This is a genomic window from Micromonospora taraxaci, assembly GCF_007830095.1.
Taxonomy (GTDB): domain Bacteria; phylum Actinomycetota; class Actinomycetes; order Mycobacteriales; family Micromonosporaceae; genus Micromonospora; species Micromonospora taraxaci.
In genome coordinates this window covers 6050724-6164891 of record NZ_VIWZ01000001.1, presented here as the reverse complement: position 1 = coordinate 6164891, position 114168 = coordinate 6050724, and the positions used below count along the sequence as shown (strand labels likewise).

Annotated in this window: 106 protein-coding genes and 3 tRNA genes (2 of these 109 running past the window's edge); 68 read left to right on the top strand and 41 right to left on the bottom strand. The window is 71.8% G+C overall.

From position 1 onward, the window contains the following. Nucleotides 1-874 carry the 5' end (the start) of a SpoIIE family protein phosphatase gene (locus FHU34_RS27875; protein WP_145785161.1) on the bottom strand. Its footprint begins 944 nt before the window's first position, so the window shows 874 of its 1818 coding nt (coding positions 1-874); its start codon is at nucleotides 872-874; its stop codon lies beyond the left edge, outside the window. A gap of 185 nt (nucleotides 875-1059) precedes the next feature. Between FHU34_RS27875 and FHU34_RS27870 the strand changes: the two genes are divergently transcribed. Continuing rightward, the gene (locus tag FHU34_RS27870; protein WP_145785160.1) at nucleotides 1060-1986 is read left to right on the top strand and encodes a 2-hydroxyacid dehydrogenase; all 927 of its coding nucleotides are present in this window, start codon (nucleotides 1060-1062) and stop codon (nucleotides 1984-1986) included. Here the strand turns inward: FHU34_RS27870 and FHU34_RS27865 are convergent. Then, complete coding sequence (locus FHU34_RS27865) at nucleotides 1980-2372, bottom strand: PH domain-containing protein (protein WP_145785159.1); 393 nt, start codon at nucleotides 2370-2372, stop codon at nucleotides 1980-1982. The two genes, FHU34_RS27870 and FHU34_RS27865, sit on opposite strands and share 7 nt — an antisense overlap. A gap of 218 nt (nucleotides 2373-2590) precedes the next feature. On the opposite strand from FHU34_RS27865, the gene FHU34_RS27860 reads away from it, so the two are divergent. Next, nucleotides 2591-4951, top strand: a complete 2361-nt coding sequence (locus FHU34_RS27860; RefSeq protein ID WP_244311861.1) for a GGDEF domain-containing phosphodiesterase — start codon at nucleotides 2591-2593, stop codon at nucleotides 4949-4951. 6 nt (nucleotides 4952-4957) lie between these two features. Here FHU34_RS27860 and FHU34_RS27855 read toward each other — a convergent pair whose 3' ends face one another. Further along, complete coding sequence (locus tag FHU34_RS27855; RefSeq protein ID WP_145785157.1) at nucleotides 4958-5977, bottom strand: LacI family DNA-binding transcriptional regulator; 1020 nt, start codon at nucleotides 5975-5977, stop codon at nucleotides 4958-4960. A gap of 111 nt (nucleotides 5978-6088) precedes the next feature. Here FHU34_RS27855 and FHU34_RS27850 point away from each other — a divergent pair, with 111 nt between their 5' ends. Further along, nucleotides 6089-8533 carry a glycoside hydrolase family 2 protein gene (locus FHU34_RS27850; RefSeq protein ID WP_145785156.1) on the top strand — a complete coding sequence of 815 codons (2445 nt, stop codon included), beginning with the start codon at nucleotides 6089-6091 and terminating at the stop codon, nucleotides 8531-8533. Between the two features lie 530 nt (nucleotides 8534-9063). Here the strand turns inward: FHU34_RS27850 and FHU34_RS27845 are convergent. Genes FHU34_RS27845 through FHU34_RS27820 form a run of 6 tightly spaced genes read right to left on the bottom strand, consistent with a single transcriptional unit; the run spans nucleotide 9064 to nucleotide 14105 of the window. After that, nucleotides 9064-9807: a copper homeostasis protein CutC gene (locus tag FHU34_RS27845; RefSeq protein ID WP_145785155.1), complete on the bottom strand. Its 744-nt coding sequence runs from the start codon at nucleotides 9805-9807 to the stop codon at nucleotides 9064-9066. After that, complete coding sequence (locus FHU34_RS27840; protein WP_145785154.1) at nucleotides 9804-10865, bottom strand: asparaginase; 1062 nt, start codon at nucleotides 10863-10865, stop codon at nucleotides 9804-9806. The genes FHU34_RS27845 and FHU34_RS27840 overlap by 4 nt, the downstream gene beginning before the upstream one ends. Continuing rightward, on the bottom strand, nucleotides 10862-11731 hold the full coding sequence (locus tag FHU34_RS27835; protein WP_145785153.1) for an amino acid ABC transporter permease: 870 nt from the start codon (nucleotides 11729-11731) through the stop codon (nucleotides 10862-10864). Before FHU34_RS27835 ends, FHU34_RS27840 begins: the two co-directional genes overlap by 4 nt. Then, nucleotides 11728-12372: an amino acid ABC transporter permease gene (locus tag FHU34_RS27830; protein WP_088991128.1), complete on the bottom strand. Its 645-nt coding sequence runs from the start codon at nucleotides 12370-12372 to the stop codon at nucleotides 11728-11730. The genes FHU34_RS27835 and FHU34_RS27830 overlap by 4 nt, the downstream gene beginning before the upstream one ends. A 16-nt stretch (nucleotides 12373-12388) precedes the next feature. Continuing rightward, nucleotides 12389-13357 carry a glutamate ABC transporter substrate-binding protein gene (locus FHU34_RS27825; protein WP_208745089.1) on the bottom strand — a complete coding sequence of 323 codons (969 nt, stop codon included), beginning with the start codon at nucleotides 13355-13357 and terminating at the stop codon, nucleotides 12389-12391. A gap of 19 nt (nucleotides 13358-13376) precedes the next feature. Beyond that, nucleotides 13377-14105 carry an amino acid ABC transporter ATP-binding protein gene (locus FHU34_RS27820; RefSeq protein ID WP_145785835.1) on the bottom strand — a complete coding sequence of 243 codons (729 nt, stop codon included), beginning with the start codon at nucleotides 14103-14105 and terminating at the stop codon, nucleotides 13377-13379. 163 nt (nucleotides 14106-14268) lie between these two features. Here FHU34_RS27820 and FHU34_RS34095 point away from each other — a divergent pair, with 163 nt between their 5' ends. Further along, nucleotides 14269-15480: an ROK family transcriptional regulator gene (locus FHU34_RS34095; protein ID WP_208745088.1), complete on the top strand. Its 1212-nt coding sequence runs from the start codon at nucleotides 14269-14271 to the stop codon at nucleotides 15478-15480. Between the two features lie 188 nt (nucleotides 15481-15668). On the opposite strand, the gene FHU34_RS27810 is transcribed toward FHU34_RS34095, so the two are convergent. Further along, complete coding sequence (locus tag FHU34_RS27810; protein ID WP_244311860.1) at nucleotides 15669-16511, bottom strand: SCO4651 family lipoprotein; 843 nt, start codon at nucleotides 16509-16511, stop codon at nucleotides 15669-15671. Between the two features lie 142 nt (nucleotides 16512-16653). Next, nucleotides 16654-18501, bottom strand: coding sequence for a dihydroxy-acid dehydratase (gene ilvD, locus FHU34_RS27805; RefSeq protein WP_145785152.1), 1848 nt, complete (start codon nucleotides 18499-18501; stop codon nucleotides 16654-16656). A 129-nt stretch (nucleotides 18502-18630) separates the two neighbouring features. Between ilvD and FHU34_RS27800 the strand changes: the two genes are divergently transcribed. The 5 genes from FHU34_RS27800 to serA all read left to right on the top strand — a co-directional run bounded on the left by FHU34_RS27800 (nucleotide 18631) and on the right by serA (nucleotide 26732). Beyond that, on the top strand, nucleotides 18631-20985 hold the full coding sequence (locus FHU34_RS27800) for a putative bifunctional diguanylate cyclase/phosphodiesterase (protein WP_425280589.1): 2355 nt from the start codon (nucleotides 18631-18633) through the stop codon (nucleotides 20983-20985). A 187-nt stretch (nucleotides 20986-21172) separates the two neighbouring features. Further along, entirely contained in the window at nucleotides 21173-23056 is a 1884-nt protein-coding gene (locus FHU34_RS27795) for an acetolactate synthase large subunit (RefSeq protein WP_145785150.1), read from the top strand. Nucleotide 23057: 1 nt separating this feature from the next. Then, a complete protein-coding gene (gene ilvN / locus FHU34_RS27790) occupies nucleotides 23058-23573 on the top strand; it encodes an acetolactate synthase small subunit (RefSeq protein ID WP_088991111.1) in 516 nt (171 codons plus the stop codon). A gap of 90 nt (nucleotides 23574-23663) precedes the next feature. Then, nucleotides 23664-24677, top strand: coding sequence for a ketol-acid reductoisomerase (gene ilvC / locus FHU34_RS27785; RefSeq protein ID WP_088991110.1), 1014 nt, complete (start codon nucleotides 23664-23666; stop codon nucleotides 24675-24677). 456 nt (nucleotides 24678-25133) lie between these two features. Further along, nucleotides 25134-26732, top strand: a complete 1599-nt coding sequence (gene serA, locus FHU34_RS27780) for a phosphoglycerate dehydrogenase (protein ID WP_145785149.1) — start codon at nucleotides 25134-25136, stop codon at nucleotides 26730-26732. A 74-nt stretch (nucleotides 26733-26806) separates the two neighbouring features. On the opposite strand, the gene FHU34_RS27775 is transcribed toward serA, so the two are convergent. Together FHU34_RS27775 and FHU34_RS27770 are read right to left on the bottom strand one after the other, a co-directional pair. After that, nucleotides 26807-27163: a hypothetical protein gene (locus tag FHU34_RS27775; RefSeq protein WP_088991107.1), complete on the bottom strand. Its 357-nt coding sequence runs from the start codon at nucleotides 27161-27163 to the stop codon at nucleotides 26807-26809. A gap of 456 nt (nucleotides 27164-27619) precedes the next feature. Then, nucleotides 27620-28462: an FAD:protein FMN transferase gene (locus tag FHU34_RS27770; protein ID WP_145785148.1), complete on the bottom strand. Its 843-nt coding sequence runs from the start codon at nucleotides 28460-28462 to the stop codon at nucleotides 27620-27622. A gap of 230 nt (nucleotides 28463-28692) precedes the next feature. Between FHU34_RS27770 and FHU34_RS27765 the strand changes: the two genes are divergently transcribed. Together FHU34_RS27765 and FHU34_RS27760 are read left to right on the top strand one after the other, a co-directional pair. Next, entirely contained in the window at nucleotides 28693-29724 is a 1032-nt protein-coding gene (locus tag FHU34_RS27765; protein ID WP_145785147.1) for a 3-isopropylmalate dehydrogenase, read from the top strand. Between the two features lie 141 nt (nucleotides 29725-29865). Then, on the top strand, nucleotides 29866-30963 hold the full coding sequence (locus FHU34_RS27760) for a branched-chain amino acid aminotransferase (RefSeq protein WP_145785146.1): 1098 nt from the start codon (nucleotides 29866-29868) through the stop codon (nucleotides 30961-30963). Nucleotides 30964-31014: 51 nt separating this feature from the next. Here FHU34_RS27760 and FHU34_RS27755 read toward each other — a convergent pair whose 3' ends face one another. From FHU34_RS27755 to FHU34_RS33140, 4 genes are all read right to left on the bottom strand, one after another. Further along, complete coding sequence (locus tag FHU34_RS27755; protein WP_244311859.1) at nucleotides 31015-31761, bottom strand: tyrosine-protein phosphatase; 747 nt, start codon at nucleotides 31759-31761, stop codon at nucleotides 31015-31017. A gap of 55 nt (nucleotides 31762-31816) precedes the next feature. Beyond that, nucleotides 31817-32275: a PRC-barrel domain containing protein gene (locus FHU34_RS27750; protein ID WP_145785144.1), complete on the bottom strand. Its 459-nt coding sequence runs from the start codon at nucleotides 32273-32275 to the stop codon at nucleotides 31817-31819. A gap of 107 nt (nucleotides 32276-32382) precedes the next feature. Continuing rightward, nucleotides 32383-32934, bottom strand: a complete 552-nt coding sequence (gene ahpD, locus FHU34_RS27745; RefSeq protein WP_145785143.1) for an alkylhydroperoxidase, AhpD family — start codon at nucleotides 32932-32934, stop codon at nucleotides 32383-32385. A gap of 2 nt (nucleotides 32935-32936) precedes the next feature. Then, nucleotides 32937-33113: a hypothetical protein gene (locus FHU34_RS33140; protein WP_167524914.1), complete on the bottom strand. Its 177-nt coding sequence runs from the start codon at nucleotides 33111-33113 to the stop codon at nucleotides 32937-32939. A 313-nt stretch (nucleotides 33114-33426) separates the two neighbouring features. Between FHU34_RS33140 and cimA the strand changes: the two genes are divergently transcribed. Next, nucleotides 33427-35010, top strand: a complete 1584-nt coding sequence (gene cimA / locus FHU34_RS27740; protein WP_145785142.1) for a citramalate synthase — start codon at nucleotides 33427-33429, stop codon at nucleotides 35008-35010. 118 nt (nucleotides 35011-35128) lie between these two features. Here cimA and FHU34_RS27735 read toward each other — a convergent pair whose 3' ends face one another. Further along, a complete protein-coding gene (locus tag FHU34_RS27735) occupies nucleotides 35129-36103 on the bottom strand; it encodes an endonuclease/exonuclease/phosphatase family protein (RefSeq protein ID WP_244312016.1) in 975 nt (324 codons plus the stop codon). A 364-nt stretch (nucleotides 36104-36467) separates the two neighbouring features. Here FHU34_RS27735 and FHU34_RS27730 point away from each other — a divergent pair, with 364 nt between their 5' ends. The 7 genes from FHU34_RS27730 (at nucleotide 36468) to arfB (ending at nucleotide 42169) form a co-directional block, all read left to right on the top strand. Then, nucleotides 36468-36977 (top strand): hypothetical protein, encoded by a 510-nt coding sequence (locus tag FHU34_RS27730; RefSeq protein WP_145785140.1) that lies wholly within the window; start codon nucleotides 36468-36470, stop codon nucleotides 36975-36977. A gap of 309 nt (nucleotides 36978-37286) precedes the next feature. Further along, nucleotides 37287-38336, top strand: a complete 1050-nt coding sequence (locus FHU34_RS27725; protein WP_145785139.1) for an AAA family ATPase — start codon at nucleotides 37287-37289, stop codon at nucleotides 38334-38336. Next, nucleotides 38333-39346: a DUF58 domain-containing protein gene (locus tag FHU34_RS27720; RefSeq protein WP_145785138.1), complete on the top strand. Its 1014-nt coding sequence runs from the start codon at nucleotides 38333-38335 to the stop codon at nucleotides 39344-39346. Before FHU34_RS27725 ends, FHU34_RS27720 begins: the two co-directional genes overlap by 4 nt. Beyond that, nucleotides 39343-40302 carry a VWA domain-containing protein gene (locus tag FHU34_RS27715; protein WP_145785137.1) on the top strand — a complete coding sequence of 320 codons (960 nt, stop codon included), beginning with the start codon at nucleotides 39343-39345 and terminating at the stop codon, nucleotides 40300-40302. Before FHU34_RS27720 ends, FHU34_RS27715 begins: the two co-directional genes overlap by 4 nt. Nucleotides 40303-40338: 36 nt before the next feature. Further along, complete coding sequence (locus FHU34_RS27710) at nucleotides 40339-41223, top strand: S1C family serine protease (RefSeq protein WP_145785136.1); 885 nt, start codon at nucleotides 40339-40341, stop codon at nucleotides 41221-41223. 87 nt (nucleotides 41224-41310) lie between these two features. Then, nucleotides 41311-41607: a hypothetical protein gene (locus FHU34_RS27705; protein WP_145785135.1), complete on the top strand. Its 297-nt coding sequence runs from the start codon at nucleotides 41311-41313 to the stop codon at nucleotides 41605-41607. 136 nt (nucleotides 41608-41743) lie between these two features. After that, nucleotides 41744-42169, top strand: coding sequence for an alternative ribosome rescue aminoacyl-tRNA hydrolase ArfB (gene arfB / locus FHU34_RS27700; RefSeq protein WP_145785134.1), 426 nt, complete (start codon nucleotides 41744-41746; stop codon nucleotides 42167-42169). Here the strand turns inward: arfB and FHU34_RS27695 are convergent. Next, entirely contained in the window at nucleotides 42166-43068 is a 903-nt protein-coding gene (locus tag FHU34_RS27695; protein ID WP_145785133.1) for a 3-methyladenine DNA glycosylase, read from the bottom strand. The two genes, arfB and FHU34_RS27695, sit on opposite strands and share 4 nt — an antisense overlap. 35 nt (nucleotides 43069-43103) lie before the next feature. After that, nucleotides 43104-44591, bottom strand: a complete 1488-nt coding sequence (locus FHU34_RS27690) for a hypothetical protein (RefSeq protein WP_145785132.1) — start codon at nucleotides 44589-44591, stop codon at nucleotides 43104-43106. A 174-nt stretch (nucleotides 44592-44765) separates the two neighbouring features. Between FHU34_RS27690 and FHU34_RS27685 the strand changes: the two genes are divergently transcribed. The 4 genes from FHU34_RS27685 to FHU34_RS27670 all read left to right on the top strand — a co-directional run bounded on the left by FHU34_RS27685 (nucleotide 44766) and on the right by FHU34_RS27670 (nucleotide 46183). After that, entirely contained in the window at nucleotides 44766-45569 is an 804-nt protein-coding gene (locus FHU34_RS27685; protein WP_145785131.1) for a fumarylacetoacetate hydrolase family protein, read from the top strand. A 108-nt stretch (nucleotides 45570-45677) separates the two neighbouring features. Further along, nucleotides 45678-45749, top strand: a tRNA-Gln gene (locus tag FHU34_RS27680). Between the two features lie 135 nt (nucleotides 45750-45884). Next, nucleotides 45885-45957, top strand: a tRNA-Glu gene (locus tag FHU34_RS27675). Nucleotides 45958-46110: 153 nt separating this feature from the next. After that, a tRNA-Glu gene (locus FHU34_RS27670) sits at nucleotides 46111-46183 on the top strand. Between the two features lie 271 nt (nucleotides 46184-46454). Here the strand turns inward: FHU34_RS27670 and FHU34_RS27665 are convergent. Next, complete coding sequence (locus FHU34_RS27665) at nucleotides 46455-47141, bottom strand: IclR family transcriptional regulator (RefSeq protein ID WP_007456408.1); 687 nt, start codon at nucleotides 47139-47141, stop codon at nucleotides 46455-46457. 49 nt (nucleotides 47142-47190) lie between these two features. Here FHU34_RS27665 and leuC point away from each other — a divergent pair, with 49 nt between their 5' ends. From leuC to FHU34_RS27645, 4 genes are all read left to right on the top strand, one after another. Continuing rightward, nucleotides 47191-48636 carry a 3-isopropylmalate dehydratase large subunit gene (gene leuC / locus FHU34_RS27660; RefSeq protein WP_145785130.1) on the top strand — a complete coding sequence of 482 codons (1446 nt, stop codon included), beginning with the start codon at nucleotides 47191-47193 and terminating at the stop codon, nucleotides 48634-48636. 14 nt (nucleotides 48637-48650) lie between these two features. After that, nucleotides 48651-49238, top strand: a complete 588-nt coding sequence (leuD, locus tag FHU34_RS27655) for a 3-isopropylmalate dehydratase small subunit (protein ID WP_145785129.1) — start codon at nucleotides 48651-48653, stop codon at nucleotides 49236-49238. A 172-nt stretch (nucleotides 49239-49410) separates the two neighbouring features. Continuing rightward, entirely contained in the window at nucleotides 49411-50094 is a 684-nt protein-coding gene (locus tag FHU34_RS27650; protein ID WP_208745087.1) for an HU family DNA-binding protein, read from the top strand. A 139-nt stretch (nucleotides 50095-50233) separates the two neighbouring features. Beyond that, nucleotides 50234-52168 (top strand): endonuclease/exonuclease/phosphatase family protein, encoded by a 1935-nt coding sequence (locus FHU34_RS27645; protein WP_145785127.1) that lies wholly within the window; start codon nucleotides 50234-50236, stop codon nucleotides 52166-52168. A gap of 6 nt (nucleotides 52169-52174) precedes the next feature. On the opposite strand, the gene FHU34_RS27640 is transcribed toward FHU34_RS27645, so the two are convergent. The 5 genes from FHU34_RS27640 to cofC are packed head-to-tail and all read right to left on the bottom strand — an operon-like array spanning nucleotide 52175 to nucleotide 57881. Beyond that, nucleotides 52175-53053, bottom strand: a complete 879-nt coding sequence (locus FHU34_RS27640) for an NUDIX hydrolase (protein ID WP_145785126.1) — start codon at nucleotides 53051-53053, stop codon at nucleotides 52175-52177. Further along, nucleotides 53041-54561 carry a CYTH and CHAD domain-containing protein gene (locus tag FHU34_RS27635; RefSeq protein ID WP_145785125.1) on the bottom strand — a complete coding sequence of 507 codons (1521 nt, stop codon included), beginning with the start codon at nucleotides 54559-54561 and terminating at the stop codon, nucleotides 53041-53043. Before FHU34_RS27635 ends, FHU34_RS27640 begins: the two co-directional genes overlap by 13 nt. A gap of 24 nt (nucleotides 54562-54585) precedes the next feature. Next, nucleotides 54586-56943 (bottom strand): RNA degradosome polyphosphate kinase, encoded by a 2358-nt coding sequence (locus FHU34_RS27630; protein WP_145785124.1) that lies wholly within the window; start codon nucleotides 56941-56943, stop codon nucleotides 54586-54588. 54 nt (nucleotides 56944-56997) lie between these two features. Beyond that, on the bottom strand, nucleotides 56998-57195 hold the full coding sequence (locus FHU34_RS27625; protein WP_145785123.1) for a cold-shock protein: 198 nt from the start codon (nucleotides 57193-57195) through the stop codon (nucleotides 56998-57000). A gap of 38 nt (nucleotides 57196-57233) precedes the next feature. Then, complete coding sequence (gene cofC, locus FHU34_RS27620; protein WP_145785122.1) at nucleotides 57234-57881, bottom strand: 2-phospho-L-lactate guanylyltransferase; 648 nt, start codon at nucleotides 57879-57881, stop codon at nucleotides 57234-57236. 128 nt (nucleotides 57882-58009) lie between these two features. On the opposite strand from cofC, the gene FHU34_RS27615 reads away from it, so the two are divergent. The 5 genes from FHU34_RS27615 to FHU34_RS27595 all read left to right on the top strand — a co-directional run bounded on the left by FHU34_RS27615 (nucleotide 58010) and on the right by FHU34_RS27595 (nucleotide 62975). Beyond that, nucleotides 58010-58747, top strand: coding sequence for a lysophospholipid acyltransferase family protein (locus FHU34_RS27615; RefSeq protein ID WP_145785121.1), 738 nt, complete (start codon nucleotides 58010-58012; stop codon nucleotides 58745-58747). 55 nt (nucleotides 58748-58802) lie between these two features. After that, a complete protein-coding gene (locus FHU34_RS27610) occupies nucleotides 58803-59810 on the top strand; it encodes an NAD(P)H-dependent glycerol-3-phosphate dehydrogenase (RefSeq protein WP_145785120.1) in 1008 nt (335 codons plus the stop codon). Nucleotides 59811-59817: 7 nt separating this feature from the next. Next, nucleotides 59818-60936: a cystathionine gamma-lyase gene (locus FHU34_RS27605; protein ID WP_145785119.1), complete on the top strand. Its 1119-nt coding sequence runs from the start codon at nucleotides 59818-59820 to the stop codon at nucleotides 60934-60936. An 8-nt stretch (nucleotides 60937-60944) separates the two neighbouring features. Beyond that, nucleotides 60945-61733 carry a putative protein N(5)-glutamine methyltransferase gene (locus FHU34_RS27600; RefSeq protein WP_145785118.1) on the top strand — a complete coding sequence of 263 codons (789 nt, stop codon included), beginning with the start codon at nucleotides 60945-60947 and terminating at the stop codon, nucleotides 61731-61733. A gap of 192 nt (nucleotides 61734-61925) precedes the next feature. Further along, entirely contained in the window at nucleotides 61926-62975 is a 1050-nt protein-coding gene (locus FHU34_RS27595) for an ROK family protein (RefSeq protein WP_145785117.1), read from the top strand. A 178-nt stretch (nucleotides 62976-63153) separates the two neighbouring features. On the opposite strand, the gene FHU34_RS27590 is transcribed toward FHU34_RS27595, so the two are convergent. Further along, nucleotides 63154-63354, bottom strand: coding sequence for a DUF397 domain-containing protein (locus FHU34_RS27590; RefSeq protein WP_145785116.1), 201 nt, complete (start codon nucleotides 63352-63354; stop codon nucleotides 63154-63156). Nucleotides 63355-63359: 5 nt separating this feature from the next. Then, entirely contained in the window at nucleotides 63360-64205 is an 846-nt protein-coding gene (locus FHU34_RS27585) for a helix-turn-helix domain-containing protein (RefSeq protein WP_145785115.1), read from the bottom strand. A 281-nt stretch (nucleotides 64206-64486) separates the two neighbouring features. Here FHU34_RS27585 and FHU34_RS27580 point away from each other — a divergent pair, with 281 nt between their 5' ends. Together FHU34_RS27580 and FHU34_RS27575 are read left to right on the top strand one after the other, a co-directional pair. Continuing rightward, the gene (locus FHU34_RS27580) at nucleotides 64487-64705 is read left to right on the top strand and encodes a hypothetical protein (protein ID WP_145785114.1); all 219 of its coding nucleotides are present in this window, start codon (nucleotides 64487-64489) and stop codon (nucleotides 64703-64705) included. A gap of 195 nt (nucleotides 64706-64900) precedes the next feature. Beyond that, nucleotides 64901-66001: a D-alanine--D-alanine ligase family protein gene (locus FHU34_RS27575; protein ID WP_145785113.1), complete on the top strand. Its 1101-nt coding sequence runs from the start codon at nucleotides 64901-64903 to the stop codon at nucleotides 65999-66001. A gap of 50 nt (nucleotides 66002-66051) precedes the next feature. On the opposite strand, the gene FHU34_RS27570 is transcribed toward FHU34_RS27575, so the two are convergent. Both FHU34_RS27570 and FHU34_RS27565 read right to left on the bottom strand, forming a co-directional pair. After that, nucleotides 66052-66735 carry a DUF3515 family protein gene (locus tag FHU34_RS27570; protein WP_145785112.1) on the bottom strand — a complete coding sequence of 228 codons (684 nt, stop codon included), beginning with the start codon at nucleotides 66733-66735 and terminating at the stop codon, nucleotides 66052-66054. Between the two features lie 9 nt (nucleotides 66736-66744). Continuing rightward, nucleotides 66745-66978, bottom strand: a complete 234-nt coding sequence (locus FHU34_RS27565) for an Lrp/AsnC ligand binding domain-containing protein (protein ID WP_030487446.1) — start codon at nucleotides 66976-66978, stop codon at nucleotides 66745-66747. A 153-nt stretch (nucleotides 66979-67131) separates the two neighbouring features. On the opposite strand from FHU34_RS27565, the gene FHU34_RS27560 reads away from it, so the two are divergent. After that, nucleotides 67132-68064: a thiamine-phosphate kinase gene (locus FHU34_RS27560; protein ID WP_145785832.1), complete on the top strand. Its 933-nt coding sequence runs from the start codon at nucleotides 67132-67134 to the stop codon at nucleotides 68062-68064. Between the two features lie 30 nt (nucleotides 68065-68094). Then, nucleotides 68095-68556 (top strand): GNAT family N-acetyltransferase, encoded by a 462-nt coding sequence (locus FHU34_RS27555; protein ID WP_145785111.1) that lies wholly within the window; start codon nucleotides 68095-68097, stop codon nucleotides 68554-68556. A gap of 102 nt (nucleotides 68557-68658) precedes the next feature. On the opposite strand, the gene rpmB is transcribed toward FHU34_RS27555, so the two are convergent. After that, the gene (gene rpmB / locus FHU34_RS27550; protein ID WP_011905179.1) at nucleotides 68659-68850 is read right to left on the bottom strand and encodes a 50S ribosomal protein L28; all 192 of its coding nucleotides are present in this window, start codon (nucleotides 68848-68850) and stop codon (nucleotides 68659-68661) included. Between the two features lie 287 nt (nucleotides 68851-69137). Between rpmB and FHU34_RS27545 the strand changes: the two genes are divergently transcribed. Both FHU34_RS27545 and recG read left to right on the top strand, forming a co-directional pair. After that, nucleotides 69138-70751, top strand: a complete 1614-nt coding sequence (locus tag FHU34_RS27545) for a DAK2 domain-containing protein (RefSeq protein ID WP_145785110.1) — start codon at nucleotides 69138-69140, stop codon at nucleotides 70749-70751. After that, nucleotides 70748-72946 carry an ATP-dependent DNA helicase RecG gene (gene recG, locus FHU34_RS27540; RefSeq protein ID WP_145785109.1) on the top strand — a complete coding sequence of 733 codons (2199 nt, stop codon included), beginning with the start codon at nucleotides 70748-70750 and terminating at the stop codon, nucleotides 72944-72946. Before FHU34_RS27545 ends, recG begins: the two co-directional genes overlap by 4 nt. A gap of 196 nt (nucleotides 72947-73142) precedes the next feature. On the opposite strand, the gene FHU34_RS27535 is transcribed toward recG, so the two are convergent. Beyond that, nucleotides 73143-74651: a cell wall anchor protein gene (locus FHU34_RS27535; RefSeq protein WP_145785108.1), complete on the bottom strand. Its 1509-nt coding sequence runs from the start codon at nucleotides 74649-74651 to the stop codon at nucleotides 73143-73145. Nucleotides 74652-74956: 305 nt separating this feature from the next. Here FHU34_RS27535 and rsmD point away from each other — a divergent pair, with 305 nt between their 5' ends. From rsmD to FHU34_RS27490, 9 genes are all read left to right on the top strand, one after another. Beyond that, nucleotides 74957-75520 (top strand): 16S rRNA (guanine(966)-N(2))-methyltransferase RsmD, encoded by a 564-nt coding sequence (gene rsmD, locus FHU34_RS27530; protein WP_145785107.1) that lies wholly within the window; start codon nucleotides 74957-74959, stop codon nucleotides 75518-75520. After that, nucleotides 75517-75999: a pantetheine-phosphate adenylyltransferase gene (gene coaD / locus FHU34_RS27525; protein ID WP_088991071.1), complete on the top strand. Its 483-nt coding sequence runs from the start codon at nucleotides 75517-75519 to the stop codon at nucleotides 75997-75999. Before rsmD ends, coaD begins: the two co-directional genes overlap by 4 nt. A 227-nt stretch (nucleotides 76000-76226) precedes the next feature. Beyond that, entirely contained in the window at nucleotides 76227-76724 is a 498-nt protein-coding gene (locus FHU34_RS27520; protein ID WP_088991070.1) for an SPFH domain-containing protein, read from the top strand. A 111-nt stretch (nucleotides 76725-76835) separates the two neighbouring features. Continuing rightward, a complete protein-coding gene (locus FHU34_RS27515) occupies nucleotides 76836-77399 on the top strand; it encodes a YceD family protein (protein ID WP_088991069.1) in 564 nt (187 codons plus the stop codon). 5 nt (nucleotides 77400-77404) lie between these two features. After that, complete coding sequence (gene rpmF / locus FHU34_RS27510) at nucleotides 77405-77578, top strand: 50S ribosomal protein L32 (RefSeq protein WP_030335284.1); 174 nt, start codon at nucleotides 77405-77407, stop codon at nucleotides 77576-77578. Nucleotides 77579-77686: 108 nt separating this feature from the next. Beyond that, nucleotides 77687-78673, top strand: a complete 987-nt coding sequence (locus FHU34_RS27505) for a phosphate acyltransferase PlsX (protein WP_145785106.1) — start codon at nucleotides 77687-77689, stop codon at nucleotides 78671-78673. Next, nucleotides 78670-79584 (top strand): ribonuclease III, encoded by a 915-nt coding sequence (gene rnc / locus FHU34_RS27500; protein WP_244311857.1) that lies wholly within the window; start codon nucleotides 78670-78672, stop codon nucleotides 79582-79584. Before FHU34_RS27505 ends, rnc begins: the two co-directional genes overlap by 4 nt. Beyond that, entirely contained in the window at nucleotides 79577-80434 is an 858-nt protein-coding gene (gene mutM, locus FHU34_RS27495; protein WP_145785105.1) for a bifunctional DNA-formamidopyrimidine glycosylase/DNA-(apurinic or apyrimidinic site) lyase, read from the top strand. The genes rnc and mutM overlap by 8 nt, the downstream gene beginning before the upstream one ends. Nucleotides 80435-80656: 222 nt before the next feature. Next, nucleotides 80657-82876 carry an MMPL family transporter gene (locus FHU34_RS27490; protein ID WP_145785104.1) on the top strand — a complete coding sequence of 740 codons (2220 nt, stop codon included), beginning with the start codon at nucleotides 80657-80659 and terminating at the stop codon, nucleotides 82874-82876. A 56-nt stretch (nucleotides 82877-82932) separates the two neighbouring features. Here FHU34_RS27490 and FHU34_RS27485 read toward each other — a convergent pair whose 3' ends face one another. Continuing rightward, nucleotides 82933-83775, bottom strand: a complete 843-nt coding sequence (locus FHU34_RS27485; RefSeq protein ID WP_145785103.1) for an endo alpha-1,4 polygalactosaminidase — start codon at nucleotides 83773-83775, stop codon at nucleotides 82933-82935. 116 nt (nucleotides 83776-83891) lie between these two features. Next, nucleotides 83892-85025: a CAP domain-containing protein gene (locus FHU34_RS27480; protein ID WP_145785102.1), complete on the bottom strand. Its 1134-nt coding sequence runs from the start codon at nucleotides 85023-85025 to the stop codon at nucleotides 83892-83894. 372 nt (nucleotides 85026-85397) lie between these two features. On the opposite strand from FHU34_RS27480, the gene FHU34_RS27475 reads away from it, so the two are divergent. The 3 genes from FHU34_RS27475 (at nucleotide 85398) to FHU34_RS27465 (ending at nucleotide 90178) form a co-directional block, all read left to right on the top strand. Next, a complete protein-coding gene (locus FHU34_RS27475; RefSeq protein ID WP_007456482.1) occupies nucleotides 85398-85592 on the top strand; it encodes a hypothetical protein in 195 nt (64 codons plus the stop codon). A gap of 351 nt (nucleotides 85593-85943) precedes the next feature. Continuing rightward, a complete protein-coding gene (gene smc, locus FHU34_RS27470; RefSeq protein ID WP_145785101.1) occupies nucleotides 85944-89558 on the top strand; it encodes a chromosome segregation protein SMC in 3615 nt (1204 codons plus the stop codon). Then, complete coding sequence (locus FHU34_RS27465; RefSeq protein ID WP_145785100.1) at nucleotides 89558-90178, top strand: HAD-IA family hydrolase; 621 nt, start codon at nucleotides 89558-89560, stop codon at nucleotides 90176-90178. Before smc ends, FHU34_RS27465 begins: the two co-directional genes overlap by 1 nt. A gap of 7 nt (nucleotides 90179-90185) precedes the next feature. On the opposite strand, the gene FHU34_RS27460 is transcribed toward FHU34_RS27465, so the two are convergent. The 5 genes from FHU34_RS27460 to FHU34_RS27440 form a co-directional block, all read right to left on the bottom strand. Then, nucleotides 90186-90707: a DinB family protein gene (locus FHU34_RS27460; protein WP_145785099.1), complete on the bottom strand. Its 522-nt coding sequence runs from the start codon at nucleotides 90705-90707 to the stop codon at nucleotides 90186-90188. Between the two features lie 43 nt (nucleotides 90708-90750). Next, on the bottom strand, nucleotides 90751-91245 hold the full coding sequence (locus FHU34_RS27455; protein WP_244311856.1) for a universal stress protein: 495 nt from the start codon (nucleotides 91243-91245) through the stop codon (nucleotides 90751-90753). A 9-nt stretch (nucleotides 91246-91254) separates the two neighbouring features. Then, nucleotides 91255-92874, bottom strand: coding sequence for an MDR family MFS transporter (locus tag FHU34_RS27450; RefSeq protein WP_145785098.1), 1620 nt, complete (start codon nucleotides 92872-92874; stop codon nucleotides 91255-91257). 145 nt (nucleotides 92875-93019) lie between these two features. Then, on the bottom strand, nucleotides 93020-93460 hold the full coding sequence (locus FHU34_RS27445; RefSeq protein ID WP_231924400.1) for a MarR family winged helix-turn-helix transcriptional regulator: 441 nt from the start codon (nucleotides 93458-93460) through the stop codon (nucleotides 93020-93022). A gap of 10 nt (nucleotides 93461-93470) precedes the next feature. Further along, nucleotides 93471-95198, bottom strand: coding sequence for an alkaline phosphatase D family protein (locus FHU34_RS27440; protein WP_145785097.1), 1728 nt, complete (start codon nucleotides 95196-95198; stop codon nucleotides 93471-93473). Nucleotides 95199-95413: 215 nt separating this feature from the next. Between FHU34_RS27440 and ftsY the strand changes: the two genes are divergently transcribed. The 10 genes from ftsY (at nucleotide 95414) to FHU34_RS27390 (ending at nucleotide 107271) form a co-directional block, all read left to right on the top strand. After that, on the top strand, nucleotides 95414-96595 hold the full coding sequence (gene ftsY, locus FHU34_RS27435) for a signal recognition particle-docking protein FtsY (RefSeq protein ID WP_145785096.1): 1182 nt from the start codon (nucleotides 95414-95416) through the stop codon (nucleotides 96593-96595). A gap of 6 nt (nucleotides 96596-96601) precedes the next feature. Further along, a complete protein-coding gene (locus FHU34_RS27430; protein WP_208745086.1) occupies nucleotides 96602-97465 on the top strand; it encodes a phosphotransferase in 864 nt (287 codons plus the stop codon). Nucleotides 97466-97741: 276 nt separating this feature from the next. Then, on the top strand, nucleotides 97742-99154 hold the full coding sequence (locus tag FHU34_RS27425; protein WP_145785094.1) for an ammonium transporter: 1413 nt from the start codon (nucleotides 97742-97744) through the stop codon (nucleotides 99152-99154). 25 nt (nucleotides 99155-99179) lie between these two features. Then, nucleotides 99180-99518, top strand: a complete 339-nt coding sequence (locus tag FHU34_RS27420) for a P-II family nitrogen regulator (RefSeq protein WP_172862163.1) — start codon at nucleotides 99180-99182, stop codon at nucleotides 99516-99518. Nucleotides 99519-99525: 7 nt separating this feature from the next. Beyond that, complete coding sequence (locus tag FHU34_RS27415) at nucleotides 99526-101856, top strand: [protein-PII] uridylyltransferase (protein ID WP_145785093.1); 2331 nt, start codon at nucleotides 99526-99528, stop codon at nucleotides 101854-101856. 205 nt (nucleotides 101857-102061) lie between these two features. Further along, on the top strand, nucleotides 102062-103204 hold the full coding sequence (locus tag FHU34_RS27410) for a sensor histidine kinase (RefSeq protein WP_244311855.1): 1143 nt from the start codon (nucleotides 102062-102064) through the stop codon (nucleotides 103202-103204). After that, on the top strand, nucleotides 103201-103857 hold the full coding sequence (locus FHU34_RS27405; protein WP_145785091.1) for a response regulator transcription factor: 657 nt from the start codon (nucleotides 103201-103203) through the stop codon (nucleotides 103855-103857). The genes FHU34_RS27410 and FHU34_RS27405 overlap by 4 nt, the downstream gene beginning before the upstream one ends. Nucleotides 103858-103967: 110 nt before the next feature. After that, a complete protein-coding gene (ffh, locus tag FHU34_RS27400) occupies nucleotides 103968-105527 on the top strand; it encodes a signal recognition particle protein (protein ID WP_145785090.1) in 1560 nt (519 codons plus the stop codon). A 67-nt stretch (nucleotides 105528-105594) separates the two neighbouring features. After that, on the top strand, nucleotides 105595-106173 hold the full coding sequence (locus tag FHU34_RS27395) for a Uma2 family endonuclease (RefSeq protein ID WP_145785089.1): 579 nt from the start codon (nucleotides 105595-105597) through the stop codon (nucleotides 106171-106173). An 18-nt stretch (nucleotides 106174-106191) separates the two neighbouring features. Beyond that, the gene (locus FHU34_RS27390; protein WP_145785088.1) at nucleotides 106192-107271 is read left to right on the top strand and encodes an amidohydrolase family protein; all 1080 of its coding nucleotides are present in this window, start codon (nucleotides 106192-106194) and stop codon (nucleotides 107269-107271) included. A 428-nt stretch (nucleotides 107272-107699) separates the two neighbouring features. On the opposite strand, the gene FHU34_RS27380 is transcribed toward FHU34_RS27390, so the two are convergent. Both FHU34_RS27380 and FHU34_RS27375 read right to left on the bottom strand, forming a co-directional pair. Further along, nucleotides 107700-108296 carry a TetR/AcrR family transcriptional regulator gene (locus FHU34_RS27380; protein ID WP_145785086.1) on the bottom strand — a complete coding sequence of 199 codons (597 nt, stop codon included), beginning with the start codon at nucleotides 108294-108296 and terminating at the stop codon, nucleotides 107700-107702. Nucleotides 108297-108317: 21 nt separating this feature from the next. Continuing rightward, nucleotides 108318-108875 carry a signal protein gene (locus FHU34_RS27375; RefSeq protein ID WP_145785085.1) on the bottom strand — a complete coding sequence of 186 codons (558 nt, stop codon included), beginning with the start codon at nucleotides 108873-108875 and terminating at the stop codon, nucleotides 108318-108320. A gap of 69 nt (nucleotides 108876-108944) precedes the next feature. On the opposite strand from FHU34_RS27375, the gene proS reads away from it, so the two are divergent. The 8 genes from proS to lepB all read left to right on the top strand — a co-directional run. Then, on the top strand, nucleotides 108945-110351 hold the full coding sequence (proS, locus tag FHU34_RS27370) for a proline--tRNA ligase (protein ID WP_145785084.1): 1407 nt from the start codon (nucleotides 108945-108947) through the stop codon (nucleotides 110349-110351). A 49-nt stretch (nucleotides 110352-110400) separates the two neighbouring features. Next, the gene (locus FHU34_RS27365) at nucleotides 110401-111021 is read left to right on the top strand and encodes a ribonuclease FAU-1 family protein (RefSeq protein ID WP_145785830.1); all 621 of its coding nucleotides are present in this window, start codon (nucleotides 110401-110403) and stop codon (nucleotides 111019-111021) included. A 228-nt stretch (nucleotides 111022-111249) separates the two neighbouring features. Further along, nucleotides 111250-111735: a 30S ribosomal protein S16 gene (gene rpsP, locus FHU34_RS27360; RefSeq protein WP_145785083.1), complete on the top strand. Its 486-nt coding sequence runs from the start codon at nucleotides 111250-111252 to the stop codon at nucleotides 111733-111735. Further along, nucleotides 111710-111970, top strand: a complete 261-nt coding sequence (locus FHU34_RS27355; RefSeq protein ID WP_172862164.1) for an RNA-binding protein — start codon at nucleotides 111710-111712, stop codon at nucleotides 111968-111970. The genes rpsP and FHU34_RS27355 overlap by 26 nt, the downstream gene beginning before the upstream one ends. Continuing rightward, on the top strand, nucleotides 111970-112524 hold the full coding sequence (gene rimM, locus FHU34_RS27350; RefSeq protein ID WP_145785082.1) for a ribosome maturation factor RimM: 555 nt from the start codon (nucleotides 111970-111972) through the stop codon (nucleotides 112522-112524). Before FHU34_RS27355 ends, rimM begins: the two co-directional genes overlap by 1 nt. An 11-nt stretch (nucleotides 112525-112535) precedes the next feature. Then, nucleotides 112536-113309: a tRNA (guanosine(37)-N1)-methyltransferase TrmD gene (gene trmD / locus FHU34_RS27345; RefSeq protein ID WP_145785081.1), complete on the top strand. Its 774-nt coding sequence runs from the start codon at nucleotides 112536-112538 to the stop codon at nucleotides 113307-113309. A gap of 143 nt (nucleotides 113310-113452) precedes the next feature. Beyond that, on the top strand, nucleotides 113453-113809 hold the full coding sequence (gene rplS / locus FHU34_RS27340; protein WP_088991045.1) for a 50S ribosomal protein L19: 357 nt from the start codon (nucleotides 113453-113455) through the stop codon (nucleotides 113807-113809). A 181-nt stretch (nucleotides 113810-113990) separates the two neighbouring features. After that, nucleotides 113991-114168 carry the start of a signal peptidase I gene (gene lepB / locus FHU34_RS27335; protein WP_145785080.1) on the top strand. The gene runs 695 nt beyond the window's last position, so the window shows 178 of its 873 coding nt (coding positions 1-178); the start codon lies at nucleotides 113991-113993; the stop codon falls past the right edge of the window.

Sequence of the window (114168 nt, the reverse complement as noted above, 5' to 3'; positions counted from 1 at the left end):
CCAGGGACGCCACGCTGCCGAGTTGGGGCTGGCCGGTCCGGAGGACCGACCGGATGATCGACGCCGGGCTCAGCCCGGTGCGCAGCAGCTCACCGAAGCGTTCGACGTCGGCGGTGCGGGTCGGGTCGTGGTGCACCGAGACCACCTCGCGGGGCTGGCCGGTCGGCCCGACCAGGGTGAGCAGGCACCAGTCGGCCAGCGGCGGCACCATGCTGGCGGCGAGCCGGCGCAACGCGGTGCCCACGTCGAGTGTGTCGGCCAGCGTCTCGCTCACCCCCGCCACCAGCTCCAACCGTTCGTGCGCCTGCACGACCCGCCGCTGTGCCTCCCGCGCGCCGTCGAGAGCGATCCGCAGCCGCAGCTCCGACGAGCACGCGGCGGCCAGGTCGGCCAGTGTCCGCAGTTGGGCGCTGGTCCACGCGCGGGGCTTGTTGTCGATGGCGCACAGCGAGCCGAGCACCCGGCCGGAGAGGTCGGTGAGCGGCATCCCGGCGTACGCGACCACACCGAGATCGTCGATGGCCAGATTGTCCCGGACGCGCGGGTAGAGCCGGGCGTCCGGAAGCACCATCGGCACCTCGATGTCCACGACGTGCTGGCAGAACGAGTGGCTCAGCGGGGTCTGCCGGCGCTGCGACCAGGGTTCCGGCAACCCGACCGCGCCCGGAAAGAACTGCCGGTCGGCGGAGACCAGGGAAACCAGCGCCACCGGTACGTCCAGCAGGTCGCTGACCAGCCGGGCGAACCTGTCGAACGCCTCGTCCGGGACGGCGTCCAGCCCGGTGTCGTGGAGCGCACGCAGTCGCGCCGCGTCGCCGAGCGCCGGAGGCGGCACGCTCGAACGCCGGGCGGTGGCGGGGGAGCCGTCGGTCATCGAGCACCTGTCTGCCGGGGTGGAGGACGACGGCCCTCCGGGCTTTCGTTATACCTCGGCCAGGCCGGAGTCGAACATCGGTGTGCTGAGTCTCGCCCGCCCCGGCGGCGCGCGCCATCCCCCGGGACGCCGGATCGTCGCCGTGCCCACGCGGGCCGCCGCGCCGGGGACTATCGTCGGCGGACGTGAAGGTATGGATCCCGCACCAGGCCGGCGTGAACCTCATGGGCGAGCTGCCCCCGGACGTGACGGTGGAGGTGTTCGAGCACGCCGACCGGATGCCGTCCGACCCCGCCGACGTCCGCGTCTGGGTGCCACCGTTCCTGGGCGGCTCGGACGGGACGGCGTTGCTGCGGGAGCTGCCCGATGTGGCGGTGGTGCAGCTGCTCTCCGCCGGAGCGGACGCCTGGGCCGGCCGGACACCGCCGGGTGTCACGCTCTGCGATGCCAGGGGAGTGCACGACCCGTCCACCGCCGAGTGGGTCGTCACGGCGATCCTCGCCCAGTTGCGGGCGTTCCCGGCGTTCGTCCGGGCGCAGGCCGAGCGACGCTGGGCGTACGACGGGAACACCCCCACCGACGAGCTGACCGGCAAGCGGGTGCTCATCGTCGGGGCCGGGTCGATCGGCACCGCGGTGCGGGACCGGCTCGCCCCGTTCGAGGTGAGTTTCACGCTCGTCGCGCGGACCGCCCGTCCGGAGCAGGGGGTGTACGGCGTGGAGGAGCTGCCCCGGCTGCTGCCCGACGCCGACGTGGTGGTGGTGATCGTGCCGCTCACCGACCAGACCCGTGGCCTCATCGACAAGGACTTCCTCGCCGCGATGCCGGACGGGGCTCTGCTGGTCAACGCCGCCCGGGGGCCGGTGGCCCACACCGAGGCGCTCGTCGCCGAGCTGGCCACCGGTCGGATCGCGGCCGCGCTGGACGTCACCGACCCGGAGCCGTTGCCCGCCGACTCGCCGCTCTGGGCGATGCCCAACGTGTTGCTCACCCCGCACGTGGCCGGGTCGGTGCGAGGTCTGCTGCCGCGCGCCTACCGATTGGTCGGTGACCAGGTGCGTCGTTTCGCCGCCGGGCAGCCGCTGATCAACACGGTGGTCGACGGTTACTGACCGGGCGTCTCGGCCGTGGTGTGCGGCAGCGCCTGGCCGGTGGCGGACACCAGCCGGGGCAGGTCCACGCCGCGTACCGCCGGCAGGGTGACCTGCTGGCCGTCGTCGAGCCGGGCGACCGCCCGCCCGCGCTCGTCGGTGACCAGCTCGACGACCTGGTCCCAGGTGATCCGGCGCTGCCCGGCCAGCGCCCGTACGCGCAGCCCTTCGGCGTCGGCGTCGGTGCCGGCCCGCCAGGCCCAGACCGCGACGGCGAGCGGCACGAGCAGCACCGGCAGAAGGTAGGACCGGGCGTTGGCCAGAGGCAGGGCGCCGATGAAGGCGATGACCGCGGCGACCAGGATGGCTTGGTTGTGCCGGAAGCGGACCGTGTCGGGCTTACTCACCCTCCGATGATCCCACCCCCGGCCGGTCCGGCTCGCGGCGGGCGGTGCCAGCAGGGTGCGGTACGCCGTACAGTGACACAGGTCATTGTCTCCTCCAGGTGACCGGCACGTAACCGATCTGGCCGCCGATCGTTGCCACTTGTTGAGCAGCGGACCCGCAACGTCCGATGCCCCGCACCGTCGTACCGCCCCCGTGCCCCCTCACGAAGGCGACCGCTGTGCTCCTCGCGTACCCGTTCCGCGTTCTCGTCCCCCGCCGGGCGGCGCCGGAGGCCGCCACGTCCACGGCGGTGACGCTGCTCCTTCTCGCCGGTGCCTTGGGCCTGGTTCCGACCCCGGTGGTGGTCGCGCTGGCCGTCGGTGCCGGCGCCACGGTCGCCGGGGTACGACTCTCCCGGCTGGCCGGCCGACACTCCGCCGATCCGTCGCCGCGTGTGGCGAGCGTGCTGCTCGACGCGGCGGTGGTGACCGCCGGTCTCACCGCCGTCGTGCTGCCGTTGGCCGCCCCCGGGCTGAGCTTCGCCGTGCTGGTCGGGTCGCTGGTCGTGGCGGCCCTCTCGGTGTGCGGTCTCCGTCGCCTGCCTGGCCGGACGCGTCCGTCGCCCGGGGTCCGGCTGCGCCGGCTGGTCGAGTCGGGCGGCCCAGCAGTCGCTCTGGCTCTCACCGGTTGGCTGCTGCTCCCGCGCGACGGCCTGTCCGATCCGGCTCGGCTGGTCACCGCGTTGGCGGTCGGCGGGCTGGGCATGGCCGCGCTGGACGCGTTCTCCGGGCCACGGCGACACTCGGGCGCGGCGGTCTGTCGGGGCGGTGTCCTCCTCACTCTGTGCGGGTTGGTGCTGCTGGCCGCGCTGCCGTCCGCGCCGGCGGGCCGGGCGGCCCTGCTGGCCGTACCCCCGTTGGTGTTCGGGATGCTGCTCGTCGCGGTTGGTGCGGATGTCGCTGTGGACGCCGGTGCCGCGGAGCCGGCGCAGCCGGTCGCCGCGGCCTGGCCCCGGGCGGTGCTCCCGGCGGCGATGCTGCTGCTGGCGGCGGGCCTGCACCTGGCCGCTGGCCTCGCTCCCGACCGGACGAGCGTGGTGCTGGCCCTGGCGGCGGTGCCGCCCCTGGTGGTGCGCGAGCTGCTGCGGGCGGGTGAGGCGTCCACCACCGAACGGCGTGCCGCACACCGCCGCGGTGCCGGTCGTGGTGTCCGGCACCGCGCGGAGCAACCGCGCTGGCTGGGCAGGTCGGAGCTGCCACCCGCCCCGCCCGCGCGCGTCGATGACCCGACCACGGCGAGTGCTGCCTGGCAGCCCGGTGCGGCCTGGCCGGAGTTCGACCGGCGGCCCGGCCCGGCGGGAGGCGGTGGTCCGGGTGACCGGGCGGCCCTGCTGGACGCCCTGGCAGCGATCGGTGACGTCCCGGAGCCGAGCGGGGCGCTGCTGCTGGTGGACCTGCACGGCACCGATTCGATCGGCCCGACGGCCCGGGAGGACGTGCTGGCCGAGGCGGTGCATCGCGCCCGCGCGGTCATCGCCCCCGAGGACCTGGTGACCGGGTGCACGGGCTCCGGCTTCGCGGTGGTCACGGCCGCCGGTCCGGTGCTGGCGTACGCGCTGGGCACCCGCCTGCTGAGCGCGCTCAGCCCGCCCTATTCGCTGCCCGGCGCCGTGCTGCGCGTGCAGACGAGCATCGGGCTGGCCGAGGTGCGCGGGGCCGGGCCGGCGGACGTGCTCCGTCAGGCCGAGCTGGCCCGCCGCCGGGCGGTGCAGTTGGGCCGGGACCGCGTCGAGTGGTACGACGCGTTCCTGGAGGAGCAGCTGGTCCGCCGGCTCGACCTGGAACGCGAGCTGCCCGGTGCGGTGGCGCGCGGCGAGTTGGACCTCGTCTACCAGCCGGTGCTCGACCTGGCCGACGGGCAGCCGGTGGGCGCGGAGGCTCTGCTGCGGTGGCGGAGCCCGGTGCTCGGCACGGTACTTCCGGCCGAGCTGCTGCCGGTCGCGGAGGACCTGGACCTGGTCGGCGAGCTGGAATGGTGGGTTCTGGACCGGGCCTGCCGGCAGTTGTCCAACTGGTCGGTCGGCGTCCGGGAGCTGTGGATGGCGGTGAACGTGACGACCCGGGAGCTGACCACCCCCGACTTCGTGCAGCGGGCGGCGGCCGTGCTGGCCGCGTACGGGGTGCCGCCGGAGCGGCTCGTGGTGGAGGTGAGCGAGCCGAGGGTCGCCGCCGACCTGTCGACGGTGGTGGCCCGGCTGGCCGGACTGCGGTCGTTGGGCGTACGCACCGCATTGGACGACTTCCGGGCCGAACACGCCTCGCTGGCGCAGCTTCGCCGGCTGCCGATCGACCTGTTGAAGGTGGGCCCGGAGTTGGTGGGCGCGCGGTCGGACGGGCAGCCGCCGTTGATCGACGTGGTGGTCAACGTCGGCGAGCGGCTGGGCGTGGAGATCGTCGCGGAGGAGTTGGAGTTCCCGACCCAGGTGGAGGGGGCCCGCCGGGGTGGCTGCCGGTTCGGGCAGGGGTTCGCGCTGGCCCGACCGGCGACGGCCGAGCGGGTCGAGGCGTACTTCGAGGAGTTCCCGTCAGCGTCTCGCTGAACCGGTTCATCTCTCCCGGGGTGGTGCGGTGCTGCCGCGCGGTGTCAGGTGGGGCGTCTCGTCCTCCACCCGGCCGGCCGGCTCGCCGCCGATGACGGCGAGAAGGTGGCGCGCGGCGTGCGCCCCGTACGCGGCGATGTCCCGGCCCAGCGCGGTCAGCGGTGGGTGCACCAGGCGGCACAGCGGCGAGTCGTCCCAGGCCACGATGGACAGGTCGGTGGGCACGGTGAGCCCCATCTCCTGGGCCACGGAGAGCCCGGCGACGGCCATCACATCGTTGTCGTAGATGACCGCTGTGGGCCGCTGGGCGGAGCTGAGCAACCGGCGGGTGGCCCGGCCGCCCTCCTCGCCGGTGTAGTCGGACGAGACGGTCACGGCGTCGGCCAGGCCGAGCCGCCGGCAGACCGCCGTGAAGGCCTCGGTGCGGATCTCGGTGTGCCGCAGGTCGGGCAGGCCACCGACCCGGGCGATCCGCCGGTGCCCGAGCGCGACGAGGTACTCCACCGCCTCGGTCAGAGCGGCGGCGTCGTCGGACCAGAGGCTGGCCAGCGCGCCCGTTCCGCCAGGCCCGCCGATCACCACCGCCGGCAGTTGCAGTTGCTCCAGCGCGGGGATGCGGCGGTCCTGGCTCCGCAGGTCGCAGACGAGCACCCCGTCCACCCGACGTTCGCCCCACCAGCGCCGGTAGACCGCGATCTCGGCGTCGTGGTCGGTGACCACCTGGAGGGTCAGCGCGTACGAGCGGGCGGAAAGTTCGGCCTCGACACCGCTGATCAGCGCCATGAAGAACGGCTCGACCCCGAGTGTCCGCGCCGGTCGGCACAGGGCCAGACCGACCGCCCCGGCGGTGGCGGCGGAGAGGGCGCGGGCGGCGCTGCTCGGGCTGAACCCGATCTCCGTGGCGATGGTCAGGATCCGCTGCCGGGTGGCTTCGGAGACGCCGGGCTGGCCGTTGAGCGCGTACGACACCGCACCCTTGGACACCCCGGCGCGTCGGGCGACGTCGGCGATTGTCGGCCGCTTCACCGGCGTGCTCCTTCGCTTTCCGGCCGTTGACAGCCCCAATTCCGGACCGTACGGTGGCTCAGCTTATCCGGTTCAGTCAACGTCTTTCGATGCAGAAGGTGCGGTGAAGTCGTGAGCCGACAGGCACTCTACGACGGTTGGACGCTGCGCGCGGCCCGCGCAGCGGAGGTGCCGGCCGAGATCGCCGGACGGGCCGTGCCGGCGACAGTGCCCGGCTGCGTGCACACCGACCTGCTCGACGCCGGGCTGATCCCCGATCCCTACCTCGACGACAACGAGCTGGCGCTGACCTGGATCGGGCGCACCGACTGGACGTACCAGACGACCTTCCGGCCGCCATCCGGCGACCACGACCGGGTCGACCTGGTCTGCGCCGGCCTGGACACCGTCGCCACCATCACCGTCAACGGGGTCGAGGTGGGCCGCACCGAGAACATGCACCGCGGCTACCGGTTCGACGTCCGGTCGCTGCTCCGCGACGGCGACAACGACCTGGTCGTCGCGTTCGACTCCGCGTACCGCTACGCCGAGGCGCAGCAGGAGCGACTCGGCGACCGGCCGAACGCCTACCCGGAGCCGTTCCACTTCATCCGCAAGATGGCCTGCAACTTCGGCTGGGACTGGGGTCCGACACTGGTCACGGCCGGCATCTGGCAGGACATCGGCCTGCACGCCTGGTCCACCGCCCGGCTGGCCACCGTTCGCCCACTGGTCACCATGGACGGTGGCGACGGCCGGGTGGAGGTGCACGTCGAGGTCGAACGGGCCGCGGACGTCCCACTGACCATCCGGGCCGCCGTCGCCGGCGTCCACGCCGACGTGGTCGTCCCCGCCGGCCACCGCACGGCCGTGCTGACCCTCACCGTCCGCGAGCCCGCGCTCTGGTGGCCCCGGGGGTACGGCGACCAGGCGCGCCACCCGATCGAGGTGACGGTGCACGCGCCGGACGGCGACACCCTGGACACCTGGTCGCACCGGATCGGCTTCCGCTCGGTCCACCTGGACACCACGCCCGACGAGCACGGCACCCCGTTCGCGTTGTCGGTCAACGACGTCCCGGTCTTCGTCCGAGGGGTCAACTGGATCCCGGACGACGTGTTCCCCAACCGGGTCACCCGCGACCGGTTGGCCGAGCGGTTCGACCAGGCGGTTGGGGCTAACGTCACCCTGCTGCGGGTCTGGGGCGGCGGCCGGTACGAGTCGGCGGACTTCTACGACCTCGCCGACGAGCGTGGCCTGCTCGTCCAGCAGGACTTCCTCTTCGCCTGCGCCGCCTACCCGGAGGAGGAACCCTTCGGCAGCGAGGTCGCCGCCGAGGCCGCCGAGCAGGTGACCCGTCTGTCGCCGTACCCGTCGCTGGTGCTCTGGGCCGGCAACAACGAGAACATCTGGGGCTGGCACGACTGGGACTGGCAACAGCCCCTCGACGGACGCACCTGGGGGCGCGGCTACTACCTCGACGTGCTTCCCCGGATCGTCGGCGACCTGGACCCGACCCGCCCTTACTGGCCGGGCAGCCCCTGGTCGGGCACCGAGGCGATCCACCCCAACGACCCGGCGCACGGCACCACCCACATCTGGGACGTGTGGAACACCGACGACTACACAAAATACCGGGAGTACGTGCCGCGCTTCGTCGCCGAGTTCGGCTACCAGGCCCCACCGGCGTACGCCACACTGCGCCGGGCGCTGAGCGACGAACCCCTCGCTCACAACTCACCGGGCATGGCACACCACCAGAAGGCGGCCGACGGTGACGCCAAACTCCAACGCGGCCTGGACGCGCACCTGCCCGCCCCGGCGGACTTCGACGACTGGCACTACCTGACGCAGCTCAACCAGGCCCGAGCGATCCAAATCGGGGTGGAGCACTTCCGCTCCCACCGGGGCGTCTGCGCCGGCACCATCGTGTGGCAGCTCAACGACTGCTGGCCGGTGACCTCCTGGTCGGCCGTCGACGGCGACGGCCGACGCAAACCCCTGTGGTACGCGCTGCGCCACGCGTACGCCGACCGGCTCCTCACCGTGCAACCGCGCGACGGTGGTCTGGCCCTGGTGGCGGTCAACGAGACCGCCGAGGCGTGGGCCGTGCCGGCCGCGGTCACCCGGTTCACGGTCACCGGGGAGCCGAGGGCGAAGACCTCGGTCGACCTCGACGTACCGGCGTACTCCTCGGTGGTGCTGCCGCTGCCGGCGGACCTGGTCCGGCCGGACGACGACCGCCGCGAGTTGCTGGTCGCGGAGGCCGGCGACACCGCGGAGCGCGCCCTGTGGTTCTTCGCCGAGGACCGGGACGTGGACTGGCCCGCGGCGGCGTGGGACGCGACGGTCGAGCCGGTCGACGGTGGGCAGCGGGTCCGGGTCACCGCCCGCACGGTGCTGCGCGACCTGACGCTCTTCCCGGACCGGCTGGACCCCTCGGCGTCCGTCGACAAAGCCCTGGTCACCCTGCTGCCGGGAGAGTCGGTGCTGTTCACGGTCCGGGCTTCTGGTCCGCTGGACACCGCTGCGCTGACCGCCCGGCCGGTGCTGCGCTGCGTCAACGACATCCGCTGACTGCTGAGCCGACGTCTGCACGCCACCGCGAGGTTGAGAGCCCGACCATGCCAGCCTTGATCAACACCATTTCGCCGATGTCGCGGTATCCACACGTGCGGGATACGGCGACATCGGCGATCTCGTGATGATCGAGCGCGTGCTCCCGTCGGGTGCAGGCGATGCGGCCCGCCCCGGGCTGAAAGTCGGCGTCGGGCACCCGCTCACGTCGCACTCTCCCACCTGCGGGCGCCCTCTGCCGAGAGATCCGCGCAACATCAGGGATGTTGCTGCCTCCGGCGCGCCGCAAGCAGCAACATCAGGGATGTTGCTCGGATCTTGGCGCTGGGGCGCTGGGGCGCTGGGGCGCTGGGGTCGGGTCGACCCGGCCGGACTGGTTGCGACGTTGCGGTGGTCGCGGGGCTGGCGGCGTCCATCCCGATCGGCGTCGCCATCAACCTCGTCACCGGTTAGGGCTGATCGAGCGGTGGGCGTGACGGAGGGCGAAGAGCCTCCGGCACGCCCACCGCTCGGCGGTGCTTGCGGGCAGGTCAGGCGCGGGCGGCGGCGAGCACCTGGCCGACCAGGGCACCGGAGGTGCCGGAGCGCTCGTACTCGGGCCGGTTCAGGCTGCCGCCCATCAGCGGCGCCGGGTTGCGGTGCACGGCCGGGCTGTCCGAGCTGACCAGGGCCGCGAAGTGGTACTCGTCGGCGCCCGTCGCCTCGACGATCCGGGTGATGTTGCGCGGGGTGATGCCACCACCGGGCATGACGATGATCCGTCCGGCGGCACGGCGTACCAGCTCGGCGATGAGCGGGGCACCCTCCAGCACGCTGACCTCCTGGCCCGAGGTGAGCACCCGGTGCACGCCCAGCTCGATCAGCTGCTCCAGCGCCGCGTGCGGGTCGCGGGTCATGTCGAACGCGCGGTGGAAGGTGATGCTGGCGTCACCGGCGGCGGCGATCAACCGGCGGGTGGTCGGTACGTCGACGTCGCCCTCGGCGGTCAGCGCGCCGATCACGATGCCGTGCGCACCGGCTGCGACAGCGGCCCGCACGTCCCGCTCCATCGCCTCGATCTCGAACGGCGAGTAGATGAAGTCACCGGCGCGGGGCCGGACGATCACGTGCACCCGGATCCGGGTGACGGCGCGCAGTGTCGTCTCGATGGTGCCCAGGCTGGGGGTCAGCCCACCGTCGAAGAGCGCGGAGCACAGCTCCACCCGGTCGGCGCCGGCCTCCTCGGCGGCGACCGCCCCCTCGACGCTGTCGATGCAGATCTCGAATGTGCTCATGACTCTTCCTTTTCGGTGCGAGACGACGGCGCTTGAGTGCGAAACGACGGCGCTTGAGTGCGAGACGACGCCGCTTCGGTGCGAGACGATGCCGCGGTCCAATCGATGACGGCCGTGACGGCGCCGACCGGTTCGCCCCCGCCGAGCACCGGCACCTGGCGCAGCGCGTCGGCGCCGCCCACCGGTACGCCGACGGCGTCGAGGGCGGCGAGTGCGATGGCGGTGGTGGCTCGGGGCGAACCGTCGACCACCTTCACCGCGACGGCGTGACCGTCCGGGGCGGCCACCCCGAGCACGCCCTCGGCCCCGCCCTTGGCCAGGACACCGGGCAGCGCCCGCATCAGGTCGGTGTTGGGGTGCCCGTGCCAGCCGCCCACGTACTCCGGGTACTGGCGCATGGCCTGCGCGACCAGCGCCTCGTCGCTGCCGTCGGGTGCGGTGACCAACGCCTGGAACGTGCGGGCCAGGCCGGTCAGCGGCAGGCCGAATAGGGGTGCGCCGCAACCGTCGACGGCGTGGTGCGCGACAGGCGTTCCGGCCAGCCGGGCGACGGCGGCTGCGGTCTCCCGCTGCAGCGGGTGCTCCGGGTCGAGGTAGTCGTGGGTGCTCCAGGACCGGGCGACGCTGGCGACGAGCATCGCCGCGTGCTTACCGGAGCAGTTCATCCGGATTCGGTCGCGCTGCCCGCCGGCGCGGATCAGCCGCTCCCGGGTCGGCTCGTCCTCCGGCCAGTCGACCGGGCAGCCGAGGGCGTCCTCGGTCAGGCCGGCGCCGGCCAGCATCGCCCGGACCACTTCGACGTGCCGGTCGTCGCCGGTGTGGCTGCCGGCCGCGAGCGCCAGCGCCCTGCCGGTCAGTTCGTCACCCGCCGCGACCCGGCAGGCCAGGGCCTGCACCGGCTTCAGGGTGGACCGGGGGAGCACCGGCTCGTCGGGTACGCCGGCGGCGAGGACGACCTCGCCGTCCGGCGCGAGCACCACGACGCTGCCGTAGTGCCGGCTCTCGACGAAGCCGTTGCGGACGACCCGAGCCAGTTCGGCGTAACGGAAGATGGTCACCGGGGGGTGGTCCCTTCGATGAGCGGCGGGGGCAGGTCGGCGTCGCGTCGTCCACGCCGGCCGCCGAAGCGGCCGTTACGTGCCTGAAGGACGCGGGCGAACTTCGACAGCGAGGCGTTGACCACGAGGTAGATCAGCGCCACCACCAGGAACGTCTGGATCAGCAGATGGGTGTACGACGAGAGCACCTGCCCGCTGTAGAGCAGCTCGGTGTAGCTGACCACGAAGCCGAGCGAGGTGTCCTTGAGCAGCCCGACCAGTTGGCTGACCAGCGACGGGGTGAGCTGGAGCAGCGCCTGGGGCAGGACCACCAGTGCCATCACCTGTCCGCGGCGCAGCCCGACGGCGAGGCCGGCCTCGGTCTGCCCCCGGTCCAGGGCCAGGATGCCGGACCGGAAGATCTCGGCGAACGCCGCCGAGTTGGACACCACCAGCGGCACCACGAGCTTCCAGAAGAGCGGGAAGTTCATCCCGTACTGCGGCAGGGCGAAGAGCGTCACGTAGATGAGCAGCAGGGTGGGAACGGTCCGGAAGATCTCGACGTACGCGCCGGCCAGCCAGCGCAGCGGTCGGTGCGTCGAAAGGCGTCCGAGCGCCAGCAGCAATCCGAGTACGGCGCTGAGCACTGCGGTCGCGGCGGCGGCCCGCACTGTGGCCCAGAGGCCGTTGAGCAGGTACCGCCAGATCGGCCAGGTGGTGAACGGTTCCCACCGGGCGGCGGCCAACTCGCCGTGACTGGCGAACTGGTGGACCGCTGCCACGGCGGCGCCGACCAGCAGGACGGCACCCACCACTGTGGCGATCCGGATCCGCCGCTGGGCGCGCGGGCCGGGTTCGTCGAAGAGGATCTGTTGCGTCTTGTTCATCGGACGATCGCCAGCCTTCTTTCGAGCAGGCCGGTGACCTGACCGATGATCAGCGCCAGCAGCATGTAGGCGAGGCCCGCGCCGGTGAAGACGGCGATCGGTTGGGCCTCGACCAGGTTCACGTTGTTGGCTGCCTGGGTCAGCTCGACCACGCCGACGGCGGCGGCCAGCGAGGTGTTCATCAGCAGCGCGATGCAGATGTTGCCGATCGGCTGGATGACCGCCCGCAGTCCCTGCGGCAGGATCACGTGCCGCAGGGACTGCCCGAAGGTCAACCCGATGGCGCGGGCCGCCTCGGCCTGGCCGACGCCGACCGTGTTGATCCCGGCGCGGATCGCCTCGGCCAGGTACGCCCCCTCGTACACGGCGATGACGATCGCGGCGGACGTGAACAGCGGGAACGTGATGCCGATGGTCGGCAGGGCGAAGACGAAGAGCACCAGCAGAGCCAGCAGCGGCAGGTTCTGGAACACCTCGACGTACGCCGTGCCGATGGCGCGCAACAGCGGGACGGGTGCGATCCGCAGGGTGGCGACGACGATGCCCAGCAGCATCGCGCCGATGGTGGTCACGACGGTCAGTTCGACCGTCGTGACCAGGCCGTGGCCGAGCTCGCTCAGGTGGGCGGTGAGGGCGTCCATCGGTACGGGAGGATTCTCAGGATCCGTCGGCGGAACCGAGGGCGGGCGGGGTGGGCGCGCCGCCCTCCACCACCGAGCCGAGGGTGCCTTCCCAGACCTTCGCCCAGGTCCCGTCGGCCTGGATCTTCTTCAGCCAGTTGTTGACGAACTCCTTGAACTGCGCGTCCTCCCGGTTGAGGCCGATGCCGTACGCCTCGGTGGTGAACGGCTCGCCGACCACCTTCATCCCCGGGTTGGCCTTGGCGCCCGACGCGAGCAGCGTGAAGTCCTGCACGTACGCGTCGCCGCGCTTCTGCAGCAGCGCCTGCAACGCCTGCGGGTCGGTGCCGAAGGCGATCTGCTTCGAGCCGGGAGCGGCCGAGGGCAGCGCGGTGACCGCGGGGGTGTTCGCCCCGACGATGACCGTCTTGCCGGCGAGGTCCTTGACGCTCTTGATCGAGGTGTCGTCCTTGCGGACCCCGACCGCGAGGCCGGACGTGAGGTACGGCCCGGCGAACGCGACCTGGGTGGCCCGCTGCGGGGTGATCGTGTAGGTCTGGAAGACCGCGTCGACCGACTTGGCCTGGAGCATGGCCTCCCGGGTCTGGGTGCCGATGGTCGTGGTCTTCACCTCGGGCTTGCCGATGATGTACTTCGCCAGCAGCTTCGCCATGTCGGCGTCGAAGCCCTCGATGGTGCCGCTGACCGGGTTCTGCTGGGCGAGCAGCGGCGCGTCCAGGGACCCGCCGATGTTCAGGTAGCCGCGCTTGCGGATCGCGTCCATGGTCGAGCCGGCCGGGATGTCCGCGTCGGTGGCGACCGGGGCGGCGTCGTACACCGACTGGGCGACCACGCCGTCGCCACCCAGGCCGGGGTTGCCCGGCAGCGTCGGGGCGCTGCTGCCGCTGTCACCGCCGCAGCCGGTGGCGGCGAGGGCCACCGCCACGGCGGTGGCGGTGAGGGCGAGCGAGCGACGCCCGGTGAAGCTCATCTTGAGGATTGACATGACACCCTCCCGTTGGGGGCTAGTGCTGGAGGATCTTGGAAAGGAAGTCGCGGGCCCGCTCGGTGCGCGGAGCTGCGAAGAATTCGTCGGGGGCGCCGGATTCGACGATGCGGCCGTCGTCCATGAAGACGACCCGGTCGGCGGCGCGGCGGGCGAAGCCCATCTCGTGGGTGACCACGATCATGGTCATCCCCTCGCTGGCGAGGGAGACCATCACGTCGAGCACCTCGTTGACCATCTCCGGGTCGAGCGCCGAGGTCGGCTCGTCGAAGAGCAGCACCTTCGGTTGCATGGCCAGTGCCCGGGCGATCGCCGCCCGTTGCTGCTGCCCACCGGAGAGTTGGGCCGGGTGGTGGTTCGCCTTGTCGGCGATTCCGACGCGTTCCAGCAGGGCCATCGCCTGCTGACGCGCCTCGGGGCGGGCGATCCTGCGGACCCGGGTGGGGCCGAGGGTGACGTTGTCCAGCACCGTCTTGTGCCCGAAGAGGTTGAAGGACTGGAAGACCATGCCGACGTCGGCGCGTAGCCGGGCCAGCGCCCGCCCCTCCGCCGGCAGCGGCTCACCGTCGATCTCGATGCTGCCCTGCCCGGCCGTCTCCAACCGGTTGAGGCAGCGGCACAGTGTCGACTTGCCGGAGCCGGACGGCCCCACCACGACGACCACCTCGCCGGCGGCCACCGTGAGGTCGATGTCCTTGAGCACGTGCAGCGGGCCGAACCACTTGTGCAGGCCGCGTACCGACACCATGGGTCGGTCCGCACCCGTCGTCTCCGGTGCCACCAGGCGGCCCTACTTTCTTCGATAACCGAACTAAGTAAGCTTCATATCGAACCAACAGCGTCATCTAAAGGTAGCCAGCAAACTAAGTCAACCGGTTGCTTGAACAAACTGCGGATGCTAAGAACCTGACGTGACGATTGACGACGCGCCGCGCGAAGCCCTCCGGGGTGGTCCCCGGGAACTGCTGCGGTGGGTGGCGACCGGAGCCGCCGTCAGTCGCGCCGACCTGTCCCGGCTCTCCGGGCTCTCGCCCTCGACGGTCTCCCAGCGGGTCGAGGCGTTGATCAACCAGGGGTTGCTGGAGGAGGCCGGCGCCGGGCAGTCCCGGGGCGGACGGCGACCGCGCCAGCTCGCCGTACCCACCGGCGGTGCCGTGGTCGGTGCCATCGACCTCGGCGCCCACCACGCCCGCATCGGCACACTGGATCTCTCCGGGCGGGTGGTCCAGGGCCGCACCCTGCCGGTCCGCATCGAGGACGGTCCGGAGACCGTGCTCGGCGCGCTGCTGGCCGAGGTCACCGCGCTGGCCTCCGGCGGCGGGGCGGTGTCTTCCGGCGGCGCTGACGGCCCGTCGCTGGCCTCTGGCGGCGGCGCGGCGGGCGCGCTGCGGGGCGTCGGCATCGGCATACCCGGCCCGGTGCAGCACTCCACCGGACGGATCGTCAGCCCGTCTCGGATGCCCGGCTGGAACGGTTTCGACGTCGCGGCCTTCTGCGCCGACCGCGTCGACGTGCCGGTCATCGTGGACAACGACGCCAACCTGATGGCGCTCGGCGCGCACCGCACGGCACACGCCGAGATGGACCACGCGGTCTACATCAAGGCCGGCACCGGAATCGGTTCCGGGGTGATCTCCAGTGGACAGTTGCACCGGGGCGCCCAGGGTTCCGCCGGGGACATCAGCCACTGCCGGGTGGTCGCTGATCCGGCGCCGCTGTGCAGCTGCGGCAACGCCGGCTGCCTGGAGGCGGTGGCCAGCGGCGCAGCCCTGGTCACCGCGCTACGCGAGCAGGGCGTACCGGTCGACGACCTGACCGGCGTGCTCCGCCTGATCGACGACGGCGACCGGCACGCCACGGCGCTCGCCCGGCAGGCCGGACGGGCCATCGGCGAGATCCTGGCCGTCGTGGTCAACTTCTTCAACCCGCAGGTGGTCGCCATCGGCGGTCGACTCGCCGACTGTGAACCACTGCTGGCCAGCATGCGGGCCACCCTCTACGAGCGGTGCCTCCCGCTGGCCACCCAGACCCTGCTCATCGAGCGGGTCGCCACCAGTCAGGACATCGGCATCACCGGTGCTGCCCATCTGGTCATCGACCACGTCGTAGCGGCGCATCCATGATCGACACCAGGTCGCCGAGGTAGCGGTATCCGCGCCGCCCGCACACCGCCACATCGGCGAACTCGTGTTGATCTGGACGAGTGAGTCCTGAGCCGGGATCGGCTGTCAGTCGGGCGCGACGAGGGTCCGGAAACGGCACTGCCCGGCCGAGCACGTCTCCGCGCTGGCCGGGCAGTCTTCCGGTCCGATCAGTTGCCGGCGGTCAGACCCTGCAGACCCTTGAGCATTTCGGCGAAGTCGAGGGTTTCCGCCGTCGGCGGCGCCTCTACCGTCACCGCCTTGCCGTAGTCGGTGTAGTCCATCACCAGATCGCCCAGCGGGCCCATCTTCAGGGTCGCCCGGCGGGGCTGGTACTGCTCGTCGACCCACAGGTCGGTGGTGATCTCCTTGACGCCCATCTTGGTCATCTGCTGCTCGACGCCCGCCCGCAGCTTCGCGTCCATCTGCTGAAGGTGGGTCGCCACCGGGACGGTGACGGTGTAGTGGACGGTGGCCGCCCCGTTCACCGTCTCCTGCCCGACCACCTTGGTGCCCTCGGTGGCGAGCAGCGTCTTGACCTGCTTGGTCGGGTCGATGTCCTCGAACTGCTTGCCGAAGTTCATCCCGGCCTGCTCGCCGGCGGCGCTCAGGTCCATCTTCATCCAGCGCTTGCCGTTCATCTCCGCGCGGTCCGCAGCGGGGATCTCGACGTAGACGACCGCACCGACCATCCGGACGACGGTCGGGTCGCCCTTCGGGTCCTTCACCGTCATCTCGGCCTTGACCGGGTCGCCGAGGTCGATGACGCCGCGCATCTCGACCTTCTCGCCGCCCGCCGTGCCCGTCATGCTCACGGTCACCGAGTCACTCTTGGTGGTGGCCTCGGCGGTCTTCTGCAGCGACCCCTTCAGGTCACTGGCCAACAGCTCCAGGACGCTGGGCTGCTTGGGCGCGTCGGACCCGCCGGACGTCGTGCCGCACGCGGAGACAGCGAGCGCGGTGAGCGCCGAGACCGCCACCGCCACGGACTTCTTGCCAAATGCCACGTACACGCCTCTTCCCCGCAGGAATCCGGGCTTCCCCCGAATTGATCGACGACACGCTAGCCCACACGACCGACATCCGGGCACCGCGTTTCGTCGATATCGGGGCGTCCGAGCCAGTGGGGGACACCCCGATATCAGCGGGCGACGGTCACTCCGGGACGCGGCGGTAGGCGCCGTCGCTGGCCGAGGTGGCCATCGAGGCGTACGCGCGCAGCGCCGCCGACACCGGGCGCTGCCGGTCGGTCGGGGTGTACGGCTTGTCGCGCTTCTCCTCCGCCACCCGCCGTGCCTCCAACTCGTCCTCGGGCACGTTGAGGGAGATCGTCCGGCTCGGGATGTCGATGACGATCTCGTCGCCGTCGTGGACCAGCGCGATCAGCCCACCCGAGGCGGCCTCGGGGGAGACGTGCCCGATGGACAGGCCGGAGGTGCCACCGGAGAAACGGCCGTCGGTGAGCAGCGCACAGGAGCGGCCCAGCCCGCGTCCCTTGAGGAACGAGGTGGGGTAGAGCATCTCCTGCATACCGGGACCACCCTTGGGGCCCTCGTACCGGATCACCACGACGTCGCCGGCGACGACCTGCTTGGCGAGGATCGCTGTCACCGCGTCGTCCTGCGACTCGTACACCTTCGCCGGGCCGCGGAAGGTCAGGCAGTCGTCCGGCACGCCGGCGGTCTTCACCACGCTGCCGGCCGGCGCCAGGTTGCCGTGCAGGATGGCCAGCCCGCCGTCGGCGGAGTAGGCGTGTTCCCGGTCCCGGATGCAGCCGCCGGCCGCGTCGGTGTCCAGCGACGACCACCTGTTGGTGGTGGAGAACGGCTCGACGGTGCGCACGCCGCCCGGCGCGGCGTGGAACAGCTCGACCGCCGTCGGTGTCGGGGAGCCGCCGCGGACGTCCCAGTCGGTCAGCCACTGCGCCAGCGAGGGGGAGTGCACGGCGTGCACGTCCCGGTTGAGCTGCCCGGCCCGGTCCAGTTCGCCGAGGATCGCGGGGATGCCGCCGGCCCGGTGCACGTCCTCCATGTGGTAGTTCGGGGAGTTGGGCGCGACCTTGGCCAGACACGGCACCCGCCGGGAGATCGCGTCGATGTCGGCGACGCCGAAGTCCATCTCCGCCTCCCGGGCGGCGGCGAGCAGGTGCAGCACGGTGTTGGTGGAGCCGCCCATCGCCACGTCCAGGGCGACAGCGTTCTCGAAGGCGGCCTTGGAGGCGACCACGCGCGGCAGCACCGAGTCGTCGTCGCCGTCGTACCACCGCTTGGCGATGTCCACGACGGTGCGGCCGGCCTCGACGAACAGTGACTTTCGCGCGGCGTGGGTGGCCAGCGTCGAGCCGTTGCCGGGCAGCGCGAGCCCGATCGCCTCGGTGAGGCAGTTCATCGAGTTGGCGGTGAACATGCCGGAGCACGAGCCGCAGGTCGGGCAGGCGGAGCGTTCGATCTCGCCGAGCTGCTCGTCGGTGACCGACTCGTTCGAGGAGGCGATCATCGCGTCGATCAGGTCGATCTTGCTGTGCACCACGCCCTCGATCGCCATCGTCTTGCCGGCCTCCATCGGGCCGCCGGAGACGAAGACGGTCGGGATGTTGAGCCGCAGCGCGGCCAGCAGCATCCCGGGGGTGATCTTGTCGCAGTTGGAGATGCAGACCAGGGCGTCCGCGCAGTGCGCGTTGACCATGTACTCCACCGCGTCGGCGATCAACTCCCGGCTGGGCAGCGAGTAGAGCATGCCGCCGTGACCCATCGCGATGCCGTCGTCGACAGCGATGGTGTTGAACTCCCGGCCCACCCCGCCGGCCTCGGCGACCGCGTCGGCGACCAGGCCACCCATGTCCTTGAGGTGTACGTGACCAGGCACGAACTGGGTGAAACTGTTGGCGATGGCGACGATCGGCTTGCCGAAATCGTCGTCGGTCATCCCGGTGGCCCGCCAGAGGGCCCGGGCGCCGGCCATCGTCCGACCGTGTGTGGAAGTCCTCGACCGCAGCTCAGGCATGCATACCAGCATGACACCGTCGCCACGCCGAACCTCCCCGGTAGGCCCTGTGTCCCAACAGATGCACACCCAGCCCCCCACGGCGTGCGCGCATCCGGCACTCTTGGGGGCGTGCAATTCCCCCCGGGCATGGTCGCTGTCGCGGTGCTCAGTGGGCTCGTCGCCGCTGCGGCCGTCGGGCTGCTGACCGTGGTCGCCCGGCGGCGCACCGGGTCGCGCCGGCCGGCACACGTGCTGCTCGCCGCCGCCGCCGCGGGAGCGCTGCTCAGCCTGCTGGTCGGGGTTCTCGCCGCGCTCACCGCGAACGAACACTGGGCCCACGAGCAGGGGCAGCGCACGGGGTGGGCGACTGTGGTGGCGATCGGCACTGCGGTGAGCGGGCTGCTCTTCGCCGCCGGTCTGCTGCGGCTGCCGGGGGTGGCCGCTACCGCGACGGGAACGGCCCGGCTCGCCCTGGACGGCTTGGTCATGGCCGCGGCGCTGTGGTTCGTCGGATGGGTGCTCTTCTCCGAGCCCACCCGCCTGCTCGGCGCCGCCACCCCGATGGCCTGCCCGGCGATACTCGTCACCACGGTGAGTGCGGCCCTCGCCGCCGGCCTCGCCGTGATCGTGGTCTTCCGCGCCGCGAGCCCGCGTCGGCGACTCGCCGCGCTCAGTGCCGGCATCACCGCGGTGACCTGCGGCGGGCTGGGCCTCAGTGCCGGGCTCTGCCAGGCCGGGCCGACAATGGCGCTGACCGGCGCGGCGCTGCTCGCCGCCGGCCTGTCGATCGTCGCCTTCGCCGTGCACCGGGCCGACCGGCCGGGGCAGGTCGAATTGGACCTGATCGGCCGCGACGGTGAGTACGCCGTCGCCCCGATGCTGGCGATGGCCGGCTCGGCGATGTACCACCTCGCCCAGGACGGCCGGTTCACCGCGGCCGGCATCGTGGCCGGCAGCGTTGAGGGCTTCGCCCTGGTGGCGCGGCAGTACCTCACCCTCCGCGACGTCCGGGGGTACGCGGACCGCCTGGCCGAGCGGGAGGCGCACTTCCGTGAGCTGGCGCACACCGACCCGTTGACGTCGTTGGCCAACCGGCGTGGCCTGCTCCGCGCACTGCACGACAGTGCCGCGACGGGCACTCCCCGGGTCCTGCTCGGCCTCGACCTGGACGGCTTCAAGAACGTCAACGACATGCGCGGCCACGACGTGGGTGACGCGGTGCTGGCCGAGGTGGGGCGGCGGCTGCGTGGCAACCTGCGCCCCGGGGACGTGGCTGCCCGGCTGGGCGGCGACGAGTTCGCCGTCCTCATGCAGGGACGGTCGGCCGAGGCGGACCGGGTCGCCGAACGGTTGCTCGGGGTGCTCAACCGGCCGTACGACCAGCCAGAGGGGCCGGTCTTCCTGTCGGTCAGCATCGGGGTGGCCGGTTGGGCCGGCGAACCGGACGTGGAGTTGCTGCTGCGCCACGCCGACCTGGCGCTGCGCTACGCGAAGCAGCGGGGCAAGAACCGCATCGAGCGCTACGACGCCACCTACGACCAGCTGCTGCGCCGACGTACGACGGTGGAGCACGAGCTGCGCGGTGCCGTCGACCGCGACGAGCTGAGTCTGGTCTTCCAGCCGGTGGCGTCACTGCCGTCGGTGCGGCCGGTCGGCGCGGAGGCGCTCCTCCGTTGGCACCACCCCGAGCTGGGCAACGTCCGTCCGGACGAGTTCATCCCGCTCGCCGAGGAGTGCGGGATGATCGCCCCGCTGGGTGCCTGGGTGTTGCACCAGGCCTGCTACCAGCTCTCCCGGTGGTTGGCGGACGGGCACGACGTCTGGGTGTCGGTCAACGTGTCCCCGCGTGAGTTGCACGCGCCGGCGTACGTGGTCCAGGTCGCCGAGGCGCTGCGCGCCCACCACGTGCCGCCGCAGCGGCTGGTGCTGGAGGTCACCGAGCACGCGGTCGCCACCGACCTGGACGAGCTGATCCGGCGGCTGACCGCGCTGCGGTTGACGGGTGTCCGGATCGCGCTGGACGACTTCGGGGCCGGCTACTCGTCGTTGGGGCAGCTGCGTCGCCTCCCGATCGACATCCTGAAGATCGACCACAGTCTGGTCGCCGAGCACGAGCCGGTCCGCCCGGTCGACCAGGACGGTCCGGCGTTCGCGCCGATGGTCGACATCGTCATGCGACTGGGTCACCAGTTGGGGCTCGAGGTGATCGCCGAGGGGGTCACCACGCCGACCGAGCTGGCCGCCGTGGTGGCCGCCGGCTGCCGGTTCGGCCAAGGCGCACTGTTCGGCTGGGGGGTGCCGGCCGAGCACCTGGAGGCGATGCTGGAGGCGGCGACCTCACCGGGTGCGCGGCCTGCTCCGGTGCCCGCGCCACGTCGGCATCCGGGTGGGTCGGAGCAGCTCAGCCCGGCTGCCGATGGCGCGTCGCCGGCCGACGCGCCGAACTCCGTTAACCAACATGTGGGATCAGTTGACTCATCGCGTGAGATGCGTCAGGCTTAGCCGCATGTCGTCGTACCGGTCGCTGCGAGTACTTACCTGAGCGCACTCTCCCTGATGAGAGTGCGCTGGCCCCGTGCATCTGCACGAGGGCCGTTTTTATTGCCATCGGAACCTGGCGAGGCGGGCCCCGCCCGTATCGCAACGCTTGACTAGCCACCAGCCACTCCAGCCGAAGGCCAGAACCGTCATGACGAGACCCACGCCCGAGACCCTCGCCCACACCGCCCGCCGGGCCCGCGCGGCCGCCGACCCGACCGTCGACGTCGACCCGGCCGCCGCACGCAGCGCGGCGACCCCGGCCGTTCCGGCGGTACGGCCCTCCGCCCCCGCCCAGGTCTCCGGGGCCGGCTCGCTCGTGCGGTCCCTCGAGGCGCTCGGCGTCGACGTCGTCTTCGGCATCCCGGGCGGCGCGATCCTGCCGGCGTACGACCCGCTCTACGACTCCACGGTCCGGCACATCCTGGTGCGCCACGAGCAGGGCGCCGGGCACGCGGCGACCGGGTACGCGCAGGCCACCGGCAAGGTCGGCGTCTGCATCGCCACCTCCGGCCCGGGCGCGACGAACCTGGTCACCCCGATCGCCGACGCGTACATGGACTCGGTGGCGATGGTCGCGATCACCGGGCAGGTGGCCCGCCCGTCGATCGGCACCGACGCCTTCCAGGAGGCGGACATCCAGGGCATCACCCTGCCGATCACCAAGCACAACTTCCTCGTTCAGACCGCCGAGGAGATCCCGCGGGTGCTGGCCGAGGCGTTCCACCTGGCCAGCAGCGGGCGGCCCGGCCCGGTGCTGGTGGACATCCCCAAGGACGTGCTGCAGGCGCCGACCACCTTCGCCTGGCCGCCCACCCTGGACCTGCCCGGCTACCGGCCGACCCTGCACCCGCACGGCAAGCAGATCCGGGAGGCGGCGCGGCTGATGGCGGGTGCCCGCCGGCCGGTGCTCTACGTCGGCGGCGGGGTGCTCAAGGCCGACGCCACCGACGGGCTGCGTCGGCTGGCCGAGTTGACCGGTATCCCGGTGGTCACCACGCTGATGGCGCTGGGCGCGTTCCCCGACTCGCACCGGCAGCACCTGGGGATGCCCGGCATGCACGGCACTGTCGCCGCGGTCTACGGCCTGCAGAAGTCTGACCTGATCGTGGCGCTGGGCGCGCGGTTCGACGACCGGGTCACCGGCAAGCTGGACTCGTTCGCCCCGGACGCGACGGTGGTGCACGCGGACATCGACCCGGCGGAGATCGGCAAGAACCGGCACGTGGACGTGCCGATCGTCGGTGACGCCAAGCACGTCATCGACGAGCTGATCGCTGCGGTGACGGTCGAGCGGTCGGCGGGGCGCACCACCGATCTGGGCGACTGGTGGACGCAACTGGACGACCTGCGCGACCGCTACCCGCTGGGCTACGACGAGCCGTCCGACGGCACGCTCTCCCCGCAGTACGTGATCAAGCGCCTGGGTGAGATCGCCGGCCCTGACACGATCTTCGTGGCCGGGGTGGGCCAGCACCAGATGTGGGCCTCCCAGTTCATCTCCTACGAGAAGCCGCACACCTGGTTGAACTCCGGCGGTCTCGGCACGATGGGCTACGCGGTGCCGGCGGCGATGGGCGCGAAGGTCGGCAAGCCGGACACTGTGGTCTGGGCGGTGGACGGTGACGGCTGCTTCCAGATGACCAACCAGGAGCTGGCCACCTGCGCGTTGGAGGGCATCCCGGTCAAGATCGCGGTGATCAACAACGGCAATCTCGGCATGGTCCGGCAGTGGCAGACGCTCTTCTACAACGAGCGCTACTCCAACACCGAGCTGGGCACGCACAAGCACCGCATTCCCGACTTCGTGAAACTCGCCGAGGCGTTGGGCTGCGTCGGCCTGCGCTGCGAGAACGCGGCCGACGTCGACAAGACCATTGCCGCCGCCATGGAGATCAACGACGCCCCGGTGGTGATCGACTTCGTGGTCGGCAAGGACGCGATGGTCTGGCCGATGGTCGCCGCCGGCACCAGCAACGACGAGATCATGTTCGCCCGCGGCGTCCGCCCGGTCTTCGACGAGGATGACATCTGACATGACTATGCACACGCTTTCGGTGCTGGTGGAGAACAAGCCCGGCGTGCTCGCCCGGGTCTCCGGCCTGTTCTCCCGCCGTGGGTTCAACATCGACAGCCTCGCCGTGGGCGAGACCGAGAACCCGGACGTCTCCCGGATCACCATCGTGGTCAACGCCGAGTCGTCCCCGTTGGAACAGGTCACCAAGCAGCTGAACAAGCTGGTCAACGTGCTGAAGATCGTCGAGCTGGATCCTCAGGTGTCGGTTGCCCGGGAGTTGCTGCTGGTGAAGGTCCGCGCCGACCGCGCCGCGAGATCCCAGGTGCTGGAGACCGTCAACCTGTTCCGCGCCCGGGTGGTCGACGTCGCACCGGACACGCTCACCATCGAGGCCACCGGCACCCCCGACAAACTCGATGCGCTGCTCCGCGACCTCGAGGCCTTCGGCATCAAGGAGATGGTCCAGTCCGGGCTGGTGGCGATCGGACGCGGTTCGCGCTCGATCACCGCCGGTCCCGCGCTACGGGCCGCCTGACCGCCACCGGTCGGCCCCGGCGGGCCTCCCGGACCCAACCACAGAAACCACGACGGGCCGCCCCGGCCGTCGTACGAAAGGGAAGTTCTCATGAGCGTTGAGGTGTACTACGACGACAACGCCGACCTCGGCCTGATCCAGGCCAGGAAGGTCGCGGTGATCGGCTACGGCAGCCAGGGTCACGCCCACGCGCTGTCGCTGCGCGACTCGGGCGTCGACGTGGTGATCGGTCTGCCGGAGGGCTCGAAGAGCCGTCCCAAGGCCGAGGAGCAGGGCCTGCGGGTGCTCACGCCGGCGCAGGCCGCCGCCGAGGCCGACGTGATCATGGTGCTCGCGCCGGACACCGCCCAGCGCAAGCTCTACACCGAGTCGATCGAGCCGAACCTCGCAGCGGGCAAGGCGCTGTTCTTCGGCCACGGCTTCAACATCCGGTACGGCCTGATCAAGCCGCCGGCCGAGGTGGACGTGGCGATGGTCGCGCCGAAGGGTCCGGGTCACCTGGTCCGTCGCCAGTATGCCGACGGCAAGGGCGTGCCCTGCCTCGTCGCCGTCGAGCAGGACGCCAGCGGCAACGCGCTCGCGCTCGCCCTCGCGTACGCCAAGGGCATCGGCGGCACCCGTGCCGGTGCGATCAAGACCACCTTCACCGAGGAGACCGAGACCGACCTCTTCGGCGAGCAGGCGGTGCTCTGCGGCGGTGCCTCGGCGCTGGTGCAGACCGGTTTCGAGGTGCTCACCGAGGCGGGCTACGCCCCGGAGGTCGCGTACTTCGAGTGCCTGCACGAGCTGAAGCTGATCGTCGACCTCATGTACGAGGGCGGCATCGCGAAGATGCGCTACAGCATCTCCGACACCGCCGAGTACGGCGACCTGTCCCGTGGCTCGCGCATCATCGACTCCCGGGTCAAGGACGAGATGCGCAAGATCCTCGGCGAGATCCAGTCCGGCGAGTTCGCCCGCGAGTGGGTTGCCGAGGACGAGGCCGGCCGGCCCAACTTCAAGAAGTGGCAGGCCGAGGGTGCGGCGCACCCGATCGAGGAGACCGGCAAGAAGTTGCGCGGCATGATGAGCTGGGTCGACCGCCCGATCACCGAGACCGCCTGACGCGTCCCGCTCCGCCGACGGCCCCGGGCCGGCGCTCTCCCCAGCGTCGCCCGGGGCCGTCGGACCATGTGCCACCCCGCCCAGCTCTGGCCGCATGATCCGCGCAACATCAGGGATATTGCGCCCTCAGGCTGCTTCGAGGCAGCAGTTTCCCCGATGTTGTGCGGATCATGGCGCCGGCGGGCGCGGGCGCGCAGGGACGCGGGGTGCACCGGTGCGGGTGGGACCTCTTGTGGCCGGGACCGTTTCGGCCCGGTGAACGGTCGATGTCCAGCGTTCGACCGGGCGTGTGAGGGCCCTCACCCCGCAGACCGGAACATGCCGAGCAGCGCGGCCCCTACGATCGCCTGTAGGTGCAGCAGCCGGCACCTGACGGCCACGGCACGGATCAGCGCAGGGCGCAGTGCGGCGCCCCGCCGCCCGGGCCGATCGCAAACACGACCTCTACGAGGACCGATGAATCCTGTCGTACTGATCGCCGAAGAACTCGCCCCCGCCGCCATCGAGGTGCTCGCCCACGACTTCGACGTCCGTCACGTCGACGGCACCGACCGTCCGGCCCTGCTCTCGGCGCTCTCCGAGGCCGACGCCGTCATCGTGCGCAGCGCGACCCAGATCGACGCCGAGGCGGTCGCCGCCGCGCCGCGACTCAAGGTGGTCGCCCGGGCCGGCGTCGGACTGGACAACGTCGAGGTGCCGGCAGCCACCGCCCGGGGCGTCATGGTCGTCAACGCGCCCACCTCCAACATCGTCTCCGCCGCCGAGCAGGCCGTCGCACTGCTGCTCGCCGTCGCCCGCAACACCGCGAGTGCCAGCTCCGCGCTGAAGGCGGGGGAGTGGAAGCGATCGAAGTACACGGGCGTCGAGGTGCAGGGCAAGACCGTCGGCGTGGTCGGGCTCGGTCGGATCGGGGTGCTCTTCGCGCAGCGCATCGCCGCCTTCGGCACCCGGCTGATCGCGTACGACCCGTACATCCAGCCGGCCCGTGCGGCGCAGCTCGGCGTACGCCTGGTCGGGTTGGAGGAGCTGCTGCGGGAGAGCGACTTCATCTCCATCCACCTGCCGAAGACGCCGGAGACGGTCGGCCTGATCGGTGAGAAGGAGCTGGCGATCGTCAAGCCCGGCGTCCGCATCGTCAACGCCGCCCGTGGTGGGCTCGTCGACGAGCAGGCGCTCGCCGACGCGATCGCCGAGGGGCGGGTCGCCGGCGCCGGCGTCGACGTGTACAGCAAGGAGCCATGCACCTCCTCGCCGCTGTTCGCCTTCGACAACGTGGTGGCCACCCCGCACCTGGGCGCCTCCACCCACGAGGCGCAGGACAAGGCGGGCCTCGCCGTGGCCAAGAGCGTCAAGCTGGCGTTGCAGGGCGAGTTCGTCCCGGACGCGGTGAACGTGCAGGCCGGTGGCGTGGTCGCCGAGGACGTCCGGCCGCTGCTGCCGCTGGCCGAGAAGCTGGGGCGGGCGTTCACCGCTGTCGCCGGTGGGATCGCCGCCAGCGTCACGGTCGAGGTGCGCGGCGAGATCGTCAGCCACGACGTGTCGGTGCTCAAGCTCGCCGCCACGAAGGGCCTGTTCAGCTCGGTCGTCGAGGAGCAGGTCACCTACGTCAACGCCCCGCACCTGGCGGCGGAGCGCGGCGTCGAGGTCACCCTGGCGACCCTGGCCGAGACGGTCGAGCAGTCCACCCTGGTCACGGTGCGTGGCGCGCTGCCCGACGGTCGTACGGTCAGCGTCTCCGGCACTGTCACCCACTCCGGCGCTCGGGACGTCCTCAAGCTGACCGAGGTGGACGGCTTCGACGTGGAGATCGGCGCGGAGGGCATCCTGCTCTTCCTGCGCTACGCGGACCGTCCCGGCGTCGTCGGCACCGTCGGCACCCTGCTCGGCGAGTCGGGCATCAACATCGCGGCCATGCAGGTGGCTCGGCGCGAGGCGGGTGGCGAGACGCTGATGACGCTCACCGTCGACCAGGCGCTCGGCGCGGACCTGCTCACCTCGGCCGCCGACTCGATCGGCGCCACGGCGGCCAGCGCTGCCGACCTGCGCGACGAGTAGTCGACGACACAGCACCATGGGGGCCCGGCGATCCGCTGGGCCCCTTGTCGTGTCCCGGGGTGAGGTGACCCGGGTCAGCCGGGCATCCGGGCCGGGGGCGGGTAGACCGAGCCGTCCTGCGGGTCGAACAGCATGAGCCCGTGCTCGCCGGCCAGCCGCTCGATGTCCAGCAGCACCTGGTCCGCGCAGGTCGGGTGCAGGTTCAGCTCGACGTGGTCGTGGGCGGCGTGCAGTGGTGCCACCGCCCACGGGCTGTTCGGGCCGGGATGGCGGTCCGGATAGGAGGCGGTGATGGCCCGGTAGAAGCTGACCACCCGCGGGTCCGGGTAACGGTCCACGTGTCGCCCCTGACGGCAACCGTCGACCGCTGTCCGTACGTCCTCGGGCGTCGCCCCGTCCTCCAGGGCCCACACACTCAGATCGAAACTCACGGCGGACAGCGTGCCATCCGTCGTTCACCATGTCGAAACTGCCTCGCCGCCAGCCCAACAGCCGAATTCCGCAAGCTCCGGTCGCGACGGTCCGGTGTGGAGACTCTTGCGTCGAGTTGCGTCGATTCGCTAGCGTACGTGCTGCGGTCACTGGCCGAGTCGAGGCGCCGGCCCGTCTTCGGGTGGCGCGGTCGACGTCCGGCCCGACCGGTCCGCACCCCTCGATTGTGCGAGCCACGCGCACTCGTCGCTGACCGGCCCCCACGGTCGTTGCCGAGACCGTGGGGGCCGATCGCAAGGCCCGACCGGCCGACCACCACCGGCGACGGGGTTCGCCGGCAGAGGAACCATCACCGGGTTCACCGGTTGTGGGCGGCCGAGGTGCGAATCGGGCCGGAGCACCGCGGGGAGACGGGCTCGCTGCAACGACCTGCTGTTCAGCGTCGGTGTGCCTCGTCAGCGTCGGTGTGCGAAGAGCGCGCGATAGTCGGAGTCGCCACGGAACCAGGCCAGGCCGGTGGGGCCGGCCGCGTACAGCGCTGTGGCGTAGGCGTCGGCGATCGTCAGGTCGGGGCCCACGACGGTGGCGGCGACGAGGTGGTCGGCCGGCTCGCCGGTGTGCGGATCCACCACATGTCCCTGCCGCCCCGTCACCCCGGAGGTGCCGACCGCGCCGGCGGTCATCTCCAACACCAGCGGCGCGCGCTCGGGGGCGGTCGGGTGGTGCACGGCGACCCGCCAGGGCCCACCGTGCGGCGCGTGCCCCCGGACGACGAGGTCCGCGCCGGCGAGTACGGCGTAGTCGTGGACGCCTGCGGCGCGCAGCCTCTCGGCGGCGCGCTCGACAGCCCAGCCGCCGAGCAGGCCGCCCGGGTCGAAGCCGCCGGGCACCGCCCAGGCGTCGAACCAGCCGTCGGTGGCGGCGCGCATGGCCGTGCAGCGGTCCACCAGGTCGGCGAGGGGCGGGTACGAGTCGGGGCTGATCTCGCCTCGACGTAGGCGGGAGACCAGGCTCTCCGGACGGTTGGGGCTGTAGGTGAGGTCGATGGCGCGAAGCTCCGCCACGCTGTCCCGTAGTGCCTCGCCGACGCCTCGACGGCCGAGCCAGGCGGGCGCGTTGAGCAGGAGGGTGTACTCAGCGGTCGCGGTGCGGACGGTGTGCTGCACGGCGATTCGGCCGTCGATGGCGGCGGCCGGGTCGATCCGCTGCCGGCGGCTGCCGAGTCGGAGGTCCGGCCGGCGGTTGCGGAACGCGGACAGGTCCGGCCAGCGGGTCCGTGGCTGCTCGTCGACGCGCATCGCGTTCGCCCCCTCGCGCTTGGTGTCGCGTCGCCGCGACCCCCGGTGGTCAGCAGGCCCCCGTGACCCACTGACCACCACGGTAGGCAGCGGAGATGATCGCCTCATGAGTCTCAGCTGAGAGGGTGCTGTGCATCGGGGTGTCCCGAATGCTGGAAGCCGCGTACCGGGAGGCGGGACGGCGACGTACCGTTGCCCGGTACGGAACCGTTGAGCAGAGGAGTGCGGTCGTGGCGCGGATCGCTGTGGTGGCCGGGGATGGCATCGGGCCCGAGGTGGTCGCGCAGGCCCGTAAGGTCCTCGACGCGGTGTTGCCCGGCGTTCAGGCCACCGAGTACGACCTCGGCGCGGCCCGCTGGCACCGTACCGGAGAGGTGTTGCCCGACTCCGTGCTGGCCGAGCTGGCCGGGCACGACGCGATCCTGCTCGGCGCGGTCGGTGACCCCACGGTTCCGCCGGGTGTGCTGGAGCGAGGTCTGCTGCTCAAGCTCCGGTTCGCCTTCGACCAGTACGTCAACCTGCGCCCGTCCCGGCTGTGGCCCGGGGTCGCCGGCCCGCTGGGCAGCGTGAAGCCGGGCGAGGTCGACCTGGTGGTGGTGCGTGAGGGCACCGAGGGTCTCTACGCCGGGGCCGGTGGCTCGCTGCACCGGGACACCCCCGCCGAGGTCGCCACCGAGGAGAGCCTGAACACCCGGCACGGCGTGGAGCGGGTGATCCGCGACGCGTTCGCCCGCGCCGGCCGCCGGGAGCGGCGCAAGGTCACCCTGGTGCACAAGACCAACGTGCTCACCCACGCCGGGTCGCTCTGGGCGCGCACGTTCGACGCGGTCGCCGCCGAGCACCCGGACGTCGCCACCGAATATCAGCACGTCGACGCCGCCGCGATGTTCTTGGTCACCCAGCCGCAGCGGTACGACGTGGTGGTCACCGACAACCTCTTCGGCGACATCCTCACCGACATCGCCGCCGCCGTCACCGGCGGGATCGGGCTGGCCGCGAGCGGCTGCATCAACCCCGAGGGGGCGTACCCCTCGATGTTCGAGCCGGTGCACGGCTCGGCACCGGACATCGCCGGTCAGGGTGTCGCCGACCCGGTCGCCGCGGTGCTCTCCGCCGCGTTGCTGCTGGAGCAGCTCGGGCACGCCGAGGCTGCCGCCCGCGTCAACGCGGCGGTCGCCGCCGAGCTGGCCAGCCGCACCCCGGGCGTGACGCTGCGGACCGAAGAGGTCGGCGACCGGCTCGCCGCCCACTCCGCAGCCTGACCACCCCGGCGTCGGCCTGCCCGGGCACGCCGTCCCGGCCGGACGGCGCTACCCGCTGAACGACCGTTCGGGGTAAGTTTCTGGCACAGCCAACTCGGTGTGCGGTCCCGCATGCCGTTGTCCCGCAGGGAGGTCAGCGCGATGAGCGGTGGTGACAAGCTCGACTTCGAGATCCGTCCGAATCCCGCGCCGGTATCCGCCGCCGACCGGGCCGCCCTGCTGGCCAACCCCGGGTTCGGCCGCGTCCACACCGATCACATGGTCACCATCCGCTACGCCGAGGGCAAGGGTTGGTACGACGCCCGGGTCGAGGCGCGGGGGCCGATCCCGATGGACCCGGCAAGCGCCGTGCTGCACTACGCGCAGGAGATCTTCGAAGGTCTGAAGGCGTACCGGACGGCCGACGGCGGCGTGACGATGTTCCGGCCGGACGCCAACGCCTCCCGGTTCGTCGCGTCGGCGCAGCGGATGGCGATGCCGGAGCTGCCGCCCGAGGTGTTCATCGACTCGCTGCACAAGCTGATCGAGATCGACCAGGACTGGATCCCCACCGACGAGGACGGCAGCCTCTACCTGCGGCCGTTCATGTTCGCCAGCGAGGTGTTCCTCGGCGTCCGTCCGGCCAACGAATACCTCTACCTGGTGATCGCCTCACCGGCCGGGTCGTACTTCAGCGGTGGGGTCAAGCCGGTGACCGTCTGGGTTTCCCCGGACTACACCCGGGCCGCCCCCGGTGGCACCGGCGCGGCCAAGTGCGGTGGCAACTACGCCGCGTCGCTGGCGGCCCAGGCGGAGGCCATCGAGGCCGGCTGCGACCAGGTCGTCTTCCTGGATGCTGTGGAGCGCCGGTTCGTCGACGAGCTGGGCGGCATGAACGTCTTCTTCGTCTACGACGACAACACTGTGGTCACCCCGCCGCTGACCGGCACGATCCTGCCCGGCATCACCCGCGACGCGATCATGACGCTGGCGTCGGCGGCCGGGCACCAGGTCGAGGAGCGGCCGGTCAGCTTCGCCGACTGGCAGGCCGACGCGGCCAGCGGTCACCTGCGGGAGGTGTTCGCCTGCGGCACCGCCGCGGTGGTCACCCCGATCGGTGGGGTCCGCTTCCCGGACGGCGAATTCCTGATCGGTGGCGGCGAGCCCGGCCGGGTCACGATGTCGCTGCGTCAGCAGTTGGTCGACATCCAGCGCGGCAGGACCGCCGACGCGCACGGTTGGGTGCACCGGGTCCTCTGACGCTCGTCGCGAGGTTGGCCCGTCCGAGCGGACAGGCCAACCTCGCTGGGTCTACGCCTCGTCGAGCAGGTGGTCGCGGAGGGCGGCGAGCTGCTCGTCGGTCACCCCGGCGTGCCGCAGGTACGCCTCGATCGACCCGTGCCCGGCCCGCAGCTCGTCGAGGAAGATCTGCATCGCCTCGGCGGGGGAGGCCAGGAACGGCGCCGGCACGTCCACCCCGCCCGGGGTGACGGTGGCCAGCCAGGCGCTGTACCGGGCGGAGGCCTCGCTGCTGAGCGCGTAGTCCGCGGTGATGTCCGCGTCGTCGACGCCGAGCACGGCGAGGGTCAACGCGCAGACGATGCCGGTGCGGTCCTTGCCCGCGACGCAGTGCACCACCACCGGGGCGTTGGCGGAGTCGGCGATCAGCCCGACCGCCTCGGCCAGCCCGGCGGTGCCGGTCTGGGCCAGGTCGGCGTAACGGTCGGCGAGGTACCGGGCGAGGCTGGCGCCCTCCTCGTGCGGCGTACCCGCCCAGTCGTCGTGCTCCGGGTGGATGTGCCGGTAGGTCAGCCCCTGGTAGGCCGGCACCCTGCCGTCGCGCTCCACCTCGCTGGGGCGGCGCAGGTCGATCACGGTGCGGACGCCGATCGCGGCGAACGCGTCCCGGTCCTGTTCCGTGAGGCGGTGCAGCGAGTCGGAGCGGTAGAGGCGGCCCCGGCGTACGGACCGGTCGCCGTGGCCGAGGTAGCCACCGACGTCGCGGAAGTTGAAGGTGGCCGGGAGGGAGATCTGGCGGCTGTCGTCGATGGCGTCCACGCTCACACGGTAACGGCCGGTGGGTCCGTGCCCCACCGGCCGTCGAGCCGAACCGTCAGCGTGCCGTGCCAGGCGGAAGGGCGCCGTACGTCTCGTCGTAGTAGCCACCCAGCCGATCCCGGTAGCTCGGGTCGCTGTGGCTGGTCTCGTCGTACTCCGGGGCGGCCTTGATCTGGTCCCGGGTGCGGTCGACGGAGACGGTGCGCTGGTCGTGGTCGACCTGGTTGACGGTGCCGGCCGGGAGCATCACCTTCTTGCCGAAGATCCACGGGCCGGTGTCCACGACCAGATAGCTGCCGTCCACCTCGTGGCTGGCGCTGTCGATCTTGCCGACTCCGCCGTCGGTGGCCTCGACCTTGTAGCCGACCAGGTCGGCGTCAGCCACCCCGGCGTGATCCCGGTAGCGCCAGGGGTCGAAGGTGCCGGCGGGCGCACCGCCGGGCACCGCGCCCTGGTCGCCGCCGTGCAGCGGGTCCGGCCCGGCGTGGGTGGCGTGCGGATCGATCCTGTCCATGCCGTTCACTCCTGACTGTCGCCGATCGTCGCGGCGTCGGTGGGTGCATTCCCCCACGGGAGCTACCCGGCTGTCGGGGGATGGAAACGGCGGGAGGGCTGCGGTGCTCAGGCGGAGGGTGTGGTTCCTCCGGCCAGGGCCGCCTCGGCGTCCAGGGTGACCGCCGCGGCGTGCACCACGGCGGAGATCCGCAGTGCCTCGTGCACCTGTTCTCCGGTGAAGCCGCGGTCGCGCAGCGACTTCTCGTGCACCTCCAGGCACACCCCGCAGCCGGCGATCGCCGACACCGCGAGGCACCACACCTTGAAGTCACCCTTGTCCACGCCGGGTCGGGCGGTGACCCGCATCCGCAGCCGGGCCGGCATCGAGGCGTACCGCTCGTCACCGATGAGGTGCTTGGCCCGGTAGTAGACGTTGGTCATCGCCATGATCGCGGCAGCGGCCTTGGCTGCCTCCACACCCTCCGGCCCGAGGTGCCCGAGCGCCTCGGCCGCGATCTCCCGCAGCACCACCGGGTTCCGGGCTGTCACCGCGCACGCCAGCGCGGCACCCCAGGCCTGCGCCGGGGTCAGCAGCGAGGTGCCGATGGTGGTGTCCAGGTTGAGCGCGATGTCCCTGGCGTACTCGGGGAGGGCCGCCCTGATCGCGTCCAGGCCCATGGTCAGACCCCGGCGATCTCCGTCGGGCCGACGACTGTGACGTCGATCGACCCGACGGAGACCCCACGCCACTTGCCCTCGTGGGACGCGTGGTTGATCGTCGTGAACGCGTTGGTGACGTCCAGCGATACCCAGGCGGTGAGGCTGTGCTCAGGTAAGCGGTTACTGACGGTGAGCACAGGTCCTCCTTGCCGATGGCGCGGTGGCCATCATCGGATCCGTTACCGATGCTTCCCCACCGCTGTTCCCGCCGGTGAGCGGCCTGGCGGCTTGTGAAGCCGATCACGAGCAGCGTTTCGCACTGAACGAACCCTCAGTAACCGTCCCGCCATGTGGATTGTTCCTCCCAAATCCGGGGCGGGGTGGCAGAGTTGCGGTCGTGAACAGCACCGACCTGATTATTGCGACCTAGCGCGCCGGCCCCCCTCCGCCGAGCGCGCAGACCTCCCGCATCCGCGGGGGGTCTTTTTGTTGCTCCGAGAAAGGATCCTGATGACGTTCCAGGTCTACGACACGACGTTGCGCGACGGCGCCCAGCGCGAGGGGCTCACCTACTCGGTGGTCGACAAGCTGGCGGTGGCCCGGCTGCTCGACGAGTTCGGTGTCGGCTTCATCGAGGGCGGCTGGCCGGGCGCGGTGCCGAAGGACACCGAGTTCTTCCGCCGGGCGCGTACCGAACTGGACCTGCGGCACGCTGTGCTCGTCGCGTTCGGCGCCACCCGCAAGGCAGGCGTCGCCGTCGCCGACGACCCCCAGGTGCAGGCCCTGCTCGACGCGCAGACCCCGGCGGTGGCGCTGGTCGCCAAGGCCGACAGCCGGCACGTCGAGCGCGCCCTGCGCACCACCGGCGCGGAGAACCTCGCGATGATCCACGACACCGTCAGCCACCTGGTCCGCGAGGGCCGGCGGGTCTTCGTCGACGGCGAACACTTCTTCGACGGTTACCGGCACGACCCCGCCTACGGCGCGGCGGTGGTGCAGACCGCGCTCGCCGCCGGCGCCGAGCGGATGGTGCTCTGCGACACCAACGGCGGCATGCTGCCGTCCCAGGTGACCGCCGTGATCGCCGACCTGACCGACAAGCTGGGCATCGACGCCGGGCTGCTCGGCATGCACGCCCAGAACGACACCTCCTGCGCGGTGGCCAACACGATCGCCGCTGTGGAGGCGGGTGTCCGCCACGTCCAGGGCACCGCCAACGGGTACGGCGAACGCCCCGGGAACGCCGACATCTTCGCGGTCGTCGCCAACCTTCAACTCAAGCTGGGCCTGACCGTCCTACCGGACGGCTGCCTGGCGCAGATGGTGCGGGTCTCGCACGCCATCGCCGAGATCGCCAACATCGCCCCCGACACCCACCAGGCATACGTCGGGGCTGCCGCCTTCGCCCACAAGGCGGGGCTGCACGCGAGCGCGATCAAGGTCGACCCGTTGCTCTACAACCACGTCGACCCGTCGGTGGTGGGCAACGACATGCGGATCCTGATCACCGAGATGGCCGGCCGGGCCAGCGTCGAGCTGAAGAGTCGTGAGCTCGGCCTGGACCTGGCCGGCAGCCCGGAGGCGCTGACCCGGGTCACCAAGCGGGTCAAGGAGTTGGAGGCGGGTGGTTGGTCCTTCGAGGCAGCGGACGCCTCCTTCGAGCTGCTGGTCCGCTCCGAGTTGCCGGAAGGCGGCCCGGCTCGACCGTTCACACTGGAGTCGTACCGGGTGCTGGTCGAGCACCGCGAGGACGGCGCGGTGGTCTCCGAGGCGACCGTCAAGATCCGGGTGCGCGGTGAGCGGGTGATCGCCACCGCCGAGGGTAACGGCCCGGTCAACGCCCTCGACGAGGCGCTGCGGGTGGGCTTGGCCCGGCACTACCCACAGCTGCGCGACTTCGAGTTGGCCGACTACAAGGTGCGCATCCTGGAGGGCAGCCACGGCACCGGCGCGGTGACCCGGGTGCTGCTGGAGACCGCCAACGGCGCCGGCCGGGACTGGACCACGGTCGGCGTGCACCCGAACGTGGTCGAGGCCAGCTGGCACGCCCTGGTCGACGCCCTCACCTACGGCCTGGCCCCCACCCCCGTCTAACCCACCCCGCCCGGTCGATCATGGAGTTGTGGCGGTCACAAAACGGGTTTACGTTGCTAAATCGCCCACCACGACTCCATGATCGACCAGAGTCGGGGGCGGGAGTCGGGGGCGGGGGTTAGGGGCGGGGGAGGGTGAGGGTGGCCAGGACGGGACGGTGGTCGCTGCCGGGCAGGGCGAGCACCTTCACCGCGCGGACCGCTATGCGCCTGTCGACGAGCACGTGGTCGATGGTGACCGGTGGGATGAGGTCACCGTCGTACGGGCCCCAGGTGCCGATCAGGCCCTCCCCGGTGGCGTCGGCGGCGTCGACGTAGCCGGTGCTCAGCAGGGCCCGCAGCGGGCCGTGGTCGAGAGTGGCGTTGAAGTCCCCGGCGAGGATCTGCAAGCCACCGTCCGGGGTGGCCGGTGGTTGAGCCTTCAGGTCGGCACGCCACGCGCCGACCTGGTCCACCGCGTACGGCGCCGACGGGTGGGCCGACTCGACGCGGACCGGGGGCGCACCGGGAACGGCCACCGTGCCGTACGCCTGGGTGAAGCCCCAGCCGTTGCGGTTGTGCCGGAGTCCGACGTCGGCCAGCGGCCACCGCGAATAGAGCCCGGAGCCGGGTGTGCCGACCTCTGCGTTGAGCTGCCGGTGGGGTAGCAGCCGGTCGAGGCCGAGCTGATCCAGGGCGGCCTGCGCCTCCGGTGTGAACTCCTGAACGGTGAGCACGTCCACGTCGTACCGCCGGACCAGCTCGGTGAGGGTCCGCGCGTCGCCGGCGCCGGCGAGAAGGTTGGCGGTGAGCAGCCGCACTGTCGGCCCGCCCGCCGCCGGCTGCGGCGAGGCCAGCGCACGGGGTGTGACGACGCCGAGCAGTGCCGCCGCCGCCAGGGCCGCGAGGGCCGCCGGCCACCAGCGCCGCAGGGCGAGCGCGAGGCTCAGGGCGAGCACGCTGAAGCCTGCGACGTACGGCGTGAAGGCGAGCGCCTGCACCAGCGGCCCGCGGTCCAGGCCGATCAGCCGGAGGGCGGCCCAGAGGGCGGGCGGGACGACCACCAGCCAACAGAGCGCCGTGCCGAGCCGAGCGCTGCGGTGCCGCCTCGACATCGGTGCGGGTGGAGCGTCGACGATCATGGCGGTGATCATAGCGGCGGCACGCCTGGCACTATTTCATGAATGGCGCAGCGCTCACCTTTCACAATTTATTGACGGCTGATTGACAGCTCGACAAAGTGAGATCAACTATTGACTCCCGGCTTTTTCCGGTGCTACGTTCCATCTGGCTCAAGCGACGCAACTCTGAGTAGTAACACCAGCTCAGACGGGGTGTAAATCGTTGAGAAATTGACCTCACCGAGGGTAGGTGAAGCGCTTTCCTTCGCCCTGCCGCCGCCTCGCCTATTAGTGGGCAGCCATCCGTCCCGCCCCGCGGGTCGGCCGAATTCACCCGGTCACACAAGGGGGACCTGTCATGAGCTCATTCTTCCGACGTAAGGTGGCAGCGGTCACATTCGCTGTCCTGGCCCTCAGTCTCGCCGGCGGGGGCATCGCTATCGCCCAGCCGTCGGCGAAGGCGCCGCAGGAGGCGGCCCAGCCGGCGGCGCGGAGCACGAACTCCCAGCCACCGGTCAGCGCCGAGTCGGCGCGTATCGCGAAGTCCGCGCTGAAGGCGAGTGCGGCGACCCCGCTGGTGGCTACCAACGTCTTCACCGTCGTCAACTCCAACGGCACCAAGGCGCGCGGTGGCGGCACGGTGGTCAAGTACGGCGTCGGCGAGTACGAGGTGATCTTCGGCCACACTGTCTCGGCCGGTGCCTTCCTGGCCACCCTCTCCCTGTCCGGCTCCTGCTGCATCCCACCGGGCGGGGAGGTCTCGGTCGCTCCGCGGTTGCTGACACCCAACGCGGTCTTCGTGCAGACCCGCAACTCGGCCGGGGTGCCGGCCAACCTGGGCTTCACCCTGCTCACCCACACACCCTGACCGAATCGACGCCCGGCCCCCGCGCCTCATGCGCGGGGGCCGCGTGCTGGTCGCCCGCGTACCGCCCGGTCCGCAGCCCTCCCGCTCGTCGCCGTGCTCAGGCTTGATCGACTCGGCTTTCCGGAAGTCGGGGTGTGCTGGGCAGGCGGACACCGCGGTTTCCGAAAGACCGAGTCGATCAGCCGTTCTCGCGGTGCCTTGCGCCGATCGTCACGCTTGCGTGCAATTCATCCCCATTCCGGCCACTCCGGACCGGTCCGGGCCGCACAATCCGACGTTTGCCGGGCACCTGCCCGGGAAGCAAGCACCGTGACGGACATCTCGGACACCCTGGCCAGCATGCCCAGCGCGGTCGATCCCGAACCGACCGGCGTCGAGCTGGAACAGACCCTCTTCGAGGTCAAACGCGTGATCGTCGGGCAGGATCGCCTCGTCGAACGCCTGCTCACCGCACTGATCGCCAACGGGCACTGCCTCCTGGAGGGAGTTCCCGGCGTGGCCAAGACACTGGCCGCGCAGACCCTCGCCACAGTGGTCGGTGGCACCTTCTCGCGGATCCAGTTCACTCCGGACCTGGTCCCCTCCGACATCGTCGGCACCCGGATCTACCGGGCCTCCAAGGAGACCTTCGACATCGAGCTGGGCCCGATCATGGCCAACCTGGTACTGGCCGACGAGATCAACCGCGCCCCGGCCAAGGTCCAGTCGGCGCTGCTGGAGGCGATGGCCGAACGGCAGGTTTCGATCGGCGGACGAAGTTGGCCCGTCCCGTCACCGTTCCTGGTCCTGGCCACCCAAAACCCGATCGAGTCCGAGGGGGTCTATCAGCTCCCGGAGGCACAGCGCGACCGGTTCCTGATGAAGGTGGTGGTCGACTACCCGAGCGACGCCGACGAGCTCGCCATCCTCTACCGGATGAGCACCGACCGGCCGAACCCGCGCCAGGTGCTCGACGCCGAACGGCTGCGGGACCTCCAGGCCCACGCGGAGAGGGTCTTCGTCCACCACGCGTTGGCCGAGTATGTGGTGCGGCTGATCCTCGCCACCCGCGACCCGGGCCGGTTCGGGCTACCGGAGATCGCCCCGCTGCTGGCGTACGGGGCCAGCCCTCGGGCCACCCTGGGCCTGGTCGCGGCCGCCCGGGCGCAGGCCCTGCTGCGCGGGCGGGAGTACGTGCTGCCCGAGGACATCCGGGAACTGGCCGTCGACGTCCTCGCCCATCGGCTGGTGCTCTCCTTCGACGCGGTGGCCGACGGGGTCTCGGCCGAGAGCGTGGTGCGCCGGCTGGTCGAGGCGGTGCCACCACCTCGGCTGGCCCACGGGCAGCCACAGCAGGCGCCGGACCTGGCGGCGGCATGAGACGAGCGCACGTCGCGCCGGCTGACCCCGGCCTGGCCGAGCTGGCCCCCGACCAGCGGCTGCGTCGCCTGGAACTGACCGTCACGCGCCGACTGAACGGTCTGCTGCACGGCCAGTACCGTGGCCTCCTGCCCGGCCCGGGCAGCGAGCCCGCCGGCAGCCGCGAGTACCGGCCGGGCGAGGACGAGGTACGCCGGATGGACTGGGCGGTGACCGCCCGTACCGCCGTGCCACACGTCCGGCAGGTCGACGCCGACCGTGAACTCACCACCTGGCTGCTCGTCGACGGCAGCGCCAGCATGGAGTTCGGCACCGCCGAGTTGGACAAGCGGGAACTGGCGGTGGCCGCTGTCGCGGCGGTCGGCTTCCTGACCGCGGGCGTCGGCAACCGCCTCGGAGCCCAGGTGTTGCGTGCCGACGGGGTGCGTCGTTTCCCGGCCCGCAGCGGACGTACCCATCTGCTTGCTCTGCTCCGCACGCTGCTCGCCGCCCCACGTGCCACCGCACCCGCCGACCGGGCGGGGCGCGGGCCCGCGGAGGGCCTGCCGGACCTGGCCGACGGACTCGACGCGTTGCACCGGATCGCCAACCGGCGAGGCCTGGTCGTGGTGGTCTCCGACTTCCTCGACGGGCTGCCCGACGACCCCGACGAGCAGGCGCCCTGGGAGCGGACGCTGCGCCGGTTGGCCGCCCGGCACCAGGTGCTGGCCATCGAGGTGACCGACCCGCGTGAGCTGGAGTTGCCGGACGTCGGCCTGATCACGCTCGTCGACCCGGAGACCGGCCGCTGCCGCGAGGTGTCCACATCGGACTGCAGGCTGCGCGAGCGGTACGCCCAGGCCGCCGCTGCCCAGCGCGAGCAGGTCCAGAAGGCGTTGCGCCGCAGTGGGGCGACGCACCTGCCGCTGCGCACCGACGGGGACTGGAGCGCGGACATCGTCCGGCACGTGCACGCCCAGCGTCGGCTCGCCGCCGCGCCGGCCGGCCAGCGACGGGGAGGTGTCGCGTGATCTGGGAGTCGCCGCTGCGGCTCTGGCTGCTGCTCGGTGTGCTCGCCCTGGTTGTCGCGTACCTGGTGGTGCAGCGCCGGCGAAGCCGGTACGCCGTCCGATTCACGAACCTGCGGTTGCTGGACCGGGTGGCGCCGGAGCGGCCCGCCTGGCGTCGACACGTGCCGGCCGGGCTCTTCCTGGCCATGCTGGCGCTGCTCGTGGTCGGGTTCGCCCGACCCAGCGCCGAGGTCCGGGTGCCTCGGGAACGCGCCACGGTGATGGTGGCGGTGGACGTCTCCACGTCGATGCTCGCCACCGACGTGGATCCGGACCGGTTGGCCGCCGCCAAACAGGCGGCCCGGCGCTTCGTGGAGGGCCTGCCCGACGAGTTCAACGTGGGCCTGGTGGCGTTCGCGGGCAGCGCGGCGGTGCTGGTGCCGCCGAGCACCGACCGGGACGCCCTCGACGAGGGGATCGGACGGCTCGCCGAGGGCATCACAGGTGTGCAGGGCACCGCGATCGGCGAGGCGATCAACACGTCCCTCGGTGCGGTCAAGAGCCTGGACAGTGAAGCCGCGAAGGAGCCGCCACCGGCGCGGATCATCCTGCTCTCCGACGGCGCCAACACCTCCGGGATGGACCCGATGGAGGCGGCGGCGGAGGCGGTGACGGCGGAGGTGCCGGTGCACGCCATCTCGTTCGGAACACCGTCCGGGTTTGTGGACCGCGGCGGACGACCCATCCAGGTTCCGGTCGACGGGCAGACCCTCAAGGCGGTCGCCGAGGAGACCGGCGGCATGTTCCACGAGGCCAGCACTACCGACGAGCTGCGCGCCGTCTACGACGACATCGGCAGTTCGGTCGGCTACCGCACCGAACGGCAGGACGTCTCGGCCCGGTTCATCGGTCTCGGACTGGTGTTCGCGATGGGTGCCGCCGCCGGCTCGATGCGCTGGTTCTCCCGACTGCCCTGATCGCCGCACCACCGACGTCGACCGTGAGGAGTACGTATGGCAGTGCAGACCGGACTGGGCGAACCGCGCGGTCCCTGGTTCATCTCACCGGAACTCGGCCCGGACGGGCGCGGCTGGTGGGAGCCGCCCGAGCGTGAACCGGGCGGGCGACGGTCCCGACGACTGCTCGCCGCGCTGGCCGTGGTGGCGATCTCCACAGTGTCGGGCGCCGTCGCCGGTGGCGTGGTCGCCGGACAGTACGGCGATCCCGGCGCGTCCGCCGCGTCCGCCGCCCCGGTGCCGGCCGAGCTGGTCACGGCGGCCGAACGGACCGTACCCGGGGTGGTGTCGGTGCTGGCCGGCGGCACGACTGCTGGTTCCGCGACCGGCGGATCCGTGAACGGCGCGTCCGCGACCGGCTCCGGATTCGCCGTTGACGACCAGCAGCACCTGATCACCAACGACCACATCCTGGCCAAGGGTGGCGGCGGGCCGGTGACAGTAGAACTGCCCGACGGCCGCCGCTTCGCCGCCGAGGTGGTCGGACGGGAGCCCCGCAGCGACCTGGCGGTGTTGAAGGTCCCGGCATCGGCCGGTCTGACCCCGTTGCCCCTGGCCAAACCGGGTGCGACACGGGTCGGCGAGCCGGTCCTCGCGGTGGGTTCGCCGCTCGGTCTCGCCGGGACGGTCACCGCGGGCATCGTCAGCGCCCTGGACCGTGAGGTGCGACTGGGCGACAACCGGCACACCGCCGTGCAGACCGACGCGTCCATCAACCCCGGCAACTCCGGTGGGCCCCTCGTCAACGCCCGCGGCGAGGTGGTCGGCGTGAACACCGCCATCGCCACCATCGACGGCAACGGGTCGATTGGCATCGGGTTCGCCATCCCGATCGACCAGGTGCAGCAGACCGCCGACACAATCATCGGCAAGGGCGGCTGAGCTGCCCGGACAGCCTCCAGTGTCAGATATCCGGCCCCACAGCATCGGGCCATGGAAATATTACGGTCGGTATGGATACTGGCTGAGGTGGAGCGTCCTCTTCTCGCGGTCCTCCTGCTGGTGGGCCTGTTCATCGGATGTGCAGTGGGGTCGGCGTACGCCCGGGCACGACGCGGGTGGAACGATTACCAGACCGTCAAGAAATCGGTGCCGGGCGCCCGTCGAGGCGCCTGGTTGCTGATCCGTGGTGTCGCCGTCAAGGCCGGGGTGATCGCTCTGCTTCTCTTCGGCGCGGTGGCGTACGCGGCGGTCGGCTCGGACGAGGAGACCGCCGGGCCGACGCCCGGCCAGTCCCCGACGCAGAGTGAACGTCCGCGCCGCTAGGCCTGCGCCCGCGCCGCGCCAAGATCCGCACAACTTCCGGGATGTTGCTCCCTCTGGCAGGCGGGAGGCACCAACATCCCCGATGTTGTGCGGATCTTGGGGACGGGTAACCGGCCTCGCCGTATAGCCTCAGGGCGTGGACGATGGACTGCGGGTGACCGACCGGTGGGTCGTCCCCGCCGGGGAGCTGCGGGAGCGCTTCTCCCGTTCCTCGGGGCCGGGAGGGCAGGGGGTCAACACCGCGGACTCCCGGGTCGAGCTGAGCTACGACCTGGCCAACTCGCCGGCCGTGCCCGAGTCGCTGCGGTCGCGGGCGTTGGCTCGCCTGGCCAATCGCCTGGTCGACGGGGTGTTGACGATCGCCGCCAGCGAGCACCGGGCCCAACTGGCAAACCGGGAGGCGGCCCGGGAACGGATGACCGCCCTACTGCGGGAGGCCGCCGCGCCCCCACCGCCGGCCCGTCGAGCGACCCGCCCGTCCCGAGGGGCCAAGGAACGCCGGTTGGCGGAGAAGAAGCGCCAGTCCCAGCGCAAGCGCGACCGCCGCGCCGACAGCGACTAGGACGGCCGTTCCTCGCCGGGCGAGTCGACCGGCTCAGCCGGGACGGCGGCGAGCAGCCGGGCGCGCAGAACAGCGCCCCGGTCCGCGAAGGCCCGTTGTGTCGCCGCGTACTCCGCCCGACCCTCCGGGGTCTCCACCCGCACCGGCGGGTAGCCGAGTGCCGCCAGGTCGTACGGGCTGGCCCGCATGTCCAGTGTGCGGATCTCCGTGGCCAGCTCGAACGCGTCGGCCACCAGCTCCGAACCGACCAGCGGGGACAGCTTGTACGCCCACTTGTACAGGTCCATGTTGGCGTGCAGGCATCCCGGCTGTTCGAGGGCGTGCTGCGTCTCCCGGGTCGGGGTGAGCAGGTTCAACGGGCGGGCCGGCGGTGTGAAGAACCGGAAGGCGTCGAAGTGGCTGCACCGCACACCCCGCTCCTCGACGACCGCGGCGGTCCGTTCCGGGCTCAGTCGCAGTGGCCAGGCGTTGTGCCGCAGCTCCGCCTGGGTCTGCCGGTAGACCATCGCCCACTCGTGCATCCCGAAGCAGCCGAGGTGTGGCGCCCGCCCGCTGGTGGCTGCCAACAGGGAGCGGATCCAGGTGATCGACTCGCCGCGCCGTGCGCGTACCGCATCGGTGTCGAGGGTGACCCCGGCGGCGGTGGCGCGGTAGTCCCGGCCGAACTCGGCCGGGTCGGCGTCGTGCAGCTCGACCCCGGCCCCCGGATGCCAGCGACGGAGCTGGGCCGGGCGGTGCGAGTAGTAGGTGAACAGGAAGTCGGCCACCGGATGCCGTTCACCGCGCCGGCGGCGGGCCAGGTGCGGCGTCAGCCAGACGTCCATCCGCTCCTCGTGGGTCCGCCGACGGGCCTGCCACTCCGCCGCGTCGAGCACGGCGGGGGCGAGGGCGGCGGTCACGCATCCCAGGGTACGACCGCCGCCCGCGCGCGCGGTCAGGGCATCTGCACCCGAACCCCGGCGGAGAACACCCCGCTGCGCAACTCCAACTGCTGGGGCGGATCCCGGCCGTCGACGGTGAAGACCAGCGGAAGCACCATCCGGGTGCCCGCCGCCATCGGGTCGGCGAAGACGTCCCGACCCAGGTTGGCCGCCCGGGTGGCCGGCTCGTCGGTGCTCACCCAGCGCCCGCCGGGCAGGTACGCCCGTTGCAGCTGACCGTGCCAGGGCTGGTGGTCGCCGGTGACGTTGCGCACGCCCACGGTGGCCTGGCAGCGTCGACCGTTGGCCGGTGCCGCACCGCCGTCGGCCTTTCCGGCAGAGCCGGGCGCGCCACACGACATCCGGTACACGGTGAACTCGAACGCCGACTCCCGCAGCGGCACGCCCACCGGCCCGGCCACCCCGGTGCCCATCCACGCGCCGCTGGTCGGCTGCTTCTGCGTGTCGATCTGCGAGACCTGCCGGGTCGCCGTCCACCCGGCGGTGCCGACGACGCCGGCCAGCACCGCGACGGCGGCGCCCACCAACAACCAGACCGGTGGGGTACGCCGACGCCTCGTCGGCCCCGGGGTCGCCGGCCGCGGGTAGATCGTCCCCCGTCCACCGCCCGGCCCACCGCTGCCCGCCAGCGCGGCGGCCGTCACCCGACGCCCACGCCGACGTCGCCACACCCACACCACTGCCGCGCTGATCAGCAGCAGGACCGCCAACCCGGCGAGCAGCACCGGGTACCGCCGCCAGGGTGGTGCCTCGGTGACCTCGGCCGCCGGTGCCGCGGCCGCCTTCCAGGTGGCCGTGGCGCAGTCGTACGGCCGGGTGCCGTCGCTGGTGAACGCACAGGCCGGGGCGGTCAGTGGTTGGCCGGGTGCGGTCGCGGCGAGTGCCGTGCCCAGCGTGGTGGAGCTGTGTGCCGGCAACCTCAACCGCCAGGTCACCTCGGTGGCGGAACCCCCGGCCCGGGTGGACCGGCCGCCGCCGCTGATCGCGGTCGGCGACGAGCCGGGTGGCAGTTCCTGGCGCACAGTGGTCTCCACCGGCGCGTTGCCCACGTTGCGGACCTGGATCCGGTACCTCGGTGCCGGGCTGTTCTCCGGCGCGACCGCGACGGTGACCTGCTGCGGCGGGGCCGACGCCGGTGCCCGGGACGGTGGTGCCATCGCCGGCGGCGCCGACGGCGGGGTGGGCTCGGTCACCCGTGCGACCATCGCGACCGGCGGTCGGGTGGCGGCTGGCCCGGGTGTCCCGGTCGTGGACGCCTCCGCCGACGGCCCTGCGGCGCTCGGTCGTGGCGTCGCGGCGCCGGGCGGCGGCGCGGCCGTCGGTTGTGGCGTGGCGGCCGGTGGTCGTGGCGTGGCCGCCGGTGGTCGTGGCGTGGCCGCCGCCTCCGGTGCCGCCGCCGGCAGGGCCGGCACGGCGGCGAGGATGCCGAGGCAGTGTACGAACACTGCGAGGGCTCTGTGGTGTCGTGTCGATGCAGGCATACGAACGAACCTCCGGAGCCGACGGTAGGGGCGAGCCGCCTCCGTGCGGGTACGAAGTCCGGAAGACCGCCCCGCTCACCTCCTGCTCCGATAGGGTGCCGCGCGGTGACGGGTTGAGCACACCCGGCGGCCGGTCCTGGTCGGTCGGGGTGTCGGCGGGGCTAGATTGGCTGGGTGCGTATCGCTCGTTTCGCCCATGCCAAGGGAATGTCGTTCGGTGCCGTCGAAGGCGAACCGGAGGCCGGGCCGCAGGGCCTGACCATCGCCGAGATCGAGGGCCACCCGTTCGGCAATCTCTCCTTCAGTGGGGCCCGTTGGGCCCTTTCCGACGTTCGGCTGCTCTCGCCGATCCTGCCCAGCAAGGTCGTCTGCGTCGGCCGCAACTACGCCGACCACGCCGCCGAGCTCGGCAACGACGTGCCCAAGGAGCCGCTGCTCTTCCTCAAGCCGTCCACCTCGGTGATCGGTCCCCGGGACGCCATCCGACTGCCGATCTTCTCCAAGCAGGTCGAGCACGAGGCGGAACTCGCGGTCGTGATCGGGGCGCCGGGCGCGCGCCGCGCCGACCGGGCCGCCGCCGAACGCGCGATCTTCGGCTACACCTGCGCCAACGACGTCACCGCGCGGGACCTCCAGCGCTCGGACGGGCAGTGGACCCGGGCCAAGGGCTTCGACTCGTTCTGCCCGATCGGCCCGTGGATCACCACCGGTCTGGACGTCTCCGACCTGGAGATCCGCTGTGAGGTGGGTCGCAACCCGGAGGAGATGGAGGTACGCCAGCTCGGCCGGACGAAGGACATGGTCTTCGACGTACCGGGCCTGGTGTCGTACATCTCGCACGTGATGACCCTGCTGCCCGGCGATGTCGTTCTCACCGGCACTCCGGCCGGGGTTAGCCCGCTCGTCGAGGGGGATACGGTCACCGTGCGGATCGAGGGCATCGGCGAGCTCACCAACCCGGTGGTCCCCGTCGCCTGATTCGTCTGATGCCCCTGTTTCCGCAGCTCACGGGCGGTACGGGGGGATCGGATTTGGCCTGTCGGCACCGGGAGGGTAAAGTTCACTCCCGGCGCCGCAAGGGGCCAATGGGGTATGGGGTAATTGGCAGCCCGACTGATTCTGGTTCAGTTAGTCTAGGTTCGAGTCCTGGTACCCCAGCGCTGCTGGAATTCGTAAGAATTTCAGACGCTGGATTCTGACGGAGTTCGACTCCGCCCCTCCGGGGGCGGAGAGTGGTCTCCGGCAGAGTGCAGCTCCTCCGCCCGCGTAGGGTGGGGGAGCGAAAGTTGTTCTGGCCCCGTCGTCTAGCGGCCCAGGACGCCGCCCTCTCAAGGCGGTAGCGCCGGTTCGAATCCGGTCGGGGCTACATCGTGCACAGCCCGTCTCACCTGGTGAGGCGGGCTGTTTCGTGTCCGCTGAGGGCGTGCCGGGGTGGCACCCACCCCGTGCTCGCGCTCGCGGGCGGTGCCGCTAGACTACTGCCGCACCGCCCGCGAGGGTGGTGAACGGAAGAAGTTCTGGCCCCGTCGTCTAGTGGCCCAGGACGCCGCCCTCTCAAGGCGGTAGCGCCGGTTCGAATCCGGTCGGGGCTACAACGAAAAGGCTCGTCTCGCTGTCGCGAGGCGAGCCTTTCCCGTACCCCGCACCCTCCCGCTCCCGCACCCTCCCGCTCCCGCGCTCCCGGTGATCAAGAGCTTTGCGTCACCGCTGCCGGCGTGTCGTGACGCAAACCTCTTGATCACCGGAGGGGGCGGGGGTCCCTCCGCCGCGAGGCAGCAACATCGCGGATGTTGCGGCCTCCCGCGCGTCAGAGGCAGCAACATCGGGGATGTTGCGCGGATCTTGGTGCGGTGCGGTGCGGGGTTAGAGGCCGGACAGGCGTTGGCCTGCTCTTACTACGGCCATGGCGTGGCGTTCGCCGGGGCGGCGGCCCAGGCGTTCGATCGGGCCGGAGATGCTGACCGAGGCGATCACACGGCCGGTACGGTCGCGGATCGGGGCGGAGACGCTCGCCACACCGGCCTCCCGTTCGGCGACGCTCTGCGCCCAGCCGCGGCGGCGTACCTCGGCGAGGGTTCGGCCGGTGAACTTGCTGCGCGGCAGCAACGGCATCACCGCCTCCGGCGGCTCCCAGGCGAGCAGGATCTGGGCGGCGGAGCCGGCCGTCATCGGCAGCACCGAGCCGACCGGAACCGTGTCCCGCAGGCCGCTGGCCCGCTCCGCCGCCGCCACGCAGATCCGCTCGTCCGCGCGGCGCAGGTAGAGCTGGGCGCTCTCACCGGTGGCGTCGCGCAGCGCAGCGAGCAGCGGCTCGGCGGCGGTCAGCAGGACGTCCGGCGCCGCGTTGGCCAGCTCGCCCAGCCGGGGGCCCGGTCGCCATCGGCCCTGGGTGTCCCGGACCAGCATCCGGTGGATCTCCAGGGCCTGCGCCAGCCGGTGTGCGGTGGCTCGGGGCAGCTTGGTGCGTTCAACGAGTTCGGCCAGGCTGGCGCCGTCGACGCAGGCGGCCAGGATGACCACCGCCTTGTCGAGAACGCCGACACCGCTCATACTGTGTCCCACAAGCCGAAACTTACCTCCCAGAATTTAGGATGTCCAGATGGTGGGAGTCACTCCTGAGCCGAGGACCCTGGCCGAGAAGGTCTGGGACGCGCACGTCGTACGGTCCGCCGCTGGTGAGCCGGACCTGCTCTTCATCGACCTGCACCTGCTGCACGAGGTGACCAGCCCGCAGGCGTTCGACGGGCTGCGGCTCGCCGGGCGCCGGGTGCGTCGTACCGACCTGACCCTCGCGACCGAGGACCACAACACCCCGACCGGGTACGCCGACCCGGCGTTCCGCCTCCGCCGTGGTGACCTGCTCACCATCGCGGACCCCACGTCGCGTACGCAGATCGAGACGCTGCGCCGTAACTGCGCCGAGTTCGGGGTGCGGCTGCACCCGCTCGGTGACGACAACCAGGGCATCGTGCACGTGATCGGCCCGCAGCTCGGTGTCACCCAGCCGGGCATGACGATCGTCTGCGGCGACTCGCACACCGCCACCCACGGCGCGTTCGGCGCGCTCGCCTTCGGCATCGGCACCAGCGAGGTGGAGCACGTGCTGGCCACCCAGACGCTGCCGCAGAGCCGGCCGAAGACGATGGCCGTGAACGTCACCGGCCGCCTCGCCCCCGGCGTCACCGCCAAGGACCTGGTGCTCGCGCTGATCACCCAGGTCGGCACCGGTGGGGGGCGCGGGCACATCGTCGAGTACCGCGGCGAGGCGATCCAGGCCCTCTCCATGGAGGGGCGGATGACCATCGCCAACATGTCCATCGAGTGGGGCGCCAAGGCCGGCATGATCGCGCCGGACGAGACGACCTTCGCGTACCTCAAGGGTCGCCCGAACGCGCCCCAGGGCGCGGACTGGGACGCGGCGCTGGCGTGGTGGCGGACGCTGCCCACCGATGAGGGCGCGCGCTTCGACGCCGAGGTGACCCTGGACGCCAGCCGGGTCACGCCGTTCGTCACCTGGGGCACCAACCCCGGGCAGGGCGCGCCGCTGAGCGCGCCGGTGCCGGACCCGGAGGAGTTCCTCACCGACTCGGAGCGTGCCGCCGCGCGCCGCGCCCTGGAGTACATGGACCTGCGTCCCGGCACGCCGCTTCGGGAACTGCCGATCGACGTGGTGTTCGTCGGCTCCTGCACCAACGGGCGTCTGGAGGACCTGCGGGCCGCCGCCGACGTGCTTCGTGGTCACCGGGTCGCCGACGGCGTGCGGATGCTCGTGGTGCCCGGTTCCGCCGCCGTGCGGGAGGCCGCCGAGGCCGAGGGGCTGGACAAGGTCTTCGCCGACGCCGGGGCGGAGTGGCGGTTCGCCGGCTGCTCCATGTGTCTGGGGATGAACCCGGACACGTTGAAGCCGGGCGAGCGTTCCGCCTCCACCTCGAACCGCAACTTCGAGGGCCGTCAGGGCCGGGGTGGGCGTACCCACCTGGTTTCCCCGCCGGTCGCCGCCGCCACCGCCGTGGCCGGCCGGCTGGCCGCCCCCGCCGACCTGTAGAAGGGACCGAGGAGATGGACAAGTTCACCACCCACACCGGCACCGCCGTGCCGCTGCGCCGGTCCAACGTGGATACCGACCAGATCATCCCCGCCGTGTACCTCAAGCGGGTGACCCGGACGGGCTTCGCCGACGGGCTGTTCAGCGCCTGGCGGGAAGACCCGGCATTCGTGCTCAACGATCAAAGCTATTCCGGGGCGTCGATCCTCATCGCCGGCCCGGAGTTCGGCACCGGCTCCTCCCGGGAACACGCCGTGTGGGCACTGCGGGACTGGGGCTTCCGCGCGGTGGTGGCTCCGCGCTTCGGCGATATCTTCCGGGGCAACGCCCTCAAGGAGGGCCTGTTGCCGGTCGAGTTGGAATTGAAAGCCGTCGAAGAGTTGTGGGATCTGGTCGAGTCGGACCCGACCACTCCGGTGACCGTCGACCTGACCGCCCGGCAGCTCCGGGCGGGGGAGTCCAGCTGGTCGTTCCCGCTGGACGACTTCAGCCGGTGGCGCTTGCTGGAGGGTCTCGATGACATTGGACTAACCCTCCGGCACGCCGCCGACATCGACTCGTACGAGGCGCGCCGACTGCCGTTCCTGCCCTCCGTGGCATAGCCGTACGCCCGCTCACACAGCGAATTTCACCCCCATCGGTCCAACCGGTGGGGGTGAATCCGTTGCGACACAAGGGCTTTTTTCTACCGAATGTTTGTGTCTAGGCAGCACAGGGCATAACGTGCGCGCAGAATGGCTCGCGTCGAGTCAGTTGCACAATCGGGAGGAAGTCGTGAACAAGGCCGAGCTCATCGAGGCGCTCGCCGTTCGCCTGGGGGACCGGAAGATGGCGACGGCCGCGCTCGACGCGGTCCTCACCGAGGTCCAGGCGGCGGTCACCAAGGGCGAGAAGGTGGCGATCACCGGATTCGGAGCATTCGAAAAGCGTGTGCGTGGCGCGCGAACAGCGCGCAACCCGCGTACCGGCGAGGCGGTGAAGGTCAAGAAGACGTCAGTCCCGACCTTCCGCCCCGGCGCCGGGTTCAAGGAGATGGTGGCCAGCGGCAAGGTGCCGAAGGCCGCGGCGGCGACGAAGAAGACCGCCACCAGCACCGCCACGGCCAAGGCGGCGGGCACGAAGGCGACCGGCACCAAGGCGGCCACCGCCAAGGCGGCGGGCACCAAGGCGACCACGGCGAAGGCGGCCAGCAAGAAGACCGCCCCGGCCAAGGCGAGCAAGACCGCCACGGCGACCAAGACGGTCGCCAGCAAGAAGACCGCCCCGGCCAAGGCGAGCAAGAGCACCACGGCGACCAAGACGGCCGCCAGCAAGAAGACCACCGCGGCGAAGAAGACCACCGCGGCGACCAAGTCGACCGCGGCGAAGAAGACCACCGCGGCGGCGAGCAAGAGCACGGCGGCAAAGAAGGCGCCGGCGAAGAAGGCTCCGGCCAAGAAGGCGGCCAGCAAGCGCTGACCGACCCACTACGAAAGGGCGTCCACCCGTTGGTGGGCGCCCTTTCGGCGTACGTGGACCGTTGACCCGTTCGGTCCGCTCGCGCAGAATCGCCGTGCCGGCCCCCTCCGCCGGCCCGTCGACGGGAAATGGGGCGCCGGTGCGCTATCGCCAGCTCACCACCGGGACGCTCGCGCTGGGCGTCATCCTCCTCATCGACGTGCTGCGGGTCTGGCTGCCCGGCATCATCACCATCTTCGGCCAGGCGGCGTCCACCCCGGCCGAGTTGATGGGCGCGTTCGCCCTCGGCTGGTTCGTACTCGCGCTGGGCGCGCCCGCGGTGGTCCGCCGGGTCGGTGCCCGACCGGTCGTGGTTGTCGCCGCCGTCGTGCTCGCCCTCGCCCGGCTCGCACTCACCGCCGCGCCGGGCGGGCGTACGCAGCTCTGGTTGGCCACCGCCGGTCTGCTCGCCGGGCTGGTCTGGCTGGTCGGCGTCGCCGCCGACACCGACCGTCCGGTTCCGGGGCTGGCGTTGGGTTTCGCTGTCAACGCGGCCCTGCACGCGCTGTGGGACACCGTCGACGTGGTCTGGTGGGGCACCTGGGTGGCGTGGTTGTTCAGCTCCGTCGTGGTGCTGCTGTTCCTGCTCGGCACGGCGCAGCCGGTAGCGCTGGCCGGTGGTGGTGACGGTGGCGCGCGGGCCTGGCTGCTGGCCGGTCCGGCGCTGCTGCTGGCCGGAATGGTGGCACTCTCCCCGGCGCTGGCCCGGACCGGGATGTCGTACCTGTTCGCCGGGGACGGTGTGGCGGGTTCGCCGTTGTTCGGCCTGGCGCCGGTGCCCGTCGCGGTCGCGGCGTTCCTGTTCACCGCGTCGACCCGGCCACCCCGGGGGTGGGGCCGCGCGTACGGGCCGCTGGCGTTGCTGGTGGGCGCGCTGCTGTTCGCCAGCGACCGGGGCGACCTGCTCGTCCCGGCCGTCCTGCTGGCCGCCGTCGGTCTCGGCGCCTGCCTCGCCCTGACCGACGACGCCAACCGCCCCAACGAGACGGCGGAGACCGAACCGACGGGCGCGGGCAGCGGAACCACGAGCGACGTCACCAGCGCGGCGGCGGCCCGCCGGGGGTACGCGGTGGCCATCGGCATGCTGGTCTTCGCGCTGGGGGCGGTCGGGTACTACTCCGCCTACGACCTCGGGTACCCCAACGCGGCGGTGCCCGCGGTGGTGGCCGGTCTGGTCGCGGTCGTGGCGTTCACCGCCCAACCCGTCGTCCAGTGGCTCCCCGGGCCGTTTTCGCCGCTACGGGCTGCCGCGGTGGTCACCGCGCTGGCGCTGCTGGCACCGGTGGTCGCCGACGAGGTTCCGGTGGCCAGCAACCGGGACGGCCCACCGGAGCGGCTCACCGTGGTGGCGTACAACATCCGGATGGGCTTCGGGTTGGACGGCCGGTTCGACCTGACCGGGCTCACCGAGGTGGTCGAGCGGCAACGCCCCGACGTGGTGCTGCTCAGCGAGGTGGACCGGGCCTGGCTGCTCAACGGCGGGCACGACACCCTTGACGTGATGGCCGACCGGCTCGGCATGCCGTACGTCTTCGCGCCGGCGGCCGACCCGGTGTGGGGTGACGCCGTGCTCAGCCGTTGGCCGATGGACGACGCGCGGAGCCTCCCGCTGCCAGCCGTCGGGGCGCCCACCGGGGCGCAGGCCCTCGGCGTGACGTTGGAACTCAGCGACGGTGTCCGTACCGCGGTGGTCAGCACCCACCTGCAACCGCCGCCCGGGAAGGGCCCGGTGGTCCAGGCCCGCGCGGTCGCCGACTTCGCCATCCGGTACGCCGCCGGCCGACCGCTGGTGGTGGCGGGCGACATGAACACCGAGCCGGGGGACGAGGCGTTCGAGCAGTTCACGGCCGCCGGTCTGGTCGACGCGTTGGCTGCCGCCCGACCGCTGGCGACCAGCCCCGCAGACGACCCCCGCGAGCAGATCGACCACATCTTCGTCTCGGCCGGTCTGACCCCCAGCGACCCGGTCGCGCCCCGCAGCACTGCCAGTGACCACCTGCCGGTCGCGGTGACAGTGACCCTGCCGCCCCGCTGAGGGGCTCTACAAGCGGTCGGCGGCCAACAGGCGGTCGGCGGTGAAGGCGAGCAGCCAACCGCCGCCCTTGGGCGTGCTGAAGTCCTCGTCGGTGCGGCCGGTCAGCTGCTCCAGGGCACCCGGCAGCACCTTGCCCTGGCTGCACACCGCGGCCTGGCCGCCGGCGTTGGCCAACTCCAGCAGCCGGGCGGCGGTGGCCAGGATCTGCTCGTCGCTCTGTTGGCCGGGCTGTGGCTCGTCGAGGTCGCCGCAGACCTCGATCGGCAGGTCGAGCAGCGCGGCAGCCGGGTCCAGTGTCTGCACACACCGTCGCGGTGACGCCGACACCAGCCGGGACGGCCGGATCAGGGCCACCAGCCCGCCCAGCGCGGTCGCCTGGGCCCATCCCTCGGCGTCCAGGGGCCGCCCGACGTCCGGGCCGGACCAGGTGGCCCGCTTACCGGCGTGCGCGTGCCGGACCAGCGCGACGGTGGCGGTCACCGACGGCAGCGCGGCGAACGCCGCCAGCACCTCGGCGTCGTGGGGGTAGCTGACCAGTCGGATCGCGTCGTCCACCGCGAGCCAGCGGATGTCGTCCACCTCGGTGCCCGGTTGGAAACCCCCGCTGGCGACCGCGAGCATCGACCAGTAGTCGACCAGCTTGGGCTGCCCCTCGCTGCGGTACCGCACCGACGGCAGCCGGACCTGCGGTACGCCCCGCACGTCGGCCTCCTCGGCCACCTCGCGGACGGCCGCCGCCAGGGCGTGCTCGCCCGGCTCCAGCTTGCCCTTGGGCAACGTCCAGTCGCCGTAGCGGGGGCGGTGCACCACGCAGACGTATACGCCGTCGGCGGTCGGCCGCCAGGCCACCCCGCCCGCCGCGCGGATGCCGGTCACGGCAGCCAACTCGTCCGCCGCCCTCGGGTGGCCCGGTGCCAGGCCGCCGGGAAGGAAGACCGCATCCGGTGTACGGAGGCGCGTTCCCGCTCGGCGAGCCGCCCGGCGGTGACCGCCAGCTCGTGGTCGTCCGGCAGCTCGGCGGCGATCTCCAGCCAGGTGTCCGCCGCGACCGCCGCATCCTGGTGCTCGCCGAGCACGTCCTGCACGCGGGCCAGGGCTCGGGACAGCCGGCGCGCGCCCTGGCCGACCGTCGGTGCCACCGCGTTGACCGCGTACCGGGCCTGCTTGGCCTCCTTGCGAACGGCGTGCCACCTGTCGTCCGGCGACCGGGCGTCGAGCCCGTCGACGCCGTCCGGCCCGGTGAGCCGAGACCAGGGGCGGGCCACCAACGCGGGCAGCGCCTTCGCCGCCGGAGCGGTCGCCCGCCGGGTGAGCCGGGGCGAGGCTGAGGCCAGCACCAGGGAGTCCACCAGGGCCAGGTAGCGGGGGGTACGCAATGCCTCGTCGATGGCGGCGAGTGCCGATCGCTGCCGTGCGGCGAGCACCTCGTCCAGCCGGTCCACGGCGTCCCCGTCGAGCGGGCTGAGCGGATCCGCGTCGGCGGTGGTGCGCAGCCGGGCGCGCAACACCTCGGCGTCGCGGGCCGCGCCGAGGACACCGGCCAGCCACCGCAGTTCGGTGCGCAGTGGACGGGACCAGGTCTTGCGGACCAATGCCTTGAAGGTGCGCAGGTCACTGCGGAGGCGTCGGCAGGCCACCCGCATCTGGTGCACACCGGTGTCGCCGCCGGTGCCTGGGGCGCGTAGTCGGACCAGCGGGTCGTGCGCGAGCAGCCGGCGGATCTCCTTACGGAGCGCCTCGGTCACCACGTCACCTGCTGTCGGCTCGGCGGGCAGCCCGTTTGGCGCGACCAGGTCCGGATCGGCCTGTGCTCTCTCGCCCAGCGCCCGTACGTGCTTCGGGGTGAACGACCCACCCTGGGCGCCGGCCTCGCGTAACACCGTGCCGATCCGGTCGAGCAGCGCACGGTCGCCGCCCTTGCGCTCGACCTCCAGCTCGCGGAACGTGTCGGTGGTGGCGCCGGAGTCGTCCAGCACTGTCACCCGGTCGTCCACCACCTCGGCGAGCACCGTGCCCGCCTTGTCGCACACCTCGTACGCGTGCCGGACCGTCCGGACGACGGTCACCGGGGCCAGCGGCGCCCCCCGGTGCAGGACGGTGACCAGCTCCACCAGCTCCGGCGGCGGCTGTCCCTTAGGCCCCGGGCGGGATACCTCGTGCCGGACGCCTGGTGTGCCGGTCGGCAGTTTCACCGTCCAGGGCAGCTCGTCACCCCGGCGGTGGCGCAACGAGGCACCGGCGCGGGCCAGCCTCAGGTCGACCGTGTCGAGGTAGCGGGCGACGAGCGTCACCGGTGGCAGCGCCCGGACGCGGCCCCCGGACGGTGCCGTGGCGGCCAGGTCCGGCAGCACGTAGGCGTCGTCCACCTCGTACTTCTGCTCCTCCTCGACCATCAACCCAGCCTATGCGGTGATCGGTCAGCCGGCCGTGCCACCGACGCGGCGCAACAACACTTCCTGTAGATGCGACCGGGTGTTGTCGTCGGCGATGGTATGCCGGGTCCAGCTACCGTCGCTGGACAGCTCGAACGCGTCCACGTCAGGGCTCATCGCGGCGGTCAGCACCTGGTCCAGCTCGGCGCGGGCGATCGGATCGCTGACCTGCACCAGTGCCTCCACCCGGCGGTCGAGGTTGCGGTGCATGAGGTCGGCCGACCCCATCCAGAACTCGGCCTCGCCGTTGTTGCCGAACCGGAAGACCCGGGAGTGCTCCAGGAAGCGGCCGAGGATGGAGCGCACGCGGATGTTCTCCGACAGCCCGGGCACCCCGGGTCGCAGCGTGCACATTCCCCGGATGAGCAGGTCGACGTGGACGCCGGCCTGGGAGGCCCGGTACAGCGCGTCGGTCACCCCCTCGTCGACCAGCGAATTGACCTTGAACTGGACCAGGCCGGGCATGCCCAGGCGGACATGCGAGATTTCCCGCTCGATGCGCTCGATGAGGCCGGTACGGATGCCCTGCGGAGCGACCAGCAATCGCCGGTACGCGGTCTGCCGGCTGTAGCCGGTGAGCACGTTGAACAGGTCGGTGAGGTCCGCCCCGATCTCCGGGTCGGCGGTGAGCATCCCGAAGTCCTCGTACAGGCGGGCGGTCTTCGGGTGGTAGTTGCCCGTGCCGATGTGGCAGTAGCGGCGGATCTGGTTGCCCTCCTGGCGGACCACCAGCGCGGTCTTGCAGTGCGTCTTCAGGCCGACCAGGCCGTACACCACGTGACAGCCGGCCCGTTCCAACGTGCGGGCCCAGCCGATGTTGGCCACCTCGTCGAAGCGGGCCTTCACCTCCACCAGCACCACCACCTGCTTGCCGGCGGCGGCCGCGTCGACCAGCGCGTCGACGATCGGGGAGTCGCCGCTGGTGCGGTAGAGGGTCTGCTTGATGGCCAGCACGTTCGGGTCGGCGGCGGCCTGCTCGATGAAGCGCTGCACGCTCGTCGCGAACGAGTGGTACGGGTGGTGCACCAGGATGTCCCCGTCGCGCAGAGTGGAGAAGACGCTGCGCGGCACCTCGCCCTCGGCGAGCCGGGGATGGGTGGCCGGCACGAACGGCGGGTCCTTGAGGTCCGGCCGGTCGGCCTCGCCGTACACCTGCCACAGCGCGGACAGGTCCAGCAGCCCGGGCACCCGCAGCACGTCCTGGTCGTCCATGTCCAGCTCGCGGACGAGGAGCTCCAACATGTGGTCGGAGATGGAGGCGGCCACCTCCAGCCGGACCGGCGGGCCGAACCGCCGCCGGGCCAGTTCCCGTTCCAGGGCCTGCAACAGGTCCTCGTCGCGGTCCTCGTCGACCTCCACCTCGGCGTTACGGGTGACCCGGAACAGGTGGCACTCGACCACCTGCATGCCACTGAACAGCTGCCCCAGGTGCACCGAGATCAGGTCCTCCACCGGCAACATCCGGACGCCCGGCTGGTCCCGGTCCACCCGGACGAAGCGGGGGACGTTGTTGGGTACCTTCACCCGGGCGAACAGCTCGGAGCCGCCGTCGGGGTCACGAACCGCCACCGCCAGGTTCAGCGACCGCCCCGAGATGTACGGGAACGGGTGCGCCGGGTCCACCGCGAGCGGGGTCAGCACCGGGAAGATGTGCTCCCGGAAGTAGGTCCGCAACCGTTCCCGCTCCGGGTCGCCCAGCTCGCCCCAGCGCAGGATGCGGATGCCCTCGCCCGCCAGCTTGGGCAGCACGTCGTCCACGAAGCAGGCGGCGTGCCGGGCGACCAGCGCGGCCGTGCGCTCCGCGATCAGCTCCAACTGGGTACGCAGGGGCAGCCGGTCCCCGCCGCGCACCGGCAGGCCGGCGGAGAGCCGCCGCTTCAGCCCGGCGATCCGCACCATGAAGAACTCGTCCAGGTTGCTGGCGAAGATCGCCAGGAACTTGGCCCTTTCCAGCAGTGGGGTGCGCTGGTCCTCGGCCAGGGTGAGCACCCGGGCGTTGAAGTCGAGCCAGGAGAGTTCCCGGTTGAGGAACCGGTCCTCGGGCAGCGGCGCCGGCGGTTCGTCGTCCTGCGCCGCGGCGGCGGTCGGGAGGTCGTCCGGCAGGACCTGGTGGACGCCAGCGACGGCGGGGGAATCCACCTCGTCGCTGGTCGGCACGGGGTCGAGGACCTCGTCCAGCCCGGAGGAGGCGGCCCCCGGGTCGTCGGCGAGGGTGTCGGCGCGGGCGGCGCCCGCCCGTTCGGCGCGGGACGGGCGAAAGCGGCCGTCGGTGCCGCGAGCGCGGGAACCGTTGCGGAGGTCGGAGGTGGGCTGGCGGGCCGGGTTCTCGCGAGGGGTGCTCACCCGCTCATAATCACCCGATTACGGTTAACGCAAAATGAACTTGGGCTCGCCGGCTCAGATCATCGTCGGCAATGTCACCCGGACGACCGTGCCGTCGGGATCCGTGTCGATGTGCACCCGCTGGCCGAGCCGGAGAAGCCGCAGCCCGGAGGCGTCGAAGGCCCGTGCGGGGAAGCGCATCTCGGTGCCGTCGTCGAGCAGCAGGACACCGCTGCGTGTCGCCGCGTCGTAGCTGGCCACCGTGCCCTGCATGCTGGCACCGTACACCCCGGCAGTGCGGGTCGGGCGGGTCAGCCCGCGGAGCGCGCGGGATGAGCGGCGGCGACGAGTGCGGCGGTGTGCGGCCCCAGCCCGAGCCGGATGGCGGTGGCCAGGTCCGTGGGAGTGTCCACGTCCCGGCGCAGGCTGGGCCAGTCCCCGGTCAGGGGCAGCGCCCCGCTCGCCGCGTGCGCGACCGCCGACCCCATCCCGAAGCGGGGATCCAGCGGAACTCCCGGCGGGGCGGTGAGCAGGACCGTGCCGCTGCCGGGCGCGTCCGGCACGAAACGGCGTACCCCCGGTCGGCCGTTCTGGGCCGCGAGCAGCGCGCCGGCCAGCTCGGCCGGGCGCAGCGCCGGCAGGTCCGCGGTGAGCCCGGCCACCCACCCGGCGGTGGCCCCGGCGGCGCCGTGCCGGAGCGCCGCGTTCAGGCCGGCGTCCGGCCCGTCGGGCAGCACCCGCGCGCCCGCCGCCCGTGCTGCCGCCGTCACCTGGGCGTCGTCGGTGACCACCACGGCCTCGGCGACCGCCGGGCAGGCCAGCACCGCGCGGAGGGTGTCGGCCGCCAGGGCCAGCGCCAGCTCCTCATGGGGTACGCCGGACAGCGCGCCCCGCAGCCGGCTCTTGGCCGCGCCCAGACGCTTCACCGGCACCACCACGGCCCACCTCGCCTGACTCACGTCCGCAATCCTGCCAGCCGGACGACGGGACCCTCGCTGGCCGTACCGGGGGCGAGCAGGCATGATTTCCGCTGCGGGTGTCGCGGGCGGGGTTTCGCGGCGGGGTTGGGGCGCGACGAGGAGGCACAGTGGCACGGCGAAGGCTGGGGTTCTGGCAACGGTTCGCCGTGGGGCTGGTCAAGCCCGTGATGACCGTGTGGACCCGCCGGACCTGGAGTGGCCAGGAACACCTCAGCGGCGACGGTGGCGTGATCATCGTGGCGAACCACCTCTCGCACGCCGATCCGCTGGTCTCCGCGCACTTCATCTACGACTCCGGGCGCTGGCCGCAGTACCTGGGCAAGGCCAGCGTGTTCCGGGTGCCGGTGGTCGGCTGGATCCTGCACCGGTGCCTGCAGATCCCGGTCGAGCGGGGCAGCGTCGACGCGGTCCGCTCGCTGGACGCGTTGGTCGGCGCGCTCGACAAGGGCGGTGCCGTGGTGATCTACCCGGAGGGCACCACCACCCGGCAGCCGGAGCTGTGGCCGATGAAGGCCAAGACCGGCGCGGCCCGGCTGGCCCTGGCCACCGGCGCGCCCGTCGTACCGGTGGTGATGTGGGGGCCGGAGCAGATCTTCGATCCACGGACCAGCCGGGTGAGCCTGCGCCCCCGGATCCCGGTGACCGTCGTCGCCGGGGAACCGATCGACCTGAGCCGGTGGGCGGACGCCCAACCGTCGCGGGCCACCCTCGAAGAGATGACGGACACCATCATGTTGCGGCTGCGGGACATGCTCGCCGAGATCCGTGGCGGCACGCCGCCGCCGCTGTGGGAACGACCCGTCCGGCCCTCCGCCGGCCGTGAGCAGCAGGGCGAAGCGGCATGAGCGAGCGAAGCAGTGGTGCGGTCCGGGCCGCCGTGCAGCGAAACGGAGCGGCGGAATGAGCGGGCACGTCGCGGTGCTCGGCGCCGGTTCCTGGGGCACCGCCTTCGCCAAGATCCTGGCCGACGCGGGCCGTGACGTGACCGTGTGGGCCCGTCGTGCGCCGGTCGCCGAGAGCATCCGGGCCGAGCGCCGCAACCCGGAGTACCTGCCGGACCTGCTGCTGCCAGCCCGGGTCACCGCCACCGCCGACGCCGCCGAGGCGATCACCGGTGCGGAGGTGGTGGTCCTTGCGGTGCCGTCGCAGACCCTGCGGGGCAACCTCGCCGAGTGGGCCGGGCACCTGCACCCGGACTCCACCCTGGTGTCGCTGATGAAGGGCATCGAGCTGGGCACCACCAAGCGGATGAGCGAGGTCATCGTGGAGACCGCAGGGGTCGCCGCCGACCGGGTGGTGGTGGTGTCCGGTCCGAACCTGGCCCCGGAGATCGCCGCCGAGCAGCCCGCCGCGACAGTGGTCGCCGGGACGAACGGTCACCGTACGGCGCTCGTGCAGGCGTCGATCCGGACGCCGTACCTGCGCCCGTACACCAACGACGACGTGATCGGCTGTGAGCTGGGCGGGGCGGTCAAGAACGTGATCGCCCTGTCGTACGGCATCGCCACCGCGATGGGTTTCGGCGACAACACCCGGGCCATGCTGATGACCCGAGGGCTGGCCGAGACGGCCCGGCTGGGCGTGGCGCTCGGCGCGGACCCGATCACCTTCGCCGGTCTCGCGGGCATGGGTGACCTGGTCGCCTCCTGCTCCTCCCCGTTGGCCCGCAACCGCACCTTCGGGGAGCACCTGGGGCGGGGCGAGACGCTGGAGCAGGCCCAGACCGCCACCCGGCAGACCGCCGAGGGCGTGAAGAGCTGCCTCGCGATCCGTGACCTGGCCCGCGCGCACGGCGTGGAGATGCCGATCACCGAGCACGTCGAGCGGATCTGCCACGAGGGGATGGATCCGCGCCTCGCCGTGGAGACCCTGATGAGCCGCACCGCCAAGCCCGAGTCGTACGAGTGAGGATCCGATGAGCGAGTGGGGAGACGGCACCCGTTGCGTACGCGCCGGCCTGCCGGAGGCGAAACCAGGAGACCCGTTCCTGCCGGGGCCGGTCTTCGCCGCGCCGTACCACCTCGACCCGTTCCAGGGCCCTGGCGCGTCGCCGAACGGCTACGGTCGCCCGGACAACCCGACCCGGCGGTTGCTGGAGGCCGCCGTGGGCGAGTTGGAGGGCGGTGAGTGCCGCGTCTTCGCCACCGGTCAGGCGGCCATCACCGGCCTGCTGCTGACCCTGCTGCGCCCCGGGGACACCGTGGTGCTGCCCACCGACGGCTACTTCCCGGTCCGGGCGTTCGCCACCGACGTGCTGGAGGCGATCGGCGTCCGGGTGCTCTTCGTGCCGACCGTCGGGCCGTACCCGTCGTTCGAGGGTGTCCGGCTGGTGCTGGTGGAGACGCCGGCCAACCCGGGCCTGGACGTGGTCGACGTGGCGGCCCTGGCCGAGCGGGCACACGCCGCCGGCGCGCTGCTCGCGGTGGACAACACCACAGCCACCCCGCTCGGTCAGCGCCCGCTCGACCTCGGCGCCGACCTGGTGGTCGCCTCCGGCACGAAGGCGCTCACCGGCCACTCCGACCTGCTGCTGGGTTACCTGGTCAGCCGGTCCACCGAGCTGATCGCCGCGGTGACGACCTGGCGGACGACCACCGGTTCGGTTCCGGGGGCGTTCGACGCCTGGCTGGCACACCGGTCGCTGGCCACTCTCGACCTTCGGCTGGCCCGACAGAGTGCGAACGCCGCTGCGGTCGTCGACCTGCTCGCCGGCCGTCCGGATGTGACGGGCCTGCGCTGGCCGGGGCGGCCGGACGACCCGGCGTACCCGGTGGCCTCGACCCAGATGCGCCGGATACCGGGGGTGCTGTCGTTCGACCTGGGCAGCGCCGAACGGGTGGGCCGGTTCATCGAGGCTGCCCGGCTGGTGGCGGCGGCGACCTCCTTCGGTGGCCTGCACACCACGGCGGACCGCCGGGAGCAGTGGGGCGACGACACCGCACCGGGCTTCGTCCGGCTCTCCTGCGGGGCCGAGGACACCGCGGACCTGGTGGCCGACATCGCCGCCGCGCTGGACGCGGCCGGGCCGGTCTGAGGTTGCCGATGGCATCACCGTCCCCGACCGACCGGGCCACCCTCGTGGGCCGGCTGCGCGCCGCCGGCTGCGTCTACGCCGAGGACGAGGCCGAGTTGTTGCTGGCCGCCGCCGACTCCCCGGCCACGTTGGCCGACCTGTCCGACCGTCGGGTGGCCGGTGAACCGTTGGAGTACCTGCTCGGGTGGGCCGAGTTCGCCGGCCTGCGGATCGCCGTCGACGCCGGCGTCTTCGTGCCGCGGGCCCGGACCGCCCTGCTGGTCCAGGTGGCGGCCGAGGTCACCGGCCCGGCCCCGGCCGTCGTCGACCTCTGCTGCGGGTCCGGGGCCACCACCGTCGCGCTGGCGCACCGACTCACGCCACGCTGGCTGGCCGCCGCCGACATCGACCCGGCGGCCGTGGCGTGTGCGCGGCGCAACGTCGACGGGCTGGACATCGAGGTGTACGAGGGCGACCTCTTCGCGCCGCTGCCCCCGCAGTGGCGGGGCCGGCTGGACCTCGTCGTCTGCAACGCCCCGTACGTGCCGACCGACGCGGTGGCGCTGATGCCTCCGGAGGCGCGGCTGCACGAGGCCCCGGTGGCGCTCGACGGCGGGCCGGACGGGCTCTCCGTGTTGCGTCGGGTGGGCGTCGACGCGGCCGGATGGCTGACTCCCGGCGGACACCTGGTGGTCGAGGCCGGCACCACCCAGGTGTCGGCGCTCTGCGACGCGTTCAGCGCGGCCGGCCTGATCCCCGCCGTGCGCCACGACGAGGACCTGGACGCCACAGCGGTCGTAGCCCAACGCCCAACCTAACCCCCTCCGGGCCCGGGTTGAACCGGTCGATCATGGAGTTGTGGTGTCCAGTTTGTGCCACATCACGTTATTCCTTCCCCGCCACAACTCCATGATCGACGGGAAGAGGCTGGGCGGGGTGGCCGGGCGTGGCGGGGGAGGGGGCTTGGCACTAGCCTCGGCTCACACTCATGACGGCGGGAGGCGGTTTCGGTGGGCAGCGCAGGGGTGCCGGTGGTCGTCGGGTTGGACAACGGCGGCACGAGCAACAACGCCACAGTGCTGACGGTGGACGGTCGGTTCCTGGTGGACGGGCTGCTGGAGATCCCCAGCGAGGTGCAGGCCGGCCCGGACGCGGCGATCGAGGCGCTGGCCCGGGCGCTGGACGGGGCCCTGGCGCAGACCGGGGTGCCGCGCGAACTGGTCCAGGCGGTCGGGTTGGACACTCCCGGCCCGGCCAGCGCCGACGGGGTCATCTCGTCCCGGGGTTCCACCAACTTCTCCCAGCCGGCCTGGCGGGGCTTCGACGTGCGCGGAGCGCTGGAACGACGGCTCGGCCTGCCGGTGATCTACCACAACGACGGCAACGCGGCGGCGCTCTACGCCCACCACGTGCACTTCGGCGCCGAGGCGATGACCCGATCGTCGGTCTCCGCGATTGTCGGCACCGGCCTCGGTGGCGGCGTGGTGGAGAGTGGTCGGGTGATCGCCGGTGCGGCCGGCATGGCCGGGGAACTCGGCCACGTGCACGTCCCGCTGACCGGACTGCTCGGTCCGGGCCAGCCGGAGCCCACCTGTGCCTGCGGCTTCACCGGTGACGTCGAGAGCGTCGCCTCGCTGACCGGCATCGAGCGCAACCTGCTGCCGTACTGGCTGACCCGGTACCCGGACCACCCGCTCGCCGCCGAACCGGTGGCTCGGGCGGCGAAGCTGGTGCGCGGGTACGGCGAACGGGGAGACGCCCTCGCGCGGGATCTGTTCACCCAGCAGGCGATGGCGCTGGGGCGGTTGTTCACAGTGGCGGCGAACTTCACCGACCCGCACGCGTACTTCGTCGGTGGTGGGGTGGTCGAGGCGGCACCGGAGTTCCGTGACTGGTTCCTGGCGACGGTCCGCGAGCACACGGTGCTGCGCGAGGAGCAGGCGGCCGTGGCCACCTTCGCGCTGGTGCCGGACCGGGACATGGCCGGTGCTCGGGGTGTGGCGATCGCCGCTCTGGAGAGGCTGCGCGCGGCCCCGGAGCCTCGCCCGCTGGTCGCCTGAGCCTGCCCACATCTGCCGCGCCAGCAGCCTGCCTTGTCGTTGGTGCCACCGCCCCGGGGGCGTGGTCCCGGTCTGGCGTCTGAGTCGGTCGCGTCCCGGCCCGCCGCGCGCCCTGACAGGCGGCGCGGCGGGCGGTCGCAGGTGAGGTGTCCGGTCGGTGAGCCGTGTGGGGGTCTGGTCAGGGGCGCGGTGGCGCCTGGGCGAAGGCCGCCCACGCGGCCGTTGCGAACAGCAGGGCCGGTCCGGCCGGATCCTTGGAGTCGCGGACGGCCACCAGCCGTGGCAGCGCGGCAACCTCGACGCAGGCGCCCTCATCGCCGCTGCGGCTGCTCTTGCGCCACGCCGCCGCGGCCAAGGCCGCTGTGATTGTCGGTGTCATCGGTCCTACCGTCCCTTCAGGGCTGACAGGAGCATCTCGCGGCTGTCCGCCGGGCTGAGCGCCACGCTTCGGAGATGCTCCATGATCTTGGTGCAGGTACGCGTCTCGCCGGCCCGGTCGAGGATCATCTGACCTGCCACGGTCTCCACCGAGGCGATGATCGGATCCTCCGGGTCGGCGAATTCGAGGATGTGCAGTGAGCCCCGCGTGCCCCGGTGGTAACCGGCCGACAGGGGGATCACCTGGACGCTGATGTTCGGCAGCTCGGCCATCTTGACCAGGTGTCGCAGTTGCCCGTCCATCACCGACTGGTCGCCGACCGGGCGTAGCAACGCGCCCTCGTCGATGATCGCGTCGAAGATGGGTGGGTTGTCGGCGGTGAGGCGCTGTTGCCGGTCGAGGCGGATCTTGACCCGCTGTTCCACCAGGTCGTCGCCGAGGGTGTGCGGCCCGCCGCGCATCACGCCACGGACGTAGTCCGCGGTCTGCAGCAGGCCGGGCACCACCGAGGGCTCGAAGTTGGCGATGGCGGTCGCCTCGGCCTCCAACGCGATGAAGTCGATGGTGCGTGGATCCAGCAGGTACGAGTACGACACCCACCAACCTGGCTTGCGGGCGTCTTTGGCGAGTAGCACCGCTGCGGCCACCTCCTCGGCACTCACCCCGTACGACGTGAGCAGGGCGCGCACGGTGGCTGGGGTGATCAGGGTCTGGGCGTTCTCGTACCGGGAGAGGGTGCTGCGGGTGCTGTTGATCTCATCCGCCGCGGTCTCCAGCGTCAGCCCGGCGGCTTCCCGGTGTTGGCGCAGGGCGATGCCGAGCCGGCGGGCGCGGGCGGTCTTCGGAGCCATACATCGATGGTCGCACACATTTGCGGGAACGTCTGCATGAGAGAACGTCGATGAGAGTTGCATTCACGGCTGTACACGTGTCAATCTGTTATCGCGTCCTCACCGCCGGTTGTCGTGGCGACGGTGGTGGTGAGCGACCGGAGGGGATGGGGCGCGCGGCGATCGGGTTTCTCCCCCGTACCCGATCGTCGCGTGCCGCCCCTCCATCCCGGCCCGCCGGAAGGAGACGACGTGGGAACCTGCCCGCAGCCCCCCGCCGTGTGCGCCGCGGGCGGCTTTCGATGACCCGCTTTCTCGTGGTGCTCACCGACGTACGCCCGGTCGAGGGTATCGAGCGCAACGAGCGGGTCGCGCCGGAGCGGCGCCGCCAGGTGGTCGGCGCCAGCAGTCGTGAGGCGGCCGACCGTATCGCCGGAGCGTTCATGGCGCTGGGCATGGTGCGGGCCGGCCGACAGCGGGTCAAGGTGATAGCCGTCGGTCGCCGGCACTCCCGGGACTGAATAGGCCCAGGTCACCGGCCTGCGGGACAGATACTGTCCCGTCACGCACCGTATACCTCTTGTTGACCGATTGCCGTGTCGTGCTGCGGCTCGCCGGGTATCGCCTCGCCCTGCCGCCACGCACAGTAAGGTCAACCGGGTGAGCGCCACCGGCGAGCACGACCAGCCGCAGTCGCGTACGAAGAGGTGACCGGAGTGACCACCCCAGGCAAGACCCGCGTGGCGATCGTGTTCGGCGGCCGCAGCCCGGAGCACGGCATCTCCTGCGTCAGCGCCGGCAGCGTGTTCGGCGCGCTCGACCCGGACGAGTTCGAGGTGGTGCCCGTCGGCATCACCCGGGCCGGCCAGTGGGTGCTGACCAACGGAGATCCCGCCCAGCTCGCGATCAACGCCCGCCAGCTGCCGGAGATCACCGCCGATTCCGGCGACGACATCGTGCTGCGCGCCGACCCCACCGGCAACGGGCTGATGGTGCTCGACCCCACCGAGGGTCCTCGGGTGCTGGCCGACGTGGACGTGGTCTTCCCGGTGCTGCACGGCGCGTACGGCGAGGACGGCACCATCCAGGGAATGCTGGAGATGGCCGGCATCCCCTACGTCGGGGCGAACGTGTTCGCCTCCGCCGCCGCGATGGACAAGGAGTTCACCAAGAAGCTCTGTGCCGTCGAGGGCATCCCGGTCGGCACGTACGCGGTGCTGCGCAACGGGATGACCCTCAGCGAGCAGGACAAGGAGCGGCTGGGCCTGCCGGTCTTCGTCAAGCCGTCCCGGGCCGGCTCGTCCTTCGGCGTCAGCAAGGTCAGCGACTGGGCGCAGCTGGACGACGCGGTCGCCGCCGCCCGCAAGTTCGACCCGAAGGTCATCATCGAGGCCGCGATCATCGGCCGCGAGATCGAGTGCGGCGTGCTGGAGGGCGAGGCTGGCGGCGCGCCGGAGGCGTCCGTGCTGGCCGAGGTGCGGGTCGTCGCCGACCACGACTTCTACGACTTCGAGGCGAAGTACCTCGACGACTCGTGTGAGTACGACATCCCGGCCAACCTGCCGGAGCGGGTGACCCGTCAGGTGCAGGAGTACGCCGTCCGCGCGTTCACCGCGCTGGACTGCGCCGGCCTGGCCCGGGCGGACTTCTTCGTCACGCCCGAGCTGGACGTCTACCTCAACGAGATCAACACGATGCCCGGGTTCACCCCGACGTCGATGTTTCCGCGGATGTGGGCTGCTGCGGGCCTGGAATACCCGAAGCTGGTCAACCGACTGATCCGTACCGCCCAGCGGCGCGGCGTCGGCCTGCACTGAGCCAGCCGGCGCCGCCCGCGTACGTCAGCCGGTGCGGGGCCCGCTCAGCGTCAGCGTTGGCAGCCGGACGGGATGGCGCCGCCGGACGGCACTGTCGCCACGATCGTGCTGGAGATGGCCGGCACCCACTGCAACGGCTGCTCGTACGAGCGTGGAACCCGCACGGTGATCAGTGTTTCCCGGTCGACGGTGCTGAGCACTGCCGCGTCGGCCTGCTCGGCCAGGTGCCAGCAGACCCGGTTGACCGTCCAGACCTCGTCGGTGCTGGGGAACGTCGGCTCGGTGCCGCCGCAGGCCACGGTGAGCGCCGGGTCGCCGTACGCGGCGTTCTGCTCGGGGCCGGCGGTCACCGGCCGCTGGGCCAGATCGCGAATGCTCGCCGGAAGCTGGGAGAGCAGAGCCCGGCAGACGGTGGCCGGGCGGGCGGCCAGCGCCGGGGCGGCCATCTGCACCGGAGTGGTGGACTGCACCCGGGCGCTGCTGGCGGACGGGCTCGGCGCGGCGGCTGGCGTGTCCGGGGCGAGCTTGGTGAAGGCCAGCACGGCCACCAGCAACGTGATGGGCAGCGCGATCAACGTGGCCAGCAGGGCGGCGCCGCGGATGGTCCGGTCCCGACCGGCCGGCGCGGCGGCGGTCGTGTCGGCCGGTTCGCGGTTACCGTCAGCCGGCCCACGCGTCCCGTCGGCTGCCTCGCGCGTGCCGTCGTCGTCCAGAGCGGAGGAGGAGGTCGTCATCTCGTCCACTTACAGCCGCACCACCGAACACGTGAGGGTGCGGGTGATGCCGGGCACCATCTGCACCTTGCTGACGATGAGTTTGCCGAGCTCGTCGACGGTGTTCGCCTCGGTGAGGACGACCACGTCGTACGGCCCGGTCACGGCGTCGACCCGTACGACGCCGGGGATGTCCGCGATGAGACCCGCCACGTCACGTGCGCGGCCGACCTCGGTCTGGATGAGGATGTACGCCTGTACCACGACTAGACCTCCGTCCGTCGCCGCCCGGGAGCGGCCCGAAGGGTGAAAGTACCTTACGGACCAGGTCTGATCCCTATCGGTGGTCAAGGAGCAGCGGTGAGCGAGCAGGGCGGGGCCGGGCGGCACGGGCGGAACGCCGGTGGTGGCGTCAGCGTGTCCGGGATCGGGGAGTTCGGGCTGATCGGGAAGATCACCGCTCGACTGTCGTACGGGCCGACGACCCTGCTCGGCCCAGGTGACGACGCGGCGGTGGTGTCCGCGCCGGACGGTCGGGTCGCTGCTTCCACCGACGTGCTCGTCGATGGGCGACACTTCCGGCGGGACTGGTGCTCGGCCCTCGACGTGGGGCACAAGGCGGCGGCGGCCAACCTGGCGGACATCGCGGCCATGGGCGCGACGCCGACGGCCCTGCTGGTCGCCCTGTGCATGCCGGCGGATCTGGAGACCGGGTGGGCGGAGGAGTTGGCCGACGGGCTGTCCGCGGAGGCGTCGTCGGTCGGCGCGAGCGTCGTCGGCGGGGACATGTCCTCCAGCCCCACGCTGACCGTCGCGGTCACCGCTCTCGGCGACCTGGAGGGGCGTCCGCCGGTGCTGCGTTCCGGTGCCCGTCCCGGGGACGTGCTCGCCCTGGCCGGGCGCACCGGGTACGCGGCGGCCGGGCTGACCGTGCTCACCCGGGGCTTCCGGACACCCCGGGTGCTGGTCGAGGCGTACCGGCGGCCGCAGGTGCCCTACCCGGCCGGTCCGCAGGCCGCCAAACTCGGCGCCACCTCGATGATCGACGTGTCGGACGGGCTGCTCGCCGACCTCGGGCACGTGTCGACGGCGAGCGGGGTGGCCATCGACGTACGCCGGGACGCGTTCGAGGTGCCCCGGCAGATGGCCGACGCCGCGCAGGCGCTCGGCGTCGACCCGTACACCTGGATCCTGACCGGCGGTGAGGACCACGCGCTGGCCGCGACCTTCCCCCCGGCGGTGGCGCTACCGCCGGAGTGGCGGCCGATCGGCGTGGTCACGCACGGTGCCGGTGTGACGGTCGACGGCACGTCCTACGACGGCCCGACCGGCTGGGACCACTTCCGTTAGGGGTCCGGTGCCCGCCGTACCCTGGATACCGTGAGTGAGATCGAGATCCGGGCGGTGCGGTTCGACGCACCGGTGGCGCAGCAGTTGATCCAAGCCGCACTGGCGGACCTCGGTGCCCGCTACGGCGGCACCGGCGACGACACCCCGGTGGACGCCACCGAGTTCGAGCCGCCGGACGGCGCGTTCCTGGTCGCCTACCTGGCGGGTGAGCCGGTCGGCTGCGGTGGCTGGCGCAGCCACGGCGCGGACACCGCGGAGCTGAAGCGGATGTACACGGCGCCGGCGGCGCGGGGCCGGGGCGTGGCCCGCACGGTCCTGGCCGCCGTTGAGCGCTCGGCCCGTGAGCAGGGCCGCAAGCGGGTGGTCCTGGAGTGCGGGGACAAGCAGCCCGAGGCGATTGCCATGTACCGCTCCGCTGGATACGAGCGGATTCCGAACTTCGGCTTCTACAAGGACGCGGAGGGCTGCGTCTCCTTCGGCCGTACCCTCTGACCTGCAGTTTCTCGGCAACCGTGAATCGGTTGCGGACACGACAGAGCCGGCGGACCTCAGGGTCCGCCGGCTGAGCCGTACGAGAAAGTGGGTGCTACCGCGTCAGGCGCGGGTGACCTTGCCGGCCTTGATGCACGAGGTGCAGACCTTCAACTTCTTGGTGTTGCCGCCACCGGCCGGGGTACGCACCGACTGGATGTTCGGGTTCCAGCGGCGGTTGGTCCGCCGGTGCGAGTGGGACACGTTGTGGCCGAAGCCCGGTCCCTTGCCACAGACGTCGCACACGCTAGCCACGGGATACTCCTGGGATTGATACGTTCATGGGGTCGCCGGCAGGTGCTGCCCGGGCAACCTGGTCAGGTTACCCGATGACTCGCCGACCCGGCCAACCGGCCCGGTCCGGCGCTCGGTTGTGCTCCGGCTCCCACCTGGTCGCGGGCCCGTCCGCCCGAGAGTGGGCCGGCCCGGCGGCAAGGCTACCGGAGGGGCTTGGCCACGGTGCGGTGACCGCTGGACCGGGACGCGGGGGACACGCCGGACGACTCCGGCGCGTGTCGGTGCGCGCCAGTAGGCTTCTGCCCGTGCTGGACACCCTCGACGCCGCCACGGTCCGCCGCTGGTGCGCGAGCGGGTTGGCCGCGCTCAAGCGCCACCAGGGCGAGATCGACCAGCTCAACGTCTATCCGGTGCCCGACGGCGACACCGGCACCAACCTGGTGCTCACCCTCACCTCGGCCCAGCAGGCACTCGCGATGGACCTGGACACTCTCCCCCACAGCGGGCCGACCGCACACGGGCACGCGCTGCGGTTGATGGCGCAGGGCGCGCTGCTCGGCGCGCGGGGCAACTCCGGGGTGATCCTCTCGCAGATCCTGCGGGGGTTCGCCGACGAGGTCGCCATGGCGCCGGTGGTGCGGGGCCGGGAGTTGGCCGCCGCGCTGCGCTCCGGCACCGCGGCCGCGTACACGGCGGTCGCCCGGCCGGTCGAGGGCACTCTGCTCACCGTGGTCGCGGCGGCCGCCACGGCAGCCGACCAGGCCGACACCGAAGACCTGCCGGCGGTGGCCCGCGCTGCGGCCCGAGCCGCGACCGAGGCGCTCGCCCGGACCCCGGAGCAACTGCCGGCGTTGGCCCGCGCGGGTGTCGTCGACGCCGGCGGCCGAGGGCTCTGCGTGCTGCTCGACGCCCTGGTCGCGGTGCTCACCGGCGAGACCGCAGCCCACCCCGCGCCGACGCCGCGCTCCGCCCGTCCGGCGGCCACCGCCGCCCGGGAGACCGGCTCCGAGGAGTACGCGTACGAGGTGCAGTTCCTGCTCGACGCCCGGGCGGAGGCGGTCGACGGGTTGCGCCGGGCGCTGGACGCGTTGGGAGACTCCCTGGTCGTCGTCGGCGACGGACGGGAGCCGGAAGGCACCTGGAACGTGCACGTGCACGTCAACGACGTGGGCGCGGCGGTCGAGGCGGGGGTCGCCGCCGGTCGCCCGTACCGGATCTCGGTGACCCGTTTCGCCGACCAGTCGGAGCTGCCCCCCGGGCCGCTGACGACCGGTCGGGCCGCGGTGGTGGTCGCCACCGGGGGTGGCATCGCCGAGCTGTTCACCGCGGAGGGCGCGACAGTGGTGCCGGGCAACCCGTCCACTGGCGAGTTGCTGGACGCCGTCCGCAGCACCGGCGCGGCCCGGGTGGTGGTGCTGCCCAACGACGCCAACACGGAGGCCGTGGCCAGTGCGGCGGCACGCGAGGCCCGCCGGCACGGCATCAAGGTGAGCGTGGTGCCGACCCGCTCGCCGGTGCAGGCGCTCGCCGCCCTCGCGGTCCGCGACGGCGACCGCCGCTTCGAGGACGACGTGATCGCGATGGCCGAGGCGGCCGGCGCGTGCCGTTACGCCGAGGTCTGCCATGCCAGCCGGGAGGCGCTGACAGTGGCCGGCCCGTGCCGGCCCGGGGACGTGCTGGCGCTGGTCGAGGGGGAGGTGCACCTGATCGGCACCGATCTCACCGACACCTGCGCCGCGGTGGTCGACCGGATGCTCGGCGGCGGTGGCGAGATGGTCACCCTGCTGGCCGGGCTGGACGCCCCGGCCGGGCTCACCGACGCCGTCCGCGCCCACGTCGAGAGTCGCTGGCCGTTCGTCGAGGTGCACGCGTACCCGGGCGGCCAGCCGTTTTATCCGCTCCTGGTAGGGATCGAATGAGCGAACCAGCCACCGTGGACACTCCGCTGAAGAAGCTGGTCGGGGACAAGACGGCCAAGGCGCTGGCCACGCACCTCGACCTGCACACGGCGGGTGACCTGGTCTACCACTTTCCGCGCCGCTACGACGAGCGCGGCGAGCACACCGACATCCGTTCGCTGGACGTCGGTGAGCAGGTCACCGTGCTGGCCCAGGTGCAGCGCACCGCGGTGCGTCCGATGCGGCAGCGGCGGGGCAATCTGCTGGAGGTGACCGTCGGCGACGGCTCCGGTGGGGTGCTGACGTTGACGTTCTTCGGCAACCAGGCCTGGCGGGAGCGCGAGCTGCGTCCCGGTCGGTGGGGGCTGTTCGCCGGCAAGGTCACCGAGTTCCGGGGCAAGCGACAGCTCAACGGCCCGGAGTACGTGCTACTCGGCGAGGGTGGGGACGGTGAGGCGGCGGTCAGCGACGAGATCGAGGAGTTCGCCGGCGCGCTGATCCCCGTCTACCCGGCCGCCGCGGCCCTGCCGACCTGGGTGATCGCGCGATGCGTACGGGTCGTGCTGGACACGTTCACCCCGCCGGACGACCCGCTGCCCGCCGACGTGCGCGCCAGCCGCAAACTGGTCGGGCTGGGCACCGCGCTGAAGGAGATCCACCGGCCGTCCAGCAAGGAGGCGCTGCACCGGGCACGGCGGCGGCTCAAGTGGGACGAGGCGTTCGCCGTCCAGTTGACCCTGGTGCAGCGCAAGCACCGGGCAGCCGACTGGCCGGCCCGACCCCGCCCGGCCCGCCCAGGTGGCCTGCTGGAGGCCTTCGACGCCCGTCTGCCGTACGAGCTGACGGAAGGCCAGCGTGACGTGGGCGTGGAGATCGCCGAGGATCTGGCCGCACCGCACCCGATGCACCGCTTGTTGCAGGGCGAGGTGGGCTCGGGCAAGACGGTAGTGGCGTTGCGGGCGATGCTCCAGGTGGTCGACGCGGGCGGCCAGGCTGCGTTGTTGGCGCCCACCGAGGTGCTGGCGGCCCAGCACCACCGCGGCATGCTCGACCTGCTCGGGCCGCTCGGCAGAGCCGGTGAGCTGGGTTCCGCCGAGCACGCCACCCGGGTCGAGCTGGTCACCGGTTCGCTGGGCGCGGCGGCGCGACGTCGGGCGCTCGGCGAGGTCGCCAGCGGTGCCGCCGGCATCGTGCTCGGCACCCACGCCCTGCTCTACGAGGGGGTCGACTTCGCCGATCTCGGCCTGGTGGTCGTCGACGAGCAGCACCGCTTCGGCGTGGAGCAGCGCGACGCCCTACGGGCCAAGGCCGACCAGCCGCCGCACGTGCTGGTGATGACGGCCACCCCGATCCCGCGCACGGTGGCGATGACCGTCTACGGCGACCTGGAGGTCTCCACCCTCTCCCAGCTGCCCCGGGGGCGGTCGCCGATCGCCTCGCACGTCGTGCCGGCCGCCGAGAAGCCGGCCTACCTGGACCGGGCCTGGCGTCGGCTGCGCGAGGAGGTGAACGCCGGCCACCAGGCGTACGTGGTCTGTCCCCGGATCGGTGACGGTCCCACGTCCGACGAGGAGCCGCCACCCGAGGACGACAACGGTCGACGCCCGCCGCTGGCGGTGACCGAGGTGGCCCCGCTGCTGGCCGAGGGGCCGCTGCACGGGCTGCGGATCGGGGTGCTGCACGGTCGCCTGCCGGCCGACGAGAAAGACGCGGTGATGCGCTCCTTCGCGGCCGGCGACCTGGACGTGCTGGTGGCGACCACAGTGATCGAGGTCGGCGTGGATGTGCCGAACGCGACCGTGATGATCGTTCTCGACGCCGACCGTTTCGGTGTCTCCCAGCTGCACCAGTTGCGGGGCCGGGTCGGCCGGGGTGCCGCCGCAGGGCTCTGTCTGCTGGTCAGTGAGGCGGCCGAGGGCTCCTCGGCGCGGGAGCGGCTGGACGCGGTGGCGTCCACGAGCGACGGTTTCAAGCTCGCCGAGCTGGATCTGGAGCAGCGCCGCGAGGGTGACGTGCTGGGCGCCACCCAGTCCGGGCACCGTTCGCACCTGCGGCTGCTCTCGTTGCGGCGGGACACGGAGCTGATCCGCGACGCCCGCGCCGAGGCGATCACCCTGATCGAGGACGACCCGGAGCTGACCCGCAACCCGGCGCTGGCCGCCTCGGTTGCCGCGCTCGTCGACGAGGACCGCGCGGAGTACCTGGAGAAGGGCTGAGGCGGGCCCGAGGTGCCCGCGGCCGGCCCGGTGATCCACTCCAGTTTCAGGAAGTTGGGGTGTCCCGCCGGGAGGGATGCCCCGACTTCAATGATTCCGAGTCGATCACGTCACCCCGGGACGGGCCACCCAGCGCATGACGAAGGGCGCGCCGACCGGGTGGTCGGCGCGCCCTCAGTTGTCAGAGCGGGTTGTCTCAGGCGGTGAAGGTAACCCGACGACGCCGAGCGATGACGAAGAGCACCGCGCCAGCGATCAGCAGCGCGATCGCGCCGGCGGCGATGCCGCCCGCCGCCGCACCGGTGACCGGGAGGCCCGGCTCCTCGCCGCCAGCGCCACCGCCACCGCAGTTGCCCTCCGGCGTGTAGACCGCTTCCATCTCCAGGTCGAGGTCAGGCAGCGAGACGAGAGCCGACTCGGCCTTGCTGGCCTTGAAGGTCACCGTCTCCGACTTGCCGGCCGCGACCGTGCGGGTCTCGTTCTTGTCGCCGTAGGTGAACGTCGCCTTGACCGGGAGACCACCCTCGGGGTTGGTCACGGTGAGGGCGAAGTCCTTGCAGTCGGCCTTGGTGGTGACGACCGGCAGCGGGCAGTCCTCAGGGCGCTCCCACTTGTACGTGCCGTTCTCGACCACCTTGCCGTCGACCAGCACCTCGATCTTGCCGGCGTCAGCAGCGGGCACGACAACGCTGGTGTCGGCCTTGCCAGCCGGGACGGAGACCTTCTTGGTGAAGCCGTTCTCGCCCTTGACCTCGAACTCGACGGCGTACTTGCTGATCTTGCCGTCGTTGCTCAGCGACACGGCGACCGAACCGTCGCAGTTGGACGCGAAGGTCGAGGCCGGGGTGGTGCAGCTCTTGTTGCCGCCGTTGTACCAGCCCTGCGGGCCCTTCGAGCGGTTGCCCGGGGCGCCCGGGGAGCCGAGCTTCTTGTTGTCGTAGCGCTTGCCACCCTCGACCAATTCGTCGATGACCTCGTCCTTGCCGCCCCAGATCAGGTCGACCTGCGTGTGGCAGTCCGGGATCTCGACGTTCAGCGTGATCTCGGTCTGGGTGCCGCCGATCCAGTTGCTGTCCGGCGTGCCGTAGACGTACTGCGGGGTGGCGAACTGCGGCCGGGGCGCGAAGTACGACACCAGAGTGAACCACTGCTTGCCCTCGCCGCAGAGCGGCAGGTCACCGTCGAGCTTGACGGTGGCGGTGCCCTTCGGGCCGTCGAACGTGTGGCTGTACTTGGCCTTGTTGACGTCGACGCACTTCGGGGTCGGCGCGCAGGAGCTGTCGGCGGCCAGGTTGATGCTGCCGTCGTTGGTGGCTTCCTGCCCGTTCTGCTTCCACTTGCCGAACACGGTGAGCTTGGCGCTCTTGGTGTCGCCCGGCACTCGCTGGACGGCCAGGACGCTGCCGCCCTTGGGGATGACGGAGCCCTGCAGCGGGACCGCCTTGGAGCCCTTGACCGGCACGGTGACCTCGGTCGACGGGTCGGCGGTCACCTTCTTGAGGGTGACCTCCTTGTTGCGCTCGCTGTTCTCCACCTTCCAGGTGATCACTCGCTCGCCGGTGAGCCGGTCACAGTCGGCTACGGCGGTGATCGTGGTGTGGTGCGCGCTGGCCGGGCCGGCCACCGCGACTGCCCCGGTGAGGCCGATGAGGGCGGCTCCCAGGATGGCCAGCGGTCGCCGTAGCGACAGCTTGGGACGGATCACGGGTACTCCTGGAGTGCTGAAGCGTCAGGGGTGTGGCACGGGAGTGACAGTGGACGGTCGCCGCACGTCCGACCGGAGAGGTGCCCTCCCGTACCGCGGGCCGGTGGGTTGCCGCCGGCACCCGGCAGACCCTAGCGAGAACGCCTCGCATGAGACAGCCTTGAGGATTTGCTAAGACGGATGTTATGAAGTTGAGATCATTGATATACGAGAAGTGATCACCTGATCGTTGTGGCGGTACCGACCGTGTCGGCCGGCAGGTCCGAAGGGTCGCGTAGCGTCGCGGGCATGAGCAGGTGGAGACCATGACCCGGATCGTGGCCGGCACGCTCGGTGGCCGGCGGATCGCCGCGCCTCCCGGCGCCGGCACCCGACCTACGTCCGACCGGGTTCGGGAGGCACTGTTCAGCGCCGTCGAAGCCGAGGTCGACCTTGACGGCGCCCGCTTCGCCGACCTGTACGCCGGCTCCGGCGCGGTCGGTCTGGAGGCGCTCTCCCGGGGTGCTCGGCACGTCCTGCTGGTCGAGTCCGACCCCCGCGCGGCCCGGGTGATCCGGGAGAACGTCGCAACCCTCGGCGTCGGCCCGGCAGCCCGCCTGGTCGCCGGCAAGGTGGCGACGGCGCTGGCCGCCGGCCCGGACGGCGGCCCGTACGACGTGGTCTTCGCCGACCCTCCCTACGCGGTTCCGGACGAGGAGATCACCGCCCTGTTGGCCGCGCTGGTCGGCGGCGAGTGGCTGGCGCCCGACGCGCTGGTGGTGGTGGAGCGGTCCCGTCGCACCAGGCAGTTCGACTGGGTGGACGGCATCACCCCGGACCGCAGTCGCCGTTACGGCGAGACCACACTTTGGTACGGTCGCCGATCATGAGACGTGCGGTGTGCCCCGGTTCGTTCGATCCGGTCACCAACGGACACCTCGACATCATCGGGCGGGCCAGTCGGCTCTTCGACGAGGTGATCGTCGGTGTGCTGGTGAACCAGTCGAAGAGTGGCCTCTTCACCGTCGAGGAGCGGATCGACATGCTCCGCGAGGTGACCTCGTCGTACGGGAACGTCCGGGTCGAGTCGTTCCGCGGGCTGCTGGTCGACTTCTGCCGGGCCCAGCAGGCGAGTGTGCTGATCAAGGGCCTGCGCGCGGTCAGCGACTTCGACTACGAGTTGCAGATGGCCCAGATGAACATCGGGCTGGCGGGTGTCGAGACGCTCTTCATGCCGACCAACCCGCTCTACTCGTTCCTCTCGTCGAGCCTGGTCAAGGACGTGGCCAAGTGGGGTGGCGACATCTCCGCCCATGTCCCCGACCCGGTCCGTAAGGCTCTCCAGGCCCGCCTCGGCCCCCGTAGCTGATCACACCCTCTGCCGGCGATAGCACCGCTCCGCCCCGGGACGCCCCTTTTTGCCGGAAATCGAGGCAAGAGTGCGGGCACGGTGGGCGCCGGGTGACGATGTCGCGACGCGCCGGGTTGGGGCGGATGGGGCGCGGGTGGGGCGGGCACGCCATGATTGGTGGCGCGGGGAACGGCCGTAGCCCGCATCATGGAGGTCGGCCGAAGAACGACAGGAGTGAGGTACCGGTGGACCCGCTCGATCGCATCGACGAACTGATCGCCATGGTGGAGCAGGCCCGCTCCGTCCCGATGTCGCGCAACAACTGCATGGTCGACCGGGGTGAGACGATCGCGGCCCTCGACGAGATACGTGCCGACCTGCCCGCCGACCTGCGTCGCGCCGCCGCGCTCCTCGAGGAGCGAGACAAGATCATGGAGGCCGGCAAGCGCGAGGCGGACCGGATCATCAGCGAGGGTGAGGCAGAACACGCCCGCCTGGTCTCGGTGAACGAGATCACCGTGTCGGCCGAGCACGAGGGTGCCCGGATCATCGCGGAGGCCCGAGCCGAGGCGCAGCGCCTGCGTGAGGAGGTCGACGACTACGTCGACACCGCGCTGGCCAACTTCGAACAGTTCCTCACCCGGGCGCTGGCCTCGATAGAGCGCGGCCGGGACAAGATGCACGCCCTGCGTGAGATCGGCACGTTCGCTGGGGACGAGGCGGAACGCCCGCTACCCTTCTGAGCGGCACCTCACCAGCCGACATTCTCGCCGCAGGCGTCGCCCCCGGTTCGACGGTCCGGCGGTCGTCCAGGTAACCTTTTTTGTCGGCCTCTCACCGGCCGGAGTCTAACTATGCCCAAGCACTCGCCATCGACACTCAACCCCAGGTCGCCGCTGGTCCTCGACACGAGGGACCTGCCGCGCCGCCCTGGCGCGTTGCGTGAGGTCAAGCGGGTCGTGCCGGCACCGGCGGACCTCGGTGTGGAGTTGATCGGCGTGCCGGAGGGTGCGGATCTCGACCTCGATCTGAGGTTGCAGTCGGTGTCCGAGGGCGTGCTCGTCTCCGGGACCATCACCGGTCCCGTCAAGGGCGAGTGCGGCCGTTGCCTGCGCGAGATCAACGACTCGATGGGCGTGACGATCCAGGAGCTGTACGCGTACGAGGACAGCACCACGGACGCCACGACCGACGAGGACGAGGTGGGCCGGATGCAGGGCGATCTGATCGACCTGGAGCCGGCGCTGCGGGACGCGTTGGTGCTCACGCTGCCGACCAACCCGCTCTGCCGGGAGGACTGCCCAGGACTGTGCCCCGAATGCGGGGCGCACTGGGACGATCTGCCGGCCGACCACAGTCACCAGCAGATCGACCCGCGTTGGGCGGGCCTGTCGCAACTGACCGTTACAGAGGAGTAAGAACCGTGGCCGTCCCGAAGCGCAAGATGTCGCGCAGCAACACCCGGTCCCGCCGGGCGAACTGGAAGGCGACGGTGGTCGCGACCGTTGCGTGCCCGCAGTGCAAGTCCCCGAAGCTGCCGCACGCCGCCTGCTCCGTCTGCGGCACCTACAACGGCCGCCAGGTTCTCGAGGTCTGACCTGGACGCCCAGTGACGCCCCCGACCCCAGGTCGGGCGGCGCGCGCATCCTGGCATTCGCCCGGTGCCCCGGCTCCCGATGCCCGGCCGACTCCGGCCGGCGTTCCCGTGGAGCCGGGCACCGCGCGGATCGCCGTTGACCTCCTCGGCGGGGACGACGCTCCCGCCGTCGTGGTTGACGGCGCTCTGCGGGCCATGCGCGCCGACCCCGACCTGCACCTGCTCCTCGTCGGCCCGACCGAGGTCGCCGACGAGTTGATCGCTGACCTCGATCCGGCGCAGCGCGTCCGGGTCGCGGTGCGGCCCGTCCGCGACGTGGTCGGCATGGCCGACCACCCCAGTGCCGCCCGCAAGGAGAGCACCGTCCGCGCCGCGGTCACCGCCGTCCGTGACGGCACCGCCGATGCCATGGTGTCCGCCGGTGCCACCGGTGCCACAGTCACCGCTGCCGTTCTCGGCCTCGGCCGCTGGCCGGAGATCCGCCAACCCGCCCTGGTCGCCACCCTGCCCGCCGTGGCCGGGCCGGTCGTCCTGCTCGACGTCGGTGGCTCCCTGGAACCCCGCCCGGCCACTCTCGCCCGCCACGCCGTCCTCGGCGCCGCGTACGCCGCGGTGGCCCACTCGATCCCCGCGCCCAGGGTCGGGCTGCTGTCGGTCGGCACCGAGGCCGGCAAGGGCGATCGGGTCCGCCGGGCCACCGACCCGCTGCTCGCCGCCGAACGACTCCCCGCCGGGGCGCGCTACATCGGCCTGGTCGAGGGGTACGACGTGACGCTCGGCGCGCGCGCCGATGTGGTCGTCACCGACGGGTTCACCGGTAACGTGCTGCTCAAGGCCATCGAGGGCGCGTACGCCATGGCCGGCGGCCCTCCCGCCGAAGGTGGCGCTCCCCGCGCTGCCGCCCTGCTGGGCGTGGCGGGGACGGTGGTCGTCTGCCACGGTTCCGCCCGCGCCGGCGACGTCGCCTCCGGCATCGCCCTCGCCGCTCACCTGTGGCGACGGCGCGCCACCGATCTGGTCTCCGCGTTGCTCGACGGCGACGCCGCGACGGACCGCGCCAACCGTTCCACCGACACCGAGGTACGCACATCATGAGCAACGACAAGAGGCGGCGGGTATCCGTCGGTCAGCTGGAAGCCGCCTTCGGCGTGAGTCTCGAACCCGAGCTGCTCCAGCGCGCGCTGACCCACCGCTCGTACGCGTACGAGAACGGTGGGCTGCCCACCAACGAGCGGCTGGAGTTCCTCGGCGACTCGGTGCTCGGCGTGGTGATCACCACAGCGTTGTTCCACAACCACCCGGACCTCCCCGAGGGGCAGCTGGCGAAGCTGCGTGCCAGCGTGGTCAACATGAGGGCGCTCGCCGACGTGGCCCGTGGTCTGGGCCCGGACGGCCTCGGCGCGTACCTCCTGCTCGGCAAGGGTGAGGAGACCACCGGCGGTCGGGACAAGGCGAGCATCCTCGCCGACACGCTGGAGGCGCTGCTCGGCGCGATCTACCTTCAGTACGGGCTGGACACCACGGGCATCGTCATCCACCGACTCTTCGACCCGTTGATGGCCGAGTCGGCTGGTCGGGGCGCCGCCCTGGACTGGAAGACCAGCCTGCAGGAGCTGACGGCGGCGCTCGGGCTCGGTGTTCCGGAGTACCGGATCGAGGGCACCGGCCCGGACCATCTGAAGACGTTCACCGCGTGGGTGGTGGTGGCCGGCAACCGGTACGGCGGCGCCGAGGGGCGCAGCAAGAAGGAGGCCGAGCAGCGCGCCGCCGAGGCCGCCTGGCGGACGCTCGCCGAGCAGAACGGCCACAACGGCGACGACAGCCAGAACACCGGTGGTGGCGAGAACGGCACTGCCAGCCAGAACGGCGAGGCCAGCCAGGACAGCCGGGGCGGGCCGCTGGAAAGCGCCGAGCGGGCGGCCCAGGCCGAGCAGGCCGACCACCTGGCGCAGGTCCTGCCGGCCGGGGGCGCCGACGGCCACGAGACGGGGTCACGGCGTGCCTGAACTGCCCGAGGTCGAGACCGTCCGGCAGGGGCTGGCCCAGTGGGTGGTCGGCCGCCGGATCGTCTCGGTCGAGGTCCGTCACCCACGTGCGGTCCGTCGGCACGTGCCCGGTGACGTGCACTTCGCCGACGTGCTCGCCGGTCGGATGGTGCTCGACGCCCGCCGTCGGGGCAAGTACCTGTGGCTGCCACTGGACAGCGGCGACGCGATCATCGGTCACCTCGGCATGTCCGGTCAGATGCTGCTCCAGCCATCCGGCACCACCGACGAGACCCATCTGCGGGTCCGTTTCCGGTTCGCCGACGACGGGCCGGAGCTGCGTTTCGTCGACCAACGCACGTTCGGCGGGCTCTCGGTGAGCGAGGGCGGCGCCGAACTGCCCGACGAGATCGCGCACATCGCCCGTGACCCGATCGACCCGGAGTTCTCCGACGAGGGATTCGTCGCCGCGCTGCGTCGCCGGCACACCGAGGTGAAGCGGGCGCTACTCGACCAGACCCTGATCTCCGGGGTGGGCAACATCTACGCCGACGAGGCGCTCTGGCGTGCCCGGCTGCACGGCGGCCGACCCACCGACGCGCTGACCGCCCCGGCCGTGCAGCGCCTGCTCGGCCACGTCCGTGACGTGCTCGGCGAGGCGATCAGTGAGGGCGGCACCAGCTTCGACGCCCTCTACGTCAACGTCAACGGGGAGAGCGGCTACTTCGACCGGGCGCTGAACGCGTACGGCCGCGAGGGCGAGCCGTGCCGTCGGTGCGGTGCGCCGATCCGCCGCGAGGCGTTCATGAACCGGTCCTCGTACAGCTGCCCGCGCTGCCAGCCGCGGCCCCGGGGTTCCCTTCGGGGATGACCCGGAGTCGACTCCGGGGCGGCGTCGGCGGGTCGCGGCGGGTCGCTCCGGGCTGGACCCCGGCGTACGTCCGATTCGTGGCTGATGCCCGCCGCGCCGACCCCCACCGACCAGCCCCGGGTTTCCGGGGCGGGCCGGGGCCGATCCCCGATGTGACCGCCTCGTCACGCCCCTAACGTCAGCTCCGTTGACTGGGGGGCTGACGTGACAGGGGGATCCGAGATGCGGAAAAGACCGGTGACGGTGCGGCTGGCGCGGTGGAGCGCCGAGCACCCGTGGCGGGCGATCGCGCTGTGGGCGGTGTTCGTCGCGGTGTGCTTCGTCGGCGGCAACGCCGCTGGTCTCAACGAGGCCACGAGCGGTGACCAGGCCATCGGTGAGGCGGGGCGGGCCGGCCTGATCGTGGACGCCGCCAACTTCGACGACCCGGCCGTGGACAACGTCCTGATCACCTCTCCGGGCGGTGCGCTGGACCAGGCGGCGGCCACGGCAGCCGCCGACGACGCGGCGGCCCGGCTGCGCACTGTCGTCGGGGTGGCCGCTGTGGGTGAGCCGGTCACCGCTCGGGACGGCTCGGCACTACTGGTGCCGATCACCATGTCCGGCGACCCGGAGACGGCCTCGGAGCGGGTGCAGCCGTTGCGCGACGCGACCGCCGCCGTGCAGGCCGCACATCCGCAGGTGCGGGTGGAACAGGTCGGTGGACCGTCGATCGGCCAGGCTCTCGACGACACCCTGGGCAAGGACTTCGAGCGTGCCGAGCTGCTCAGCCTGCCGGTCACCCTGGCGATCCTGATCATCGCGTTCGGGGCACTGATCGCGGCCAGCGTGCCGGTGCTGCTGGCGCTCTCGTCGGTCGCCGCCGCGATGGGTCTGTCCACCCTCGCCTCGCACCTGGTGCCGGCGACCGACACCACGGCCCCGGTGATCCTGCTGATCGGGATGGCGGTCGGGGTCGACTACTCGTTGTTCTACATCCGTCGCGAGCGGGAGGAACGCGCCAAGGGCCGCTCCGGCCTCGACGCCGTGGAGATCGCGGCGGAGACGTCCGGTCACGCGGTGGTGGTCTCCGGCCTCGCGGTGATGATCTCGATGGCCGGGTTGCTGCTCGCCGGCGACGTGGTCTTCTCGTCCCTCGCGGTCGGCTCGATCCTGGTGGTCGCAGTCGCGGTGACCGGCTCGCTGACGGTGCTGCCCGCCCTGCTGGCCCGGCTGGGCCGTTGGGTCGACCGGCCCCGCGTGCCGCTGCTGTGGCGGCTGACCGCGCCGCGCACCGGCCGGCACGGCCAGCCCCGTGCGCCCCGGCTCTGGCCCGCTGTGCTCCGCCCGGCGCTGCGCGCGCCGGTGGTGACGCTGGTCATCTCGGTCGGACTGCTGCTCGCGCTGGCCGCGCCCGCGCTCGGCATGAAGCTGAAGTTCCCCGGCATGGAGGACCTGCCCCGCACCACGCCGGCGATGCAGGCGTACGACAGGCTGACCGCCGCGTTCCCGAGCACCGGCACCAACCACGTGGTGGCCGTGCGGGCGCCGGCCGAACAGGCCGACCGGGTACGCGCCGCCCTCACCGACCTGTCCACCCGGGCGGCCGGCGATCCGCTGTTCGCCCCGGTCGAGGCGGACGGCCCGAAGATCGAGGTGTCGGCCGACCGGCGGGTGTCGGTGCTGGACGTCGCCACCCCGTACGCCAGCCGGGACGACCGGTCGGTGCAGTCGCTGGAGAAGCTGCGCGAGGACCTGGTCCCGGCCGGGTTACGGGGTATCCCCGGCATCGAGTACGCGGTCGGCGGCAGCGTCGCCGACAGTGAGGACTACGCGGCCCACGTGCGGGACAAGTTGCCGTTGGTCATGGGCTTCGTGCTGGTGCTGACCTTCCTGGTCATGGTGTTCACCTTCCGGTCGGTGGTGGTCGCGGCGAGCTCCATCGCGCTGAACCTGCTCTCCGCCGGTGCCGCGTACGGGCTGCTGGTGCTGGTCTTCCAGGGTGAGTGGGCCGAGGGGCTGCTCGGTTTCACGTCGATGGGCGCCATCGTGTCCTGGTTGCCGCTGTTCCTCTTCGTGGTGCTCTTCGGCCTCTCGATGGACTACCACGTCTTCGTGGTCAGCCGGATCCGCGAGGGGGTACGGGCTGGCATGCCCAACCGCGATGCCGTGTCCTACGGGATCACCTCGTCGGCCGGGGTGGTGACCAGCGCGGCGATCGTGATGGTCGGCGTGTTCTCGATCTTCGCCACGCTGAGCACGATCGACATGAAACAGCTCGGCATCGGCCTCGCGGCGGCGATCCTGCTGGACGCCACGATCATCCGGGGAGTGGTGTTGCCGGCCCTGATGACCATGTTGGGCGACGCCAACTGGTGGGCCCCGCGCTTCCTGCGCCCTCGCCCGGCGCCCGCGCCGGCCGACCCGCCGGCCCCCACCCCGGAGCTGGTACCGGTGCCCTGACGTCCGAAGCGTTGGGCCGGGTCGCGACCGCGGCCCGGCCCAACACAGGTTCAGGCTCAGGGCAGCGGGCAGGCCTCCCGGGACGCGTCCAACGCGCGGTCCTTCCGGATCGACGCGAAGCCGTACCCGACGGTGGTCACACAGAAGTCGTCGGTCGAGCCGGAGTACTCCACGTGGAAGACCGGCTTGCCGGCGTCGGCGAACGGCAGCAGCTTGGCGCACTGGGCCAGCCGTACGCACTCCTCGTTGACCACGAAGTCGAAGTCCGGGGCCAGCGCGGCGAGCTGCGGCACGTCGTTGACCAGCCCGGGGGAGAGGCTCAGCGAGCGGGCCAGCTCGGCCAACCGGCGGTTGAATAGCAGTTGGTCGTCGAAGTCGAGTGGGAAGCCGGTGCGGAACGCGTACCCGTCGGCGTCGGCGAGCGCGACCGCGCCGAACCCCTTGCCCCGGCACAGCCGGAACCGGTCAGCCAGCACCGGTTGGAGCGCGTCCCAGCTCCGTACGTCCAGCCACCGGCTGTCCGGACGAGGCCCGGTCGAGCCGTGGACGACGTGCGGGAACCGGTTGGCGTCCGGGTCGGTTGAGCGGACCGACCCGACGTGCACCTGGCAGATCAACCGGCGGTCCCGGGAGCGTAGCTCGGCGGTCTCCGCGGCGGTGGTGGCCACCGGGTCGAGCAGGAAGACGTCCGCCTGCACCGCCAGGTCGAGCGGCCCGGTCAGCTGCCACTGCCACTGCCATTGGCGGGACTGCCCGGCGGGCCACGCGGTGGGCGCGCCGGGCGGGGTCAGCGCCGGACGGCACCCGTACGCCGGAACGATCAGCAGCAGCGCGACGCCGGCCGACACGACGCGGTGCAGTGGGCGTACGGCGGCGCGTCGCCGTGGCCGGATCCGCATCGGCAGCTCCCGGGGCCGGGGCGGCCCGTCGCCGCCCTCACCGGTACGCCGGCCCCACGCTCGGCCCGACGTACCTCATCGGGTCAAACGAGCGCGGGGGCGCGGACGACGCGCGGTCAGCGCGGTGCTGCGAAGACCTGCGTCCAGTACGGTCCGTTGCTGTTGGCGATGCCGACGCCGATCTCGGTGAACGCGCAGTTCAGGATGTTGGCCTTGTGGCCGGAGCTGTTCATCCAGGCGTCCATCACCGACGTCGGGGTCTTCTGGTTCCAGGCCACGTTCTCGCCGTACGTGCGCCAGGCGTAGCCGACCCGGTCCAGCCGGACGCCGGCGTTGCTGCCGTCGCTGCCCGTGTGCGACATGTTCTGGTGGTCGGCCTGGTCCTGGCTGTGCTTCTGCGCGGCGGTCATCAGCTTGTCGTTGATGCTCAGCGCCTTGCAGCCGGCCTTGGCCCGCTCGGCGTTGACCAGGTCCACCACCTCGCGGGCCTGCGAGCTGACGGTGCCGCTGGAACCTCCGGAACCCGAGCCGGTGGTCGTGCTCGGTGCGGTGCTGCGGGCGCGGCGCGACGCGGCGGTGGTCCGCGACGCCGCGGGGGTCGGCTTGACGACCTTGGTCGGCGAGGGGCTCGGCTGCGCCGAGCTGGGCGCGGCGGACGGGGAGGGTGCGGCCAGGGTGTCGAGGGCCGGCGGTTCGGTCGGGGCCTGCGACGCGGCGAAGGTGTCGTCGACAGCGGTCGGCTGGTCGGCCCCGTCGCCACCGCCGGGCATCGCGAGCGCGCCGACGCCGAAGGTCACCACGAGGGTGGCCGCAGCAGCGGCACCGCCGATCATCATCGGCTTGCGCCAGCGGCGCGGGGAGCGGTGCCGTCCCTCGCCGGAACGGCCGGTCGCCCCATCCTGGGCACGCCATTCGTCGGTGGTCGCGGGGTCACTGTCGGTGTGCCACCCGCCGGTGGTGTCCTCTACCGGGTGGCTGTCGCCCCAGTGGCCGCTGTCGTCGCCCGGGCGGTGGGCTGGCCAGGCGGCGGTGGGGGCGTCTGCCGGGCCGGCGGGCGTCGACCGGCCCGACTGCCAGTCGTCGGCGGGCTGCTGCGGGTGCCGCTCGTCGCCGGGCTGGTCGGTGTCGTCACCGAACAGGTAGGCCGAGCGGGGCTCCGGGCGGTCGTGCAGCCAGGCCGGCTCGTCGGTCGGCCGTTCAGCGCGCCGGGGGGCGCCGTTCGGGTCCATCGGGTCGGTCCAGCCGTACACGCCTATGCCTCCAGAGGTCAGTTGCGGGCCGGGGTGACGCTACGGCGCGCCCGCGACCTGCGGCAACGTGGCTAAGGAAGAGTTAAGGGGAAGTCGGACGCGAGGGGGCGGACTTCCGGGAATCCGGGCGTACAGTAAAGGTGTCCGGACAGAGCGTGTCCGTGCCGTGAAGGCAGCCCCCCGACAAGTGGACAGGTGGACGTAGAGATGATCTACGGCCTGCGAGAACTTGACGAAGGAGGGGTTTGCGGCTCAATATATAGGTGTCGCCAGTCGCGCCCGGTCATGCCCAGATACAGCCTGGAATGACAGCCGCGTACAAATGGGCGCGCGTTGGCCGGCCTTTCCGGCAGCGCATATCAAGGAGTCAGCATGGCGAAGGCCCTCTACGGCCACGTAGGTGCAGCGCCCGACCGGCGTCTGCTCGACGAGGTCACCCGGCTACGTGCCAGGGTGCAGGCACTGGAGTTCGAGATCACGCGTCTGCGTGCCGACAATGATCGGCTCGCGGCGGCTGCGGCGGAGGCGGACGATCTGCTCCGTCTGGCCGAGCCGGCGCTGACCTGATCTCCGCGTCGACAAAACTGAATCGCACCATCGCAGAAAAGCGCGCCGACACGTCCTGTGCCGGCGCGCAACACTGTCCGGTTCTTTTCGGGGTCGACGATTTATGATCTTGCGATCGGTCGCGCGGGAACCGTCGCCGCCGCATCCGAATAACGCACCGTCGGATAAGCCGATCATGAACTGCTCTCGCCATTATCGTGACCGCCGGAACAACAGTGCGTGCGCGCCTCGCGCCCTCGACGTACCCGACCCGGGGCGGGTCGCGTGCCGGCCCGCTTCCACCACCGGGTTAGTCTGCGAGTTCACCCAGGTCCCCAGAGCCGGGGCGGCCACCGGACGAGGATCGAGAAGGTGTATCTCAAGAGCCTGACGGTGAAGGGGTTCAAGTCCTTCGCCTCCGCGACGACGTTGAAGCTGGAGCCCGGGATCACCTGTGTGGTGGGCCCGAACGGCTCCGGTAAGTCCAACGTCGTCGACGCCATCGCCTGGGTCCTCGGCGAGCAGGGCGCCAAGGCGCTGCGCGGCGGCAAGATGGAGGACGTCATCTTCGCCGGCACCGCCGGTCGGGCGCCGCTGGGTCGCGCCGAGGTCACCCTCACCATCGACAACACCGACGGCGCGCTGCCGATCGAGTACACCGAGGTCTCCATCACCCGCCGGATGTTCCGCTCGGGTGAGAGCGAGTACGAGATCAACGGCAACTCCTGCCGGTTGCTCGACATCCAGGAGCTGCTGTCCGACTCCGGCATCGGCCGGGAGATGCACATCATCGTCGGGCAGGGCCGACTCGACGGCATGCTGCACGCCAAGCCGGAGGACCGCCGGGCGTTCATCGAGGAGGCGGCCGGCGTCCTCAAGCACCGCAAGCGCAAGGAAAAGGCCCTGCGCAAGCTCGACGCGATGCAGACCAACCTCAACCGCCTCACCGACCTGACTGCTGAGCTGCGCCGCCAGCTCAAGCCGCTGGGCCGGCAGGCGGAGGTGGCCCGCCGCGCCGCAGCCATCCAGGCCAACCTGCGCGATGCCCGACTCCGCCTGCTCGCCGACGACCTGGCCACCCTGCGCACCACCCTGGACCGGGAGATCGCCGACGAGACCGCGCTGCGGGAGCGGCGCGAACAGATCGAGGGCGAGCACGTCGAGGTGCAGGGCCGGCTCGGTGAGCTGGAGGCCGCGCTGGCCGAGGACGCGCCGTTGCTCGCCGCCGCACAGGACACCTGGTACAAGCTGTCGGCCCTGCAGGAGCGCTTCCGCTCGATCGAACAGCTGGCCCGGGAACGGCTGCGGCACCTCAGCGCCACCGGCGACGACGAGCGGCCCGGCCGCGACCCGGACCAGCTGGAAGCGGAGGCGGAGCGGGTCCGCGAGCAGGAGGAGGAGCTGCGCGCGGCGCTCACCGACGACCAGATCCGACTGGCCGAGGCCGTCGAGTACCGGCAGGAGCTGGAACGGCAGCTCGCCGCCGCCGAACGGGAACTGGTCGCCGCCGCCAAGGCCATCGCCGACCGGCGGGAGGGGATGGCCAAGCTGACCGGTCAGGTCAACTCGGCCCGCGCCCGCACCACCAGCTCCAGCGAGGAGATCGAACGACTCGCGGTCGCGCACGCCGACGCGCTGGGCCGCGCCGAGCAGGCACAGGCCGAGCTGGACGCGGTGGCGGCACAGTCCACCGAGGCCGACCGGGACAACGCGGACCTGGACGCCCGGCACGCCGAGGCGGTCGCCGCGCAGGAACGGGCGCAGGCGACCGTACGCTCACTCGCCGACTCGGAGCGGGCGGCGGAGAAGGACGCCGCGACCTGGAAGGCCCGTGAGGAGGCGCTGGCGCTGGGCCTGCGGCGCAAGGATGGCGCGGGAGCGTTGCTCGCCCGCGCGGACGACGTACCCGGCCTGCTCGGCAGCCTCGCCGGGCTGCTCACCGTCGCGCCGGGCCACGAGGCCGCGCTGGCCGCCGCGCTCGGCGGCCTCGCCGACGCGGTCGCCGTCAGCGGGGTGGACGAGGCCGTCGAGGCCATGCGGCTGCTCAAGATCTCCGACGCCGGCCGGGCCGGCCTGCTCGTCGGCAGCCCGGCGGGCCCGGGCATGACCGGCTCCGCCGACGCGCTGCGCCCGAAGCTGCCGGACGAGGCCCGGTGGGCCCCCGATCTGGTGGAGTGCAGCGCGGAACTGCGTCCGGCGGTGCACCGGGCACTGCGGGACGTGGCGCTCGTCGACGACCTCGCCGCCGCCGCCGACCTGGTCGCCAGCAACCCCGAGCTGCGGGCGGTCACCCCCGACGGCGACGTGGTCGGGGCGTACGCGGCGGCTGGCGGGTCGGCCAAGGCCCCCAGCTACATCGAGGTGCAGGCGGCCGTCGAGGAGGCTCGCGCCAACCGACTGACCGCCGAACGCGCCGGCGCGGAGCTGCGGGATCAGCTCGTCGAGGCCCGTGCCGAGGTGGCCGCCGCCAAGGAGGCCGTACAGCACGCCGCCGCCGAGAAGAGGGAGGCGGAGAGCCACCGCAACGCCGCCGCCCGCCGGTTGGCCGAGCTGGGCGCCGCGGCCCGCTCGGCGAAGGCGGAGACCGACCGGCTCGGCGAGTCCCGGTCCCGTGCCGAGGCCGCCCGGCAACGGGACCTCATCGCTCTCGATGAGTTGGAGGAGCGGCTGCGGCTGGCCGAGGAGACGCCTGTCGACGCGGAGCCCTCCACCGAGGAACGGGATCAACTCGCGGCCATGGTGCCGCAGGCCCGGCAGAACGAGATGGAGGTCCGGCTCGCGGTGCGTACCGCCGAGGAGCGGGTTTCCTCGATCGCCGGCCGGGCCGACTCGCTGGCCCGGCAGGCCACCGCCGAGCGGGCCGCCCGGGAACGCGCCGCGGCCCGGCGGGCCGCGCGCACCCGGGGCGCGGGCATCGCGCGGGCCGTCGCCGGTGGCGCCCGGGAGGCGCTCACCCGGCTCACCACCTCGATCGCGACGGCCGAGGAACACCGCGACGAGGTCGCCCGGGAGCGCGCCGCCCGCGAGGCGGAGCTCCAGGAGGTACGCGGCGCGGCGAAGCGGCTCGGCGCGGAGCTGGAGCGATTGACCAGCCAGGTCCACCGCGACGAGGTCGCCCGCGCGGAGCAACGGCTGCGCATCGAGCAGTTGGAGGCGAAGGCCGCCGAGGACTTCGGGCTGGACGTGGAGACGCTGGTGGCCGAGTACGGCCCGACGCAGCCGGTCCCGCCGACACCTGTCGACATCGCCACGGCCGAACGCGACGGCCTGCCGGTGCCCGAGCCGGTCCGCTACGAACGGCCGGTGCAGGAGAAGCGGGCTGCCAAGGCGGAACGGGAGCTGACCCTGCTCGGCAAGGTCAATCCGCTCGCGCTGGAGGAGTTCGCCGCGCTGGAGGAGCGTTTCAAGTTCCTCTCCGAGCAGTTGGAGGATCTCAAGGCCACCCGTCGGGACCTGCTCACTGTGGTCAAGGACGTGGACGAGCGGATCCTGGAGGTCTTCGCCAGCGCGTTCGAGGACACTGCCCGGGAGTTCGAGCAGGTGTTCAACGTGCTCTTCCCCGGCGGCGAGGGCCGGCTGATCCTCACCGAGCCGGACGACCTGCTCACCACAGGCGTCGAGGTGGAGGCCCGCCCACCGGGCAAGAAGATCAAGCGGCTGTCGCTGCTCTCCGGTGGCGAGCGGTCGCTGACCGCGGTGGCCATGTTGGTGGCGATCTTCCGTGCCCGGCCCAGCCCGTTCTACATCATGGACGAGGTGGAGGCGGCCCTGGACGACGTGAATCTGGGCCGGTTGATCACGTTGATGGCACAGTTGCGGGAGAAGAGTCAGCTGATCGTCATCACCCACCAGAAGCGGACGATGGAGATCGCTGACGCGCTCTACGGGGTCACCATGCGCAGCGGGGTCACCCAGGTGATCAGCCAACGGCTCAACAGGGCCGACGAGGACGACGAGCGGCACGGCCGCGGCGAGGAGAACGGGTAGTGGCTCGGGAACGCGCGACGGCGCTCCTGCTGGATCTGGACGGCGTACTGCGCCGGTTCGACCCGGCGGTGGCCGCCGGCGTGGAGCGGGAGTACGGCCTCGCCGACGGGGTTCTCCTCGAGATCGCCATGCAGTGGGGCCGACTCCGGCCGGTGCTCACCGGCCAGCTCAGTCACGCCCAGTGGGTGGACAGCGTGGCCGACGCGCTGGCCGAGCCGGCCGGCGGTCCGGACCGCGCCCGAGCGGCGGTGGAGCAGTGGCAGCGCTACCGGGGCGAGGTGGACACCGAGGTGCTCGACTTCGTCCGGGAGGTGCGCGCCGCCGGCATCACTGTCGGCCTCGGCACCAACGCCACCGACCTGCTCGACGCCGACCTGGCGGACCTCGGGCTGGCCGGTGAGTTCGACGTGGTGGTCAACTCGTCGACGCTCGGTGTGCACAAGCCAGCCCCGGAGTATTTCCAGGGTGCCTGCGTGGCGCTGGCCACGGCGCCGGCCCGCGTCCTCTTCGTCGACGACGAGGACTGGGCCGTCCGGGGCGCCCGCGCCGCCGGGCTGTCGGCGCACCGCTGGGGCGGTCACGCCGACCTGCGCTACCTGCGGGCGGCCCTGGACTACTGAGCGCCTGTCACTCGCCGGTGACGCCGTCGATGCGTTCCCGGATCAGGTCGGCGTGGCCGTTGTGCCGGGCGTACTCCTCGATCATGTGCACGTACACCCAGCGCAGGTTGAAGGTGCGCTTCTTCCCGCCGACCTCGATGAACGTCTCGTCGAGCGAGTGGCCGGCGGCGGCCTCGCGGGCCAGTGCCACCTCCCGGTGGAAGATGGCGAAGTCCGCCTCGGCGTCGGCCTCGCTGACGTCGTGGTCGGCGTCCGGCGTCTCCGGGGTGAAGTACGGGTAGTCGACAGGCTGGGCGGCGAAGTTCTCCCGGAACCACCAGGCCTCCACCTCGGCCAGGTGTCGGACCAGGCCGAGCAGGGTCAGCCCGGAGGGTTGCACGCTCGGCGTCCGCAGCTGCTCTTCGGTCAACCCGGAGCACTTGAGCAGCAGGGTCTGGCGGTGGTAGTCGAGCCAGCCGTCGAGCATGGTGCGCTCGTCACCGACGTACGGTTCGGGGGTCCGGGTGATCTCCGGTGCGGTCCACGTCATGCCGCGCATCCTGCCGTGCACACCCGACATCCGCGACGGGTTATCAGGGCACCACGACGACGGGCCAGCGACCGGCCCGCACCAGGCGGGTGGCGACCGAGCCGACCAGCCGGTGACCGGCCTGCTCGGACGCGCCCACCAGCAGCATGTCGGCCTGGAACTCGTCGGCCGCCGCGCACAACTCCCCGTACGCGTCGCCGCGCCGGCAGACGAACGTCACCGGGATGCCCCACTGCTCGGCCGCGCGCCGGCACTCCCGGCGCAGCTCGTCGGCCAACTCGTCGTGGGTGCGCTGGACCGCGCCGGCGTCCATGCCGGGCACCAGGGCGGTCAGGCCGCTCGCCGAGCTGACGAAGACCACGACCAGGGCGGCGCCCTGCCGACGGGCCAGACCCGCGGCGTAGGAGCCGGCCCGCTCGGAGGTGCGGGTGCCGTCGACGCCCACCATGATCACCCTAGGGCCGTCCGTGCCTCGTTCGAAGGGCAGCGATCGGGTCCGGGGGCCGTACTCCTCGCGGTCCGGTGCTCCCACGCTCATGGCTCTACCTCACCTCTGCTCGCCGGTACGGACCACGACCGCGCCGGCGCCGGCAGCGACTGTCGATTCCCGCTCGACCTCCGCCGAAACCGGGTCGCCGTTGTGCTGCCGCAGCGGCACCTCCTTGATGAAGGCCACAGCGATCAACGCGATCAGGGCGAAGGGCGCGGCGGTCAGGAAGATGTCACCGGCACCGTGGCCGTACGCGCTCTCCACCACGGCCCGCAGCGGGCCGGGCAGGGTGTGCACGTTGGGCAGGGCGCCGCCGGAGCCGGAGCTGGACGCGGGGATACCGAGCTGGGTCAGCCCGTCGGCGGTGTAGTCCTTGACCTTGTGGGCGAGGACCGCGCCGAGAGCGGAGACACCGATCGCGCCACCGAGGCTGCGGAAGAACGCGACCACCGAGCTGGCCGCGCCGAGCTCGTGCGGGCCGACGGTGTTCTGCACGGCGAGGACCAGGTTCTGCATGGTCATGCCCAGGCCGACACCGATGACCGCCATGTAGACGCTGAGCAGGGCGAAGTTGGTGTCCGCGCGCAGCGTGCCCATCAGCGCGAAGCCGATGGTGAGCAACGCCGAGCCGATCACCAGGTACCGCTTCCACCGGCCGGTCTTCGTGATGACCCGTCCGATCACGGTGGAGGCGACCAGCAGGCCGAGGATCATCGGCAGGGTCATCAGGCCGGACATGGTCGGGCTCTGACCGCGGCTGATCTGGAAGTACTGGCCCAGGAAGATCGACGCGCCGAACATCCCCACGCCGACCGCGATGCTGGCGACGACGGCGAGGGTGATGGTGCGGTTGCGGAACAGGCGCGGCGGGATCATCGGCTCGGCGGCCCGGGTCTCGACCCGGATCGCCAGGGCGCCGAGAACGAGCGCGCCGAGGACCATGGCGGCGGTCTGCCAGGACGCCCAGGCGAACTGGTCACCGGCGAGCGAGACCCAGATCAGCAGCAGCGACACGGCCGCGGTGATCAGGGTGGCGCCCCACCAGTCGATCTGAGCCTTCCGCTTGACCACGGGCAGCTTCAGGGTCTTCTGCAGCACGATCAGCGCCACGATGGCGAACGGCACGCCGACGTAGAAGCACCAGCGCCAGCCGAGCCAGGAGGTGTCCACGATCACGCCGCCGATCAGCGGGCCGCCGATGGTGCCGACGGCCATCACGGCCCCGAGGTAGCCGCTGTAGCGGCCCCGCTCGCGCGGCGAGATCATCGTGGCCATGATCACCTGGGCCAGTGCGGTGAGACCGCCGGCGCCGATGCCCTGGAGCACGCGGCAGGCGATCAGCTCGCCGGTGCCCTGGGCGAGGCCGGCCAGGACCGAGCCCAGCACGTAGATGCCCAGGGCGAGTTGGACGAGTGTCTTCTTACTGGTCAGGTCGGCAAGTTTGCCCCAGATTGGGGTGGTTGCGGTGGTCGCGAGCAAGGCTGAGGTGACCACCCAGGTGTACGCGGACTGGCCGCCGTGCAGTTCGGTGATGATCCGCGGCAGCGCGTTCGAGATGACCGTGGAAGAGAGAATCGCGACGAACAGGCCCAGCAGCAGGCCGGAGAGTGCCTCCAGGATCTGCCGGTGGGTCATATCGACGGCGGTCGCCTTGGTGGGCGCTGTCGCCTGGCTCATCGTTTGGTGCCTCCGAGCGGAGTCGATGTGGAACGGCGGCGGGCTGACATGCGGGCCGCCTGAGAGTTGCCTGGGGCAACCGTATGCTTGGTTGCCTCAGGCAACAACCTGGGGAGCGGGTGCCGTATTCCCCGTCACCCCGGGTTCAGGACCAGGAGTCGTTGAGCCGGCCGAGCAGCCTGGCGAGTTCCTCGATGTCCCGCTCCGGCCAGCCGTCCAGCGCGCGCACGAACTCGCCCAGCCGGGCGGCCCTGGCCACGTCGAACCGATGCTGCCCCTCCTCGGTGAGGCTGATCTGCGCGGCCCGCCGATCACTCGGATCCGGATCGCGGTAGACCAGGCCGAGGACCTCCAGGGCGTTGATCTGTCGGCTCAACGTCCCCTTGCCCACACCGAGGCGCGCCGCCAACTCGGTCAACCGGATCGACCCGCTGCGCCGCAGCCAGAGCAGCAGCCCGTAGGTGTTCGGCTCCAGGTTGGGGTGCACCTCGCGGGCGATCTCCCAGGAGACCGCCCGCCCACGACGCAGTAGAGCGGTCAACTCGTGCTCGACCGCCCTGATCGGTTCCGGCAGGTGCTCGTCCACGGCGTAGAGACTACGGCGAGGTCGGTGGTGCGGCGGCCGACAGTCGACGCCGCATCACGGTGCGTAGGTGCCCGTCCTTCGTGGTGCCCTCGATGACCACGTCCGCCCCGCGCCCCCGATGCGTCAGGGTCGCGACCGCGTTGCCGAAGAACGGCCCCGCCAGCTTGCGCCACCGCACGCTCGGTCGGCGTACGCCGGCGGAACGCGCCAGCGCCCGGGTGGCACCAGCCGGACCGGCCGACCAACCCAGCTTCATCAGCGGACGGATACCGGCCGGCACCTGGTTGTGGATCGGTGAACAGGTGAGCTGGTGCACGGGCGTGACCACCGCCGGGTCACCGAACCGGGCCCGGGCCACGTACGAGTGGTGCACGTCCCCGGAGAGCACACTGATCGACGCCGGTGGGGCGTACGCCGGACCGGCGCCGATCCGCGCGCCGGACTCCCTCGGAGTGCCGGTGCCGATCCGGGCGAAGGTCTCCGCGAGCCCCTCGAAGGAACGCCGGAACGCCGCCCAGTGCTCCAGGTCCAGTGCGCGACGCAGCTTCTCCGCCCCGCGCGCCACCCACGGGCGACGCGACTCCGCCAGCTTCTCGTTCCACGCCTCGATGTGGTGGATGCCCTGCGGCAGCAGCCAGGGCAGCGAGGCGCCGACCACGAGGTGGTCGTAGACCCCGTGCGCCTGGTCCAGGAACCAGGACCACTCGCCCGGTGGCAGCATCGCCCGGTTGCCCGGGTCGAGCACCCGACTGCACCGGTTGTCGAGCATGACCAGGCGGGTACGCCCCAGGTCCAGTGCGTAACTCCACTGGTACTGCACCGCGCGCCAGCGCTCCGTGTCGTGCGCCACGTCCGACTCCTGGTCGACCCGGTGCCCGAACTCGCGCAGCACACCTGTCGCGTCCTCGGCGGCGACGACCTTCGCGAAGACCGGGTCGGCGGTGATCTCGTCGGGGGAGAGGTTGCCCAGGTGCTGGTAGACCCAGTACGAGGCCAGCCCGCTGCCGATCCGCTCCTGCCACCACGGCTGCTCGCGAACCTCCGCCCGCCAGGCCGCCGAGGTGTTCCAGTCGTCGATGATCTCGTGATCGTCGAAGATCATCACGCTTGGCACTGTGGAGAGCAGCCAACGGATCTCCGGATCACGCCAGGACTCCAGGTAGAGCTTGGTGTACTCGTCGAAGCTCACCACCTGATCGGCCGGAGCGCCCTTCGGACGCCGCCGCCGCCGACGCAGCAACCGGCGCACCGTGGGCGACGTGACGTCGGCGTAGACCTGGTCACCGAGCAGCACCAGCAGGTCCGGTAGCGGGTTCGACTCCGGGTCGGCCATCAGCCTTCGGGCGTACGCGTCCAGCGCGTCCGGCGGCAACTTTCGGGTCGTGGCGTGCTGGGTGGTCTCCCGGCACGAGCCGAAGATCAGGCTGACCGGCTGGTCCCGGTCGTCAGCGGCCCGGGTGCGGATCACGCTCGGCGGGAAGCCGCTGCTCGACACCGGCCAGACCAGCTCGTCGTCGACCAGCACCTCGTAGGTGGTCTCGCTGTCCGGAGTGAGCCCCTCCACCACCACGAGCGCGTAGTGGTGGTCGTACGCCGAGAAGGTGGGCGCGGTGCCGGTGGCGCCGCCCGCCGTGCGGACGGTGACCACGGCGGGCGCGGCGGTCTCCACCCAGATGGTCGCTCGGGTGTCCACCACTCGCCGCAGGAGTGGGCCGATGAGGAGGTGTGCGGCGGGCATGCGGCCGAGCCTACCGCCGGTTTCCGGCACCGGCCGGGTGCGGTGGCAGAGACCCCGGGCACCGCTCGAGGTGCGGTGGCAGAGACCCCGGGCACTGCTCGGGGTGCGGTGGCAGAGACCCCGGGCACCGCTCGGGGTGCGGTGGCTGGGACCCCGGGCACCGCTCGGGGTGCGGTGGCTGGGACGCGGCCGCCGGCATCTGACAGGATTCCGGCATGGCCGAATATCTCGTCCTCGCTCTGGTCCTGCTCGGTGTGCTGATCGCCGGCACAGTCGGGCTGGTCGTCCCGCGACTGCGGCGGCGACCCGAGCCCCCGTTGCCGCGCACGGAGGTCGACACCAGGGCAGAGGAGGATCTCGCCGGCCCGCCGGTCGAGGCACCGGAGTCCGATCTGTCCACCGGCGTCCTGGTCGAGCCGCCGCCGGTCATCGAGGCGCCCGTCGAGGTGCCCGAGCCGACCGCCGGGCGGCTGGTCCGGCTCCGCTCGCGGCTGTCCCGCTCGCAGAACGTCTTCGGCAAGGGCCTGCTCGGCCTGCTCGCCCGCGACCACCTCGACGAGGACGTCTGGGAGGAGATCGAGGACAGCCTGATCACCGCCGACGTCGGCGTCGACGCCACCCGCGACATCGTCGATCGCCTCCGTGAGCGCACCCGGGTGCTCGGCACCCGCTCGGCCTCGGAGCTGCGGGCACTGCTCGCCGCCGAGTTGGTCAACGCCCTCGACCCGAGCATGGACCGGTCGTTGCGGACCGCTCCGAAGGACGGTGTTCCAGCGGTGGTCCTGGTCGTCGGCGTCAACGGCGCCGGCAAGACCACCACCTGCGGCAAGATCGCCCGGGTGCTCGTCGCCGACGGCCGCAGCGTGCTGCTCGGCGCCGCGGACACCTTCCGGGCCGCCGCCGCCGACCAGCTGGAGACCTGGGGCTCGCGGGTCGGGGCGGAGACCGTCCGGGGGCCCGAGGCTGCCGACCCGGCGAGTGTCGCCTTCGACGCGGTCAAGCGCGGCATCGACACCGGCGTGGACACCGTGCTCATCGACACCGCCGGCCGGCTGCAGAACAAGGTCGGCCTGATGGACGAGCTGGGCAAGGTCAAGCGCGTGGTGGAGAAGCAGGGCCCCATCGACGAGACACTGCTCATCCTGGACGCCACCACCGGTCAGAATGGCCTGGAGCAGGCCCGGGTCTTCACCGAGGTGGTCAACGTGACAGGTGTGGTGCTGACCAAGCTCGACGGCACCGCGAAGGGCGGCATCGTGATCGCGGTGCAGCGCAAACTCGGCATCCCCGTGAAGCTGGTCGGCCTCGGCGAGGGCAAGGACGATCTGGCCCCGTTCGACCCGGCGCAGTTCGTGGACGCGTTGCTGGGGACCGAGGCCGCCGGACGGGACGCGTAGTCTCGGGTGTCCAGTGACAACCGCGCATACGCGGGCTGGCGTGAACCCGGCCACCCTTCGCAGCGCCTCGGGAGACCGTACGTGACTTCGCAGGAGATCCCGCTGCACGGCGGCAACGTGAGCACCGTCGTCCGCGTCGGTGACACGGTCCGCCGCAACGCCGGGCCGTGGACACCGTCCGTGCACGCCCTGCTGCGCCACCTGGAGTACGTGGGCTTCACCGGCGCCCCTCGCGCGCTCGGCATGGACGAGCGCAACCGTGAGGTGCTGTCGTACCTGGAGGGGGAGTGCGGGGAGTACCCGCTCGCCCCGCACTGGGTGACCGACGAGGCGCTGGTCACCGTCGCCACGATGCTCCGGATGTTCCACGACGCGCAGTACGGCTTCACTCCGCCGGCGAGCGCGGTCTGGCGCTCGTTCGGCCCCCCGCCACCGGACACCGAGGTGATCTGTCACCACGACGCCGCGCCGCACAACGTGATCTGGCGGCCGGACGGCACCCTCGGGCTGATCGACTTCGACCTCGCCTCGCCCGGTGCACGGATCTACGACGTGGCGTACGCGGCTTGGACCTGGGTGCCGATCTTCGCCGACCGGGACTCGATCACGCTGGGCTGGAAGCACCCGGACCGGCCCCGCCGGCTCCGGCTCTTCGCCGACGCGTACGGGCTGATCCCCCGGGACCGGCACCGGCTGATCCGGACCATCCGTAAGCGGATCGTGGACCACGTCGAGGGCATCCGCCGGATGGCCGCCGCCGGTGAGCCGGCGTTCGTCCGGATCGTGCACAAGGGCCACCTACGCCGACCGATGCGCGATCTCCGGCTACTCGACTACGAGCGGCACGCGCTGGAGAACGCCCTCCGCTGAGGGCCGACCGGTCGATGCTCGGGCGGTTCCGTCGGGCGGACCGGTCGATGGGTCGGGCCGGTCGGCCATCGACGTTCACCGTCCGGGCGATCCACCACCGTCCATGCCGCTGAGTGTGCGGAGTTCGTGACACGTACGAAACAACCCGTCACGAACCGGAAACCCGCGCGGGACCCTGGGTGAAACAGCCGGCCGCGAAGCTTCCGCGCAACCGGCCTACGGGCGACGCTGCCCCGGAAAGCCGCGAAGGAGGACTTCACCCTTTAGGAGGCCAGCGTGCCTGAAGCACCGACGATCGACGGCGCCAATACCACGTGGCTGCTGGTTTCGACCGCGCTCGTGCTGCTCATGACCCCCGGACTGGCGCTGTTCTACGGCGGCCTCAACCGGGCCAAGGGCGTACTCAACATGATGATGATGAGCTTCTCCGCCATCGGGCTCATCTCGATTCTGTGGTGGTTCTACGGTTTCAGCGTCGCCTTCGGGACCGACGTGAACGGCTTCTGGGGCGACCCGGGCGCGTACCTCGGCACCAAGACCTTCCTCGCCGAGACCGACCTGTGGGGTGCCACGGCGGAAAACCCCAGCGGCATCGGGGTTCCGCTCTACGTGTTCATGGCCTTCCAGATGGTCTTCGCGGTGATCACCGTCGCGCTGATCAGCGGCGCCATCGCCGACCGGGCCAAGTTCGCCGGCTGGCTGCTGTTCGCCTTCGGCTGGGCCACCCTGGTCTACTTCCCGGTCGCCCACTGGGTGTGGGGCGGCGGCATCATCGGCGCCGACATCCACGCGCTGGACTTCGCTGGTGGCACCGCGGTGCACATCAACGCCGGTGCGGCGGCCCTGGCCGTGGCGCTGGTGCTCGGTAAGCGGCTCGGTTGGCCGCGCGAGGGCATGAAGCCGCACAACATTCCGCTGGTCGCGCTCGGTGCGGGTTTGCTGTGGTTCGGCTGGTTCGGGTTCAACGCCGGCTCCGAGCTGACCGTCGACTCGGTCGCCGGCCTCGCCTTCATCAACACCCAGCTCGCCACGGCGGCGGCGGTGCTCGGCTGGATCGCTGTCGAGTGGGTCAAGGACCGGAAGCCGACCATGGTCGGCGCCTCGTCCGGTGCCGTCGCCGGCCTGGTCGCCATCACCCCGGCCTGTGGTTTCATCGCCCCGTGGGCTGCCGTCCTGCTTGGCATCGTCGCGGGCGCCGTCTGCGCGCTGGCCGTCAGCCTCAAGTACAAGCTCGGCTACGACGACTCGCTCGACGTCGTCGGCGTGCACTTCGTCGGTGGCTGGATCGGGTCGCTCTGGCTCGGCCTGTTCGCCACCAACTCGGTCAACGCCGCCATCAGCGACGTGGTGGGTGCCTCCGACGGGCTCTTCTACGGCGGCGGCGTGACCCAGCTCGGGCGGCAGGCGCTCGCCGGCCTGATCGTCACCGTCTGGTCGTTCGGCATCGCCTGGGTGCTCGCCTTCGTCATCGAGAAGACGATCGGCTTCCGGGTCAAGGCCGAGGCGGAGGTCGAGGGCATCGACATCGGCGAGCACGCCGAGAGCAGCTACGACCTGTCCCCGGCCGGTGGCGGCACGGGCGGCGCATTCGCGATGGCCGGCATCGGAACCCCCGGTGGCAGCCCGACGAGTGGTGCCAAGCCGGAGGCGGAGCCCGCCGAGCCGGTCAACGAGAAGGTCGCCGGTTAACGTTCCTGGGATGGAGGGGTTGGACATGAAGCTGGTGACCGCGGTCATCAAGCCGTACCAACTGGACGCGGTGAAGGAGGCCCTGCACGCCCTCGGGGTGGCCGGGCTGACCGTCAGCGAGGTTCAGGGGTACGGGCGGCAGAAGGGGCACACCGAGGTCTACCGGGGTGCCGAGTACACGGTCGAGTTCCTGCCCAAGATCCGGGTCGAGGTGCTCACCGACGAGATCGACGTCGACAAGGTGGTGGACGCCATCGTGGGGGCGGCCCGCACGGGCAAGATCGGTGACGGCAAGGTCTGGGTCACCGGTGTCGAGGAGGTCGTCCGGGTGCGTACCGGCGAGCGCGGCCTAGACGCGCTCTGACGACGACATGACCTCGTTGATCAGGAAGAACGCGTCAGGGCACGCCGCCGACGGTGACGCGAACCTCTTGGTCAACGAGGTCGTCGGCATTACCGGGGGGATCGGAGAGGCTGCCCGGCTCTCCCGGGCGGCGGCGTACGACGTGTTCCTGCGCGGCCTGCTTCCGGCGCGGGACGGGGTGGCGCTGCTTGCCGTCGGTGGGTTGGGTCGGCGGCAGTGTGCCCCGTACGGCGACCTCGACCTCGTTCTGCTGCACGCCGGGGTGCCCGGCATCGACGAGGTGGCCGCCTCGGTCTGGTACCCGATCTGGGACGCGGGCCTGCGGCTCGACCATTCGGTGCGTACCGTCGCCGAGGCGCTGTCCGTGGCCCAGGACGACGTCAAGGTCGCCCTCGGGCTGCTCGACGCGCGCCTGGTGGTGGGCGACCGGGCGTTGGCCGACTCGCTGATCCGCACCGCCGCCGACCACTGGCGGCGCACCGCCGTCCGGCACCTTCCCGGCCTGCGGGAGGTGACCGAGGCCCGCTGGCAGGCCCACGGCGAGTTGGCCTTCCTGTTGGAGGGTGACCTCAAGGAGGCCGCCGGCGGTCTGCGCGACGTGGGGCTGCTGCGGGCGATCTCCGCCGCCGGCATCACCGACGCGTTGCGTCCCGCCGTGCGCGCGGCTCACCTGCGCCTGCTGGACACCCGCGACGCCCTGCACCAGCAGGTCGGCCGCCGGGTCGACCGGCTGGTCGCCCAGGAACGCGACGGAGTGGCACGCCTACTCGGGCTGCGACAACTCCAGCCCGGCGCGTCTGACGCCGCTCGGCAGCCTGGAGTCGTCGTGGAGGACGGTGATGCCCTCCTGCGTCGGGTCGCCGGTGACGCCCGCACGGTCAGCCACGCGTTGGACGACGCGTTCCGGGCCGCCGACCGGTTGCGCTCCGGCCGCTCTCGCAATGGTGGTGGGCGCCCCGTGCGTCGCCCGGTGGCCCGCGACGTGGTGGAGCACGACGGTGAGCTGGTGCTGGCCCGGACGGCGATCGGGGCACGCCCCGACCCGAGCCTCTCCCTGCGGGTGGCCGCCGCGGCGGCCGCGACCCGACTGCCGATCGCCCGAGCCACCTGTGAGTGGCTGGCGGCGTACTGCCCGCCGCTGCCCGCGCCCTGGCCGGCTGATGCCCGGGCCGCCCTGACCACCCTCCTCGGCGCAGGTCCCGGTCTGGTGCCCGCCTGGGAGACCTGCGACAGGTACGGGCTGGTCGACAACTGGCTGCCCGAGTGGACCCGGTTGCGCAGCCTGCCGCAGCACAACCCCGTGCACCGCTACACCCTCGACCGTCACCTCGTGCAGACCGCCTACGAGGCCAGCCGGCACGCCCGCGACGTGGAGCGCCCCGACCTTCTGCTCCTCGGCGCGCTCCTGCACGACATCGGCAAGGGACTCACCGGTGACCACAGCACCGTCGGTGTGCCACTGGCCCAGGCGGTGGCGACCCGAATCGGTCTGCCTCCCGCCGAGGTCGAGCTGATCGGCACGCTGGTCCGGTTGCACCTGCTGCTGCCCGACGTGGCCACCCGCCGGGATCTGGCCGACCCGGTCACCATCGCCTCGGTGGCCGAGGCGGTGGGGGACACCGGCACCCTCGACCTGCTGCACGCGCTGGTCCGTGCCGACGCGGCGGCGACCGGGCCGGCGGCCTGGTCGGACTGGAAGGGTCGACTCGTCGCCGAGCTGGTCGCCCGGGTCCGCACCGCGCTGGACACCGGCGTACTCCCCGAGCCGCCCACCCCGGACCCGGCGCTGCTGGACGGGCCGCTGCCGGTCGTCCACATGACCGGCGACCGGGTGTCGGTCGCCGCGGCCGACCGGAGGGGCCTACTCGCCACGGTGGCGGGCTGCCTGGCCCTGCACCGGTTGGAGGTGATCTCCGCGGACGCCTCGGTGTTCGACGGCCGCGCCCTGGTCGAGTGTCGCGTGCAACCGCGCTACGGCCTCCCGCCGGACCCGGTCCCGCTCCGCGCCGACCTGCGTCGGGCCGTCGCCGGCGACGTGTCGGTGACCCAGCGGCTGCGCGGCCGTGCGCTCGCCGCCCGGGGCGGCGGGGCCGCCCCCCGGGTCGTCTGGCACCGCGAAGCCGCCACCGACGCGGTGCTCCTGGAGGTACGCGCCGCCGACGCCGCCGGTTTGCTCTACCGGGTCGCCGGCGCGCTGGACGAGGCGGGAGCCCTGGTCCGCGCGGCCCGTATCTCCACTCTCGGCGCCGACGTGGTCGACGCGTTCTACCTGGTCGGTGGCTGGCCGGACGACACCACCCGGGCCCGCCTGGAGGCCGCGGTCCTCGCCGCCGTCTGACCCGCGGGCGCTGCCGTCGCCGGTCGCGCAGGCCACGCACCGGGCGGTCCCGGCGGCGACCGGCCGCGCGTCTGACGACGGCACGGCCGCCCGCTGGACGGCGCGGTCGCCCGTGGCAGCCGGCGGCTGATACGTCGGCGGACGTAGCTGCGGTGCCGTCGCTGGACGCACGACGGGTGCCCCTGGCGCGGGCAGAATGACGGCCATGCGACCAGGCGGGCGGTGGGGATGGCCGGATGCGGTGCCGGCCCTGGTGCTGCTCGCGTTCGGGTTGCTCGCCACCGGGCTGGCCGGTGACAACCAGCCGGGGTCCAGGCCGGTGGACGCCGCCTGCCGGGTGCTGATCGCGGTCGCCGCGCTCGCCCTGCTGTTCCGGCGGCGCGCCCCGGTGGCCACCCTCGCGGTGATCACCGTGGCCACCTCGACGTACCTGGTGCTCGGTTACCCGTACGGACCGATCCTGCTCACGTTCCTGCTCGCGGTGTACACCGTGGCGGTGCGACTGCCGGTGCGCCCGGCGGCGCTCGCGGCCGGCGGCGCGTTCGTCCTGTTGGTGGCGCACGTCTTCGTCGCCCGGGGGCCGGCGCCGGGTTGGGCGGGAGTGCTGCCCGCCTCGGCCTGGGTGGTCGTACCGTTCGCGGTGGGCGTGGTGGTGCGGGTCAACCGTGAGTCGGCCGCGCGTACCCGCGCCGAGGAGGCCCGCACCCGCGCCGAACAGGCTCGGCGGCAGGCCGACGAGGAGCGGCTGCGCATCGCGCAGGAGGTGCACGACGTGGTGGGACACGGCTTGGCCGCGATCAGCATGCAGGCGGAGATCGCCCTGCACCTGCTGCCGAAGCGGCCGGAACAGGCGGAGACCGCGTTGACCGCGATCAGCCGGACCAGCCGGGAGGCACTCGACGAACTCCGGGTCACCCTCGGTGCCGTACGGCAGGGCGCCGAGCGCGGGCCGGTGCCCGGCCTGGCCCGGCTCCCGGCGCTGCGCGACCGGCTCGCCGGTGCCGGGCTCATCGTCGAGACGCGGGTGACCGGCGACCCTCGGGAGTTGCCCGCGGCGGCGGACCTGACCGCGTACCGGGTGGTGCAGGAGGCGCTGACCAACGTGCTGCGGCACGCGGGGGTGACCAGCGCCGAGGTGACCGTCGACTACCGCGCCGACGAGGTGACAGTCGAGGTCACCGATCGGGGGACGGGCACCGGGACCGCAGTGTTGGACGGTGGGGACGGGCACGGTCTGGCCGGGATGCGGGAGCGGGTCGAGGCGCTGGGCGGGCGGTTGGACACCGGGCCGCGCTCCGGCGGCGGATTCCGGGTGTACGCCCGGCTGCCCGTGGAGCCGACCACGTGATCCGGGTGCTGGTCGCCGACGACCAGGACATGGTCCGGCTCGGCCTGCGCGCGCTGGTGGAGAGCGAGGACGACCTGGCGCTCGCCGGTGAGGCCGCCGACGGGCTGCGGGCTGTCGAGCTGGCCCGGCGGGAACGGCCGGACGTGGTGCTGATGGACATCCGGATGCCCGGCATCGACGGCATCGAGGCGACCCGGCGGATCGTCGCCGATCCCGACCTGACCGGCACGCGGGTGGTCGTGCTCACCACCTTCGAGCTGGACGAGTACGTCTTCGACGCGTTGCGGCACGGCGCGAGCGGGTTCCTCACCAAGGACACCCGGCCGGTCGACCTGCTGCGCGCGATCCGGCTGGTCGCCGAGGGGGAGGCGCTGCTGTCGCCGTCGGTGACCCGCCGGGTGGTGCGGGAGTTCGCCACGCGGCCGTCCCGGGTGCTTCGCCCGCACCCTCGGCTGGACGCGCTCACCGACCGGGAGCGCCAGGTCGTCGGCCTCGTCGGTGAGGGCCTGAACAACGAGGAGATCGCCGCCCGGTTGGTGGTCAGCCCGGCGACCGCGCGGACCCACGTCAGCCGGGCGATGGGCAAGCTGGGAGCCCGGGACCGGGCCCAGCTCGTCGTCTTCGCGTACCAATCGGGGTTGGTCTCGGGGTGAGGCCCGGGCCGCCAGCGGCCTTGCGGGTGGCCGGTTACCCTAGCGGTGGCCGGACTCCGCAGTGCCGGCCGGGTTGTGCCCGCCGGAACACTGACAAACGGGATGTTCGCGTGTTTGACACCTTGAGTGACCGCCTGTCCGGGATCTTCACCAAGCTCCGCGGCAAGGGGCGGCTCACCGACGCCGACATCGACGCCACCGCGCGCGAGATCCGCCTCGCGCTGCTGGAGGCGGACGTCGCGCTGCCGGTGGTCAAGGGCTTCATCGCGGCCGTGAAGGAGCGGGCCCGCAGCGCGGAGGTCTCCCAGGCGCTGAACCCGGCCCAGCAGATCATCAAGATCGTCAACGAAGAGCTGATCAACGTGCTCGGCGGCGAGGGCCGGCGGCTCCAGTTCGCCAAGCAGCCGCCGACCGTGATCATGCTGGCCGGTCTCCAGGGTTCCGGTAAGACCACCCTGGCCGGCAAGCTGGCCCGCTGGCTCAAGGGCCAGGGGCACCAGCCGCTGCTGGTCGCCGCCGACCTCCAGCGCCCCAACGCCGTCGGGCAGCTGCAGGTGCTCGGTGGCCGGGCTGGTGTCGAGGTGTACGCCCCGGAGCCCGGCAACGGCACCGGTGACCCGGTGCAGGTGGCGCGCGCGTCGATCGAACACGCGAAGCGCGCCGCCCGCGACATCGTCATCGTCGACACCGCCGGCCGCCTTGGCATCGACGCCGAGATGATGCAGCAGGCCGCCGACATCCGCGACGCCGTCTCGCCGGACGAGGTCATCTTCGTCATCGACGCGATGGTCGGTCAGGACGCCGTCCGCACCGCCGAGGCGTTCCGTGACGGCGTGGGCATCACCGGTGTGGTCCTCTCCAAGCTCGACGGCGACGCCCGTGGTGGTGCCGCGCTGTCGGTGCGTGAGGTCACCGGGCAGCCGATCCTGTTCGCCTCCACCGGTGAGAAGTTGGAGGACTTCGACGTCTTCCACCCCGACCGGATGGCCAGCCGCATCCTCGGCATGGGCGACGTCCTCACTCTGATCGAGCAGGCCGAACAGGCCTTCGACTCGGATCAGAAGGAGAAGATGACCGCCAAGCTCATGGGCGGCGAGCAGTTCACGCTGGACGACTTCCTCGACCAGCTCATCGCTGTGCGACGGATGGGCCCGATCGCCAACGTGCTGGCCATGATGCCCGGCATGGGGCAGATGAAGGACCAGCTCTCCGAGCTGGACGACAGCCACTTCGACCGGGTCACCGCGATCATCCGGTCGATGACCCCGGGCGAGCGGACCAACCCGAAGATCATCAACGGCTCCCGCCGGGCGCGCATCGCCAACGGTTCCGGGGTCACCGTGATGGACGTCAACCAACTGCTCAACCGCTTCGCCGACGCGCAGAAGATGATGAAGCAGATGGGCGGCATGATGGGCCTGCCCGGCGGTGGCCGGCGCAAGGCGACCAAGTCTCCGAAGAACAAGCGCAAGGGCACCAAGGGCGGCGGTCGGCCGCGCACGGGCGCCGGCGCCGGGATGCCGGGCGGTTTCCCGGGCGGCATGCCGCAGCTCCCGCCGGGGATGGACCCGAACGACCTCGCCGCAGGGCAGGGCCTCCCGCCCGGCTTCAAGCTTCCGAAGATCGACTTCAACAAGCTCGGCAAGGGCGGCGACAAGGGCCCGCGCTGACGCGTGTCGGTGACGGCGGGCGACTGATCCGGTGCTTAGGGTGATCTCTCCTCTGGAAGGAGATGTCATGACCGCGGCCCCGATCCTGCCCGAACGGCACGAGTGGACGGTCGACGACCTCGGCGAGCTGCCAAAGGAACTTCCGTACGAACTGATCAACGGAAGGTTGATCGAGTCGTCGCCGACTGCCGTGCACCAAGAGTTCTGTGTCGAGCTGCTACTGGCCGTCGAAGTCAACTGCCCGCCGGAATACCTGGTCAGCATCGACCTGTCGATGCGGGTCGACCGGCGCAACGAGCCACGCCCGGACGTTGTGGTCATCCGCCGCAAGCACGCCGGCCGCTCGCCTGTCCCGGTCGAGGACGCCCTGCTCGCCGTGGAGGTCGTCTCACCGACCTCCACCTTCCGCGACATGTACGACAAGGCGAAGGTCTACGCGCACGCCGGAATCCGGTCCTACTGGGTGGTGGATCCGCTCCAGGATCGCGTCACGCTCACCGAGTACGCGCTTGGCGCGAACCGCGAGTACGAACAGGTCGCGCACACCGAGGACCTGTTCGTCACCGAGCGGCCGTGGAAGGTCTCCGTGGACCTGCCCGCCCTGACCGCTCGGAAGAACGACCTGCTCGCTCCCGACGAGGAGTGATCGGGTAGGACTGTGCGCATGGCCCTTCATGTGCGCGGTGTGCTGCTCCCCGACGACGAGGTCCGGGATCTCTGGCTGGTCGGCGACCGGGTGACCTACACCCCGGTGCCCGACGCGGAGACGGTTGTCGACGGCGGCTTCGTGCTGCCGGGGCTGGTCGACGCGCACTGTCACATCGGCATCGCCCGAGGCGGCGCCCCGATCACCTCACTCGACCAAGCCCGCGAACTGGCGCACCTCGACCGGGACGCCGGGGTGCTGGCGATCCGCGACGCCGGCTCGCCGTACCCGTACCCCGAGCTTGACGACGAGCCGGACCTGCCGCGACTGGCCCGCGCCGGCCGGCACGTCGCCCCGCCGAAGCGCTACCTGCGGGACATCGGCGTGGAGGTAGACGCGACCGACGTCGCCGCGACGGTGGCCGCGCAGGCGAAGGCCGGCAACGGTTGGGTCAAGCTGGTCGGCGACTGGATCGACCGTGGTGTGGGTGACCTGGCCCCGGCCTGGGACGCGGACACCCTCACCGCCGCCGTGCGGGCGGCCCACGACGCCGGGGTACGCGCCGCGGTGCACACCTTCTCCGAATCCGCCGTCGAGATCATGGTGCGGGCCGGGGTGGACTCGGTGGAGCACGGCACCGGGCTGAGCCTCGACCTGATCGACGAGATGGCCCGGCAGGGCACCGCGCTCGTCCCCACAATGATCAATATCGCCACCTTCGGAGGCATCGCCGAGCAGGCGCGGGGCAAGTTCCCCGGGTACGCCGAGCACATGCTTGCGCTGCGTGACGGTTTTCCCGAGGTGGTGCGCGCCGCACACGAGGCGGGCGTGCCGATCTACGTGGGCACCGACGCCGGCGGCGGCATCGACCACGGGCTGGCCGCCGAGGAGATGCTGCTCCTGCACGAGCGGGCGGGGATGGCCCCGATCGACGTGCTCGCCGCCGCCTCCTGGGGCGCCCGGGAGTGGCTCGGCTTCCCCGGCCTGGTGGAGGGCGGCCTCGCCGACCTGACCGTCTACCCCGAGGACCCCCGCCTCGACCTGCGCGTCGTCCGCGCCCCGTCCCGCACGATCCTCCGCGGCCGCGTCGTCCGCTGACCCGCGCGCCCCGCGTACCCCGCGCGCCCTGCGCGCCCTCCCCAAGATCCGCGCAACTTCGGTGAAGTTGCTGCCTCCGTGCGCGATGAGCCAGTACTTTCCCCGATGTTGCGCGGATCTTGAAGGGGAAGGGTGTGTGCCCGCGCCGAGGGCCGTTTCGGCCCCAAGATCGCGCAACATCCTGGTTGTAGTGGTGTCGGTGCGTCGGTGAGGCCCCTACTTCCTTGTTCGAGCGTGACCATGGCGGCGTTGTGTGCCCCAGGTCGCGTTCCCGGTTTCCGGGGCGGTGTTCGTCGTCAAGATCCGCGCAACATCGGGGATGTTGGGGTATCCCGCGCGTGGGAGGCAGCAACATCGCCGATGTTGTGACGATCTTGGGCGCGGGCGCGGGCGCGGGCGCGGGCGCGGGGGCGCGGGGCCGGGGCGGATCAGTGGGGTGGGCGGACGGCGGCGCTGAAGAGATGTACGGCCAGATCGGCGAGAGCTGCGGCGGTCTGGTCGATCGGGGCGCGCGGGAGCACGATGTGGCTCACCACCAGCCGGACGGTCGTGTCGGCGGCGAAGGCCAGCGTGGCCTGGTCCGCTCCGGGCAGGTGGTCGCCGGCCCAGTCGATCAGCGCGCCGGACGCCTCGGTGAGCACCACCTCGGCCCGCGTGGTGAGGTACGGAAGTAGCTCGTCCGAGCCGCCCCGGGCGCTGCTCAGGATGGCCTTGACCAGAGGGTTCTCCGCCGCGGTGGTGAGCGTGTGCGCGATCGCCGCGTACGCGCCGGCCCGGACGTCGGCGCCGTTCGCGAGCAGGGCGGCACGGACGTCGCCGACGAAGGTGTCCACTTCTCGCCGGGCCAGCGCCTCGGCCAGCCCGGCCTTGCTGCCGAATTCGTTGTAGACGGTCTGCCGGCTCACCCCGGCGGCACCCGCGACGGCACCCATCCGGACGCCGTCCCAACCGGTCGCCACGGTCAGTGCGCGGGCGGCGTCGACGATGCTGTCCCGCACCGGGGTGGTGCCGCTCCGTTCAATCATGGTGGTCGAAGTGTAGGCGGTTCAGCGCACGTCGATCTGGTACTGCGCCTCGACCCAGAACCGCCCACCGTCGCTGCCACCGAAGCTCAGCTCGTGCTGACCGGGGGCGGGTGGCGGCACCAGTGCCCACAGACCCCAGCAGGAGACCGGCCTGGGCCACGGCCAGACGGTGACGACGTTGTTGAAGAAGCCGCTGACCGGAAACGACTGGGCCGAACCGGCTTCGCGCAGGGCGACGGCCACTCCGTCGAGCTGCGCGTGACCGGTCGCGCTGTCCATGGCCTCCGCCGGTTCGTCCGTGCGGCCGACCTGCCACCAGCAGAAGGCCGGGAAGAACAGCGGTCGTCCGGCGGGAACCACGCAACTGCGTTGCGCAGAGCCACCGAACGTACCCGCGAGGAACCACACGTCGGCGGGTTGGTGGTGCCCGGCGTGCCGGCCGGACCCGTCGCCGATCGGATTGGCGGGTTGCCGGTGCCGGGCCACCCAGCGCACCCATCGGGTCGCGAGGTGTGCCAGCTCGACGGGGTCGGGCGCCGGGTTGAAGGCCGCGCCGGGGCGCGGATCGAGGGGGGTCATGACGGCAGATGCTAACGATGCCGCGCCCGACCGCACTGCCCCGATGAGCGGCGCATAGGATGTGCGGTCATGGCACGCGTGCTCACTCCCCGTGCGGAGGATTTTCCCCGCTGGTACCAGGACCTGATCGCCAAGGCAAAGCTGGCCGACAACGGCCCGGTCCGCGGCACCATGGTCATCCGACCGGCCGGCTACGCCATCTGGGAGCGTATGCAGGCCGAGATGGACGCCCGGATCAAGGCGGCGGGTGCGGAGAACGCGTACTTCCCGCTCTTCATCCCGGAGAGCTACCTCAAGCGTGAGGCCGAGCACGTCGAGGGCTTCTCGCCGGAGCTCGCGGTGGTCACCCACGGTGGCGGCAAGCAGCTCGCCGAGCCGGTGGTGGTGCGCCCCACCAGCGAGACGGTCATCGGCGAGTTCATGGCCAAGTGGATCGACTCGTACCGGGACCTGCCGCTGCTGCTCAACCAGTGGGCGAACGTGGTCCGGTGGGAGCTTCGTCCGCGCATCTTCCTGCGTACCAGCGAGTTCCTCTGGCAGGAGGGGCACACCGCGCACGCCACCCGCGAGGACGCCCGGGCGTACGCGCGGCGGATCCTGCACGAGGCGTACGAGGACCTGATGGTCAACGTGATCGGCATTCCGGTGGTGGTGGGCCTGAAGACGGCCCGTGAGCGGTTCGCCGGCGCGACGGCCACGTACACCTGCGAAGGCATGATGGGCGACGGCAAGGCGCTCCAGCTGGGCACCAGCCACGAGTTGGGTCAGAACTTCGCCAAGGCGTTCGACATCAGCTACTCCTCGAAGGAGGGCGGCCGGGAGCACGCCTGGACCACCTCCTGGGGCACGTCCACCCGGATGCTCGGTGGCCTGATCATGGCGCACGGCGACGACAACGGTCTGCGCGTGCCGCCGAAGCTGGCCCCGATCCAGGCGTACATCATGATCGTCAAGGATGGTGAGGGCGTCGCGGAGGCGGCGGCCAAGCTGCACGACGGCCTGCGCGACGCCGGTGTCCGGGTCGCGCTCGACGACCGGACCGACACCGCGTTCGGCCGCCGGGCCGTCGACGCCGAGCTGCGTGGCTATCCGGTACGCGTCGAGGTCGGCCCTCGCGACCTGGCCGTGGGCAACGCGACGGTGGTGCGCCGCACCGACGGGTCGAAGTCCCCGACGCCGGTGGCCGACGTTGTCGCCGCGGTGCTGGCGGCGCTGGAGACCGACCAGCAGGTGCTGCACGACCAGGCGCTGGCCAACCGCGAGTCGCGCACGGTGGAGGTCGCGACCCTGGCCGAGGCGATCGAGGCCGCCGCGACGGGCTGGGCCCGGGTGCCGTGGTCGGCGGTCGGTGTGGCCGGCGAGGCCGAGGCGAACGGTCAGGGCGTCACGGTTCGCTGCCTGGTGCGCGCCGACGGCTCGGTGCCGGACTCCGAGGACGAGCCCGACCTGGTCGCCATCCTCGCCCGCGCCTACTGAGGTGCCCTCGAGCGGGCCGGTGGACCACTTCGCGCCGGGTCGGTTGATCATGCACCGGAACGTGCGGCACGGTCGGATCGGATGGGTCCGGCCGGGCCGCGTGGTCAGCGACGACGAGCGGGGTCTGCTGGTGTGGATCGCCCGGGACTCGCCGGTGGCCCACGAGGTGACCGAGGCGGGCCGGGGCATGCGGGCGATGCCCTTCGCCCAGTGGATCTCTTCGTCGTACCGGTTGGCGCACGGGCGCTGGAACGGCCCGCCGCTGCTGAAGTTCCTGCCGACCGGCGCGGCGCACTCCGTCTGGTGGTTCCGCGACGCCCAGGGTCGGTTCGCCCACTGGTACGTCAACCTGGAGGAGCACGGTGTCCGCTGGGACGACGGCCCGGTGGCCGGCGTCGACGTGGTGGACCAGGACCTCGACGTGGTGGTGCGCCCGGACCTGAGCTGGGAGTGGAAGGACGAGGACGAGTTCGTCGAGCGGCTCGCCTTCGGGGACGACTACTGGGTGACGGACGAGAAGGCGGTCCGGGCCGAGGGGGAGCGGGTGATTGCCCTCGCCGAGGCCGGTGAGTTCCCGTTTGACGGCACCTGGTGCGACTTCACACCTCCGCCAGACTGGGACGTACCGGACGAACTTCCGCCAGGATGGGACCGTCCGCCGGTGCGGTGAGGGTGTCTCCGGTCACCGGTGACGCGGCGTCCGGGCCCGATGCGGGACATCGGCATCGGATCTGGCAGAATGGGTCGCTGGTATCCGGCGCGCGTCCGGCGCCCTCTAACCCGGGCGCGTCGCTAGTCCACCGAGTAGTCTCCGGCCCAACCCCACGGGTCCGGTCGGCGCTCACCCATGCACACCGCCCACACGGGCCGGTGAAATCGCAACAGGAGCGTAACAACTGTGGCCGTAAAGATCCGGCTCCTGCGGATGGGCAAGATCCGCCACCCGCAGTACCGCATCGTCGTCGCCGACTCGCGCACCAAGCGTGACGGTCGGGCGATCGAGTTCGTCGGGGTCTACCAGCCGAAGGAAGACCCTTCGATCATCGAGGTCAAGTCGGAGCGGGTCCAGTACTGGCTGTCCGTCGGCGCTCAGCCGAGCGAGGCGGTGCAGCGGCTGCTGGAGCTGACCGGTGACTGGCAGAAGTACAAGGGCCTGCCGGCCCCGCCGCCGCTGAAGGTCGCCGCCGAGCGGGCCGACCGTAAGGCCGCGTACGAGGCTGAGGCGAAGGCCGCCGCCGGGCTCGCCCCGGAGACCCCGGCCAAGCCGGCCAAGAAGGCCGCCAAGGCTGCCGAGGCTCCGAAGGCCGACGCTCCGGCTGCCGAGGCTCCGAAGACCGAGGCTCCGGCCGAGGCCCCGGCTGCCGACGCCGGTGAGCAGGCCTGACATGCCTCTGCGTCCGGCGTTGGAGCACCTGGTCAAGGGCATCGTCGACCACCCGGACGACGTCCGGGTGCGGATGGTCGATTCCCGTCGGGGCAAGCGGCTCGAAGTCCGCGTGCACCCCGAGGACCTCGGCACGGTGATCGGGCGGTCCGGCCGGACCGCCAAGGCGCTGCGTCAGGTGATCGGCTCCATCGGCGGGCGCGGCGTGCGCGTCGACATCGTCGACTCGTACTGATGCAGCTCGTCGTCGGCAGGATCGGCAAGCCGCACGGTGTCCGCGGTGAGGTCACCGTGGAAGTGCGGACCGACGAACCCGAGGCACGGTTCGCCCCAGGCACAGTGCTGCGCACTGAGCCTGGGGCGACACCCCCTCCAACCGTCGATGAGCCCGGGGTGCCGTTCCAGGTGCCTGCGGAGCTGACCATCGAGGAAGCTCGCTTCCATCAGGGTCGGGTGCTGATCGCGTTCGACGGCATCCTGGACCGCAACACCGCCGAGGCGCTGCGCGGCACCCTGCTCGTGGTGGACAGCGCCGACGTGGCCCCGCCGGACGATCCGGAGGAGTTCCACGACCACCAGTTGGTGGGTCTGGCCGTGGTCACCCCGGCCGGCGAGCGTCTGGGCGAGGTCGCCCGGATCGACCACGCCCCCTCCTCGGACCTGCTGGTCCTGCGGCGCCCCGAGGGGCGTACCGCGTTGATTCCGTTCGTCCGGGCGATCGTCCCCGAGGTCGACCTGGCCGGTGGACGTGTGATCGTCGACCCGCCGGCCGGCCTGCTCGACCTTTAGGACCACCCCGCATGCGCGTCGACGTCGTGTCGATCTTCCCGGAGTACTTCGCCCCGCTGGACCTGTCGTTGATCGGGCGGGCGCGGGCCAACGGCGTACTCCAACTCGCCGTGCACGACCTGCGGACCTGGACCCACGACGTGCACCGCACCGTCGACGACACCCCCTACGGCGGCGGGCCGGGGATGGTGATGCGCCCGGAGCCGTGGGGTGCGGCGTTGGACGCGCTCGCGCCGGCCGAGGCTCCGCCGCCCCGGTTGCTGGTGCCGTCGCCGGCCGGTGTCCCGTTCACCCAGGCCATGGCGTACGAGTTGGCCGCCGAGTCGCACCTGCTCTTCGCCTGCGGCCGGTACGAGGGCATCGACCAACGCGTCCTGGAGCACGCCGCCACCCGGATGCCGGTGACCGAGGTCTCGCTCGGTGACTACGTGCTCTTCGGCGGCGAGGTCGCGGTGCTGGTAATGGTGGAGGCGGTCACCCGGTTGCTGCCGGGGGTGTTGGGCAACGCGGGTTCGCTCGACGAGGAGTCGCACGCGCACGGGTTGCTGGAGGCGCCGATCTACACCAAGCCCCCGAGCTGGCGCGGGCACGACGTGCCGGAGGTGCTCCGCTCCGGAGACCACGGCAAGATCGCCCGTTGGCGACGCGAGGAGGGCTTGCTGCGGACCGCCGCCCGACGTCCCGACCTGCTGGCCGCACTACCCGCCGATCGGCTCGACAAACGGGACATCGCGGCCCTGGACCAGGCCGGATTTCAGAAGCCGCCGGGGGATGTGGCAAAGTAGGGAGGTTGCCGTATCCGTCCGCGCCCGCGGGCGGCTGCGAGGATCCCCGACCGGGGTCGGCCCGCCGACCACCACCCGGGGATCAGAATCACCCACCCGCGCACCGAGTGACGGTGCGCCGTGAGCCTTACGAGGACGCAGCGATGAACATCCTGGACGCCCTTGACGCCCAGTCGAAGCGGACCGACCTTCCCGACTTCCGGGCCGGTGACACCGTCAAGGTGCACGCCCGCGTCGTCGAGGGCAACCGGTCCCGTGTCCAGATCTTCCAGGGCGTCGTGATCCGCCGCCAGGGTGACGGTCTGCGCGAGACCTTCTCGGTCCGCAAGGTCAGCTTCGGTGTCGGTGTCGAGCGGACCTACCCGCTCAACGGCCCGGGCATCGACCGGATCGAGGTCGTGACCCGTGGCGCCGTGCGCCGCGCCAAGCTCTACTACCTGCGCGAGCTGCGCGGCAAGAAGGCCAAGATCAAGGAGAAGCGGGAGAAGCAGCCCAGCTGACTTCCCGCTCGCCACGCCGCCTGAGCTGCGCGTATGCCGTACCGACCAGACCGCACTACCCTGGTCGTACGGGCGCAGCGAAGCGGCGGGTCCGCCCACGCGGCGGACAGCCGTTCACTACCGCCCGTGGAGCCTCGTCGAGGCTCCCGGGCGGTAGTGCTTCTGTGGACCGGGGAGTGGCGTGGTGCAGACGCTTGACGAGGACGGCACCGTCGATCCGTGGCGCCGGCGGGCTCGCCGTACCCGCCGACAGATGCCCCTCTGGCAGGAGCTTCCGCTGCTGCTGGTGGTCGCGTTCTGCCTCGCCGTGCTGATCCGCACCTTCCTGCTCCAGGCGTTCTTCATCCCGTCCGGCTCGA

Coding starts and splice junctions, on each gene's coding strand:
- FHU34_RS27845 (WP_145785155.1), bottom strand. CDS start 9,807: ATGAGCACATTCGAGATCTGCATCGACAGCGTCGAGGGGGCGGTCGCC.
- FHU34_RS27835 (WP_145785153.1), bottom strand. CDS start 11,731: ATGAACAAGACGCAACAGATCCTCTTCGACGAACCCGGCCCGCGCGCC.
- FHU34_RS27830 (WP_088991128.1), bottom strand. CDS start 12,372: ATGGACGCCCTCACCGCCCACCTGAGCGAGCTCGGCCACGGCCTGGTC.
- FHU34_RS27825 (WP_208745089.1), bottom strand. CDS start 13,357: ATGTCAATCCTCAAGATGAGCTTCACCGGGCGTCGCTCGCTCGCCCTC.
- FHU34_RS27820 (WP_145785835.1), bottom strand. CDS start 14,105: ATGGTGTCGGTACGCGGCCTGCACAAGTGGTTCGGCCCGCTGCACGTG.
- ilvD (WP_145785152.1), bottom strand. CDS start 18,501: ATGCCTGAGCTGCGGTCGAGGACTTCCACACACGGTCGGACGATGGCC.
- FHU34_RS27800 (WP_425280589.1), top strand. CDS start 18,631: ATGGTCGCTGTCGCGGTGCTCAGTGGGCTCGTCGCCGCTGCGGCCGTC.
- FHU34_RS27795 (WP_145785150.1), top strand. CDS start 21,173: ATGACGAGACCCACGCCCGAGACCCTCGCCCACACCGCCCGCCGGGCC.
- ilvN (WP_088991111.1), top strand. CDS start 23,058: ATGACTATGCACACGCTTTCGGTGCTGGTGGAGAACAAGCCCGGCGTG.
- ilvC (WP_088991110.1), top strand. CDS start 23,664: ATGAGCGTTGAGGTGTACTACGACGACAACGCCGACCTCGGCCTGATC.
- serA (WP_145785149.1), top strand. CDS start 25,134: ATGAATCCTGTCGTACTGATCGCCGAAGAACTCGCCCCCGCCGCCATC.
- FHU34_RS27770 (WP_145785148.1), bottom strand. CDS start 28,462: ATGCGCGTCGACGAGCAGCCACGGACCCGCTGGCCGGACCTGTCCGCG.
- FHU34_RS27760 (WP_145785146.1), top strand. CDS start 29,866: ATGAGCGGTGGTGACAAGCTCGACTTCGAGATCCGTCCGAATCCCGCG.
- FHU34_RS27750 (WP_145785144.1), bottom strand. CDS start 32,275: ATGGACAGGATCGATCCGCACGCCACCCACGCCGGGCCGGACCCGCTG.
- ahpD (WP_145785143.1), bottom strand. CDS start 32,934: ATGGGCCTGGACGCGATCAGGGCGGCCCTCCCCGAGTACGCCAGGGAC.
- cimA (WP_145785142.1), top strand. CDS start 33,427: ATGACGTTCCAGGTCTACGACACGACGTTGCGCGACGGCGCCCAGCGC.
- FHU34_RS27735 (WP_244312016.1), bottom strand. CDS start 36,103: ATGTCGAGGCGGCACCGCAGCGCTCGGCTCGGCACGGCGCTCTGTTGG.
- FHU34_RS27730 (WP_145785140.1), top strand. CDS start 36,468: ATGAGCTCATTCTTCCGACGTAAGGTGGCAGCGGTCACATTCGCTGTC.
- FHU34_RS27720 (WP_145785138.1), top strand. CDS start 38,333: ATGAGACGAGCGCACGTCGCGCCGGCTGACCCCGGCCTGGCCGAGCTG.
- FHU34_RS27710 (WP_145785136.1), top strand. CDS start 40,339: ATGGCAGTGCAGACCGGACTGGGCGAACCGCGCGGTCCCTGGTTCATC.
- FHU34_RS27690 (WP_145785132.1), bottom strand. CDS start 44,591: ATGCCTGCATCGACACGACACCACAGAGCCCTCGCAGTGTTCGTACAC.
- FHU34_RS27665 (WP_007456408.1), bottom strand. CDS start 47,141: ATGAGCGGTGTCGGCGTTCTCGACAAGGCGGTGGTCATCCTGGCCGCC.
- leuC (WP_145785130.1), top strand. CDS start 47,191: ATGGTGGGAGTCACTCCTGAGCCGAGGACCCTGGCCGAGAAGGTCTGG.
- leuD (WP_145785129.1), top strand. CDS start 48,651: ATGGACAAGTTCACCACCCACACCGGCACCGCCGTGCCGCTGCGCCGG.
- FHU34_RS27635 (WP_145785125.1), bottom strand. CDS start 54,561: ATGGTCGAGGAGGAGCAGAAGTACGAGGTGGACGACGCCTACGTGCTG.
- FHU34_RS27625 (WP_145785123.1), bottom strand. CDS start 57,195: ATGCAGGGCACGGTGGCCAGCTACGACGCGGCGACACGCAGCGGTGTC.
- FHU34_RS27610 (WP_145785120.1), top strand. CDS start 58,803: ATGAGCGGGCACGTCGCGGTGCTCGGCGCCGGTTCCTGGGGCACCGCC.
- FHU34_RS27605 (WP_145785119.1), top strand. CDS start 59,818: ATGAGCGAGTGGGGAGACGGCACCCGTTGCGTACGCGCCGGCCTGCCG.
- FHU34_RS27600 (WP_145785118.1), top strand. CDS start 60,945: ATGGCATCACCGTCCCCGACCGACCGGGCCACCCTCGTGGGCCGGCTG.
- FHU34_RS27590 (WP_145785116.1), bottom strand. CDS start 63,354: ATGACACCGACAATCACAGCGGCCTTGGCCGCGGCGGCGTGGCGCAAG.
- FHU34_RS27585 (WP_145785115.1), bottom strand. CDS start 64,205: ATGGCTCCGAAGACCGCCCGCGCCCGCCGGCTCGGCATCGCCCTGCGC.
- FHU34_RS27580 (WP_145785114.1), top strand. CDS start 64,487: ATGACCCGCTTTCTCGTGGTGCTCACCGACGTACGCCCGGTCGAGGGT.
- FHU34_RS27570 (WP_145785112.1), bottom strand. CDS start 66,735: ATGACGACCTCCTCCTCCGCTCTGGACGACGACGGCACGCGCGAGGCA.
- recG (WP_145785109.1), top strand. CDS start 70,748: ATGAGCGAACCAGCCACCGTGGACACTCCGCTGAAGAAGCTGGTCGGG.
- rsmD (WP_145785107.1), top strand. CDS start 74,957: ATGACCCGGATCGTGGCCGGCACGCTCGGTGGCCGGCGGATCGCCGCG.
- coaD (WP_088991071.1), top strand. CDS start 75,517: ATGAGACGTGCGGTGTGCCCCGGTTCGTTCGATCCGGTCACCAACGGA.
- FHU34_RS27515 (WP_088991069.1), top strand. CDS start 76,836: ATGCCCAAGCACTCGCCATCGACACTCAACCCCAGGTCGCCGCTGGTC.
- rnc (WP_244311857.1), top strand. CDS start 78,670: ATGAGCAACGACAAGAGGCGGCGGGTATCCGTCGGTCAGCTGGAAGCC.
- FHU34_RS27490 (WP_145785104.1), top strand. CDS start 80,657: ATGCGGAAAAGACCGGTGACGGTGCGGCTGGCGCGGTGGAGCGCCGAG.
- FHU34_RS27485 (WP_145785103.1), bottom strand. CDS start 83,775: ATGCGGATCCGGCCACGGCGACGCGCCGCCGTACGCCCACTGCACCGC.
- FHU34_RS27475 (WP_007456482.1), top strand. CDS start 85,398: ATGGCGAAGGCCCTCTACGGCCACGTAGGTGCAGCGCCCGACCGGCGT.
- FHU34_RS27460 (WP_145785099.1), bottom strand. CDS start 90,707: ATGACGTGGACCGCACCGGAGATCACCCGGACCCCCGAACCGTACGTC.
- FHU34_RS27455 (WP_244311856.1), bottom strand. CDS start 91,245: ATGAGCGTGGGAGCACCGGACCGCGAGGAGTACGGCCCCCGGACCCGA.
- FHU34_RS27450 (WP_145785098.1), bottom strand. CDS start 92,874: ATGAGCCAGGCGACAGCGCCCACCAAGGCGACCGCCGTCGATATGACC.
- FHU34_RS27440 (WP_145785097.1), bottom strand. CDS start 95,198: ATGCCCGCCGCACACCTCCTCATCGGCCCACTCCTGCGGCGAGTGGTG.
- ftsY (WP_145785096.1), top strand. CDS start 95,414: ATGGCCGAATATCTCGTCCTCGCTCTGGTCCTGCTCGGTGTGCTGATC.
- FHU34_RS27420 (WP_172862163.1), top strand. CDS start 99,180: ATGAAGCTGGTGACCGCGGTCATCAAGCCGTACCAACTGGACGCGGTG.
- FHU34_RS27415 (WP_145785093.1), top strand. CDS start 99,526: ATGACCTCGTTGATCAGGAAGAACGCGTCAGGGCACGCCGCCGACGGT.
- FHU34_RS27410 (WP_244311855.1), top strand. CDS start 102,062: ATGCGACCAGGCGGGCGGTGGGGATGGCCGGATGCGGTGCCGGCCCTG.
- FHU34_RS27395 (WP_145785089.1), top strand. CDS start 105,595: ATGACCGCGGCCCCGATCCTGCCCGAACGGCACGAGTGGACGGTCGAC.
- FHU34_RS27390 (WP_145785088.1), top strand. CDS start 106,192: ATGGCCCTTCATGTGCGCGGTGTGCTGCTCCCCGACGACGAGGTCCGG.
- FHU34_RS27380 (WP_145785086.1), bottom strand. CDS start 108,296: ATGATTGAACGGAGCGGCACCACCCCGGTGCGGGACAGCATCGTCGAC.
- FHU34_RS27375 (WP_145785085.1), bottom strand. CDS start 108,875: ATGACCCCCCTCGATCCGCGCCCCGGCGCGGCCTTCAACCCGGCGCCC.
- proS (WP_145785084.1), top strand. CDS start 108,945: ATGGCACGCGTGCTCACTCCCCGTGCGGAGGATTTTCCCCGCTGGTAC.
- FHU34_RS27365 (WP_145785830.1), top strand. CDS start 110,401: ATGCACCGGAACGTGCGGCACGGTCGGATCGGATGGGTCCGGCCGGGC.
- rimM (WP_145785082.1), top strand. CDS start 111,970: ATGCAGCTCGTCGTCGGCAGGATCGGCAAGCCGCACGGTGTCCGCGGT.
- trmD (WP_145785081.1), top strand. CDS start 112,536: ATGCGCGTCGACGTCGTGTCGATCTTCCCGGAGTACTTCGCCCCGCTG.
- rplS (WP_088991045.1), top strand. CDS start 113,453: ATGAACATCCTGGACGCCCTTGACGCCCAGTCGAAGCGGACCGACCTT.